At 66.2% G+C, this 113,797-nt stretch carries 107 protein-coding genes (2 of these 107 running past the window's edge); 44 read left to right on the top strand and 63 right to left on the bottom strand.

Annotated elements, in window-relative coordinates; translation table 11 throughout:
* The 6 genes from IT430_11030 to IT430_11055 form a co-directional block, all read right to left on the bottom strand.
* Positions 1-1,045, bottom strand: partial view of a VCBS repeat-containing protein gene (locus IT430_11030; GenBank protein MCC6908466.1) — the 5' portion only. 506 nt of this gene lie to the left of the window's left edge; 1,045 of the gene's 1,551 nt are visible here — the first part of the coding sequence; it begins with the start codon at positions 1,043-1,045; the stop codon falls past the left edge of the window.
* A gap of 116 nt (positions 1,046-1,161) precedes the next feature.
* A complete protein-coding gene (locus IT430_11035) occupies positions 1,162-1,884 on the bottom strand; it encodes a VCBS repeat-containing protein (protein ID MCC6908467.1) in 723 nt (240 codons plus the stop codon).
* Between the two features lie 66 nt (positions 1,885-1,950).
* On the bottom strand, positions 1,951-2,559 hold the full coding sequence (locus IT430_11040) for a VCBS repeat-containing protein (GenBank protein MCC6908468.1): 609 nt from the start codon (positions 2,557-2,559) through the stop codon (positions 1,951-1,953).
* Between the two features lie 150 nt (positions 2,560-2,709).
* Complete coding sequence (locus tag IT430_11045) at positions 2,710-3,618, bottom strand: hypothetical protein (protein ID MCC6908469.1); 909 nt, start codon at positions 3,616-3,618, stop codon at positions 2,710-2,712.
* Between the two features lie 44 nt (positions 3,619-3,662).
* On the bottom strand, positions 3,663-4,328 hold the full coding sequence (locus IT430_11050) for a response regulator transcription factor (GenBank protein ID MCC6908470.1): 666 nt from the start codon (positions 4,326-4,328) through the stop codon (positions 3,663-3,665).
* Complete coding sequence (locus tag IT430_11055) at positions 4,325-6,706, bottom strand: PAS domain S-box protein (protein MCC6908471.1); 2,382 nt, start codon at positions 6,704-6,706, stop codon at positions 4,325-4,327. Before IT430_11055 ends, IT430_11050 begins: the two co-directional genes overlap by 4 nt.
* Before the next feature lie 9 nt (positions 6,707-6,715).
* Here IT430_11055 and dusB point away from each other — a divergent pair, with 9 nt between their 5' ends.
* Positions 6,716-7,843: a tRNA dihydrouridine synthase DusB gene (gene dusB, locus IT430_11060; GenBank protein MCC6908472.1), complete on the top strand. Its 1,128-nt coding sequence runs from the start codon at positions 6,716-6,718 to the stop codon at positions 7,841-7,843.
* 49 nt (positions 7,844-7,892) lie between these two features.
* A complete protein-coding gene (locus IT430_11065) occupies positions 7,893-8,810 on the top strand; it encodes a sulfotransferase (protein MCC6908473.1) in 918 nt (305 codons plus the stop codon).
* 538 nt (positions 8,811-9,348) lie between these two features.
* On the opposite strand, the gene IT430_11070 is transcribed toward IT430_11065, so the two are convergent.
* Positions 9,349-10,347 carry a phosphotransferase gene (locus IT430_11070; protein MCC6908474.1) on the bottom strand — a complete coding sequence of 333 codons (999 nt, stop codon included), beginning with the start codon at positions 10,345-10,347 and terminating at the stop codon, positions 9,349-9,351.
* A gap of 104 nt (positions 10,348-10,451) precedes the next feature.
* On the opposite strand from IT430_11070, the gene IT430_11075 reads away from it, so the two are divergent.
* Positions 10,452-12,683: a M28 family peptidase gene (locus IT430_11075; GenBank protein MCC6908475.1), complete on the top strand. Its 2,232-nt coding sequence runs from the start codon at positions 10,452-10,454 to the stop codon at positions 12,681-12,683.
* Positions 12,684-12,697: 14 nt separating this feature from the next.
* Here the strand turns inward: IT430_11075 and IT430_11080 are convergent, their stop codons facing one another.
* Positions 12,698-13,246, bottom strand: a complete 549-nt coding sequence (locus IT430_11080) for a bifunctional (p)ppGpp synthetase/guanosine-3',5'-bis(diphosphate) 3'-pyrophosphohydrolase (protein MCC6908476.1) — start codon at positions 13,244-13,246, stop codon at positions 12,698-12,700.
* Entirely contained in the window at positions 13,236-13,769 is a 534-nt protein-coding gene (gene ispF / locus IT430_11085; protein ID MCC6908477.1) for a 2-C-methyl-D-erythritol 2,4-cyclodiphosphate synthase, read from the bottom strand. The genes IT430_11080 and ispF overlap by 11 nt, the downstream gene beginning before the upstream one ends.
* A 181-nt stretch (positions 13,770-13,950) precedes the next feature.
* Between ispF and IT430_11090 the strand changes: the two genes are divergently transcribed.
* Positions 13,951-14,472 (top strand): hypothetical protein, encoded by a 522-nt coding sequence (locus IT430_11090; protein ID MCC6908478.1) that lies wholly within the window; start codon positions 13,951-13,953, stop codon positions 14,470-14,472.
* 49 nt (positions 14,473-14,521) lie between these two features.
* On the opposite strand, the gene IT430_11095 is transcribed toward IT430_11090, so the two are convergent.
* The 5 genes from IT430_11095 to IT430_11115 form a co-directional block, all read right to left on the bottom strand.
* Positions 14,522-16,048 (bottom strand): hypothetical protein, encoded by a 1,527-nt coding sequence (locus tag IT430_11095; protein ID MCC6908479.1) that lies wholly within the window; start codon positions 16,046-16,048, stop codon positions 14,522-14,524.
* A 141-nt stretch (positions 16,049-16,189) separates the two neighbouring features.
* On the bottom strand, positions 16,190-17,782 hold the full coding sequence (locus IT430_11100; GenBank protein MCC6908480.1) for a S8 family serine peptidase: 1,593 nt from the start codon (positions 17,780-17,782) through the stop codon (positions 16,190-16,192).
* 152 nt (positions 17,783-17,934) lie between these two features.
* Positions 17,935-18,864 carry a ribokinase gene (gene rbsK, locus IT430_11105; GenBank protein MCC6908481.1) on the bottom strand — a complete coding sequence of 310 codons (930 nt, stop codon included), beginning with the start codon at positions 18,862-18,864 and terminating at the stop codon, positions 17,935-17,937.
* Between the two features lie 22 nt (positions 18,865-18,886).
* Positions 18,887-21,523 (bottom strand): hypothetical protein, encoded by a 2,637-nt coding sequence (locus IT430_11110; GenBank protein ID MCC6908482.1) that lies wholly within the window; start codon positions 21,521-21,523, stop codon positions 18,887-18,889.
* 13 nt (positions 21,524-21,536) lie between these two features.
* A complete protein-coding gene (locus IT430_11115) occupies positions 21,537-23,390 on the bottom strand; it encodes an AbgT family transporter (protein MCC6908483.1) in 1,854 nt (617 codons plus the stop codon).
* Between the two features lie 242 nt (positions 23,391-23,632).
* On the opposite strand from IT430_11115, the gene IT430_11120 reads away from it, so the two are divergent.
* Entirely contained in the window at positions 23,633-25,393 is a 1,761-nt protein-coding gene (locus IT430_11120) for a glycosyltransferase family 39 protein (GenBank protein MCC6908484.1), read from the top strand.
* A gap of 8 nt (positions 25,394-25,401) precedes the next feature.
* Here IT430_11120 and IT430_11125 read toward each other — a convergent pair whose 3' ends face one another.
* From IT430_11125 to IT430_11135, 3 genes are all read right to left on the bottom strand, one after another.
* On the bottom strand, positions 25,402-26,433 hold the full coding sequence (locus IT430_11125; GenBank protein ID MCC6908485.1) for a diguanylate cyclase: 1,032 nt from the start codon (positions 26,431-26,433) through the stop codon (positions 25,402-25,404).
* Positions 26,434-26,494: 61 nt separating this feature from the next.
* Complete coding sequence (locus tag IT430_11130; protein MCC6908486.1) at positions 26,495-26,965, bottom strand: response regulator; 471 nt, start codon at positions 26,963-26,965, stop codon at positions 26,495-26,497.
* Between the two features lie 57 nt (positions 26,966-27,022).
* The gene (locus tag IT430_11135; GenBank protein ID MCC6908487.1) at positions 27,023-28,627 is read right to left on the bottom strand and encodes a HAMP domain-containing histidine kinase; all 1,605 of its coding nucleotides are present in this window, start codon (positions 28,625-28,627) and stop codon (positions 27,023-27,025) included.
* 392 nt (positions 28,628-29,019) lie between these two features.
* Here IT430_11135 and rplK point away from each other — a divergent pair, with 392 nt between their 5' ends.
* From rplK to coaD, 6 genes are all read left to right on the top strand, one after another.
* Positions 29,020-29,445, top strand: coding sequence for a 50S ribosomal protein L11 (rplK, locus tag IT430_11140; GenBank protein MCC6908488.1), 426 nt, complete (start codon positions 29,020-29,022; stop codon positions 29,443-29,445).
* Between the two features lie 4 nt (positions 29,446-29,449).
* Positions 29,450-30,130, top strand: coding sequence for a 50S ribosomal protein L1 (locus IT430_11145; GenBank protein MCC6908489.1), 681 nt, complete (start codon positions 29,450-29,452; stop codon positions 30,128-30,130).
* Between the two features lie 69 nt (positions 30,131-30,199).
* The gene (locus IT430_11150) at positions 30,200-30,745 is read left to right on the top strand and encodes a 50S ribosomal protein L10 (protein MCC6908490.1); all 546 of its coding nucleotides are present in this window, start codon (positions 30,200-30,202) and stop codon (positions 30,743-30,745) included.
* 162 nt (positions 30,746-30,907) lie between these two features.
* A complete protein-coding gene (rplL, locus tag IT430_11155) occupies positions 30,908-31,282 on the top strand; it encodes a 50S ribosomal protein L7/L12 (protein ID MCC6908491.1) in 375 nt (124 codons plus the stop codon).
* A 214-nt stretch (positions 31,283-31,496) separates the two neighbouring features.
* Positions 31,497-32,324 (top strand): hypothetical protein, encoded by an 828-nt coding sequence (locus IT430_11160; protein MCC6908492.1) that lies wholly within the window; start codon positions 31,497-31,499, stop codon positions 32,322-32,324.
* 142 nt (positions 32,325-32,466) lie between these two features.
* Entirely contained in the window at positions 32,467-33,027 is a 561-nt protein-coding gene (coaD, locus tag IT430_11165) for a pantetheine-phosphate adenylyltransferase (GenBank protein MCC6908493.1), read from the top strand.
* A 176-nt stretch (positions 33,028-33,203) separates the two neighbouring features.
* On the opposite strand, the gene IT430_11170 is transcribed toward coaD, so the two are convergent.
* On the bottom strand, positions 33,204-34,220 hold the full coding sequence (locus IT430_11170; GenBank protein MCC6908494.1) for a hypothetical protein: 1,017 nt from the start codon (positions 34,218-34,220) through the stop codon (positions 33,204-33,206).
* Between the two features lie 54 nt (positions 34,221-34,274).
* Entirely contained in the window at positions 34,275-34,643 is a 369-nt protein-coding gene (locus IT430_11175; protein ID MCC6908495.1) for a cupin domain-containing protein, read from the bottom strand.
* Between the two features lie 92 nt (positions 34,644-34,735).
* Here IT430_11175 and IT430_11180 point away from each other — a divergent pair, with 92 nt between their 5' ends.
* Complete coding sequence (locus IT430_11180) at positions 34,736-35,395, top strand: MBL fold metallo-hydrolase (GenBank protein ID MCC6908496.1); 660 nt, start codon at positions 34,736-34,738, stop codon at positions 35,393-35,395.
* A 6-nt stretch (positions 35,396-35,401) separates the two neighbouring features.
* Here IT430_11180 and IT430_11185 read toward each other — a convergent pair whose 3' ends face one another.
* From IT430_11185 to IT430_11245, 13 genes are all read right to left on the bottom strand, one after another.
* Complete coding sequence (locus IT430_11185) at positions 35,402-36,637, bottom strand: hypothetical protein (GenBank protein ID MCC6908497.1); 1,236 nt, start codon at positions 36,635-36,637, stop codon at positions 35,402-35,404.
* Between the two features lie 97 nt (positions 36,638-36,734).
* On the bottom strand, positions 36,735-39,506 hold the full coding sequence (locus IT430_11190) for a hypothetical protein (protein MCC6908498.1): 2,772 nt from the start codon (positions 39,504-39,506) through the stop codon (positions 36,735-36,737).
* Positions 39,507-39,627: 121 nt separating this feature from the next.
* A complete protein-coding gene (locus IT430_11195) occupies positions 39,628-40,305 on the bottom strand; it encodes a hypothetical protein (GenBank protein ID MCC6908499.1) in 678 nt (225 codons plus the stop codon).
* Positions 40,306-40,310: 5 nt separating this feature from the next.
* Complete coding sequence (locus IT430_11200; GenBank protein MCC6908500.1) at positions 40,311-40,904, bottom strand: hypothetical protein; 594 nt, start codon at positions 40,902-40,904, stop codon at positions 40,311-40,313.
* Positions 40,901-42,775: a hypothetical protein gene (locus tag IT430_11205; protein ID MCC6908501.1), complete on the bottom strand. Its 1,875-nt coding sequence runs from the start codon at positions 42,773-42,775 to the stop codon at positions 40,901-40,903. The genes IT430_11200 and IT430_11205 overlap by 4 nt, the downstream gene beginning before the upstream one ends.
* Entirely contained in the window at positions 42,772-44,223 is a 1,452-nt protein-coding gene (locus tag IT430_11210; protein ID MCC6908502.1) for a general secretion pathway protein GspK, read from the bottom strand. Before IT430_11210 ends, IT430_11205 begins: the two co-directional genes overlap by 4 nt.
* A complete protein-coding gene (locus IT430_11215) occupies positions 44,220-45,167 on the bottom strand; it encodes a prepilin-type N-terminal cleavage/methylation domain-containing protein (protein MCC6908503.1) in 948 nt (315 codons plus the stop codon). Before IT430_11215 ends, IT430_11210 begins: the two co-directional genes overlap by 4 nt.
* Entirely contained in the window at positions 45,164-45,607 is a 444-nt protein-coding gene (locus IT430_11220) for a hypothetical protein (protein MCC6908504.1), read from the bottom strand. Before IT430_11220 ends, IT430_11215 begins: the two co-directional genes overlap by 4 nt.
* Complete coding sequence (locus IT430_11225; GenBank protein ID MCC6908505.1) at positions 45,601-46,212, bottom strand: prepilin-type N-terminal cleavage/methylation domain-containing protein; 612 nt, start codon at positions 46,210-46,212, stop codon at positions 45,601-45,603. The genes IT430_11220 and IT430_11225 overlap by 7 nt, the downstream gene beginning before the upstream one ends.
* Positions 46,213-46,238: 26 nt before the next feature.
* Positions 46,239-46,676 carry a type II secretion system major pseudopilin GspG gene (gene gspG / locus IT430_11230; GenBank protein MCC6908506.1) on the bottom strand — a complete coding sequence of 146 codons (438 nt, stop codon included), beginning with the start codon at positions 46,674-46,676 and terminating at the stop codon, positions 46,239-46,241.
* A gap of 28 nt (positions 46,677-46,704) precedes the next feature.
* Complete coding sequence (locus IT430_11235) at positions 46,705-47,973, bottom strand: type II secretion system F family protein (GenBank protein ID MCC6908507.1); 1,269 nt, start codon at positions 47,971-47,973, stop codon at positions 46,705-46,707.
* A gap of 17 nt (positions 47,974-47,990) precedes the next feature.
* Complete coding sequence (locus IT430_11240) at positions 47,991-49,601, bottom strand: type II/IV secretion system protein (GenBank protein MCC6908508.1); 1,611 nt, start codon at positions 49,599-49,601, stop codon at positions 47,991-47,993.
* Positions 49,598-50,842, bottom strand: a complete 1,245-nt coding sequence (locus IT430_11245; protein ID MCC6908509.1) for a hypothetical protein — start codon at positions 50,840-50,842, stop codon at positions 49,598-49,600. The genes IT430_11240 and IT430_11245 overlap by 4 nt, the downstream gene beginning before the upstream one ends.
* 312 nt (positions 50,843-51,154) lie before the next feature.
* Here IT430_11245 and IT430_11250 point away from each other — a divergent pair, with 312 nt between their 5' ends.
* On the top strand, positions 51,155-51,790 hold the full coding sequence (locus IT430_11250) for a CDP-alcohol phosphatidyltransferase family protein (GenBank protein MCC6908510.1): 636 nt from the start codon (positions 51,155-51,157) through the stop codon (positions 51,788-51,790).
* A gap of 25 nt (positions 51,791-51,815) precedes the next feature.
* Complete coding sequence (locus tag IT430_11255) at positions 51,816-52,358, top strand: phosphatidylglycerophosphatase A (GenBank protein ID MCC6908511.1); 543 nt, start codon at positions 51,816-51,818, stop codon at positions 52,356-52,358.
* A 21-nt stretch (positions 52,359-52,379) separates the two neighbouring features.
* Here IT430_11255 and IT430_11260 read toward each other — a convergent pair whose 3' ends face one another.
* Complete coding sequence (locus IT430_11260; GenBank protein ID MCC6908512.1) at positions 52,380-53,309, bottom strand: SUMF1/EgtB/PvdO family nonheme iron enzyme; 930 nt, start codon at positions 53,307-53,309, stop codon at positions 52,380-52,382.
* Positions 53,310-53,673: 364 nt separating this feature from the next.
* Complete coding sequence (locus IT430_11265) at positions 53,674-54,147, bottom strand: hypothetical protein (protein ID MCC6908513.1); 474 nt, start codon at positions 54,145-54,147, stop codon at positions 53,674-53,676.
* 363 nt (positions 54,148-54,510) lie between these two features.
* On the opposite strand from IT430_11265, the gene IT430_11270 reads away from it, so the two are divergent.
* The 4 genes from IT430_11270 (at position 54,511) to smpB (ending at position 57,982) form a co-directional block, all read left to right on the top strand.
* Positions 54,511-54,918, top strand: a complete 408-nt coding sequence (locus IT430_11270) for a bifunctional nuclease family protein (protein MCC6908514.1) — start codon at positions 54,511-54,513, stop codon at positions 54,916-54,918.
* Positions 54,915-56,192, top strand: a complete 1,278-nt coding sequence (gene truD / locus IT430_11275; GenBank protein ID MCC6908515.1) for a tRNA pseudouridine(13) synthase TruD — start codon at positions 54,915-54,917, stop codon at positions 56,190-56,192. Before IT430_11270 ends, truD begins: the two co-directional genes overlap by 4 nt.
* Positions 56,193-56,278: 86 nt before the next feature.
* Positions 56,279-57,394: a glycine cleavage system aminomethyltransferase GcvT gene (gcvT, locus tag IT430_11280; GenBank protein ID MCC6908516.1), complete on the top strand. Its 1,116-nt coding sequence runs from the start codon at positions 56,279-56,281 to the stop codon at positions 57,392-57,394.
* 99 nt (positions 57,395-57,493) lie between these two features.
* Positions 57,494-57,982: an SsrA-binding protein SmpB gene (gene smpB / locus IT430_11285; GenBank protein ID MCC6908517.1), complete on the top strand. Its 489-nt coding sequence runs from the start codon at positions 57,494-57,496 to the stop codon at positions 57,980-57,982.
* Between the two features lie 99 nt (positions 57,983-58,081).
* Here the strand turns inward: smpB and purH are convergent, their stop codons facing one another.
* Together purH and IT430_11295 are read right to left on the bottom strand one after the other, a co-directional pair.
* Positions 58,082-59,647, bottom strand: a complete 1,566-nt coding sequence (purH, locus tag IT430_11290) for a bifunctional phosphoribosylaminoimidazolecarboxamide formyltransferase/IMP cyclohydrolase (GenBank protein ID MCC6908518.1) — start codon at positions 59,645-59,647, stop codon at positions 58,082-58,084.
* 72 nt (positions 59,648-59,719) lie between these two features.
* Complete coding sequence (locus tag IT430_11295; GenBank protein ID MCC6908519.1) at positions 59,720-60,886, bottom strand: PQQ-binding-like beta-propeller repeat protein; 1,167 nt, start codon at positions 60,884-60,886, stop codon at positions 59,720-59,722.
* Positions 60,887-61,047: 161 nt separating this feature from the next.
* Here IT430_11295 and IT430_11300 point away from each other — a divergent pair, with 161 nt between their 5' ends.
* A complete protein-coding gene (locus tag IT430_11300; GenBank protein ID MCC6908520.1) occupies positions 61,048-61,647 on the top strand; it encodes a riboflavin synthase in 600 nt (199 codons plus the stop codon).
* Positions 61,648-61,714: 67 nt separating this feature from the next.
* Positions 61,715-62,176, top strand: a complete 462-nt coding sequence (locus tag IT430_11305) for a GNAT family N-acetyltransferase (protein ID MCC6908521.1) — start codon at positions 61,715-61,717, stop codon at positions 62,174-62,176.
* 13 nt (positions 62,177-62,189) lie between these two features.
* Here the strand turns inward: IT430_11305 and nth are convergent, their stop codons facing one another.
* The 3 genes from nth to IT430_11320 are packed head-to-tail and all read right to left on the bottom strand — an operon-like array spanning position 62,190 to position 64,012.
* Entirely contained in the window at positions 62,190-62,897 is a 708-nt protein-coding gene (gene nth / locus IT430_11310) for an endonuclease III (protein ID MCC6908522.1), read from the bottom strand.
* The gene (locus IT430_11315) at positions 62,898-63,539 is read right to left on the bottom strand and encodes a hypothetical protein (protein MCC6908523.1); all 642 of its coding nucleotides are present in this window, start codon (positions 63,537-63,539) and stop codon (positions 62,898-62,900) included.
* On the bottom strand, positions 63,536-64,012 hold the full coding sequence (locus IT430_11320) for a molybdenum cofactor biosynthesis protein MoaE (GenBank protein MCC6908524.1): 477 nt from the start codon (positions 64,010-64,012) through the stop codon (positions 63,536-63,538). Before IT430_11320 ends, IT430_11315 begins: the two co-directional genes overlap by 4 nt.
* A 99-nt stretch (positions 64,013-64,111) precedes the next feature.
* On the opposite strand from IT430_11320, the gene IT430_11325 reads away from it, so the two are divergent.
* Complete coding sequence (locus IT430_11325; protein MCC6908525.1) at positions 64,112-64,849, top strand: hypothetical protein; 738 nt, start codon at positions 64,112-64,114, stop codon at positions 64,847-64,849.
* 144 nt (positions 64,850-64,993) lie between these two features.
* Entirely contained in the window at positions 64,994-65,959 is a 966-nt protein-coding gene (locus IT430_11330) for a DnaJ domain-containing protein (GenBank protein MCC6908526.1), read from the top strand.
* 64 nt (positions 65,960-66,023) lie between these two features.
* Here the strand turns inward: IT430_11330 and IT430_11335 are convergent, their stop codons facing one another.
* The 3 genes from IT430_11335 to IT430_11345 form a co-directional block, all read right to left on the bottom strand.
* Positions 66,024-66,611: a DUF2238 domain-containing protein gene (locus IT430_11335; protein MCC6908527.1), complete on the bottom strand. Its 588-nt coding sequence runs from the start codon at positions 66,609-66,611 to the stop codon at positions 66,024-66,026.
* Positions 66,612-67,036: 425 nt separating this feature from the next.
* Positions 67,037-68,497 (bottom strand): Si-specific NAD(P)(+) transhydrogenase, encoded by a 1,461-nt coding sequence (gene sthA, locus IT430_11340; protein ID MCC6908528.1) that lies wholly within the window; start codon positions 68,495-68,497, stop codon positions 67,037-67,039.
* 14 nt (positions 68,498-68,511) lie between these two features.
* Positions 68,512-68,814: a hypothetical protein gene (locus tag IT430_11345; protein MCC6908529.1), complete on the bottom strand. Its 303-nt coding sequence runs from the start codon at positions 68,812-68,814 to the stop codon at positions 68,512-68,514.
* 317 nt (positions 68,815-69,131) lie between these two features.
* Here IT430_11345 and pdxH point away from each other — a divergent pair, with 317 nt between their 5' ends.
* Positions 69,132-69,752, top strand: a complete 621-nt coding sequence (pdxH, locus tag IT430_11350; GenBank protein ID MCC6908530.1) for a pyridoxamine 5'-phosphate oxidase — start codon at positions 69,132-69,134, stop codon at positions 69,750-69,752.
* A 39-nt stretch (positions 69,753-69,791) separates the two neighbouring features.
* Here the strand turns inward: pdxH and IT430_11355 are convergent, their stop codons facing one another.
* A complete protein-coding gene (locus IT430_11355; protein ID MCC6908531.1) occupies positions 69,792-71,120 on the bottom strand; it encodes an adenylosuccinate synthase in 1,329 nt (442 codons plus the stop codon).
* 193 nt (positions 71,121-71,313) lie between these two features.
* Here IT430_11355 and IT430_11360 point away from each other — a divergent pair, with 193 nt between their 5' ends.
* Entirely contained in the window at positions 71,314-71,508 is a 195-nt protein-coding gene (locus tag IT430_11360; GenBank protein ID MCC6908532.1) for a hypothetical protein, read from the top strand.
* Positions 71,509-71,589: 81 nt separating this feature from the next.
* Here the strand turns inward: IT430_11360 and IT430_11365 are convergent, their stop codons facing one another.
* On the bottom strand, positions 71,590-72,135 hold the full coding sequence (locus tag IT430_11365; protein ID MCC6908533.1) for an FHA domain-containing protein: 546 nt from the start codon (positions 72,133-72,135) through the stop codon (positions 71,590-71,592).
* Between the two features lie 70 nt (positions 72,136-72,205).
* Here IT430_11365 and hemW point away from each other — a divergent pair, with 70 nt between their 5' ends.
* Positions 72,206-73,450, top strand: a complete 1,245-nt coding sequence (gene hemW / locus IT430_11370) for a radical SAM family heme chaperone HemW (GenBank protein ID MCC6908534.1) — start codon at positions 72,206-72,208, stop codon at positions 73,448-73,450.
* A gap of 204 nt (positions 73,451-73,654) precedes the next feature.
* A complete protein-coding gene (locus IT430_11375) occupies positions 73,655-74,164 on the top strand; it encodes a response regulator (GenBank protein ID MCC6908535.1) in 510 nt (169 codons plus the stop codon).
* 13 nt (positions 74,165-74,177) lie between these two features.
* Here the strand turns inward: IT430_11375 and IT430_11380 are convergent, their stop codons facing one another.
* From IT430_11380 to IT430_11415, 8 genes are all read right to left on the bottom strand, one after another.
* Positions 74,178-74,573 carry a hypothetical protein gene (locus tag IT430_11380; protein ID MCC6908536.1) on the bottom strand — a complete coding sequence of 132 codons (396 nt, stop codon included), beginning with the start codon at positions 74,571-74,573 and terminating at the stop codon, positions 74,178-74,180.
* 30 nt (positions 74,574-74,603) lie between these two features.
* Positions 74,604-75,800, bottom strand: coding sequence for a hypothetical protein (locus tag IT430_11385; protein MCC6908537.1), 1,197 nt, complete (start codon positions 75,798-75,800; stop codon positions 74,604-74,606).
* A 23-nt stretch (positions 75,801-75,823) separates the two neighbouring features.
* The gene (locus IT430_11390) at positions 75,824-76,912 is read right to left on the bottom strand and encodes a terpene cyclase/mutase family protein (GenBank protein MCC6908538.1); all 1,089 of its coding nucleotides are present in this window, start codon (positions 76,910-76,912) and stop codon (positions 75,824-75,826) included.
* Positions 76,909-77,628: a hypothetical protein gene (locus tag IT430_11395; GenBank protein ID MCC6908539.1), complete on the bottom strand. Its 720-nt coding sequence runs from the start codon at positions 77,626-77,628 to the stop codon at positions 76,909-76,911. Before IT430_11395 ends, IT430_11390 begins: the two co-directional genes overlap by 4 nt.
* Entirely contained in the window at positions 77,625-81,134 is a 3,510-nt protein-coding gene (locus tag IT430_11400) for a hypothetical protein (GenBank protein MCC6908540.1), read from the bottom strand. Before IT430_11400 ends, IT430_11395 begins: the two co-directional genes overlap by 4 nt.
* 226 nt (positions 81,135-81,360) lie before the next feature.
* On the bottom strand, positions 81,361-83,658 hold the full coding sequence (locus IT430_11405; GenBank protein ID MCC6908541.1) for a hypothetical protein: 2,298 nt from the start codon (positions 83,656-83,658) through the stop codon (positions 81,361-81,363).
* Complete coding sequence (locus IT430_11410) at positions 83,655-85,886, bottom strand: BatA domain-containing protein (protein ID MCC6908542.1); 2,232 nt, start codon at positions 85,884-85,886, stop codon at positions 83,655-83,657. The genes IT430_11405 and IT430_11410 overlap by 4 nt, the downstream gene beginning before the upstream one ends.
* Positions 85,883-86,833, bottom strand: a complete 951-nt coding sequence (locus tag IT430_11415) for a DUF58 domain-containing protein (protein MCC6908543.1) — start codon at positions 86,831-86,833, stop codon at positions 85,883-85,885. The genes IT430_11410 and IT430_11415 overlap by 4 nt, the downstream gene beginning before the upstream one ends.
* A 54-nt stretch (positions 86,834-86,887) precedes the next feature.
* Between IT430_11415 and IT430_11420 the strand changes: the two genes are divergently transcribed.
* Together IT430_11420 and IT430_11425 are read left to right on the top strand one after the other, a co-directional pair.
* Positions 86,888-87,205 (top strand): DUF4258 domain-containing protein, encoded by a 318-nt coding sequence (locus tag IT430_11420; protein MCC6908544.1) that lies wholly within the window; start codon positions 86,888-86,890, stop codon positions 87,203-87,205.
* Between the two features lie 3 nt (positions 87,206-87,208).
* The gene (locus IT430_11425; protein MCC6908545.1) at positions 87,209-87,442 is read left to right on the top strand and encodes a hypothetical protein; all 234 of its coding nucleotides are present in this window, start codon (positions 87,209-87,211) and stop codon (positions 87,440-87,442) included.
* Between the two features lie 37 nt (positions 87,443-87,479).
* Here IT430_11425 and IT430_11430 read toward each other — a convergent pair whose 3' ends face one another.
* Positions 87,480-88,568 (bottom strand): AAA family ATPase, encoded by a 1,089-nt coding sequence (locus IT430_11430; protein ID MCC6908546.1) that lies wholly within the window; start codon positions 88,566-88,568, stop codon positions 87,480-87,482.
* A 319-nt stretch (positions 88,569-88,887) separates the two neighbouring features.
* On the opposite strand from IT430_11430, the gene IT430_11435 reads away from it, so the two are divergent.
* Both IT430_11435 and IT430_11440 read left to right on the top strand, forming a co-directional pair.
* Positions 88,888-89,538, top strand: coding sequence for a hypothetical protein (locus IT430_11435; GenBank protein ID MCC6908547.1), 651 nt, complete (start codon positions 88,888-88,890; stop codon positions 89,536-89,538).
* Between the two features lie 76 nt (positions 89,539-89,614).
* Positions 89,615-90,229: a methyltransferase domain-containing protein gene (locus tag IT430_11440; GenBank protein ID MCC6908548.1), complete on the top strand. Its 615-nt coding sequence runs from the start codon at positions 89,615-89,617 to the stop codon at positions 90,227-90,229.
* A gap of 24 nt (positions 90,230-90,253) precedes the next feature.
* Here IT430_11440 and IT430_11445 read toward each other — a convergent pair whose 3' ends face one another.
* Positions 90,254-90,718, bottom strand: a complete 465-nt coding sequence (locus IT430_11445; protein MCC6908549.1) for a rhodanese-like domain-containing protein — start codon at positions 90,716-90,718, stop codon at positions 90,254-90,256.
* A gap of 192 nt (positions 90,719-90,910) precedes the next feature.
* Between IT430_11445 and IT430_11450 the strand changes: the two genes are divergently transcribed.
* Positions 90,911-91,777, top strand: a complete 867-nt coding sequence (locus IT430_11450; protein MCC6908550.1) for a hypothetical protein — start codon at positions 90,911-90,913, stop codon at positions 91,775-91,777.
* Between the two features lie 11 nt (positions 91,778-91,788).
* On the top strand, positions 91,789-92,454 hold the full coding sequence (locus IT430_11455) for a redoxin domain-containing protein (protein MCC6908551.1): 666 nt from the start codon (positions 91,789-91,791) through the stop codon (positions 92,452-92,454).
* Positions 92,455-92,540: 86 nt separating this feature from the next.
* Here IT430_11455 and IT430_11460 read toward each other — a convergent pair whose 3' ends face one another.
* The gene (locus IT430_11460; protein MCC6908552.1) at positions 92,541-93,812 is read right to left on the bottom strand and encodes a hypothetical protein; all 1,272 of its coding nucleotides are present in this window, start codon (positions 93,810-93,812) and stop codon (positions 92,541-92,543) included.
* Positions 93,813-94,077: 265 nt separating this feature from the next.
* Between IT430_11460 and IT430_11465 the strand changes: the two genes are divergently transcribed.
* The 3 genes from IT430_11465 (at position 94,078) to IT430_11475 (ending at position 99,077) form a co-directional block, all read left to right on the top strand.
* Positions 94,078-94,890, top strand: coding sequence for a hypothetical protein (locus IT430_11465; protein MCC6908553.1), 813 nt, complete (start codon positions 94,078-94,080; stop codon positions 94,888-94,890).
* 463 nt (positions 94,891-95,353) lie between these two features.
* The gene (locus IT430_11470) at positions 95,354-96,526 is read left to right on the top strand and encodes a Gfo/Idh/MocA family oxidoreductase (GenBank protein ID MCC6908554.1); all 1,173 of its coding nucleotides are present in this window, start codon (positions 95,354-95,356) and stop codon (positions 96,524-96,526) included.
* Between the two features lie 100 nt (positions 96,527-96,626).
* Positions 96,627-99,077: a DUF4159 domain-containing protein gene (locus IT430_11475; protein ID MCC6908555.1), complete on the top strand. Its 2,451-nt coding sequence runs from the start codon at positions 96,627-96,629 to the stop codon at positions 99,075-99,077.
* Between the two features lie 210 nt (positions 99,078-99,287).
* Here the strand turns inward: IT430_11475 and IT430_11480 are convergent, their stop codons facing one another.
* A complete protein-coding gene (locus IT430_11480; GenBank protein MCC6908556.1) occupies positions 99,288-100,118 on the bottom strand; it encodes a tryptophan synthase subunit alpha in 831 nt (276 codons plus the stop codon).
* Positions 100,115-100,411 carry a hypothetical protein gene (locus IT430_11485; GenBank protein MCC6908557.1) on the bottom strand — a complete coding sequence of 99 codons (297 nt, stop codon included), beginning with the start codon at positions 100,409-100,411 and terminating at the stop codon, positions 100,115-100,117. Before IT430_11485 ends, IT430_11480 begins: the two co-directional genes overlap by 4 nt.
* 71 nt (positions 100,412-100,482) lie before the next feature.
* Here IT430_11485 and IT430_11490 point away from each other — a divergent pair, with 71 nt between their 5' ends.
* Genes IT430_11490 through IT430_11500 form a run of 3 tightly spaced genes read left to right on the top strand, consistent with a single transcriptional unit; the run spans position 100,483 to position 103,135 of the window.
* On the top strand, positions 100,483-101,541 hold the full coding sequence (locus IT430_11490) for a phosphatase PAP2 family protein (protein ID MCC6908558.1): 1,059 nt from the start codon (positions 100,483-100,485) through the stop codon (positions 101,539-101,541).
* Positions 101,542-101,600: 59 nt separating this feature from the next.
* The gene (locus IT430_11495) at positions 101,601-102,476 is read left to right on the top strand and encodes a hypothetical protein (protein ID MCC6908559.1); all 876 of its coding nucleotides are present in this window, start codon (positions 101,601-101,603) and stop codon (positions 102,474-102,476) included.
* 38 nt (positions 102,477-102,514) lie between these two features.
* On the top strand, positions 102,515-103,135 hold the full coding sequence (locus IT430_11500; protein ID MCC6908560.1) for a hypothetical protein: 621 nt from the start codon (positions 102,515-102,517) through the stop codon (positions 103,133-103,135).
* A 165-nt stretch (positions 103,136-103,300) separates the two neighbouring features.
* Here IT430_11500 and IT430_11505 read toward each other — a convergent pair whose 3' ends face one another.
* The 3 genes from IT430_11505 to IT430_11515 form a co-directional block, all read right to left on the bottom strand.
* On the bottom strand, positions 103,301-104,692 hold the full coding sequence (locus IT430_11505; GenBank protein MCC6908561.1) for a tetratricopeptide repeat protein: 1,392 nt from the start codon (positions 104,690-104,692) through the stop codon (positions 103,301-103,303).
* Positions 104,689-105,759, bottom strand: a complete 1,071-nt coding sequence (locus tag IT430_11510) for a hypothetical protein (GenBank protein ID MCC6908562.1) — start codon at positions 105,757-105,759, stop codon at positions 104,689-104,691. Before IT430_11510 ends, IT430_11505 begins: the two co-directional genes overlap by 4 nt.
* A 412-nt stretch (positions 105,760-106,171) precedes the next feature.
* Positions 106,172-106,531, bottom strand: a complete 360-nt coding sequence (locus IT430_11515) for a hypothetical protein (protein ID MCC6908563.1) — start codon at positions 106,529-106,531, stop codon at positions 106,172-106,174.
* Between the two features lie 324 nt (positions 106,532-106,855).
* Between IT430_11515 and lexA the strand changes: the two genes are divergently transcribed.
* The 6 genes from lexA to IT430_11545 all read left to right on the top strand — a co-directional run bounded on the left by lexA (position 106,856) and on the right by IT430_11545 (position 112,104).
* Positions 106,856-107,473 (top strand): transcriptional repressor LexA, encoded by a 618-nt coding sequence (lexA, locus tag IT430_11520; GenBank protein ID MCC6908564.1) that lies wholly within the window; start codon positions 106,856-106,858, stop codon positions 107,471-107,473.
* 152 nt (positions 107,474-107,625) lie between these two features.
* The gene (locus IT430_11525; GenBank protein ID MCC6908565.1) at positions 107,626-108,024 is read left to right on the top strand and encodes a DUF3568 family protein; all 399 of its coding nucleotides are present in this window, start codon (positions 107,626-107,628) and stop codon (positions 108,022-108,024) included.
* 418 nt (positions 108,025-108,442) lie between these two features.
* A complete protein-coding gene (locus IT430_11530; GenBank protein ID MCC6908566.1) occupies positions 108,443-109,105 on the top strand; it encodes a DUF4230 domain-containing protein in 663 nt (220 codons plus the stop codon).
* A gap of 225 nt (positions 109,106-109,330) precedes the next feature.
* Positions 109,331-110,119 (top strand): DUF1559 domain-containing protein, encoded by a 789-nt coding sequence (locus IT430_11535; protein ID MCC6908567.1) that lies wholly within the window; start codon positions 109,331-109,333, stop codon positions 110,117-110,119.
* Positions 110,120-110,215: 96 nt separating this feature from the next.
* A complete protein-coding gene (locus IT430_11540) occupies positions 110,216-111,133 on the top strand; it encodes a dockerin type I repeat-containing protein (GenBank protein ID MCC6908568.1) in 918 nt (305 codons plus the stop codon).
* Positions 111,134-111,321: 188 nt separating this feature from the next.
* Entirely contained in the window at positions 111,322-112,104 is a 783-nt protein-coding gene (locus tag IT430_11545; protein MCC6908569.1) for a hypothetical protein, read from the top strand.
* Here IT430_11545 and IT430_11550 read toward each other — a convergent pair.
* The 3 genes from IT430_11550 to IT430_11560 all read right to left on the bottom strand — a co-directional run.
* Complete coding sequence (locus IT430_11550) at positions 112,014-112,352, bottom strand: hypothetical protein (GenBank protein MCC6908570.1); 339 nt, start codon at positions 112,350-112,352, stop codon at positions 112,014-112,016. The genes IT430_11545 and IT430_11550 overlap by 91 nt on opposite strands.
* A gap of 410 nt (positions 112,353-112,762) precedes the next feature.
* On the bottom strand, positions 112,763-113,161 hold the full coding sequence (locus tag IT430_11555; GenBank protein MCC6908571.1) for a hypothetical protein: 399 nt from the start codon (positions 113,159-113,161) through the stop codon (positions 112,763-112,765).
* An 86-nt stretch (positions 113,162-113,247) separates the two neighbouring features.
* Positions 113,248-113,797 carry the 3' portion of a HAMP domain-containing histidine kinase gene (locus IT430_11560; GenBank protein MCC6908572.1) on the bottom strand. It continues 275 nt past the right edge of the window, so the window shows 550 of its 825 coding nt (coding positions 276-825); its start codon lies off the right edge, out of view — the gene reads right to left on this strand; it ends in the stop codon at positions 113,248-113,250.

Consider the following 113,797-nt stretch of genomic DNA (forward strand, 5'->3'; position numbering starts at 1 on the left):
CGTACACGCCGTTCACATTGCTCACCACGAAGACAAGATCGAGTCGGCCGTCCGTATTGATATCAGCCAGTGTGGTGTTCTGGCGGCCATCGCTTGCAGGATACACGGAGGCAATTTCCAACGCGTGACCACTCTGGTTCCGCATGAGGATGAACTCGTTCGTTCCCGGTCCATTCCCTGGGTACCCCGCCACCACCACGTCGAGATCTCCATCGCCTTCAAGATCGCCCGCAGCCACATCCGCCGCGACGATGTCCAGCGCGTTCCAATCGAGCGGGGTCGACGAAGCGAGTCGGAATGGAGCGCGCCCGTCATTGAGCAGCAACAGAACGTCCGTTCCCCGCACCTCCTTGTTTCTGTAGGTGTAGATGTCCTGGTACGTCGCCGCCACGTCCGCATCGCCATCGTCGTCGAAGTCACCAGCCGCGAGCGCCTTAACTTCGTATTCCCTCAAGCCATATCGGAAGACATCCTGAAGAGAAAACGCCCGGTCTCTGCCGTTGAGAAGGACGCTGATCGTCCGCTCCTCACGAACGAACGCGACGTCATCGAATCCGTCGGCGTCAAAGTCGCCGATGGCGGGCTCGATGTTCACGAAGAAGTCTGGCAGCAGAGTCTGGACGACTGTCCCCGAAAGGCCATCACCATCGTTGTACCAGACTGAGAATTGCGAACCCAGACTGGGATGCCGACTGAACCAGCCGACGTCAGCGTGCTGATCACCGTCAAAGTCTGTGACGAGCAAATAGAAGTTGTCCCCCTCAAGGGGAATTTCCGTCATGGGCGACAAGCCACCCACTCCATCGTTGAAGTAGATGTGCTGCGCCGTCAGTGATGAGACGACGACATCGCTGTCCGCATCTGAATCAAAGTCCGCCGATGCGACGTAAGTGCACCTGCCCGTGTCGTTATAGATCACCGGTTCCGCAAACCGGATGGTTTGCGCCACGCCTGACGCGCCCACCGCAGTTGAGCCGAGTCCGAAGACCGCCAGCCGACCGACTCTCTTGGTGTTTGGTGTCGATCCGGTCGCCAACTGCGTCACGCCTCACCTCCCAAGTGTCCTAACCCTCGAAAAAGATTCCCCTCTTCTGGCTGCATGACGCATAAGCAAGCGCTCATACGACATGTGGTCCCCCTGCCACGTCAAGGTCGATGCTGTCACGGCCCAATCCGCGCCGTTCGAAACGGCGTCTTGACCGAATCCGCCCCGCCCGGGCCGCGGCGGATGACGGCCTGGGTCGTGACTGTGCGCAGCGGAGCATTTGCGGGAATGGTGCGACGGAGCGCCGCGCGCCCGTCCGGCTGAACGGTCGCCGCGCCGAACCTCGTGATCGGATCCGCAAGGTCGAGCGTGATGCCGCCAAGTGTGCGAACGCCGCGGGAAGGTTCCGGCGCGCCGAGGCTGTAGAGAAAGTGCGCCGTCTCGCCCGGGACGCCGCCGATAACGACGAACTCAGCCGGCTCTCCCCGCCGGAGAGGCGTGTGATCAAAGAACGGACCTGGCAGACTGGTGATGTTCATCGCGGTCGCCAAGGCGCGTTCGCCGGCGTGAATCAGGTCGATCTGCCCATCTCCGTTGAGGTCCGACGAGCTGAATGCCGGGCCAAACTCATCCGTCCGTATCGCGTCGAGTTCCGTAAAAGCCCAGGCCCCTTCATTGAGCAGCGGGATGATGCCCGCTTCCCAACCCGGATACCGGGCGAGAAGGATCTCCAGCCGGCCATCCGTATTCAGGTCAGCGATCGTGACGGCGCACTCATCCGCGCGCGCGATGACGTGCGCATCCACGAAGGTAAGCAGTGCTCCATCTTCGTTGCTGACCAACAGGACCTCGGTTTCGCCGCTTGAGAACCACTCAGCCTGATCCGCGCCTATCGCCATGTCGAGATCTCCGTCGCCGTCCAGATCGCCAAGGGCGATGTCCTGTACCAGGTTATCGCGCTCCTCTCACACCAGACGCATCGGCTCCTCGTGGCTGGGGATGTGCCAGTACAGGTCATGGCGCACGAACGTCCGATCGCCTTGATTGACAAGCGCTGTAACCACTGGTGGATCGACCGCTAGCACCAGATCAACGAGGCCGTCATCTGATACGTCGGCGGCGGCCATGTCCACCGCACCCTGCGCCTGGGTTGGCACAGCGATCGTCTCACCACTCTGGCCGCTGCCATCGTTGTACCACACCACCATTTCTGAGAAAGATTCGTCCCGCCACACGAGGTCCACGTCGTGATCACCGTCCATGTCGACGGCCAGCAACTGCACAGCCGTCGGCACAGCCGGAATGCTGATTGCCAACGTCAGTGTCCCTCCGCCATCGTTGATATACACCTGAAGCGCTTCGAGCGTCGCGACTACAACGTCGATGCCTGAGTCTTCATTGAGATCAGCACTCACGACCACGTGCTGGATTTCGGAAAGCGGGTAGAAAGCCGGTTCGTCAAACTCGATGACTTGCGCCGCGGCGCCCCCGCCGAACGAAGCCGTCCCGGCGGCAAGCCAGGCCAGCGTGGGGCTGGACGGGGCGATAAGACGCAGTGCGCACCTGTCTGCCATCCTGTTTCCCTCCATTCTTTGAGACAGTGTACTCGATTTTGATTGAAGGGCAGCAAGTAGTCTCCGGTTTCCGCCAGAAATCCACATATAACGCCTGCATGCGGCTAGACGCTTTCCGAGCCTTGGAACGGTCCAAAGACGTGTCTCCGTTCAATGAGACCCCACCCGCCGCACCATCACCTCGCGCCGGTGCGTCGCCGCGCCCGCCTTTCGGGCCAGGCGGTGCGTGTCCTGGTGGCGGTCGCCGGCGAGGAAGCGGATGCGATCAAACCCCTGACGCAGCGCCGCCGAGGCCGCTTCCTGCATGATTGCGACGTTCACCCACGAACGGCGGTGTCCGGGGGCGACGACTTTGCTCTCCACCGTCAGCCGCTGATATCGGTCCACCTGCGCCAAAAGAAAGCCGCACACGCGGCCATCCATCATGGCCACGCGGCTCAGGTGCGGCTCGAAGGGGTAGTAGCCCCGGCCGCGCAGGCGCGTCTCAAGCCGGCCTGCATCGCCGCCGATGTGCTCGATCTGGAGTTGAATCACTTCGCCGATCGGCGACTCGGCAAGAGGGATGATCCGCGCCTCGATCGGCACGTGGCCGCGCACCGTCAGCGCATCATACATTGGCGTAAGCAGATCAAGGTACGCGGCCAGCAGCACTTCGTAATGCGCCAGTTTGGCATTCGACTCAAAGCCCAGGCGCCGCCACAGGCGCGACGACTCGCTGCCCTCGGGCACGCTGTCGCCTGCGTAGAGCGCCTGAAGACCGAGGCTCGCCGCGCTCCGCTCGGCCTCGCGGAGCAGCGCCAGGCGCACCGCATCCGCTTGCGGCCCATCATCAACAAACAGCCGCACGGCGCGGCCGGTGATACGAAACGGCGCGGGATACGGATCGGCCGCCAAGGCGCCGCAGAGATCGCCGCTTTGCCGGTCTCGCGCTACGCAGATCTCCTGCGGCTCGGGCAGCGCGACCAGTTCGGGCCAGCGCTGCGCGGCATCGCTTCGATCCGCGGCAGCCGCAGGTTCGATGCAAACATTCGCGCTGCGAAGCGCGTCGCCTGTATCCATGGCGATGTATCGTACCCAGCCGGACGGCGCGGCGCAGCGCCGCGCTACGGCTCGACGATGCCTTCGCGGATGGCGTAACGCGTCAGTTCGACGCGGTCATCAATGTCGAGTTTGCGCATCAGGCTCGTGCGATGGGCGTCGATCGTCTTGGGGCTGCGATGCAGCACGCCGGCGATCTCCTTGGTGCTCAGGCCCTTGGCGATGAGGCGCATGACTTCGAGTTCGCGCGGCGTGAGAGTGCTGATGGGCGTGGTCGACTCGGTCGTGCGCCGCCGAATGTTGCCGCCGCTGAATTCAAACCGCTCGAGCACCTCGGGCGGAAACGCCAGATCGCCCTGCAGCACGCGGCGTACGCCCTTGAGTATCACGTCGAACGGATCGTTCTTGGAGAGATAGCCCCACGCGCCGGACTGCACCGCGGCATCCATGTATCCGTCGCGCATGTAAGCCGACAGCATGACGATGCGGATATCGGGGAACAGACGCCGCAGGTCGGCGATCATCGTGAACGGATCGGCGCCGGGCATGTCGATGTCCATGAGGACCAGTTGCGGGTGGTGCTTCTCGCACACCTGGATGAGATCGTCGGCCGAGGGCAACTCGGCCAGCACGGTGAGATCGGGCTCGACCTCGATGCGCGACCTGATTCCCTCGCGGGCAATCTCATGATCATCAACAACAACAATGCCGATCTTGTGCGCTGCGCTCATTCGTCCTGACCTCTGCACTCACTCTGCCGGGCCGCGACTGACTCGACGATCTTGTAAAACGTTGAGGCGTCCACCGGGCCCGCAAGCCACAGTATAGCCTGCGGCCAACCGGCCCGATCATCGGCCGGCCCCAGCGCGGCGACCACGAGATCGGGCCGCGCGTGCATGGCGCGCGCGACATCGGCCGGCTCGACGAGGGCGGGGTCGATGATCCACGCCACCTCGTCCTGCTCTGGCCCGCCGCGCGCCTCCACGCGCGCGGCCATCCCCGCGTGCGCCAGCCCCGTGCGGATGAACGCCGCCACGCGCGGGTCGCCCAGGCCGACGAGCACCTTGCCCGGTTGGGGTGCGTGTTCGGGCGCGGGCCGAATTCCGATCGAACCGTTGCCGTCGGGTTCCTCCATGGCCGGCACGTCCACGATGATCGACGTGCCCTGGCCCAGCCGGCTTCGGATCTGCACCTGCCCGCCTGCAGATCGAACAATGCTGCCCACCAGCGCCAGGCCCAGCCCGGTGGACTTGCCGCGCGCCTTGGTCGAAAAGAATGGATCGAACGCGCGCTGCAGCACCTGCTCATCCATCCCGCAGCCCTCATCGGTCACGGTGAATCGCACACCCGGCAGGCTGGCGCGATCGACGCCTTCGTATTCGCCCGGGCTCGACGCGGCGCTGAGAGGCTCCACGGCCACGGCCCAGCCCCGCGGGCTCCGATCGACCTTGAGCGTGACGGTCCCGCCGCCCGTCATCGCATCGCGCGCATTGAGAAACAGGTTCAGAATCGCCTGTTTGAGCAGGTCGCCGTCGATCTTGGCGCAGCGCGGCGGATCGTGCATCTCGAGGCGAACGATGATCGGCGGATCGCTCTCGCGCGCCGCAATCGCGTCCTGGTAGAACGGCAGCGCCGACTCGACCCACGTGCGCACCTCCGTCGCCGTCGTAGACAGGGCCGACACCTGCGAATCCTCGTGCCGCGTCCACATGAGCAGCTTCTTGGTGAGTTCGGCGATGTGATCCGTCGCCCGCCGGATCGACGCCACGCGCGCTTCGACCTTGTCCGGATCCGGATCGCGCTCGAGCACGTCGAGCCCCGCGCGAATCGGCAGCAGCAGGTTGTTCAGATCGTGCGCCAGTCCGCCCGCGAAGGTGCCGAGGATGGCCAGCCGCTCGCGCTCGCGCAGGCGCTGCTGCATGTCGCGGATGGCGGTGATGTCGCGCGCCACGCCATGGAAGCCCATGACCTCGCCGTCCACGACGACGGGATACTCCATAATCTCGCACAGCACCGGCTCGCCGGATTTGCGGCGGAGCACCACTTCGTACTGCGGCTGGCGACGCTTGGTTTCAATAGCGGCAGCCACGCTCTCGCGCGCCCGGGCCAGGTCAGCCGCGACGTGATCCGGATGAAACTCGCCGAAGCGGTGGCCCAGCAGTTCGCTGCTCTTGTACCCGAGCATGCGCTCGACGGATGGGCTGACGTAGGTCAGCCGGCGGTCGGCATCGTGCTCATAAAAGATGAAATCCGAAACGCCCTCGACCAGTTCGCGAAAGCGGCGCTCGCTTTGGCGGAGTTCTTCCTCGGCCGTCTTCTGGCGCGTGATGTCGATGACCACGCCAGCCAGTTGCGGCTCGATGCCCGCCACAGCCGGCAGCGGGCCCGCCGTGTCGCGCACCCACCGCACCGTGCCGTCGGGCTTGATGTAGCGGTAGTCGATGTCGTAGCGGTACTGCCCCGCGATCGCCTGCGAAATCGTCCGCCGCACCAGGGCCCGGTCATCCGGGTGCACGTGGCGCTCCCAGTCGCGGCTGGGACCGATGAATGACTCGGCTTCCTGGCCGGATACGTTGCGGATGCTGCGGCTCACCTGCGTCGTCATGCCCGTCGAGCAGTTGATGATGTACAGCGCCACGGGCGCGTGCAGCACGAGCGATGCGAGGCGCTCGCGCTCGGCCTGGAGTTGATCGAGGATGCGCCGCTCGCTGGTGACGTCGCGGAAGGTATAGAGCCGCTCGCCGCCGCGCGCCGCCTGTGTGCGGCCGATGATGAACCGGCCGCTGAGCAGTTCGAGTTCCATCTCGCGCCCGCCCGGCGCTTCGTGGCGCTTGAGAACGCGGTTCATGTGCTCGCCGCGATCGGGGTTGCGGTTGCGCTGCCGCTCGTAGATGGCCTGGGCGACGGCCTGCACCGTCGGCTCCGAGTTCACCCATTGCTGCTCGAATCCGAAGATCTCGACAAAGCGCTGGTTGAAGGCAATGACGCGCGAATCCCGCGCCGAAAACAGGCAGAACCCCTCATCCGCGGTGTCGAGGATCAGGCGTTCGAGCTCGGCGCTGACCGCCTCTGGCCGCAGGGCCGGGTCGTGATGGGTCACGTCATTCATGAGCGGGCAATGATAGGTGTCGCCGGGTCGCTGCACGGAATTGCCGCCGGGGCGTACACTTCCGCGATGCTGCGAATCGGGCCGTTTCAGACTGACTGCCGCGTGCTGCTGGCGCCCATCGCGGGTTACACCGACCTCGCGTTTCGGCTCACCTGCCGGGCGGCCGGCCACGGCGGCCTCACCTACACCGAACTGCTCCACAGTCGCGGCATCCTCGAGCAGAACCGCGACAGCCTCGAGATCGCCCGCGTCAGCGCCGAGGACGAGCCATACGGCGTGCAGTTATACGGCAACGACGCCGACTGGTTCTGCCAGGCGGCGCAGTGGGCCCAGTCGCAGGGCGCGACGCTCATCGACATCAACATGGGCTGCCCCGTGGACAAGGTCACCAAGACCAACGGCGGCTCGATGCTGCTGTGCGACCCGGATCGCACCACGCGCATGGCCGAGCGCATCGTCAGGTCGGTCAGCATTCCGGTAACGGCCAAACTGCGCCTGGGCTGGAGCGCGTGCGAAATCACCGCGCCGCGCCTGGCGCGGCAACTCGAAGACGTCGGCATCCAACTCATGACCATCCACGGCCGCACCACGGCGCAGCGCTTCAAGGGAACGGCCAGCCTCGACGGGATCGCCGAGGTCGTCGCCGCCGTGCGCCAGGTTCGGGTGATCGGCAACGGCGACGTGGACAGCGCCGCCGCCGCAGCGCGGATGATCGAACACACCAGGTGCGCCGGCGTCATGGTTGCGCGAGCGGCCATCAAACGGCCGTGGGTGCTGCGCGAGATTCACGAGATGCTCACACTCGGCCGGAGCCCCGCCGAGCCGACCGTGCTCGAAAAGATCCGCCTGATCCGCCGGCACTTTGATCTCATGCGGCGCTACCGGGGCGACCGGCTGGCGATCATCGTCATGCGCGGCCGAATCGCGGCCTACGGGACCAGCCTCGGGCACGTCAAGCCGTTCAAGGAGCGCATTCGGCTCATGAACAGCGCGAGTGAATTCGACGCGGCGATGGATGAGTTGGAATCACGCGTGGACCCGGCGTGGACAATGGTGCCGCACTGGGCATTTATCGAACATCTCGGTACAACGCAGCCGGATGAGGTGGCGGACCGAGAAGCAGTCATTCCAACCTGATTCGTGCGCGCCTGTCGATTGTGCGCCCCGGCAATCGAATAATCGACCGGTGGCCAAACTGCAGTTCAGGTCGTCGCTGGTTCTGAAGATGCGTCTGAAGGCGTTCTGGCTGCGCGCGTTCGAGTCCGGCCGCGACCCGGGCGTGGCGACCCGGCCGTTCATCCTCACCGGCCCGCCGCGCAGCGGCACGAGCCTGCTCAGCGCCCTGCTCACGCGCAAGCAAAACGTCGTCGTCGTCAACGAGCCGGTCGTGGTGGGCGACCCGCTGCTGGCGCGGGGCGAGCCGGCCAAACTCCTCCGCGGCTACATGAACTCGATCGCCCGGCAGATCGCCACGCGCGGCACCGTGCCCACCAAGGTCGATCGCAAAGACCCGTCGCGCCCCACCACCGACACCGCTCACCGCGGTTCGGTGCGGCGAAACGTCCACATCGACTTCGATCGCGCAGCGCCGCTGTGCATCGGCGTGAAACACCCCATCTCGTTCATGGAGTTCCTCGGCGAACTCGTCGAAGGATGGCCGGAACTCAAAGTCATCGTCCTGAACCGCGATCCAGTGCACACCATCCGCTCGTGGCGCGAGACAACCTACGGCTGGCAGCCGGGTCTTGACAGCCCGAGCGAAGGTCTCTGGCGCCGCATCTACGGGCAGGTTCCGGCCGACGCGAATCCGCTTGCCAAGCGCGCTCACCTGTGGAAGCTGCTCGTCGAACGCGGCGAGAAGTACGCGACGAGCCATCCGTCCCAGGTTCTGATGCAGCGCTACGAAGAACTCCTTGCCGATCCGGCGGCGATCATGGCCCGGCTCTTTGCCCACATCGGCGCCCCCCACCCCGATGAGCCGATCGACGTTTCCGACGTGCGGCCGCAGGAGCGTGCGACGTACAAAGGCTTCACCGATGAAGAAGTGCAGATGATCCAGTCGATCTGCGGCCAAGCCGATCGCCGCACGCGTCGCGAGGCTTGAGCAGCGCTACTCGAACGTCCAAGTCACCGTGCGGCTGATTTCGCATTCGAAGGGCGCGATGGCCTTTACGCCGAAGGCGTGATCGTCAGTAGCCGGGCGGTGAAGCGAGTCGTCGAGCGCCACCCCCGGAAGGCGAAGCGATTGTTCCTGAACTCTGAAGGAGTTCTCGTGGCGTGTGGCGCGCAAGTGCGGCCGCACGATACGAGCACGCCTTCGGGGTGCGATGGATTTGGGCCCGGCGGCCCGGGGGTCGCGCTCGCTGCGCTCCCTGGACCCCCGGCTGCGTGCGATGAGGCCTTCGGCCTCGAAGACGGGACGTTGGGCACGCGTGACATGTGCGCAAGTCAATCGCAGGCGAATTGCCGGGCCTGCGCCCTTCGGGTTTTCTCAGGCTCTTCGACAAAGCCTTGTCCCGACCTGCGGGCGCGCTGCGTATCCGAATCGCCGGGCCTGCGCAGAGCCTTGTCCCGACCTACGGGCGCGCTGCCGCATGCGCAAAGCCTTGTCCCGACCTACTCGCGCAGACGCGGTTCTTCTCTCATGTCAGCCGCTGCATTGTCTCTTCGAGCACGTCGAGATTGATTTTGAGGACGATGGGGTTGCCCTCGGTGCGCAGGAACGCCGGGGCCGAGCCGGCCAGCAGGACACGGCGGATGTCGGCGAGACGCGCGTGGTTTTCGCCGTTGCCCAGGCCGCGCTCAGCCCGCTTTTTTGCGATGAGTTTGACCGGCGGGCTGTCGGCGATGCGGTCGGGGCGGATCCAATACAACCGCTCGAGGTACACCGCGTCTTCGAGCCAGTGCCCAGGCCGGATCTCCGCCAGGTCGATGAGCATCGCCGGGTCTTCCGGGCGGTTCGAGCGCGACATGGCGTTGGCCGGGTGCAGGTCGCCGTGACACCACTCGCCTTGCGCGCGACCGCGCCATTCATTCACCCACGTGTCGAGATACTTCTGCGCCGTCTTGAGCGTCTTGTTCCAGCGCTGCTTGTCGGTGAGGTTGTTCTCCTGGCACTGCTGGCGGGCCCGCTCGAAATGCGCGTGCCAGTCTTCTTTCTTGTGCTCGGCGGTGCAGGGGAACTCGCCAGCGCGCCAGTAGAAGCGCGCCGCAGCGTCGGCCATGAGGTCGATGGCGTCAGTGCGCTTGAGACCGAACAGCGGCCCCTCCGGGAAGCGCTCCATGACGATCCAGGCCAGGTCGTAATCGCCCAGCGATTGGCCGCTGGCGTAGAGGCGGGCGGTAATGCCGTAGGGATCGGCCTTGTTGGGCTGGAGGCGCTGGTTCCAGAGCAGTTCGGTCGGGCCGACGGGGATTTTCACGACGACCGACTCTTCGCGCCCGTCTGGCGTGCGCCAGGTGCTGCGGCCGGTGCGGGCCCCGCCGCGCTGCCAGTCGGTGCGAAACCACGCGATGGGTCCCAGCCGGTCGCCGCACGCCTCGCGCAAGAGCGAGGCGAAACGGTCGCCCAGGCCGTCCATGCCCGCCAGTTCCTGGGGCAGTTCAGCAGGCCCCATGCTGCTCGACATCTTCCATGACACGATCTCCTGCCGGAATGATCCTATGCCCGAGGCGCGGCCGGGCCGGCGCGGCCGGTCGCGGGTATGGTTGGGCCGCGTACTGTCGCCTCTGCAGGGAGAATGACTTGCCTCCGATCCACACGACTGGCTCATGTATTCGCATCGCCGCGTCCGCCGCGCTCCTGCTCGTCGCCGCCGCCCAGCCGCCCGCGGCCACCACCCCCGCCGCCGACGGGGACGGCACGATCGCGTACTACGCGCGCGATCAGCGCAGCGCCCAACTCGCCTATGAAGCCGCGCTGCGCGATGCCATATCGCCCCAGCAGCTGCGACGTTGGCACGACCTCACTTCATCGCGGCCGCACGTGGCCGGAAGCGAAGGCGATCGGATCCTGTGCGATCGCATCGAGGCGGCATTTGCCGAGATGGGCCTCAACGTCGAGCGCCACGAGTTTCAGGCTTACCTCGCCCGGCCGGTCAGCGCTTCGCTCTCCATCGTCGCGCCCGATGAAGTGCAACTGCCCATCACGGAGATGCAACTGCCCGAAGATCCCGACACGGCCAGCAACGAACTCACTTTCGGCTGGAATGCCTACAGCGGCAGCGGCGAGGTCACGGCTGAAGTCGTTTATGCCAATCGCGGCACGAAGGAAGACTTCGAACTGCTTCGCGATCTCGGCGTCGATTGCACGGGCAAGATCGTCATCGCGCGCTACGGCGGCAACTACCGCGGATACAAGGCGAAGTTCGCCCAGGCCGCCGGCGCCGCAGGGCTGATCATCTTCACCGATCCCGCCGACAGCGGCTTCGGGCGCGGGGACGTGTACCCGCAAGGCGGCTACGCCAACGAGAGTTACATCCAGCGCGGCTCGATTCTCACGCTTGACTACCCCGGCGATCCGCTCACGCCGTTTCTGCCTGCTGAAGAGGGCATCGAGCGCCTCGACCCCGCGGAGGTCGCGCTGCCGAAAATCCCAGTCCAACCGGTCGGCTGGAACGCGGCACAGCAGATCATGTCGCGCATGACTGGTGAAGCCGTCCCCCCGCCGTGGGCCGGCGGCATGCCCATCGAGTATCGGCTCACCGGCGGGCCTGAACTCAAAGTGCGCCTCGCCGTGCAGCAGCAGCGGCAACTCATGACCACGTGGAACGTGGTCGCCACGCTGCCGGGGACCGACTGGCCGACCGACCGCATCATCATCGGCGCGCACCACGATGCGTGGAGTTTCGGCGCCGGCGATCCGAACTGCGGCACCATTGCCGTGCTGGAAGCGGCGCGCGTGTTTGCCGGGCAGGCGGCGCAGGGGCGCCCACCGCGGCGGTCGATCGTTTTCGCGTGCTGGGGCGCTGAGGAGTTCGGCATCATCGGCTCCACCGAGTGGGTCGAGTCGCGCGAAACGATGCTCAGCACCGGCGCGCTTGCCTACTTCAACCTCGACATGGCGTCGATGGGATGCAACTTCGGCTCATCCGCGGCGCCGACGCTCAAGCCCGTGATCATCGACGCCACCCGCTACGTGCCCCAGCCGCCCGTACCCGGCGAGCCGCCCCCGGATGCATCGGTCACGGTTTTCGATCGCTGGCTGCGTCAGGCGCAGGGGGTGACGGAAACCGATGAGCCGAACTTCGGCGAACTCGGCGGCGGATCGGATCACGTTGGCTTCTATTGCCATGTCGGCATCCCGTCGGCATCAATCGGCGGCAGCGGCGCGCCCGGGCACTCCTACCACTCGAACTACGAAACACTCACGTGGTACCGTCGCTTCGTGGGCGAAGACTACGCCTCGGCGCGCATGGTCGCGCAGGTTACGACCCTGAGCGCCGCCCGCCTGGCCAACGCGCCGATCATTCCGCTCCAGCCCGCTCGCTACGCCGCCGACCTGCCGGCGCATCTGCAGGCATTGAGCAGGCGGGCCCGCGAGATCGGATTCGCCGAATCGCCGGCGCCGCCACAGGATGGCGCTGCGATTGAAGAAGTCCTGCCGGAGTTTCAGTCGATCCTCGACGCAGCGCGTTCGTTCCGCAGCGAAGCCGATCTGCTCGACGGCATGCTGCGATCCCCCGCTATCGTCGCCCGGCAGGATGTCAATACGCTGGCTCGCATCAATCGAACCCTGCTCATGCTCGAGCGCGACTGGCTCGACTACCGCGGCGTGCCCGGCCGGCCCTGGTTTCGAAATGGCTGGGCGGCGACGGATGAAGACTCGGGCTACGGCGCGTGGATGCTGCCCACGCTCCGCGCCAGCATCGAACATGGCGACCGCCAGAAATTCGACGAAGCGGTGCAGTGGTACGGCGAAGTCTTCATGACGCTGCGCGATCGCGTGCGCGGCTTGCGCGAATCGCTCGCGCTGTAGGCGATGACCATCCGTCAGTTGTGAACCGGCGCGCCGGCGAACTCGTTGATGAGGTCGTTGAGCCGGGCGATGGGATCGACCAGCCGCTTGTCGCCATCCTCGAGCGCGATGTTCACGGCGCGGTGGGCCTTGTCGATGCATCGCTCGCGCTGGCCGCCGGGCGTTGAGTCGCACAGGTTGTCGTATACATCCGCGAGTTTGACGATCTTCACGCGCCAGTCGCCGGCGGCGAGTTGGCGGTCATACGCCGGCTCTCGCTCGGCGTCGGGCAGGCGCATGTCCTTGGTCATCGCGGCGACGATGTCGGCTACCTCGGTGCCGCAGGCGTAGAACACATCGTCGTAGTCGGCCGGGGTGTCTTCGATCACGTCGTGCAGCAGCGCCGCAGAGAGTACGACCGGATCGTGCACGTTGAACACATTCGAAACCACGATCGCGACGCGGAAGGGGTGGGCCACATAGGGCGTGCGGCCGTCCTTGCGGGCCTGGTTGACGTGGAAGCGGGCCGCCAGCGATGCAGCCTTCTGCCAGAGATGCGGGTTGCCGCTTGCGTCAGCGGTCATGCTCAAGAGTTCCTTTCTTCACCAGCAGGGCCACGGCGTGGACGGCGATGCCCCGGCCGGCGCCGAGCGCATCGAGTTTTTCGTGCGTTTTGCCCTTAAGGTTCACCCGGTCCGCCTCGATCCCGAGTTGTTGGGCAAGGCGGCTCCGGATGGCGTCCTTGTGCGGGGCGATTTTGGGCTTCTGAAGGATGATCGTCGCGTCCAGGTTGCCTAACTCGTATCCAGCTGTGCTCATTCGACTTACGGCTTCCTCCAGGAAGATCGTCGAATCCGCCCCCTCCCATTTTGGGCTCGTATCGGGGAAAAGTTCGCCGATATCCGGCTCGCCCAGTGCGCCGAGAATGGCGTCGGTCACCGCGTGAAGCAAGGCATCGCCGTCGCTGTGCCCCACCGGCCCCAGATCGTGCTCGATCCGGATTCCGCCGATGATCAGAGGCCGGCCCTCCCCGGCCGGCGCGATGGGCTCGAGACGGTGCAGATCAAAGCCGTGTCCGATGCGCCAGGGAGGTGTTGCACGAGCCATAGATGGGGAGGATACGCGCTGCCGGGCGTCGATTCAGTCGGCGGACGCCGGAGAACCGGGGTCTGAGCCCCACAGGCCCATGCAGCGCCGCCTCAAGCCCGGCGGCGTGCGGGCCCGAAAGACTTCCTGTCGCGCGCTAGGATTGTGAGCCACTTCAGCGGACGCAAGTGAGGAGATGAGCATGGGAGAGTCAATTCACGCCGCAAGTCGCCCCGGACTGGCTGCACGGGCGGCCATCCTCACCTGCGCGGCACTGGTCGCCACCGGCTGCGGCTACCGCCCCGGCGGCCAAGGCTGGACCGGCTCGTCCGAGACTTGGCCCAGCACCGAGTTTCACCCCGCGACGCTGACGCTCGTCGATGTCCGAACCGGTGAAGAACTCTGGACGCAGGACATTCCCGTGGGCTATCAGATGGTCACACGCTTTGTCGAGGGCGGCGGCCCCGACAAGGTCGAACGTCCCGACCGCCTCGAATACCAGATCTTCCTCGTCGGCACGAAATACGGCAAACTCCGCTCGACCATCGCCGTCCCCCCGGCCACCTGCCGCCGCTGGGAACTTTCCTACCGCGATGCGCCGGAATACCGCGAGCCGGGCGTGCGCAACGGCCTGCTGGGCAACATGCCGCCGTGGTGGGAACTGCCCGCCAAACCCCTGCCCGACCTCGACACCGACAGCGGCGACATGTATCAGAAGCAGTAGCGGCGCCGGTTTCGCATGTGCGCCAAGCGCCAGCGCCTCCTCGTGCCGTTCAATTTGCGTGCAGCCTCGGATCCGACAGGTCGAGGCGGTACATGACCTGGTTGTAGTCGTAGCGCGGCGTGGCGATCGGATTGTTCGTGAAACTGCGCGTGTACGTGCCTTCGAGATAGATCAGCCGCCCGCCGTCCTGGTCGAAGAACGGATGGTGCACGACGTTGTAGAACGAGTAGTTGTCGTGCGTGATGATCTTGCGCGCCTCGCTCCACGGCCCGATGAGCGTGGGCGATTCGAGATACCACACCTCGCCAAGCACTGATGAGCCGAACAGTTGCTGCAGAATCATGATGTAACACTGGCGGTACTCGTTCCAGTAGATCGAGCCGCTGTGGCCGATGACCTTTTCGCCGGTCTCGACGTCGCGCGTCTGGATGAGCGCCTCATCTTCGCTCAACAGCCCGGCGTTGATGAGTTCGAGTTGCTGGCTCGCCTCCACGAGGCCGGTGTTGCGCTTCCACGCGTAGATCAGTTTGCCTGAAGCGTCGCGATCAACCTGCGAGTTTTCCTTGGCGTACTTCGTGCCCTCTATCAGACACGTGTACGCCTCGTAGGCTTCAGGGTCGATGAGGCTGTCGTAGTCGGCCTGGCAGCGCACCAGCGCGTAGGGCGAAGGGAAGTAGTAGTATTCGACGCCGCTCTCGGTGACTTTGATCGGGTTCGCCCGCGCGTGCAGCGGCGCATCCACGGGGATCGATCTGATCGGCTCGAAGATGTCCTTGTCATCGTTGTAGAGCGCAAAGCCCGCTTCGTAGATCTCGCCGAGCGTCTTCACGCGGATGAAGTGGCACAGCAGCCGCTCGCGGCCTGACTCGTCCTTCGCCGTCACAAGGCCGTCGAACCACACTGGGCCGGGCTTGTCGCCCAGCGGGCACATCTTCTTGCTGAAGCCTTCCTCGTTGACGAAGTAGCGCAGGTTGACGCCGACCGATGGATCAAGCCCGCCCTTGCCGGGCAGATCGGAAACCGCGCCCGAGCCGGAGAAGTTGCCCAGCGGATAGGCCGTGCGGCCCGTGTCGCCCCAGAACCAGTGAATCTGCCCGCGATAGATGATGCGCTGGACAGAATCCTGCCCCGTCACCTGCGCGTTGAGCACGGGCTGCTCGATGGGCGGCGTGTCGCCGAGTTTCACGCTGTCGCTGTAAATCCCTTCGCCGGTCACGCGGTAGAGGCGCTGAGCGATGTTGACGCGATCGACCTGCAGCATCGCCTCGCCGCCGGGCTTCACTTCGATCGCCTTTCCCTCGTAGCCGAACCCGTCGGCGGGAAACGTGTAGCCGTGGCTCTTGACAAAGAAGAACACGCGCTGGTTCATCAGACCGGGATCGTCGATAGCCGCGACGCCGGCGCTGTCGGTCACGTACGTGACTTCGTTGACGGTGCGCAGTTCGACGAGCGGTACGCCTCGCTGCGTCTTCGAGTCGACGACGGTGATGCGAAACGGCTGCGCGAGAACAAGCGGCGCGGCCAGGACGTTCACGATGACAACCAGCAGCAGTGAGTGCAAGCGGGAGTTTTTCACACGAGGCTCCGTTCGTGGCGAAGTGGAGAGGTCGTGGAACCATAGAGGCGTGAGCCATCGGGTTTGCCGCGCCCAAAGAAAACCCCCGCCGAGGCAGGCTCGGCGGGGGTCGCGAATCGCTGAAAACCGGACTCGGCCCTGTTATTCGATCACGACTTCGGCGACGTTGCTGATGCGCTGGAACTCAGCCGCCTGCATCCAGATTCGGGTCCCCTGCGAGTTGGCCGGGATGCGCTTGCGCAGCAGGGCGTAGCCGTCCTGGTCGGCGGTTCGGATGCCGGCCTGAACCGGACTGGCCAGATCGAGCGTCACATCGAGTTGAGGCACATAGGTGCTGCCCAGGCCACGCACGCTGTAGACGAACACGACCGTAGCGCCGGGAGTGGCGCGGGTGACTTCGGCGTCGCCGTTCACGCCCGCGACGAAGCGCGACGTGGTCAGCCGCATCGGAATTTCACCCGAGTAGGCCGCTTCAATGGCATTGCGCAGGTTGATGCGGCCGTAGCCGTAGGTGTCATCGAGGCCCGGCGCGCCGAGATCGTTGCAGGTGGTCTTGAGGAAGAACTCGACCTCGTCGGGCGTCAGTGCTGGATTCGTGGACCAGAGCAGCGCCGCCAGGCCCGAGACCTGCGGGCAGGCCGCGCTGGTGCCGCTGAAATTGCGATACTGGTTGTCGCCCTCGCTGGTGATGTTCCAGACTTCCTCGGCGGGCGCGACGAGATCGACCATGCGGCCGTAGTTCGAGAACGACGACTTGACATCCTGTCGGCTCACGGCGCCGACAATCATCACGTCGTCAGCGTCACGGTCGTTGGTGGTCATGTTCTGGTTGGAGTTGCCCGCGGCCCAGATCATGAGTCCGCCGATGGACTTGATGTACGTGGCCGTGTCGCGGACGGCTTGGTTGTCCACGCCGCTGTAACTCAGGCTCGCGACCTTGTCGCCGTTCTCGACTGCAGTTGTCGCCGCGTGGTTGAGCCACTCGATGGACGAGCCGCCGCCGCTGCTGTTGGTGACGCGAAGCATGCGGTGGCTGAGATTCCAGCCCATGCCGGTCACGCCGATGCCGTTGTCGCCATTGGCGGCGGCGCAGCCCGTGGCGTTGGTGCCGTGGCCGTAGATGTCGTTGATCTGCCCGCCTTGAGTCTCCCAAAGCCGATCAACGGCGTTGTAGCCTTCCTGGCGGTGCAGTTGAATGTCTTCGTGCGTGACGCGCACGCCGGTGTCGCACACGCCCACGGTCACCTCGGAGGTGCCGGTGTGGATGTCCCAGCCGGCGCAGGAGTCGAAGCGATCGACGCCGTGGTACCACTGCGAGCCGAACTGCGCATCGTTCGGGCAGTCCTGCGGGTAGACACGCCAGTTGGGCTCGACGAACTTGAACAGGCCCGAGGCGAGCAGATGGTCCGCCACGCCGTTTTCGGTAAAGCCCATCGGCAGATTGAAGATGTACTGATCCGTCTGCCAGACGTGGTTGCGCACCGCGGCGATGGCGCTGATCATGGCAAGCGCCTGGTCGTAGCGCTGCTGCGCGTCATTGACGCTCAGGCCCTGTTGCACCCAGTGCGACACGGGCCAGGGGCGGGCGATCATTGAACCTGAAAACTCCTGGTAGCCAGGCTGCTCGACGTAGCGGGCCTGGCCATGGTCGGCCCAGGCAAACGGGGTGGCGATCGAGGCGGCCAGCGCGAAACTCAGCATGTGCAGGGCTCGTGGCGTATGGGTGCGTGACATTTGCTTCTCCTCCGGGGTCGTGGGTTCTCGTTCAGGGTCGCCTTAGGCGAATGAGCCTTGAGCGGCTCTCATTCTAATGCATGGCAGCGGCGATCTGTTCCTCAATGTGGCCCAATCTCCCTGCCCATTTCACAAAACCAGCCGGGCAAAGGTCATTCAGGGCGTTTTTCTGCCGCCGAAAGCAGCGACTCGACCTCCGCACGGCGCGGCAGCGAGGGAATGGCCCCTTTGCGGCTGACGGCCGCGGCCCCCGCCGCGTTGGCCAGCGCCAGCGTCTGCTCGACGCTCAGCCCCTCGCACCAGCCCACCGCCCAGGCCCCGGCAAAGGCGTCGCCGGCCGCTGTGGTGTCGATGACCTCCACCCGCGGCGCCGGCTGCCGCGTGGTTGTCTGGCCGTCGCAGTGCACAGCGCCATCCCGGCCCAGCGTCACCACCACGTGCCCGCCCGAGAGCGAACACAGGTGCGATGCGACCTGGGCGTGCGACAGCGCCGGGTCGTGCAGATCGGAGACGATGCGGCTCTCCCCCTCGTTCACGATCAGTACATCCACGCACTCAAGCAGCGCGGCGGAAAGGCGCTGAGCGGGCGCGGCATTGAGAATAACCGGCACGTCGTGCTGCCGGGCGATCTCCGCGGCTCGCTGCACGGCAGGCAGCGGTGATTCGAGCTGCATCAGCACTGCATCGGCCTGCTCGATCACTTCGCGCGCCGCCTCGACATCGCGCGTCGTGAGCGCCATGTTCGCACCCGACGCGACCACGATGGTGTTCTGTCCCGCGGCATCGACGGTGATGACGGCAACGCCCGTGCGCTCGCCGCCGCGCGAGAGGACGTGCGCGACGTCGATCTTCTCCGAAGCGAGCAGAGCCCGCAGCTCCGCGCCCCACGCATCGCGGCCGACGCAGCCGATGAAGGTGACTTCGGCGCCGAGCCGCGCCGCGGCGACGGCTTGGTTCGCTCCCTTGCCGCCGGGAAAGGTCTGAAAGGCGCCGCCCAGCAACGTCTCGCCCGGCGCAGGAAAACGCGGCGTCGTCACGACGAGATCCATGTTGATCGAACCAAGTACGACGATGCGCGGCATGAGGCATCATATGGCCGCCGATTCAATCACCGGCGGTCTCGCCTTTGGTGCGATGCACGGTCGCCCAGATCTTGCGCTTGGCGTCGAGATCACGGTATTCCTTGCGGCCCATCACCATGTCGGCGTACACCGTCGCAATCTCGCGCGGCCGCATGCGGAACGTCACTTGCGACCATTGCAGCGGTTGACCGCGAAACTCGTAACACTGACTCGTGTTTGGATCGATGGCCCACTCCGGCGGCTCGGCGGGCGTCACGTCGAGCCAGCACGTATCTTCACCCGCCGCAACGTGCATACCGATTTCGCCCAGGAGATTCGTCTTGGCGGCGCTGGCAACGGGGCCGACGAGTTTGAGCGTAACCTCTGCCGGCTCGCCGTTGTACTCGACCAGCCGAACGACGAACGGATGCGTGCAGGCGCCTTCACTGCGCTGCGCCATTTCATGCCCAACCCAGTCAGGAAGATGTTCGCCGGACTTGCTCGACTCACGAAAGAACGCCGTGGCGAGAACGCCGGGCGCACCCTCGACGCTGAGCGGGCCGAAAGTCCGTGGCATTTCATTCGACCATGCCTCGGACACCCGTTGTACGAGCAGGTGGCTGAACGCATGAGGAGGCTCGAGTGCCGAACACAGCTGCACACGCTGCGCGTTGGTCAATCGGCCATGCGGGACAAACCGAAGCCGGCGCGTCATCATCCCCGCGCGGCAGTCGGAATTACCCTCGTCCCACGGGTCGTACGTGACCAACACCTGTCGCAGTCGGTTTTCGAGAACAAAGAACTGCTGCGCGCCGTCGTGGATGACCAGCAGGCCTCGACCACTCGCCGACCGCTTGTCAACAAAATCAACGAAACTCAGCGCTGTCAGGGCTCGCGGCAGATCCTCGAACCACTGCGGCGAGGTCATCCAGTCGCCGGTGGGGTACTTGCGACGGGCGCCGACAAAGCCTGACACGTCGTGAACAGCGCCGGGCGAGTTCGCCACCAGGCAAGCATCCTCGAACGCCACGCAATGATCGATCGACAAGGCGTTGAGCAACCCCGGATCGGGGCGAGGCACATCGAATCCCAGCGTCACGTCCACCGCATCGGCATCAACCGCAAGGTGCACGGTCGCAGTCATGCTGACTCCGCCGCGTCCCTTGCGACGAATCGTGACCATCGCACCGAATCCGGGTTCTCGCTCGATCTCGACGTCAGTCGTTTCGAACGTGCGTTCGGCCCCGTTGACGGCGGTCCGGCAGTTGAGAAGCGACTGCTCCGGTGAAACCAGCGAGCCGCGTGTACCCGGTCCTCGGAGATCGACCATGCAACCGGTTCGACGATCAACGGTGACGGCGAGTGAGCCGCGCGAGAGCGTAATCGTGTTTTTTGTTCGCTTGACGGATTCCTTCGGTTGCCGGACTGGTGCTCGTGTTGAGGAAGGCTCAACGCGAAAGCCGAACGGCGGTGTGGAGTTCGACGGGCGCTTTCGCGAACCGGCATTTCCTCCGACCGGCCAGCCCAGCAGATTCGGCGACAGGTGCGGCCCGCGCTCCCCGGCCACGCGTGATGCCAGTGCCTGAACGACTCGGCCGGGAATCGGTCGAACCAACTGTTCTGCCCGGCGCATCGACGTGAATCCGATGGACCCGCACAACCCCTCGCACTCGTGATTGTCATGATGCTGCGCGGCCAGAAGTTCGCGCCAGGCTTCGTCGAGCTCCCATGTCGGATACACGTCCCACTGTGCGTACGGCCGGCCCAGCAGGCTCGCCGTCGCCGCCAGCGATTCAGCCGCGAGGATCGATCGTTCGGCGGCGCGACTGGTGCGCGGGTGCTTGTCACCATTCTTTCCCAGCGTCATCCCGTGCCACACGTCGTCATTCGTGTAGCGGCGCAGCGGCGCCTCGGCGCTGCCGATCTTCTCGATCACCTCCGAAAGCGTACCTGGTACGATTTCAAACTCCGGATTGGCGATCAACTCCTTCAATTTCGGCAGCAGCACCTCGCTGCGGCACATCCAGTCTTTGCTCGGCATCAACTCGACCCACTGCACGATTGCCGGCTGCTCCAGATCGCGCAGCAGTTTCGATTCAAACAGCGGCGCGAAATCTTCCGGCCACTGATGCAGGTTGAGTTCGTTGCGCGGCAGCGTCGGCAGGCGCGAGCCGTCGATGCCCTCCCAGATGATCAGCGCGTGCGGCTCGCGCGGCACTTCGGGCGTGTGCCACGTCCACTGAAAGAAGAGACACGCGCCTGTGTAGCCGCATTGGCGCAGCATCTGCGGCAACTGTGGGAAAAAGTAGAACTCCTCCTCCCAGAAAGCGTGCGGCCGCACGCCCAGCAGGCGGCGCGTCGAGCGCACGCCGAAGGTGAGTTGGCGGATGTTGGACTCGCTGCCGTTGAACTGGCCGTAAGGCTGGCCATAGGAACAACCGACAGGTTCGATGATGCCCTGCGCGATCGCCCTGCGCAGTTCGGCAAGCGCTTCGGGGCACTCGGCGGCCATTTTCTCGTAGCCGACGACGTCGAAGTTGACGTTTCCCTTGACGCCGGTCTCGCGGCAGAGGTGGAGCATGTCGCGCACGCTGCCGGGCAGCACGTCGTAGCCCCACAGCCACTGCATGTCGACCCAGTGCATGTGGTTGCCGAAGGTGAAGTGAACGGGCTTGCGCATCGGCTGTTCCCGCTTACCCGCCGACTGCCGCCACAGCGCCCTTGGTCACGTCGTACCATAGCGGCGCATCGGGCCCGAGCGGCCAGCCCATCTGCATCCAGATGATGAGCAGGGTCGTCCAGACGATGGTGAACACGATGGTGTAGGGCACCATCGCGGCAATGAGCGTGCCCATGCCGCCCTTGGGCACATACTCCTTCATGAACACGAGGATGATGACGAGATAAGCATTCAGCGGCGTGATGACGTTGGTCACCGAGTCGCCGATGCGGTACGCGGCCTGGGTCAGTTCAGGAGAGATGCCCACGAGCATGAACATGGGAACGAAGATCGGCGCGAACATGGTGTACTTGGCGCTCATCGAGCCGATGAAGAGGTTGAAGAACATCACGACGAGAATGAACACGACCATCAGCATCCACGGCGCCATGTTCATCTGGCCGAGCACGGCGCCTCCCTTGTTGGCCAGCATCAACCCGAGGTTTGACTGGTTGAAGTAGGCGATAAACTGGCCGGCAAAGAAGGCGAGGACGATGATCGGCCCCATCGTGGCCATGGAATCAATGAGCATCTTCGCCGCGTCCTTGTCGCTCTTGATTGTCCCGACGGTGATTCCAAATGTGAGACCGGGGATAAGAAATCCGAGAAAGATCAGCGGCACGATGACGTCCACCCATCGATCGACCTGGTGGCCACTCTTCACGTACACGCGACCGTCGTCAGCAGTGAACGATTGCTCGGGCGGCGCGGCATCCGCCGAAGGCGCGATCCACAGTTCGGCAACAACCCGTTCACGATCTTCTACGGGTCGCGCCGTATCCGTCGGATCCGGAATCCGAATCGTGTGCAACGGCGCCCCGGGGATGACGATCAGCGCCACGAACGAGCCGATCATCAGCGCGATGGCGAGGATCGTCACTCGGAGTCCCCGAACCTCCGTCCCACTGAGTCGTTGCGATTCAAGATCCTCGGTGGAGGCGATCGCCGGACCGCCTTCTTCCGGCGACTTGTTCGCCATTCGGCGCTCGACGAAGAATGAAGTCACCGCCCAGCCAGCGAACGTGATGAGAATGGTCGAGGCCATCAGAAAATACCAGTTGCACGGAGGCGAGACGAAGTAGCCCTTATCAACCACCCGGGCGCCTTCCGTCGAGAGACCCGAAAGCATCGGGTCAAGCCCGGTGATGAGCAGATTGGCATTGAAACCAGCGGAGACGCCGGCGAAGACGGCAGCGAGTCCGGCCAGCGGCGAGCGACCCACTGACTTATACAACGCCGCTGCGAGCGGAGGCAGGACGACGTACCCGGCATCCATCGCCATCGAAGACATGACTCCGACGAACACCATCGCCGGCGTGAGCGCCCAGGACGGGACCACGAGCATGAACGCTTTCATCAGTGCGCCCAGCAGCCCCGTCCGCTCCGCTACGCCGATGCCAAGCATTCCGGTGAGGACGATTCCCAGTGGAGCGAAATCCTTGAAGTTCTTCACCATGGTGTTGAAGCACCAGTAGAGACCCTCGCGGCTCAGCAGGTTCCGGCTCTCGATCGGGGACCCCTCCGGCTTCCACTCGACAATGGCCTGACCCGTAACAGGATCCTTCTTGAACTCCATGACCGGCTCGCCGGTCTCGGGATCGCGGATGACTTCGCCGTGGTCGTCAAGCATCTCGACCATGACCGGCTGCGGCCGCATGGGCTGCACCTTCACGTTGGTCTCGGAGAAGATCCACGACAGGAACATCACCAGCGCCGCCCCGAGCAGAAACAGCGTCGCCGGGTCCGGCAATTTGTTGCCGACCCACTCGATGAAATCGAGGATGCCCTTTGATCCGGATCCGTGCCCGCTGGTGCTCGAGGTGGCCATCGCCTCGTCTCCTGTGGTCTGAGCAGACGTGTCTGGGGGAACTGCCGCGTGGTGGTTATAGCGGCCTGACAGGGCCTGCGAAAGCCCGGTGGCGAATCTCCCGCCAATCCGGTCTATGGCTCTCCGACCGCGGTGCGCCAGCCCCGGGCCGGGACCATGAAGCTCGACGTTCGCCGGCGCGGCGAACGGACCGTAGAATTGCGGTCAGGCCGGTCTCTCGCCCCGGCTGTTGGATGGACACCGTGAACCAGACGCTTGCGGGCAGCCCGGCGACGACACTGACGCCCCCGGTTCAAGTCGCGCCGATCCGGTCAATGGGAGAACGCCTCCGCCGCTGGCTCGTCGTTCTCGTCCTTGCCGTCCAGTGCGTTTTTCCGATCTGGCTCAGCCTCAACGACCACCCGCTGTACGCCCCCGACGAGGGGCGCTATGGCTCAGTGAGCGAGACCATGCTCCGGACCGGCAACTGGCTCGTGCCGATGATCGACGGGCATCCGCACCTGACCAAGCCGCCGCTGGTGTACTGGCTGCAGGCGATCGCGCTGACCGCGATCGGCGACGCTGCAGTGCCCGAGCCCCACGGCCGAGGTGAGGATGAACTCGCGCTGCGCCTGCCCTCGGTCCTCGCCGCGACGTTGATCGTGCTGATCACCTTTGGGCTTGGCGCCAAGTGGGGCGGGGCGCGGCGCGGCCTCATTGCCGCCGGGTTGCTTTCACTCATGCCGCTGCACGTGGCCGTCGGCCGGCTGGCGATCACCGATTCGGTGCTGTCGCTGTTCTGGACCGCCGCGCTCGCCGCGGGGTTCATGGCGGTCGATCGCGGCGGCGACTCCACCCGCCGCGCCTGGCCGTGGGCCGGCGCGATGTGGCTGGCCGTGGCGCTGGGCCTGCTCGCCAAGGGGCCGTTGGCGCTGGCGCCCGTTGCGGTGCTGCTTATCTGGCTGGCGCTCACCGGCCGGTGGACCCACGCGAGGCGGCTGCACCTTTGGGGCGCGCTGCTGGCGTGCCTGCCCGTGGGCGTCTGGGCCTGGCAGATCGTGCAGAGCCAGCCCGAGGCGCTCGCCGTCTGGCGCTACGAAATGCTCAATCGAGCGACAGGCAGCGGCGAGCACCCCGAGCCGTTCTGGTTCTACCTGCCGATCGTCATCTGCGGGCTGTTTCCCGCCACGGCCACGCTAAGCCTGCCGGGCATTGAATACTCCTGGCGCGCCGGCTGGAAGTGTTGTCGCACCCCCGGCATGGGCAGCCTGATGGCCATGGCCGTCGTGGCGCCACTCATCGGCTTCACCTTCATGAGCGGCAAACTTGCCACGTACCTCCTGCCCCTGGCGCCGCCCCTGGCGCTGCTCGCGGCCGGCGTATTGGAAGATCGGCTCATGTCCGCACGTGGCGACGCCCAGCAGGCAAAAAAGGCGCTTCAGTCGATCGCCACCGTCTGCATCAGTTCAGCGATCGTCCTCGTGATCATGCTCGTCGGCGTCGCGCGGCTCACGCTCCAGGTCTTCTGGGTCGCCGTTCTCGTATCGCTGCTCCCGCTGACGGCGCTGATGATCTGGCGCCTCTGGCCGCTCATCCGCGGCGACCTCCAGCGCTCGATGGCCGCCCTGGCGTTGCTGTGGGCTGCGGCGGCGACCGCGTGGTTCGGCGCCTTTGAATTCGAAGATTCCCTCACGACGGTCTACGGCACCGAGCAACTCATCGAACTCGTGCACGAGCAGCCCGGCCTGCAGGACCCACTCATCGCCACCCTCGGCTACGACGATCCGACGCTGTTCCGCTACGTCCACGATCCCGCCATGGCACTCAAGAATTCGCAGATTGAACAGTGGATCGATTCACTCTCGACGGATGATCGCCGCCGCGCCGTGCTGCTGGCCAAGGAAGACATTTGGCGTCAGATCATGGCGCGCCGCCCGCAGGTGTCGGACCTCTTTGCCGATGTCGGCAAGGGCACCTACCGCTTCAACACGAGCGTGATCGTCCTGCGCCTCCATCAGCAGTAACATCGGCGCTACGTCGCGGGGGTGGCCCTGACAGTCGCGCCGCAGGCCTCCGGTTCGCACAGGACCACCTGGCTCTTGCCGCCGCGCTTGGCGACGTAGAGCATTTCGTCGGCGATGCGGATGAGTTCCTCGCCCGAGGCCGCGCGGCTGGTGCGGGCGCAGGAGATGCCCATTGACATCGCCAGCGGCGTCGGAGTGCAGACGGTGCGTTTCACTGCGTCTTCGAAGTCTTCCTTGATGCGCCGCGCGAGGTTGACGGCCGTCGCGGCGTCGGTTCGCGGGAGAATGACGACGAACTCGTCTCCGCCGTAGCGCGCCGCGAGGTCGGACTCGCGCCGGTTGGCGAGGATGACTTTGCCCGCCAGTCGCAGCATGTCGTCGCCGTGCTGGTGGCCGAGCGTGTCATTGAGCGTCTTGAAGCCGTCGAGGTCGACCATGATGCACGCGAGATCGCCCGCGTGGCGCATGGTTTCGGCAAAGAGGCGAGGCAGGTCTTCGTTGAGGTGCCGGCGATTGGACAGGCCGGTGAGCGCGTCCGTCAGCGCCATCTCTTCGAGCCGCGCCACCATCGATGTAAGTTGCGAGTGGCTCCGGCGCACCTGTTCGAGCGAAAGTTCCAGTTCGCGCTGCAGGCGCACGTTCTCCTGCTTGGTCCGCCAGCGCGAAAGGTTCTTCTCAACCATGAGCGGCAGGATTGAGAGAAACTCTCCGGCCTTGACGACGTAGTCATACGCGCCTTCGCGCAGTGCCTGCAGCGCGGTGCGATGGTCCGACTCGCCGGTGACCATGATTACCGGCAGCATCGGCTGCTTGGCGAGGAACTGCTGCAGCGCCGTGAGGCCCGTGCCGTCGGGCAGGTTGTAATCGCACAAGGCGAGATCGACTGAAGAGAGGTCGCCGCCGAGGGCTTGCGCAATGCTCGAATACACCCGAACGCAGTCGCATTCGAAGTGATCCTGCAGCACATCCCGGATGAGCGACGCGGTGTCCGGGTCGTCTTCGAGAACGAGCAGTCGTGGTGGCTGTGTCCGCTGCGTCATGAGCGCGTCATTCTCCAATGACCATGGTCTCGGGCGATCCTCGCCCCCGTGGTGAATCGGCTCAGGCCGCGGAAGTGGCCCGGGGCAACTGGCGATGCACCGTCGTCCAATAGACTGCCGCCGCCTCGATCCGGCGCAGCATGTCCTGCGTGTCCTGAACCTTGCACGTGTAACTGCTCGCGCCGTTGCTCAGGGCGCGGCGTTCGGATTCATCATCATCCACGCCTGTCATGACCACCACCGGCAGATCGCGCAAGCGCTGGTCCGCCCGCACCCGAATGAGCACTTCGTGCCCGTCGGCGCCGGGCATCTCGAGGTCGAGCAGCACGAGGTCCGGCCGCGGAGAAGACTGATCCGAGCAGATCTGCTGCAGAAAGCGAATGCCGTCGCACCCGTCCACGCACTCGAAAACCTTAATCGGGCGGCCGAGCGACTCGATCGCGTCGCGCACGAGCATCCGATAGTCGGGGTCGTCATCGACGAGCAGGATGATCGCTTCACTCACGTTGTCGCCTCGCGTTCTGGTTGACATCTGGCTGAACTCCTGGCCTTGTTCATTCGACGCGTTCCGGGGGCTCCGTGCAGTCGGTTACGCCGCCGACCGGCTCACGGGCTCGCCGAGATCGGCAGAGACGATACGGCTCGCCGGAATTGACACTTTGAACGTGCTTCCCACATCCACTTCGCTTTGCAGCGTTATTTCGCCGCCCCAGTGCTCCACCACCGCCCGCACGCTGGCCAGTCCGATACCTCGTCCCGGCACCCCGGCTGTGCCAGCCTCCGACCCGCGGCGGAAGACCTGAAAGACCCGCTGCTGGTCGGACGCCGCAATGCCCGGCCCGGTGTCCGCCACCGACACGTGCAGCGTCCGCTTCTCGATCGCGTGCGAAATCGTGATGCGCCGCGTGGGGCGCTGGCCCATGTACTTGGCCGCGTTGTCGATGAGGTTCAGGAACACCTGCCGGGCCAGATTTCGCTCGACCTGCACCGTCGGCAGCGCGCTTTCGAGGCGGCACTCGATGCCGCGCTCGCCCAGTTCGTGTTCGAGCGCCTGGATGATCCCGGCGACCAGTTCGTGCAGATCGACCGGCTCGCACTCGCCGGGCCTCGTGCGGATGCGGCTCAGTTCGAGCAGATCGTCGAGCATGGCGGACTCGAGTTGGACGTTGGCGGCGATGCGCTCGAGGCGATGCCTGACTTCCTCGGGCAGCGACTCGCCGAAGCGCCGCTGCAGCATGGCCGTCATCCCGGCGATGTTGCGCAGCGGAGCGTTCAGGTCGTGGCTGACGGTTCGAAGGAACTCGTTCTTAGTCTGGATCTCGAGTTCGAGCCGACGGTTGGCGGAGTTGAGTTCGGCGGTCCGCTGCTCCACCTGCTGTTCGAGCGATTCGTTGGCGCGAATCAGTTCGCTGCGCGCCTGCGCCAGCGTGCCGGCGGTTTCAAGCACCGATCGCGCCAGCAATCCAAGTTCGTCGTTGCGCCGCAGGGGCAGGTGCGGCAGGCGCTCGCCGGACGCGAGCAGCGTGACGGCCCGCATGATCCGCCGCAGCGGCCTGGTGAGACGGCGCATGAGCAGTGCCGTGACCGGCACGGAAATCAGGCACGCCACGCACACCACGCCGATGACCAGCGCCCGCATGCGCTGCACCGTCGCGCGGTGCACGGGATCGATGACCGCGAACGTAACGTGCCCGAGCAGATCGGCCCCGCCGAGAGCGCTGGTCGAAGAAAAGACCGGCGTGCGCAGAACGCGCGCTTCGGGCGCCGGCGCATAGTTGAGCAGCGTGGGCAGGCTCTGCGTCAGCGCCGCGTGCTCGTGCTCACCGAACCGTTCGAGGTAGTGCTGATAGAGATCCTCGTTGTTCACATGCTGCGACAGCGATGCACCGAACCGGTCCTCGACCTGAACGAAGGCCACGGCCGAATCGATCGCGACCTCGTCGAGCCGGTCGCGCAGAGCCGATGCGCTGCGATGCTCAAGGGGCTGGCGAAACTCGTCGGCCAGATGCCCGCCGATGCGCACCGTCTCGCGCGCCAGCGTCTCGTCGAGTTGCGACTCGATGAGCCGTTCGAGCATGAGGTTGCTCGTACCCACGGTGATGACCACCATGGCCAGCACGAGCAGCAGCACGCGAAACTGGAGGCGGTGCCGAAGCGGCACAAGATTCGAGTTGTCGCCATCGCGCTCTGCCACGGGTGCCGCCTCTGGACCGCGCAACCGGCGCGCAAGGTCCTGAAGTGACTTCGGCCATCGGCTCTCGGAGGTGCGGCCGGAGTTTCAGAACCCACCCCGGACGGGCGGGCCGGGCACGGCAAGTCGATCCAGATGGTGCAGAGCGCATAATCAGCACAGGCGGACCCTTCGAGGTGGACTGCATCCGCCACCACGTGCCTCTCGCCCGCAGCCCAGCGGCCCCCCAGCGGCCCCTCAGCGGCCCCGGGGGCTTGCCCGCCTGCCCGGCAGCGGCCTATGATCCGTTTCGTCAATTTGAACCGCTTGCACCACCGTGCGTCCGCTGACCCCTGGCCGGGTCCTCGGACTCACCCCGGCAGCCGCCGGGCAGCATCCGTGGGAGGTCCCTCTCGATGGCCAAGAAGATCAATTCTCAATTTAAGATTCTCGCGCCGGGAGGGCAGGCCACGCCCGCTCCGCCGCTTGGCCCCGCGCTGGGCGCCAAGGGCATCAACCCCGGGCAGTTCATCCAGAAGTTCAACGAAGCGACGCGTCAGTTCAACGGCAAGGTGGTCGGCTGCATCGTCACGCTCTACGACGACCGCAGTTTTGAACTCGAGATCAAGTCCTCGCCTGCGTCGGTGCTCATCAAGGAGAGGGCCGGGCTCGACAAGGGCAGCGGCCTGGTGGGCAAGGAGACGGTCGGCTCGATCACCCGCGCCCAGGCGGTGGAGATCGCCAAGGAGAAGATGGCCGACCTGACGGCCGCCGATCTCGACGCCGCCGTTCGCATCATCATGGGCACCGCCCGTTCGATGGGCGTGAAGGTGGAGGGCTGAACCCATGGCCAAGTTGAGCAAGCGCGCCAGAGCCAACGCCGAACTGATCCCCGCCGATCCGCTTCCTCTCAAGGATGCGGTGACGGCGCTCAAGAAGTTCAAGGGCCCCAAGTTCGACCAGACGGTCGAGATCTGCTTTACGCTGGGCATCGACACGACCCAAGCCGACCAACTCGTGCGCGGCGCCGTCGCCCTGCCGCACGGCGTGGGCAAGAGCAAACGCGTCATCGCGTTCTGCGGCAGCGACGACGCCGCAGGGGCCAAAGCGGCCGGGGCGATCGAAGCCGGCGCCGATGACCTCGTCAAGAAAGTCTCCGACGGTTGGATGGACTTCGACGTCGCCGTTGCCTCGCCCGACATGATGAAGATCGTCAGCCGCCTCGGCCGGCAACTGGGTCCGCGCGGCCTGATGCCCACGCCCAAGGCTGGCACCGTGACCACCGACATCGCCAAGGCGGTGCGCGAGTATTCGGCCGGTAAGGTCGAGTACCGCAACGACAAAGGCGGCAACGTGCAGGCCGCCGTCGGCCGCATGAGTTTCAGCGAAGATCATCTCGCCGACAACATCGACTTCTTCATTCAAACCATCATGAAAGCCAAGCCCTCTTCAACCAAGGGTCAGTTCGTCAAGAAAGTCACTATCAGCGGCACGATGACGCCCGGCGTCCGCGTCGCCGTCTCATGACAGTCTTTCCCTGATGCCTGGTGCTTGGCGCCTGGTGCCTGATCCCTCTGCCTTCGAATCGAGTCTCCCATGAGCAAAGTCGTCAAAGACCTCATCATCAACGAGTACCGCAGCCGCTTCGACGGCGTGACTGATGCGCTGCTCATCGACATCCGCGAACTCAAGGCGGATCAGAACATCGAACTGCGAAAGGGCCTGCGCAACAAGGGCATCCGGATCACCGTCGTGCGCAACGCGCTGGCGACCAAGGCCTTTGAAGGCACGGCGCTGAGCCCGCTCGACCCCCTGCTCACCGGCCCCAGCGCCGTGGTGTACGGCGGCGAGACGGTCATCGACGTCGCCCGCGAGGTCGTCGATTTCGCCAAGAAGCTCCGCAAGATGGAACTCAAGGGCGCCATCCTCGACGGCGAAGTCTTCAAGGGCAAAGCCGGCGTCGAAGCCCTGAGCAAGTACCCCACGCGCACCGAAGCGCTCGGCCAGGCCGTGCAACTCGTGCTCAGCCCGGGTTCAGCGCTCGTCGGCGCCGTCACCGGCCCGGGCGGCGCGCTCATGGCCATCGTCAAGAGCATCGAAGAGAAGCTTGAAAAGGGCGAGACGATCGCCAAGGTGGGATGAACCGCCGGCGGGCCGCGCCCGCCACGCAACTGAACCAACCCGCGCGTCCGACGGGCCTGCAAAGGTTAAATGATCGATGGTCGATCACCTCTTGGACGCCGAGTCTGTCTGATTTGATTGGAGCACATCGTGTCTGAAGAAACCAAAACGTTCGACAAAGCCATCGCCGAACTCGGCGACAAACTCGCCGCCCTCACGCTCAAGCAGGCGGTCGATCTCAAAGACTACATGAAGGATACCTACGGCATTGAGCCGGCCGCGGGCGGCGCCATCATGATGGCCGGCGGCGGCGGCGGCGGAGCCGGACCGGCCGAGGAAGCCGAACAGACCGAGTTCGACGTCATTATCACGGCGGCGGGCGACAAGAAGATCCAGGTCATCAAGGCGGTCCGCGAAGCCACCGGCCTGGGCCTCAAGGAAGCCAAGGACCTCGTGGATGGCGCGCCCAAGGCCGTCAAGACCAAGGTCAGCAAGGAAGACGCCGACGCCCTTAAGGCTGCTCTCACCGAAGCCGGCGCCAGCGTCGAGATCAAGTAATCGGCCGTTTTGGCCTGCATATCGGTCCATCTGCAACGCCCGGGGTCATCCCCGGGCGTTGCTTCTTTTTCTCGATAAACCCACCCTGATTCGCCGGTGCCGATCCGGAGCGCCCACAGTTTCGGGTATACTCGGCTCTGGCAGCTGTCTCGGCCAATCTCGGTCCGGGCCGCCAGATCATTTTGGAAAGTTCAAACGAGAGAAGGAGAAAGAAATGAAAGCACGTCTCTGCACCGCGATCATCGCCATGGGCTGCGGCACAGCCGCCCTGGCGCAAACCGGCACGCTCGACCAGGTCTCGCCCATGACCAACGCCGGGTTCAACCTCAGCGCCTCGTCGCTGCAATGGCAGCAGCAGGTTCGCGTCGGCGTCGCCGGGCAACTTGAAGGCTTCGAACTCATGATCCAGGGCAACGCAGGCGCCCAGTTCAACGCGCGCGTCCGCGTCGGCGACGGCTGGAACACCGGCGCCATCGTCTTCCAGAACCTCTACACCAAGCCCAACAACGGCAACGAACTCATGTTCATCGACGTCACCTCGGCGAACATCAATCTCGGCGTCGGCGACACCTTCGTCATCGAAACCCAGGGCAACGACACCGGCGCGGGTCTGGTCGGCAGCTACAACCCCGGCAGCCCGCTGTATCCTGAGAATCTCTACCTCAACGGGCCAGGCTGCTTCTCCGACTGCGGCTGGCGGCATGGGTTCAACACCTACATGATCGAAGGAGGCGGCGGACTGGCGCTCGAACTCTCGGGCCCGTGCCCCGGCCAGGTCACCGTTGACATCAGCGGCGCCACGCCCGGCGGGCGCGTCGCCATCGTCTACGGCACCTGCAACGGCAGCACGACGATCCCGGGCGGGCAGTGCGCCGGCACCGTGCTCGACGTCGGCGGCGCCAGGCTGCTCCGAATCGTCACCGCGGACGGCAACGGCAACGCCAGCGCGAGCGGCAATGCCCCGCAGGGCGCCTGCGGCCGCATCTGCGTCCAGGCCGTCGACGCCACGACCTGCGAAACGAGCAACGACGAAGGACTCTGATCCCTCGCTCGCTCGCCCGCTGATCGCATCACACCCCACGACCCCGCGCCCCCGCGCGGGGTCGTGTGCGTTGGGGCACACATGCGCCGAGCCGGCATGGTGCCCCTGTTCCGCCTCGTCGCCCGTCCGTACACTCCCTCCCATGGCCTCCTCAAAGACCATCCACCGGGCGATCTACTCCGGCTCGTTTGACCCCGTTACGCTGGGGCACCTGGACGTCATTGCGCGGGGCAGGCGGATGTTCGATGACCTCATCGTCGCCATCGGCCGCAACATCGCCAAGCGCGAACTGTTCTCCATGAAGCAGCGCCGCCAGATGGTCGAGCGCCTCATTGCCGACATGAAAAACGGCGAACCGGGCGCGGGCAACGTCCGCGTGGAAACCTACCAGGGCCTGACGGTCGATTTCGCGCGCAGCGTGGATGCGACCATCATCCTGCGCGGCATTCGCAACATCAGCGACCTCGCCTACGAGTGCCAGCTGGCCATGACCAACCGCCAGGTCGCCAACATCGAGACGGTGTTCATCGTCACCGACCAGGCGTTCAGTTACACGAGTTCGAGCCTGATCCGCCAGATCGCGGCCCTGGGCGGCGACCTCGATTCGCTCAGCGCCATCGTGCCGACGATTGTCGTCGAAGCGCTCAAGGAAATGAAGGCCGCGCGCGGCTTCGAGTATCTCCTCGAAGACCACGTGGAGTGACGAAGCAGCCCCCAGCGTCACACCCGCGAGGGCGGCATCCACGAGCGTTCGTGCATGGGCGTTATTGATTGCGTCGCCGGGCGCCCCTGCACGTTCGTGGTTGCCTGCCTGCGCAGGCATGACGGCGGTCGCGCACCATTGGCCGGACCCTCAAAAGCGCAGTTCGTTCCCCCATGCTACCCCTCCTCGGGCAGGCGGCCGATGCTCATCGCCGCGAGGGCGTCGAGGTTGGGCGTCATCGCCGCGGCCTGCGAGGCCCGGGCGCGGAGCACGTCGATGCGCTCGCGGACTTCCTCGGCCATGCGGGTGTTGGGGAACTCATCCATGATCGTCTCGCCAACCTGCACGGCCGTAGCCCAGTCGTGATCCTGCACGGCGAGCTTGAACTGCAGGCCGATGTTGGCCCGCGCCTTGTTGATCACGCCGCGCGCCACTTCCTGCAGCGGCGCCGCCTCATCGGGCGTGAGGAAGACGTCGAGGTCCTTGAGCAATTGCATCGCGTGCTCGACATGGCCGGCGCCTGCGGCTTCGAGGAACTCGCGCTCGAGCGACTTCTTGTGCGCCTCCCACGCCTTGCGGACGCGCTGCTCGAGGCCGCGCGTGCGATGCGAATCCGGAAAGAGCCGGGCGATGCGCGCTGCCTCGGCGTACGCCGCACCCCAGTCGCGCGCGTCGAGCACGGCCTGGAAGTGGTCGAGCGCCTCGGTGATGCGCCGGTTGAGCCCGTCGGCGCGGCTGCGGTCGATGCGCGCGAGGAACTCCTCGGCCTCTTCGCGGTAGCCGAAGCGCTCGCGCATTTCATCGACCAGCACCATCGCGGCCTGCCAGTCTTCGTTGGCGATGTCTTCCTCGATGGCGCGCTGGAGCATGGCCCGCTCCTGCCGGCGGTAGGCGATGTGCCGCGCCGAATCCGACAGCAGCGTGTGCTCGTTGATCTTCTCGAGCAGTTCGAGCTGCTGGCGGGACATTTCGGCCACCGCCGCGCTCTCGCGCCGCGTGTGCACAAGCGCCAGCGTCAGTGGGATGGTCGCGGAGACGAGCATGAAGCAGACCACCCCGGCGGCGACCATGGCGTCGCTGCCGCCATCGGTCACGGTATCGCCGCGTCCCAGCAGCACCACCGCCACGCTCAGCCCGAGCAGCACCGCGTAGGAAAGCGCGATCCAGAGATTGGTCTTGGACGAAGGACGCATGTGAATCCTCCTCGTTGTCGCGCCCGGCGCAAGCGCCAGGCGCACCGCGGCGCTTCAGGAGCCGGGCGTCGGCTTGCCGCAGTCAAAGGTCGTCGGCACCATGCACAGGAACTGCAGCGACTCGCCCGCATCGGCCCGGAACTGGTGCTCCGTATTGGGCTCGATGAACAGCGAATCGCCCGAGCGGATCGCGCGCGACTGGCCCGCGACCTCGACGGTTCCGGCGCCGGCGACGACGTAGACGCCGTGTTCGTAGTTGTGCTGATGGCGAGGCGTGTGGCCGCCGGGCGAGACGGTGAAGTGCCGCATGGCGAAGGTCGGGGCCCCGTCGCTTCGCCCCAGCAGCAGGCGCATGCCCACCGCCTCCGCGCCGGGCATCGACACGGGAACTGCGGGCATTTCCTCAATACGGCGAAGCAGCATGATAAACCCCTCTGCGGGCGCGCCCGTCTCCCTATTCTAGTTTACGAAGCGACCGGCGTTGCGGGTGCTTCAAAACACCGGAGATTCGCCCGATGCCGCCTCAGAACCCTCCCAGCCCCACGATCCGGTCCTGCACCCTCGGGCCGTGGGAAACCAACTGCTACGTCGTCTCCACGCCCGGCAGCGACGAATGCTGGATTATCGATGTGGGATTCGACCCTGAAGTCCTCATCCAACTCGTCCGCCGCGCCAATCTGCGCCCGGTGCGCATCGTCCTGACGCACGCGCATCTCGACCACATTGCCGGAGTCAGGCAGGTGCTTGACGCATTCGGCCCTGTTGTGCTGGCGATTCACGAGGCCGAGGCGGATTTCCTGCTCGACCCCAATCTCAACCTTTCTTCGTTCGTCGAGATGAACATCACCACGCCCCCCGCCGATGAACTGCTGCGCGACGGGCAGGTGCTGACGCTGGGCGATGCGCAGTGGAAGGTGCTGCACACGCCCGGCCACAGCCCCGGCGGCATCACGCTCTACCACGCGCCCTCGAACCAGGCGATCGTCGGCGACACGCTCTTTGCAGGCTCGGTCGGGCGATACGACTTCCCCACCAGCGACGGCGCGCTGCTGTTCCGGTCGATCCGCGAGAAGCTGCTCACGCTGCCTGACGAAACGCGCATCTATCCGGGACACGGGCCGGAGACGACCATCGGCCGCGAGCGCCGCACCAACCCGTTCCTCGCCGACCAGTAGCGGCGGCTAGCGCGGGCTGCGCTGCAGGTCGGCCTGGTTGAGTTGGGCCGCGGCGGCGCGGACGGCCTCTTCGCCCGCCAGGCCCATCGCCCAGAGGTTCAGCTGAAAGAGAACCTTGGTGTCCATGGCGATGAGCACGAACGGATGAGCCGGGTTGCTCGTGGCGCAGGGCACGCCTGAACCCTTGAAGAGTTCGACGGGCGCGCTGCGGTCGCGCAGGAACTGGTAGTAGACGCGGCTGAGGCTGCTGTAGATGATGCCATCGCCCGTGTGCCAGGCGGCGGCGATGCTCGGAGAAGGCAGGCCGCGCACGCGCTGTCCCTCGGGCCAGCGGGCGTCGTATTCGAAGATGCGCTGCTGTCCGCTGTGGAAAAAGAGAATGCGCGGCGAGCCGTCGGGCGCCGCCGGCGACTGGATCCCCGCCAGCGCCTGGAACGCCATGAACACCGTGCCCGCATCCGTCAGCCGCTCGCGCTGCAGCGGCTGGCGCATGGCCTCGGCCGAGCGCGTGTCGAAGACGACCAGATCGAGCGCCTGGTCGGCCCCGAGGTGGAAGGCAAAGAGCACGTTCTCATTGCCGCACCAGATCGGGAACATGAGATCGCCGGTTCCGTCGCCGGCGCGGTAAACTTCGTTCTCTCCCTGCACGAACAATTCGAAGTGCGATTCATTTCCCTCGCCCACGCGCTGGCACCACGCGAGGCGCCCGGAGGGCGAACGCGCGGCGAAGGCGTTGACGCCCGAGTTGAGTAGCCACGTCGTTTCGCCCGTCTCCCATTGCACAAAGCCGATGCGGCGCATGTCAGGCCCCATCGGAGACTCGATAAGAAATCCTGACTCATCGGCGCCGCGGCCGAGGACGCCGGCTCCCTTGAGCCGCTTGTATTCGACGAGCCGCTGGCCCGGCTTGTCACCCTGGGTGTGCTCGATGCGGTAAATGATGATGTCGAGTTTGGGCGCGGTGACGGTTGCGTCGGCGAGGATGCAGTCCCAGACCTCATCATCCGCCAGCGCCGGAACCGGCGCTTGTACCGCCATGTACTGCCCGCCCGGGCTCACGAGCGGCAGCAGGTGCCGGTCGTATTCGATCGTGCCCAGCGATGCGATCCAGGCGGTGACGGCGGAGTTACTCGTGCTCAGGCCGTTCGGGACGTAGGTGTCGAGCACGCTGGTGTCGCGCGGCGTGTCGGGGCGCACCACGTCGGAATAGGTCAGGCGGGGCTTGTTGGCCTTTTCAGTCACGCAGCCGGTCGCGCACAGCGATGCTGCCAGCAGCGTCAGGAAAGTGGTCCGGCTCCACCGGGGCGATCGAATTCGAGCGCAATTTATCATGAGCGATTCAGTCCTTTGGCGGCTGCTCCCACGGCAGATCCGATTTCCGCTCGGCGAGGCTGAACTTCGCGCCGCTGCGCGGCTTGTCCTCGCGATCGGCGGCGCCCGACGGGGTCTGCATCCACGGCAGGCTGCCGCGGCCGTCATCGAGCGGATCGCCCTCCGGCTGCGGCTCGCGCTCGCGATAGTAAGGCTCGTTCCAGTGATCGAGACTCGCGGGACTCTCTTCGACATCCGCGCCTTCGAGTTTGCGCCGGCTCTCGTTGAGCAGGCGATAGTCATCCTCGCCCAGTGAGCGAATCTTGTCATCCGAGTCGAGAATGATTGGGCGGATGAACGCGACCAGTTCGGTGCGCGATTCGGACTTTTCGGTCGAGCGGAACAGGCCGCCGATGAGCGGAATGTCGCCCAGCAGCGGAACCTTGCGCACGATGTCATTGAGCACGGTGCGCCGGATGCCGCTGATCACCACCGTCTGCCCGTCGCGGATCGTCACCTTTGTCGTCGTCTCGCGCCGGTCGAGGATCGAGCCGCCAAAGAGCGTCTGGCCCGGCACCACGCTGGACAACTTCAGGTTCACGCGCAGATCGACGTTGCCTTCCACGGTGATGTGCGGCCGCACGCTGAGTTGGATGCCCACGGCGAGGTACTCGAAGCTCTGCGTCACGCCGCCCACGTCCGTCGTGGTTGAATCGGTGATGAACGGAATGTCCTGGCCGTCAAAGAAGTTCGCTTCTTCGTTGTCGCTTGTAACGACCTTGGGCCGGAAAAGCACGTTGACATCCGTCACCTGCGAGAGCGCCTGCAGCGCGACGTTGAGATCGACGTTGACGCCCAGAGTGGAGGTGTCAAACAAGGCGTTGATGAGTTCGTTTTTCTCGCCCTCGATGTTGCTGTTCACGACGATGCGGTTGTCTTCGTTGGGTCCGCTGGCGACGTTGCCGCTGCCCCAGCGAATGCCCAGCGAAGTGGCGTCATCGACGCTGACCTCCGCGACGATCGCCTGGATGAGCACCTGCCGGCCCGGCGCATCGAGCATCTCGATCAGCGTACCCATGGCCTCGCGCAGTTCCGGCGGCGCGATGACCATCAGGCCGTTCATGCGCGGATAGGGCATGACGCGCACCTGGCCGATGAGGTTCGAGATCTTGCGCGCATCGGGGTCGGGTGAGCCCGACTGCCACGGAAACGCCATCTCTTGGCCTTGTTCTGGTGTCTGCTGCTGCGTCTGCTGCTGCTGGTTGCCGATCTGCGAGACGTTGGATCGCTCCGTCAGTTCCTGGGTGGTCCGCTCCACCGCGGCCCCGCGGGCGCCTTCCTCGGCCAGCAGCGCGTTGATGCGGATGGCCAGGTCCTCGGCGTCGGCGTATTTCAGTTCATAAATCTGCGGCTTGTTCACGTCGCCGGGCACGTCGAGGCGGTGAATGAACTCCTCCACGAGCGGATACATCGTGGGAATCTGCGATGTAACGAAGAGCAGGTTCTTCGTGTTGTCCGCCTTGAACGACAACTGCCCCGCGAGCGCGGAGAGTTTCGGTCCTTCGCCTTCCTGGTTGCGCGAGGTGTTCTGCTGCTGCCGCGCCGCGTTGCCGTCGAAGAAGAAGCCGCTCTCAAATGTCTGAACGTCCTCGCTCTCCTGCGCGAAGATTTCGTTGAGCATCTCGGCCATCTTCACCGCATCGCTGTTCTCCAGGCGGATGACGATCGGCAGCGGCTCGCCGTGCTTGATGTCCCACTGATCTTTGATCTGATTGCGCACCTGCTCGATGATGTCGCGCTCGGCCCGCACCGTAACTGAGTTGAGCGACTTGTCCGTCACCACCGACAGCTGCGTCGAAGTGGTCAGCCCTTCGTCCTGGCCGGGACGGGGTCGATTCCCGCCAAAGATGTTCTGGTTTCGACCGCCCTGCTGCTGCTCTTCCTCCTGACCGAAGATGCCGACGATGAGCTTGGCCACGCGGTCGGCGCTGGCATACTTGAGATAAAACGTCTCGAGTTGCAGGTTGCTGCCGGCGATGTCGAGCTTGTCGATCTGCTCCTGCAGGCGCTGGAGCGTGCCGATGTTATAAAGCGCGATGATCCGGTTGGAGGTGTCATCGACTTCGATCTTCATGTTCGGCGGGCCCTGGGCCTGGATCTTGTCCTTGATCGTCGAGGCCTTGCCGTACTTGATCTCGAACACCTTCTCGATCACCATACCCGTGTCGTTGCGGCCGAGCACGGGCTTCTCGGGCCCCCACACGGGCACCATGCCCTCCTGAATGTTGGCGACGTTGAGCACGGCCAGATGCGTGCCGCGATCGATCACCGCGATGCGGCTGGCAAAGAGCGTGTCCACGAGCAGGTTGAGCGCCTGCTCTCGGGTGAGCGGCGTCGAGTTGATGATGGTGATCTTGCCCTGCTGGCTGAGCATGAGCGGATCGGGCTGCACCGGCCGGCCCGAGAGGCGCTGGAGCAGCAGCATGGCCTGGTCGATGGGCATGCCGTTGAGCGAGAGCAGTTCGGTATCGCCCTGAGGCTGGGCGCCTGCGGCTGCGCCGGGCTGCGCCTGGGGGTTGTCGAGCGGCTGAGGCTCGCCGAATTCAAGGCCGCCGTCGTCGCCGCCCTCGAGGCCGAAGTCGAAGATGGGCTGATCATCTTCATTGCCGGTCTGCGTCTGGTCCGGCGGGGCGCCGAAGTTCAGCGGTGAATCCGGGGCGTCCTGCGCTCCCGGCGCGCTGGCGGGCGCGACGAGTGCGGATGCAGCCAGGGCCAGGCACGTTCGGCGATAGTGTTTCATGTATCTCGCGTTCCTGTTGGGCCGCACTCTCACGCGGCCGCGTTTGTCTCTCTGCTCGTGAGGTGACGATCCCTCAAGCGGCGCTCCGGTCCACCACGACCGGCCGCCGACACTTCATGGTTCAGTTGTTGTCGCCAGTGGCAGCTTCCTCTGAAGCGACGTCGTCGCCGAAGTCCAGCCCGGCGCCGCCCGCCGCGGTCGAAGCCGGGTTGCCGAAAAGGCTCGCCGCGGGCGCGGCGCCGCCCGGCCCGCCGCCGAAGTTGACCACGGGCAGCGCCTCGAGCCGGTCGAACAGGTTCAGTTCAAACTCCGCGCCCGACCAGCGCACCTTCGCCTTCCACGGCTTTTCGATCCCCAGCAGTTCGAGGCTGCCGCCCTTGTCGCCCACGCGAAGAAATGGGCTGCTGTTGAAAACATTGGAATCGAAGACGGCGCCTTCGCTGCCGGCAAAGCCAATGAGTTTCGGCCCGCCGTAGGTGCGCGGCGGCGTGGCCGGCCTCGGCTGAGTGTCCACGATCACCGGCTCCCGCTCCACGCGCGGCCGGGCCGGCGTGAAGAACGGCGAGCGCTTGCTGATGAAATCCACATCCGACTTGACGGCTTCGTTGTACGCAAGCGCCGCGGCATCACCCGAATCGACCCCTTGCGTCACTTGGTACAGCGAGCCGGCAAACAGAGCCGAAAGCACCTTGGGCGACACCCAGAGCAGCACCACCGCCGCCGCCGCGAGAAGGCCGATGGCCGCGCGGGAAATCCCCGGCAGGCCGCGCCACGTGCTGTAAAGTGCATTGGCGTTCATGACGTTCATTCCTTACTGAGGTACCACGCGTCGGCGACGAGCGTGACCTCGACTTCGGCCCGATCGGTGAGCCGCCGCACTCGCACGGAAGCAATCTCCGCGATGGACGGCACCATTTCCAGATCGCCGATCACCGCCATGGCAATATGAGGCTTGGCGGTGAATTTCACTTCGATCGGACCTCTTACATATTCGACGCCCGACTTGGCCGCGTCCGTCTTAAGTTTAGTTGAAGACCGCTCGGTCATCGACGCGCGGTCTTTTGTGAGGTCATACTTCGACAGCACTTCGCTGATAGCCACTTTCGCCTCGAGCACGCGCGACTGGTCAGCGCCCGGCGGCAGGACGTTGCCCCACTTTTTGTGCCCGTCGGCGATGATGTCGCGGTTCGCTTCATCCGGCTCGCTGTACCTGGCGATGTTCATCACCGCCTGGTCGGCGCGGGCTCGCTGCTGCGCCATGAGCACGAGCAGCGGCTCGATCAGAATAAAGTACAGCGCCAGCGCGATGACGAGCCAGACGAGCCACTTCATGGCGCGCGGCAACTGGCGGTACGTCGCGCTCAAGCCGCCCCGGGTTGTGGTTCCAGTGCTGTTCACGGTTCGAAATCATCTCCATCGGGCGAGGGCTGGCTGCTCAACTGCCGCTTGCGCTCGAGCAGTTTGTTCCATTCTTCCTGCAGGCGCGGATCGGAATACTTGATGGCCGCGCGGGCGAGCAGCGCCTTCTGCACTTCGTCTTCGTTCATCGCGCCGATCTGCTCATCCGTCAGTGGAGGCGGCGGCCCCTTGGGCGGACTGCTCGAGCCGCTGCCGCCGGCGGTACCGCTGCCGGTCGTGCTGCTGGCGCCTGTGCTGCTGCGCGCAGCGCCGGGCGAGGCGCCGCTGGAGTTTCCCACGGGCGGGAAAACGAAACCACTGCCGTCCGAACCGCCGCTGTCCTGTGGCGAGCGATTCCGCGGGGAGCGCGACGGCGGACTGAAGCCTCCGAGGCTGAAACTGCTAAAGTTATATTCGCCCGGGACGACTTCCTCGGGCGGCTGGTCGTAGAGCACCGTCGCGAGCGGCTCATCGCTGGGTCGCTTGACCTTCGCCGTCGCGTTAGCCACGACGGCCTGCAGTTCGAATTCGATCTTGTTCTCGCCCCAGGTGAAGTTCGGCGCCTTCACCTCGGCAAAGAGGCTCGACTCGTTGAGCCGGCTGTGAAACTCCAGCACCTGGCTCTGCTCGGTCAGGGGCGCCGAGCCGCTGACCGTCACCATCGACGAACTGTCGATGTTAATAGAATCGAAGGCGATGTCATACGGCGCCATGCCCGCGATGTCGGCAAGGATCTTGGTCATCGGCCAGCGATGGCTGCGCAGGGTGCGGAAGAAGTCCGCTTCCGCCTGGCGATCCTTGAACACCTTCTCGACTTCCTGAAGACCGCGCGTTTTGTATTCGAGGATGGCCAGGCGCGTCCACCCGCCGAGGATCGGCGCCGCCAGGATAACCAGCAGCGCCACAATCGCCACGCGCCTGGCGCGGGCGGGGTCGCTGAGCCAGTTGAGCGCCGAAACGAGCGGCCCGCGCACCACCTCGGGCGCCTCGGGCAGCAGTTCCGCCATACCGCGCCGCGGCCCCATCGCGGCCAGCGCCGCACCCGCGCACAGGCCGAATCGATTCCACCACGCGCCGTCGGCGCCGGCGCCCGAGACGGACTTGCCCAGGCGCTGCAGGACCTCGGCTTCGACGACGAGAACCTGCCGCTGCGCGCGGGCGGCGTTGCTCACGCGCAATTCGAGATCGGCCAGCGCCTCATCCGAAGCGCCGGCGCTCATGGCTGTTTCGACGGCGATGCGGGCCGCGTCGGTGGACCACTGCGCTTCGCTGAGGCGCGCCGTGCGAACCGCCGTCACCCCCTCCAGGTGCGCCGCGAGTTCCATCGACCGCTGATCGCGATCAAGCGAGGCAATCGTGCCCTGGTTGATGCCGCTGTGCACGAGCAGTTCCAGCAGGGCCGCCGCCTCGGCGCAGCACGTCACGTTCTCGATGCTCGAGGGCCAGTCGGCGGCCTGCTCGCCCGGCCAGCCGAACGCGATCGCGATGCGGTTGTCCACCGGCGTGCGCCAGGGCATGAGCGCCACGGCGCGGCGGTGGCCGGGCAGCATGGCGGGCAACTCGGCCTCAGCCTGCAACTGGGCCGCCTCCGCGGCCGCGGCGTCGTCAAGCGGCGGAATCTCCAGCACCCGGCAAACCACCGAACCGCCGGGCAGCACGCGCACGACGCGCTCGGCCGCCCACCGGGTCAGCAGGGCCGCGAGGCGGTCGGCGTCGCGGGCCGGCAGCGTCTGGTGTTCGACGACATGAATGCGCCCGCTGCGCACTTCGGCGAGCAGCGCGCTGATCTGATCGCCCTGGCGGTGCACCGCGGCGACGCGGCGTGGCGCGTCATGGTCGTTGAGTCGGGTTGAAGTGTTGAGTCTCGTCATCGTTCGAGGTAATCGATTATCTGAATGGGAAGCGAAGAACGGTCGATCGTAACCACCAGTTCAACCTCAGTCCTGCCGGGCAGTCCCACGCCCAGGCTCGTGATCGTGTACACGTTGCTCTTCACGTCAATGAGCGGCGCCATCGCCGCGAGCATCTCCCGGCTGATCGTCGGAAGCTCGAGCAACTCGATAATGTTCGTGATGCCGTCTGACTTGCTGTTGCGCAGCAGATCGATCTGGTCCGCCAGCGCCTCATCGACCTCGGGAAGCAATTCAAGCACCTCGACGGGTGCTTTGTTGATGTTGATGCGCCCGGGCACAGAGGCGTACGTCGTGCCGATCGTGCTCTGGGCGAGCACGCGGCCGATCTGCTCGTCGGTCAGATCGCGCGCGCCGAGCGTCTGCTGTTGCTGCTGCTGCTGGTTGCGTTGATTGCGCCGGCCTTGCGTTCCTCCGGTGGTGGCGCCGCCGGTTTCGCCGTCCCCACTCGCGCCCGCCGGCTGGCCCGAGCGCGTGATGGTGCTCAGGGGCGTGGTGATCAGGCCCGCCAGCGTGTTGCCTTCGGCGCGGGAATACTGGAACAGCGCGTTGGCCTGGGCGATATCCACACCGAGCGCGCGACTGATCTCCGAAACGGCGGAGGTGCTCAGCGAAATCTTGCCCGCCTGCGGCGCCAGCGGGCCCGGCTCGCGCGAGGCCGCGGTGAGCAGCGCCGACCAGCCCGCATCGAGCCGGCCGTCGCCGTTGTCATCGGGCAGCGAGGCGTCGCCGTCGTCTTCATTGGGATCAAGCAGGCCGTTGAAGTTCCAGTCTTCTTCGCGAAGCAGCTCAGGCGTCACGCCGTAGACGAGTTCGAGTTCCTGGATCGACTTGAACGGCGCGTTGCGCGGGCTGTAGGGCTTGAGGTCGTTGTTGTAATACCCGGCCTCGGCGCCGCCTTCGCGCACGTCGCCATCCGGATCGACCCAGTCGAGGATCGACGCGACGATCTCGGGTGTGATGTCTTCGAGTTTGTTGAGCGCATCCTCGTCGAGCGTGTTGATGTTCGCCCTGGCGTGGGCGTCGGCCGGGCCGTCAACGACTCGATCGTCGTACCAGTGCTGAATGTGGTACTCCGCCACGAGCAGTCCGTTGGAGTCGGTGATCTCGCCGTGCGCGAGTTGCTCCATGTCCGCTTCGAAGTTTGGCAGGTCGATTTCCTGCTCGGTGTCGATGAGCCACTCGAGGTAGGCCATGTACGACTCAACGCCGGCGCGGGCGGCCCACTTGGCGCGCACGCGGCCGAGCGCTTCGCGGCCGGACATCGCCTGGCGCTGGGCGGAGAGTTGCAGGGGGATGACGATGAGCGAGGCGATGGTGACGACCCACAGCACGAGCATGAGCGTCGAGCCGCGCCGTCTGCCGCGCATCGCGCGCGCCGCCGGGATGTTGTGGCGCGCTGGGATCATCCGTCTCCTCTCGGCCGGCCGCCGCCGCTGCGTCCGCCACCGTCGCCGCCGCGCGTGCCGCCGCCCTCTCCTCCGCGATCTCCGCCGCGGTCGCGCGGCCGGCGCCGAGGCCCGCTTCCACCGCCGCCGAAGTCGCCTCCACCACCGCCGCCTCCGCCAAAGTCGATCGTCGGCGCTCCCGAGCCGTTCTCCGAATCGAAGAACTCGAGATTCTCGATGTCACTCGACGGGTCATAGGTCTCATCCACCGCGGGGTCGAAGGGCAGGGGTATCCGGTCGATGGCGACGGTCAGGCGCGACGCGACTTCTGCGCCGGTTGATGGAATGACGCCGCGACACGTGACGCGCAGCGCGTGCGGCAGGCCGTCGGTGTCGCTGTCCCACGTGCTCAGCCAGGTCGTGCCGTCGAACGCTTCGAAATCGAGCGAGCGGATGTTGATACCCATCGGCACCGCGACTCCACCGCCTTCGTAGTTCTCATCGACGATGGGATCGGCGCGGCGCCAGACCACGCCCGTGACGACCGGGTCAGTCTTGAGACGGTAACTCACTTCGTGAATCGTCGACTCGCGGTAGGTCGGGTCATCATCGTTCGCGGGGCGCACCGGCCGCATCGAGCGGCAGAAGAGCAGGATCTCATCGTGCTGATCGGCGCCCGAACTGGTCGTGTCTTCGATGCGCACGATCGTGTCGAGCAGCCGGGTGTCGCGGACGATGTTTGCCATGTCGCGCGCGATCGAGCGCGTGATCGAATTGACCGACTCGACGGCCGCCTGCCTCTGGGAGGATCGGTCGCGCCCGTCGGCCAGGCGGCGGATGGAGATCGTCGCCGCGCCCGCGAGGATGGAGGCGATCACGCTGGCGACGACAAGTTCGATGAGCGTGAAGCCGCGCCGCGCGGCCGCGCGCCGTGGCGCCCGTGATGTGCGGTTGATCTGCCTCATGGCCGCTCCACGGGCTGAGTGGGTTCGCGTTCGGGATCGGGTTCTTCGCCCAGCCGGCGGGCCATGAGCGTCTGCACTTCAGCCGTCTGCTCGCCCGCGCCCGTCTGCCACCACACGCGCGCGGTCACGCGAAACGGCTCGTTGGGCGCCGTGTCGTCGATGCTGATGCGGAAGGTGAAGCGGTCAAGCGGCGGCTCGACCGTCCCGCTCATCTCGCCGGCCTTGAGGTATTCGGCCGGTCCCAGCGCCAGCACGTCGTTGAGCAGTGAATCGAGCACCATCGCGGCTTCCTCGATCTGCTGCCCGCGCGCCTGCGCATTGAGCGACCGGCTGGCGATGCCCAGCACGGCGACCAGGGCGCCCGAGAGCACCATGCCCGCCACGAGCACGTCCATCAGCGCCAGGCCGCGGCGGATCGGATTGGCTTGGCGCCTCACCATCGCTCGTCTCCGGCGCCTTGCGCGTTGAGGTCTTCGGGCGTGAGGCGCAGCCGCGTCGCTTCCTCGCTCAGCGTCATCGAGCGCATCTCGCTGGGCAGCAGCGTGACGGTTTCGACCGTGTCGCCGAAGGCGATGTCGAGTTCTATGTTCGGCCGCATGCGGTTGGGCGCGACTTCGACGCGGAACGAGCCGCGCTCAAGTTGCCCGTCAAACAGCGCCGCTTCAAGGGTGATGTCGCGCTCGAAGGTGACCGGCGGCGTGAGGTTGTCGCGCTTCCACTGGCCTTCGGCCGGCCGCGTATCAGGGGTCAGTCCCATCGCAATCGTCGACTCGAGGCGCTCGACCCACAGCTGGTTGAGACCCGAGTCGTACACGAGCGCCACGGGCGCCTGGCTGGCCACCTGCCGGTGCGCGAGCGTGTCGAGCACGTTCTGCACGCGCTGCACCATCACCCGGCCGCGGCGCGGCAGTGTGTTGGTCATGCGCACCGTCGTCACACCCGCGAGGACCGAGAGGATCACGATCACGACGATCATCTCGACGAGCGTAAAGCCGCCGCGACGCTGCGCGGATGGCTGGTTCGAGATGGTGGCGGTGCGGTTCATGATGCGATCCGTGCGGGTTGAGACCATCAGCCGATGATGTCGGCGTTGTCGCCTTCGCCGCCCTCGCGGCCATCGGCGCCGTAACTGACGATGTCGTAATCGACGTGGACGGTTGGAGGAATGACCAGGGCGTAGTCATTGCCCCAGGGGTCCTTCAGATCGGCTTCCTTGTTGATGCCCTTCTGCCATGTGTCCGGCGCATCCTTGGGTTTGTCCCACAGCATGGCGCGCAGCGTGTCGCCGCTGTCGGGTTCGCGCCCGAGGTCGGTATAGACCAGATCGAGCGACGTGCGCAGGCTCGCCATCGACGCCTTGGCCGCGGCGACCTTGGACTGGCCGATGCGGCCCATCAGGCGCGGCGCGACCACGGCGGCGAGCACGCCGATGATGATGACCACGACGATGGCTTCGATGAGCGTAAAGCCGCGCCGCGGGCGACGTTGAGAACGGTTTCTGGTTGGCATGGTTCGAATCTCCAAATGGGCGGCCGGTTCAGCCGATCGCAGCCTGAAGCGAGAGCATGGGAAGAATGACGGACAGAATGACGAAGCCGATGATGATCGCCATGAACACGACGATGACCGGCGGCAGCGCCGAGGTGAACATTTTGAGAGAAGCGGTCGTGCGCCGGTCGAACGAGTGCGCCGCCTGCGTGAGCATGGTGTCGAGCCGGCCGCTGCGCTCGCCGAGGTCGATGATCTGAATGAGGATCGGCGGGAAGTAGCCGCTCTTTTCCATGGGTTCGGCGATCGACTTGCCCGAGCGAATTTTGTCGGCCACTTCGTCGATGACCTGCTCCATCGCCTTGTTGCCCAGCGTGTCGCGCGTGATGACGATCGCGTCGATGATCGGAATGCCCGAAGCCATCAGCGTGCCCAGCGTTCGCGTGAAGCGGCCGACCGCCACATCGCGCGTCAGTGCGCCGACGATGGGAATGCCCAGCAGCATGCGGTCGCGCTCGTAGCGGATGTGCGGCTGGGCCATGGCGGACCTGTACGCCGCGAACGCCAGGCCGATGCCCGCGAGCACGAGCCACCAGTAGGCGCCCATGAAATCGGCAAAGCCCTTGACGATCACCGTCGGCAGCGGCAGCGTGATGTTCTGCCCTTCGAGGCTCGAAAGCACGCGCGGAATGATGAACGTCACGATCACGGCGATGCCCACGGCCAGCACGCAGATGAGAATCGCCGGGTACATCAGCGCCGCCGCGACGGAGCGCTTCGTCTCGAGTTCACGATCGAGCAGGTCGGCCAGTTGCATCATGACGACTTCGAGCCGGCCCGACGCTTCGCCGGCGCGGAGCATGCCCACGATCATGTCATCAAAAGGCTTGCCCCATTCGAGCGCGGCCTGCGCGAGGCTGCGGCCGGCTTCGATGCGGCTCATGAGGTGTTCGATAACCGCCCTCTGCCGCTCGCTGGACGCCTGCTTTTCCACGGCGCGCAGCGCGCTCATGAGCGGCAGGCCCGCTTCCAGGGCCGTGGCAATCTCGCGGATGAAACCCGCCAGTTCGCTGCGGCGCATCGTGCCCTTGACGCCGCTGGTCGCTCGGCCGATGTCGGCGCTCGCCGCGCCGGGCGCCGAGCGGAACGACGGAGCCGAGCGGCCGGCGGCAATGTGCCCGTTGAGCGGCGCCAGTTGCGTGGCCGTCTCGCCGCGCTGCCGCAGCGCGCGGATCGCTTCAGCGCGATCGTTCGCGTCGATCGTGCCAGCCATCGACTGGCCAGCGCGGGTCACGGATTGGTATTGAAAAGTCGGCATGCGTCAGGTTCCGACGGTCAGGACGCCTTCGTCCCACCGGTCATCTGCAGTTCTTCCTCGGCGTCCTGCGTGGCGCGCAGCACTTCGTCAATCGTGGTTCGACCGGCGGCGGCCTTGATGAGCCCGTCCGTTCTCATGCGCAGGTGCGTATCGTGCGCTTCCTTGAGGATGTCCAGCGCGCCCAGGCGCTGGCTGATGGCGCGGCGCATCGAACCGTTGATCTCGAGCACCTCGAAGAAACCGATGCGCCCGCGATAGCCCGAACCGTTGCACTTCTCGCAGCCGGCGCCTTCGTAGCACTTGCCCTCGAACATCGCCATCTCGGCCTGCGACAGGCGGTGGCTGACCGCTTCGGGGATCGGCACGTGCCGCCGGCAGTGCGGACAGATGCGCCGCCCGAGACGCTGGGCGATCACCCCCTCAAGCACCGACGACACCAGGAACGGCTCCACGCCCATGTCGATCAGGCGCGTCACCGCCGACACCGCGTCGTTCGTGTGGATCGTTGAAAACACAAGGTGGCCCGTGAGCGCCGAGCGCACGGCGATCTCCGCCGTCTCGCCGTCGCGGATTTCGCCGACCATGATGATGTCCGGGTCCTGACGCAGGATGCTGCGCAGCCCGCTGGCGAAGGTCAGCCCGCGCTTGGGATTCACCGGAATCTGGTTCACGCCGTGCAGTTCGTATTCGACGGGGTCCTCGATCGTGATGATCTTGAGTTCAGGCGAGTAGATCTTCTGCAGTCCGGCGTAGAGCGTCGTCGTCTTGCCGCTGCCCGTCGGTCCGCTCACCAGCAGCATGCCGTGCGGCACATCCAGCAGGCGGTCCATGACCTTGACGTCCTTCTCGCTCATTCCCAATTCGGTCAGATCGAGCGGCAGCGTGCCCTTGTCGAGGATGCGCAGCACGACCGACTCACCGTAGAGCGTCGGAACGGTGCTCACGCGCAAGTCAACCTTGCGGCCTTCGAAGCGCAGCGTGATGTGGCCGTCCTGGGGCACGAATCGCTCGGCGATGTTCATGCCCGCCATGATCTTGATGCGCGAGATGATCGCCGGTTGGAGATGGCGCGGCGGAGGGGTCTGCTCATTAAGCACGCCGTCGATGCGATACTTGATCTTGAGTTCGGTTTCGAAGGGCTCGATGTGCACGTCCGAAGCGCGGCCCTTGATCGCCTCGAGGATGATGAGGTTGACCAGGTTGATCAGCGTGGGCTGCTCGGCCATGCGGTGGAGGTCATCCGCCTCGATGGCTTCGATGTTGCGATCGAGGATGTCCTCGCCGCCGCCGTCGCCGCGCAGGCTCTCGGCCATGCGCGCCGCCGTCGTGCCGTATTGCGCTTCGAACAGCTTCTTAAATGGCGCGGCGCTCATGCCGCAGCGCACGACCGGCCGCTGGGCGAGCACCGCCACCTCGTCGGCCGCGGCCAGATCGAGCGGATCGAGCATCACCACGACCACCGCGTCACCTTCGAAGCGCACCGGCACGAGACGATGGTCGATGGCTTGCTCGGCGGGAATGACCGACGCGACGGCCGGATCGACCTGCTCAAGCGGTTCGTCGTACCACTCGATGCCCAGCCGCGTGCAGCGCTGACGCACTTGGTTTTCGACGGTGGTTTCACTCATTGGCGGCGGTCACCTTCATTTTCAAAACTCACCCCTCGCGTCAGTGCCTGCAACTGGTCGGGCCTGAGCACCGTGCGGATGCTTGCGAGCGTGGACTGAACGAGCGACTGGCGCGAACTCAGCAGCGACTGCGCCCGCGCTTCGAGAGCCCCCGGATCGCCCGCCCCACCCTGCTCCACCCGGCCGTCGCCCTGCTGCGTCGGCGGGTTGAGGCGCTGCATTTCCCTCGTCAACTCGACTTCAACCAGTTCGCGGTTAATAGGTTCCAGACGGGCGTGGTAGTCGCCCACCATCCCGCTCAGGGCGCTGTCCTGCTCGGGCGTCAAAGCGGCCAGCTGGCGCACCCGCGCCACGTCCGCCGCCACCGGGTCCGAGCCGAACACGCGCGGCCAGACCCTCTTTTGAAACGATTCGCGGAAGCGCCGGCCCTCTTCGGGCGGCAGCTGCTCGGCAATCCGGTCAAGGTACTGCAGGTTCAGATCCCGCAGTTGAATGTGCAGACGAATGAGCCGCTGCTGGAGCGAATCCATCCGGCTCGGGTTGTCCTTGGCATCCGCCTGATAGGAGAGCGCATCGAGCTGGTCCGCCACGCGGAGGCGTTCGGCCAGCGGCGTATCAAAGTCGATCGCGTACTGGTCCACCACGCCCTGGCAGTGCTGCCGCACTTCATCAGGCAGATCGAGGTCGTCGAGCAGGGCCACGAGATCGACGCGCTCGGGCATGAGACGCGCCCCCAGCAGCACCCCGACGCGCCGCAGCCGGTCGCGCTCGAAGCGCGGCCAGCGGGCCGCCTGATCTTCGGTCACCAGATCTTTCACGTCGGCGAAGAAGCTGGTTTCGTAGGCGCTGGACTGGCGGCCCCATTCGGCCCGCTTGCGCTCGTAGTCGCCGATCAACTGGTTCAGCGTGCCGATGTCCTCGCCCTTCTGCACCGACGCCTCGCGGAGGCGAGCCAGTTCGGCGTGGGCTTCATCGGCCGAGGCGTTGAACGCGCTGCGGTAACCCTGGTACATGGCGCGCACGAGGTCTTCCTGGCTTTCGTCGAGGTCGAGCGTCTCGACGAGCGCTTCGACATCCTCGCCGGTGACGGTGGGGATGCGTCCCTGGTAGAAGGTGCGCATGGCGATCTGCGCCGCGGCGCTGCGACCCAGCCCGAGAACCGCGGCCGCGCCGAGCACCAGCAGCGCGCACCGCAGCACGATGGACGGGCGGGTGATCAGACTGGCGCGCGATCGTGGCATGGCGCTGCGTTTCCTGCTCTCAGAACGCGGGTTTTTGCCTTCCAGACCCGCGGGACCATAGGATGATCGTAGACGAGACAGCGGACGACGCTGCCCGCGCCACGGCCAAATTGCCCAGGTCGGACTTGTACTCTGGAATCGGGTGGCTTCCTCGGCCCCACCTCGGATCACCCTACCGCTCCGGACATCCATCAAGACGTACCAACGTCGGCGATCCGGCCCCGATTGCAGTGCAATTGGCGCGCTCCGGGTTATCGCTCCGCCCCCCCGCTCATCCGCCGCTCACACCCGCCACGCTACCATCTCTCGACCATGTCCACCGCCGTCAAGCGAGCCCTGCCCAACCTCATCACACTGACGCGGCTTGTGCTCGCTATCGCCTTTTTCGTCCTGCTGGCGTGGTATCGCTACCCCGACTCGCCGCGCTGGATCATTAATACATCCATCGCCCTGTTCCTGTTCGGCGTGCTGACCGATGCGCTCGATGGCTACCTCGCCCGCCGCTGGCAGGCGGTTTCCGTCTTCGGCCGGGTGATGGACCCGCTATGCGACAAGATACTCATTCTCGGGGCCCTCATCATGCTCACCGGGCCCGGCTTTGTCTGGATCGACCTCAGCCAGCCGGCCCAGCCCCGTCACGTGCTCATCACCGGCATCTACCCCTGGATGGTCGTCATCATCCTCTTTCGCGAGATGCTGGTGACCGGCCTGCGCAGCCTGGCCGAGAGCCGGGGCATCGAGTTTTCCGCCGCGCTCTCAGGCAAGGCGAAGATGATCCTCCAGTCGGCCGTCATCCCCATCGTCCTGCTGCTGGTGGGCAACTTCGACCCGCGTGAGCAGCAATGGGCGGCCGTGGTGCGCGATGTGCTGGTCTGGAGCATGCTCGTGGTCACGATCATCAGCGGTGTGCCGTATGTGCTGCGGGCCCGGCTGCTGCTCAAGGCGTAATCGAATCGCGACCGATGGACTCAGGGTGTGGCGCAAATGGATCATCACGGTCGGTGGACTGGGCCTGCTGAGGCCGGCGCCGGGCACGTGGGGTAGTCTGCCGCCCTGCGCTCTGGCATTCATCGCCGTCTGGCTCGGGGCTGAGGCGCTCACCATCAACCTGATGCTGCTCGCGCTCGCGGCTGCGTCGAGCGCGGCGTGCGTGGCGCTCGGGCCCTGGGCGGAGCGGCAGTTTCAGGGCAAGGATCCCGGCGTGGTCGTGCTCGACGAGACGGCAGGCATGAGCCTGGCGCTGCTGCTCGTGCCGCTGGCGCGCCGGATGGCAGAAGGGGCGGCCGACAGCGCGGCGGCGGGCGCGGACAGCGCCTCGATCGGCTTTGCCTTCATCGTGATCGCGGCGGCGTTTCTGCTCTTTCGCATCCTCGACATCATCAAGGTGCAGCCGGCGAACCTCATCCAGCAGTTCCCCGGCGGCTGGGGCATCCTCCTCGACGACCTCGTCGCCGGCCTGTACGCCAACCTGATCCTCCAACTCTTCCTGCGCCTCGGCCTGCCGATGCTGGCGTGAGCAGGCGATAATGAGTCACCGTCATCGTCTTTTGCGGGGATACAGCATGAGGCTGAGAATCACAAGAATCATGCCGCTACCTGCACTCGGGATTGGGGATACGATCCGAAACGATACCCTGTTCAGATTCAGCGTTCCGCCGAAGTATGCGCCCTGCCAGTCGCGATGTGCTTTGTCGTCGTACAACCTCACCCCAAAGAAATCTGAGCCTCGTGTAACGTAGGCGATGCCATACGGTTCGCCGTCCGTGTACCATGACGCAAGAATCTCTCTAGCGTTTCCCGCCATGTCGTAGACACCCCAAGGGCTGTATGTGAGCGGGATCGAGCCCACCGGCTCGGAATAGACAGCGTCGTAGATGGCACTGTTGCGAGGATCGGCGTCCATCCGAAACCACGTGTCCGGCTCGTCATCATGGGTCGTGGGATAGGTCCAGTATCCCGCCTCGCCCGCGCCATAGCGGTTCGGGTCGAAGTACGCCGCCTTGTACCATTCATCCTCGCTGACCAGCCAGAACCTTGCATTCGGCTCGTGGCTCATTGAATCGGTGTACAGTCCGTTCTGGTCAAACCCCCACTGGCTCGTGTCGTATGCGCCGTAGTCGGTCGTGGATAGGTCATTCTGCATCCCGTTGTGCAGCCAGTTCATCATGCGGAAGAAACTTCGGTGCGTCACGCGGACAACGGGATTATTCTGCTTGCCGGCCACAACTTCATAGCGGTATCCGCCGCGCCCGTTGTCGAAACGTCGAATCTCATCGGGCCACCTTGGCTGGATCGACGGCAGCCAGAGTTCGTGAGGGTCGCTTTCAACCGCCACCGAGTTGAGAAAGGCCGCGTACTGCGCGTTCGTCACTTCGTGGGAACTAATCGAATAGTTGTAACCAACGCGACCCCATCTGCGGTAGTACTGGTCCGGAGTGTCTGCCTGGTTGCCCGCGGCTCGGACCACCGCGAATTGGGGTCCAGCGGCCCGGTCCAGTATTCGCCGCTTTGAGCCGCAGCGCTGTACGTCGCGGCTCCGAGCGTCAGTACAAGAAGCATCCGTTGCATCATCGCGGTCCTCACTGATGCGATGCGGGCGTGCGACGGCGATACTGCGGCCATACCAGTTGATCCGCTGGCCTCGCGCATCTCACGGCGATCATACCGGCGTCGACGTTGGGACTGCAATCTTAGACGCATAGGACAACGGGCCGCTGATCTGCTCATCGGCCCGCGCACCTTGGACTCGCCTGGTTTTTCATCGATCGCGCTGCCGCTGCTGCGCCGCAGGTGCTCACGCGTCCGCCTCGCGCTCACACCCGCTCACCCACTCACCCCGCCAGTCCCATCACCCTTCCGCTGCCCAGGTTCATTCCCGGCAGGCTGTAGTGCACCTTGAGCATCGCCTCGACACTCGCGGGCGTGGCGATCACAAACGACACCGGCTCATCGATGTGCCACGTGACGAAGCGCACAGCGCGCGGCAGGTGCTCGACGGTCGTGCCCATGAGCAGTTCATTGCCATGCCGGCGCAGCGGGATGATGCCGAACTGCCAGGCCTGGCGGCGGCTGAGCAGGCTGCCCACCTCGCGGTCGATGCGCTCCCTGCCGAGGTCCACCGTGCCGGTCATCATTTCGTACTGTTTCGCCCAGGCGCCTTCGATCTCGCTGACGCTCAGGCCGAAGAGTTTTTCGGCGAGGTAGCCGAAGGGCCGGCCGCCCTGCCGCTGGGCTTCGAGGATTTCCTCGACCTGTTCTTCGGTGAGGTGGCCGAGTTGCACGAGCAGTTCGCCAAGACGGAGCATGATGCCCTCCCATCCCGCAGTTCAGACGCCGCCCGCCGGCGGCCGATTCCCGATCGGCCCGCCGCAATCAGACAGCGCTGCACCTTCGTGGCCTGCCATCGACTGCATTCGAGGAATAATCGAGAGCGGACGGCAGGAAATGCGCCCGGGCCCGCCGCCTTCACGCCCTGCGCCGTCTGGCGCGTGTGGGCGCGAAGGGTCGCGCGGTTTTGAGCCGGCGGGGTTTGACAGGCGCTTATGGGAACTGCGGCGCCGGCGCGCCATCCGGCTTCATGCGCCGGCGGCCATTATCAGCCCCTGCCCCGCGACCGCCCGCGTATCATCCACCGATCGCCCGCCCGCGGGTGAAGATGGAGACGAGTCATGGCCGTGCGGATGGAACTCAGCCGCATCTTCATTCGGGAACTCAAAGACCTGCAGTTCATCGAACTGCAGGAGGTGGACGGCGAGCGGAGTTTCCCCATCGCCATCGGCCTGCCCGAGGCCCAGGCCATCGAGCGCCGCCTCAAGGGCCTTGAGCCGCCGCGGCCCCAGACGCACGACCTGCTGGCCTCGACGATTGACGCCCTGGGCGGCGAACTGGAACACATCGTCATCCACGACCTGAGCGACAACACGTTTTTTGCCAAACTGGTCGTCAAGCAGGACGGCCGGGAGATCGAGATCGACAGCCGGCCCAGCGACGCCATCGCGCTGGGCGCCGCCACGAACGTGCCCATCTTCGTCGAAGAAAAGGTGCTCGAGCAGGCGGGCAGCGAGGAGCCGACGTGAATGAGACCTTCGTCGGGATTCCACGCCGTTTCCTGACGACGGACGAGCCCGGCATCGGCGGCCGGCTCAAGGCCCGCCCCGAGGATTTCCTCGTCGAGGAACTGCCCCTCTACCAGCCGTGCGGCAGCGGCGAGCACATCTACCTCTTCATCGAAAAGATCGAGCGGCCGACGCTGAGCGTCATTCGCGACATCGCGCGCAGCCTGCACGTGGGCGTCGGCGCCGTCGGCTATGCGGGGATGAAAGACAAAGTGGCCGTCACGCGGCAACTGCTCTCCGTCCACCTGCCTCAGGGCGATGCGCACCGAGTCGCCGAAGAAATCAACGTCAGCGGCGTGCGCGTCCTGTCGGCCGAGCGGCACCGCAACAAACTGCGCGTCGGCCACCTGCGCGGCAACCGCTTCTCCATCCGCATCCGCGACGTGAACATCAGCGACGTCACGCGCGCCGGGCGGATCCTCACGCGGCTCGAAAGCGGCGGTGTGCCCAACTTCATCGGCGAGCAGCGCTTCGGCTACCACCAGTTGAATCACGAGATCGGGCGGCTCTATCTACTGCGCGACTGGAAAGGCGTGTGCGACCTGCTGCTGGGCCCCACCGCGGGCGAGGATGATCAGGCGGCCGAGGCGCGCGCGGCCTACGCGCGAGGCGATCTCGATGCCGCCATCAAGACCTGGCCTTCGGCCGGATCGCACGAGACGCGCGTGCTCGCGTCGCTCGCCGCCGGCCGCTCGCACCAGCAGGCCGTGCACGACGTGAACGAAGCGGCGCTGCGCTTCTTCGTCACCGCGTTTCAATCGGCGATCTTCAACCGCATCCTGGCGCAGCGTCTCGACGCCGGGCGCTTCGATCAACTCCTGCCCGGCGACATCGTGGGCCGGACCGATGACAGCCACAACCTCTTTCGCATCGGCCCGGAAGAACTCGCCGACGAATCGGTCCTCGAACGGTTTGCCAGCCTCGAACTCTCCGCCACCGGCCCGCTGTGGGGAACCGAGATGCGCCGGGCCGAAGGGCCAGTCGATGAAGCCGAGCTGGCGGCGCTGCACGCCACGGGCGTGAGCCTCGATCACTTCGACGAATCCGCCGTGGACGTGCGCGGCACGCGGCGCTCACTGCGCCTGGCGGTGCGGGCGTGCGAAGTCTCGGCCGGCAGCGACGAGCACGGGCCGTACATCCGCGTGGACTTCGAGTTGCCGCGCGGCGGCTTTGCCACGACGGTGCTCGACGAGGTGATGAAGTCGCCGCAGCGCGACCACCCGTGGGGCTCGTGACGCCGATCGACCGCCACCGCCGGGCCGAGCACCGGGCCCGAGCGTGGTAGAATTACCTCTTTGCACCCCTCACAAGGACTCCGCCCGTGCTCCGCACTCCTTTCTATCAGTTCCACGTCGATCGCGGCGCCAAGCTCGTTGAGTTCGCCGGCTGGGAAATGCCCATCATGTACACCTCGATCATCGAGGAGCACCAGCAGGTCCGCACCGCGGCGGGCATGTTCGACGTCTCGCACATGGGCCGCGTCCACTTCAAGGGGCCCGAAGCGCGCATCTTCCTCGAGCGGCTCTGCACGCGCCGCGTCTACGACATGGCCGAGGGCCAGTGCCGCTATAGCCTCGTGTGCAACGAGCACGGCGGCGTCAAGGACGATGTGCTCATCTACCGCTACGGCGAGCAGGATTTCATGCTCGTCGTCAACGCCTCCAACCGCGCCAAACTCATGCAGCATTTCAACGCCGTGCGCGGCGATCTCAAACTCGACATCGACGACCGCACCGAGAAGACCGCCATGCTCGCGCTGCAGGGGCCGCGCGTCATCCCGCTCGTAGCCGACTTCAGCAGCGAGATCCCCGCACTTAAGAACTACCGCTTCTGCGTCAAGAGCCTGCTCGTGTTCAAGGTGACCATCAGCCGCACGGGTTACACCGGCGAAGACGGCATCGAGATCATCCTCCCGGCCAACATGGCGAGCAAAGCCATCGGCATGATGCTCGACAAATCCGGCTCGGCCAAAGACATCGTCAAGCCCATCGGCCTGGGCGCGCGCGACACGCTTCGCCTCGAGGCGGGCATGCCGCTGTACGGCCACGAGATGGATGAAGAGACGGACCCCGTCTCCGCCGGCCTCAACTTCGGCATCAACCTCGACAAGGACGAACTCGAAGGCGGTGAAAACTTCATCGGCCAGAAGGCCCTCAAGGAAATCGCCCGCGTCGGCCCGAAGAACAAGCTCGTCGGCCTCCTGCTCGACGGCAAGCGCACCGCACGCCAGGGCATGGCGATCAAGCACGGCGACCGGAACGTCGGCCGAGTCACCAGCGGCTGCATGAGCCCGACGCTCGGCCGCCCGATCGCGATGGGTTACGTCCCGGCTGAACTGAGCGAACCCGATACCGTGGTGCAGGTCGATCTCGGCCGCGCGACCGTGGATGCGACGGTGACGAAGATCCCGTTCTATAAGCGGCCGAAGAAGAGTTAGCCGCAAAGAGGCACAAAGGGCGCAAGATGGGATGGTCGGTAATGACTTCTGATTCGAACCGTTTGTGCCTTCTGTGCCTTTTTGCGGCTTTTCAGTAACATGGCCAAGGGCAAGAGCAAGCCATCTTCGACGCCTGAGATCAACAATCGCAAGGCGCGGCACGAGTACCACATCCTCGAGACGCTCGAGTGCGGCATCGTGCTCGTGGGCAGCGAGGTCAAGGCGGTGCGCGCCGGGCAGGTCTCGCTCAATGAAGGCTTCGCCCGCGTCGATGAACGCACCGGCGAGTTTTTCCTTTACGGCGTGCACATTTCCGACTACGCCCCGGCGCGCGGCAGCGTGAATCGCCACGCCCCGGCCCAGGTGCGCAAACTGCTCGCCCACAAGCGCGAAATCCGCAAACTCGCTGCCGAGACCCGCGTCAAGGGCACGACGATGGTTCCGCTCAAGATGTACTTCAAGGACGGGTACGCGAAAGTCCTCATCGGCCTCGCCACCGGCAAGGGACAGTCCGACAAACGCGAAGATGTCAAGAAGCGCGATGCCCAGCGCGACATGCAGCGCGCCATGACGCGCAAGCGCATCTGAACAGCATTCACGGAATCCCTCAGCGCACTCGGCGATCTCTGCGGTAAACCCGCATTTGCACGGGCGCATGCGTCACGCGCGGATGAAGGGCAGCGCCGGTCAATGCCTGAAATGCCGCACGCCCGTAAGCAGGCACGTCACGCCGCGCTTCTGGCACAGATCGATCGTTTCCTGGTCGCGTTTTGAGCCGCCGGGATGGACGATGCACTTCACGCCTGCGTCAATGAGCACCTGCGGCCCGTCGGGGAACGGGAAGAACGCGTCGGACGCGGCAATCGCGCCGCGGGCCCGCTCGCCGGCCTTGCCCACCGCCAGCCGGCACGAGGCAACGCGATCCATCTGCCCCGCACCCGCGCCGTACAGACGGCCGCGACCGCCGATGGCGATCGCGTTGCTCTTGAGGTGCTTGGCGATGGTCCACACCACGGCTGCGTCGGCCAGCAGAGCCTCGTCGGGCGCGGGGCCCGCGGCGTGCTGCCACGTCTCGGGCTGCGCCTTTCGGCGGTCCTGGTCCTGCACCAGCAGACCGCCGGGGATCGAGCGGATCTCGATCTTGCGATCGGTCGTCGGCGTGTGATCTCCCACCGCCAGCAGGCGCACGTTGGCCCAGCGCTGCGCCAGCATCTCGCGCGCGGCCGGCTCGAACGCCGGCGCGATGACGACCTCGAAGAACTTCTGACCATCGACCACGTGCCGCGCCGTCGCTTCATCGACGGTGCGGTTGAACGCGACGATCCCGCCGAAGGCCGCCAGCGGATCGCCTTCGTACGCAGCCGTGAACGCATCGGCGGGCGACTCGGCGACGGCGGCGCCGCACGGGTTGGCGTGTTTGATCACCGCCGCGGCGCTCTGGCTGAATTCGCGCACGAGCAGCAGGGCCGCGGCGCTGTCGCCGACGTTGTTGTAACTCAGCGCCTTGCCGTGCAGCAGATCGGCATTGACGATGCTCGGCCCGCGCGACGCCGGGTCGCGATAGAGCGCCGCCTGCTGGTGAGGGTTCTCGCCGTAGCGGAGATCGCTGACCTTGGTGAAACTGATGCGGAGCTGGTCGGGGAACGTTCCGACCTGGCGGCGGTTCATCCACGCCGCGATCATCGCGTCATACTCGGCCGTGCGGCTGAACGCCGCCGCCGCCAGATCGGCGCGCAGTTGGCGCGTCGTCGCGCCGTCGTGGCTGTCGAGCTCATTGGCCACGCGGTCATATTGGTCGGGAGAGGTCACGACGGTGACGAACTGGTGGTTCTTGGCCGCCGAGCGGATCATGGCCGGCCCGCCGATGTCGATGTTCTCGATCGCTTCCTCGAACGTCACATCTTCGCGCCGAATCGTCCTGGCAAAGGGATAAAGATTGATGCACACGAGATCGATCGGCTCGATGCCGTGCTCGGTCATCGCCTGCACGTGCTGCGGCTGGTCGCGCCGGGCCAGCAGCGCGCCGTGTACGGCCGGGTGGAGCGTCTTGACGCGGCCATCCATGATCTCGGGAAAGCCGGTCATATCAGAGACGGCGGTCACGGCGATGCCGGCTTCGGCGAGCGCGCGGGCCGTGCCGCCCGTGGAGACAATCTGCACGCCGCGCCGCGCCAGCACGCGCGCAAAGGGAATCAGGTCGGTCTTGTCGCTCACGGAGATGAGCGCCCGACGGATAGGCACTTGGTCGGTCATGTCCCATGATAGTCCGCGAGGGCATTCCGCCGCGCCGCGGAGCCGACCGTGATTTCACGACTCCCGCCGCGTTCAGGGAATCAGTTTGATGATCCGTCCCGTGCGGCTCATGCCGTAGATCGTGCCGTTTTCGATGCGATCTGAGCGGACGATGGAGATGTCGGGGCAGTGCGCCTGGCCCAGCACCGAACCGTCGCGCTCGAGCACACGGTAGAACGTCGAGCCCTGGGCGCCGCGGGTATCGTCCTTGTCCCAGACGATCAGCTGGCCGTTCTTGCGCGCTACGACGGTACCGCCGCGCACGGGCGTGGCGAGCCATTTCTCCACGCCGGTCCTCGAATCGATCGCGTGGAGCCCCTTGCCCGGCTCCGCCTGGTACACGATGCCGTCAATAAGCTTGGGGTCGTCGGTGAGCGGCTGCTGGCAGCGGAAGCGCCACACCATCTTGCCATCCGCGATGCGAAACGCCCAGAGCGATTGGTCGAGGCCGGCGACGTAGATCGCATATTCGCCGATGGCGGGCGTGGCGCTCACGGGGTCGCGCACCGCGGCCGACCAGATGCGCGAGTTGTTCACGCCGTCCATGAGGTGGATGCCGCCCGACTGCGTGATGACGGCGAATTCATTGCCCAGCACGATCGGCGGATGGGTGACAGACTGCGCCGACTCGAGCCGGTAGGCCATCTGCATCAGGCCGACGGCCAGGTGGTGATACACGATGCGGCCGTCCGAGGTGCCGTAGATGAGATACGGTCCGAAGATCACGCCGGAAGTCAGCGCGGCGTCCTTGGGCGAATAGCGCTGCTGCCGCTGGAGCCGGCCGGTGGCGACATCGAGGTAGTACAGATCGGACTGCGTCGAGGCGAGGATCTCATCGCCCATCCGGTTCACCCCGCGCAGGTGCTCCAAGCTCGAGCCGACCTGGTACTCCCACGCCGAGCGCCCGTCGCGCGCCGTCAGCGCGGTAAGGATGTTGCGTCCGGTTTCGGAGGCGAGGACGTAATCACCAAAGGGATAGATCTCCAACGCCCGCCCCTGCCCGCTGAGGGCGATCGCCGACTCCCAGGCAATGTTGTAGTCGATCTGGTCGCTCTGCTCGAGGGTGACGAGATACGTCGTCTCGATCGGGCCCTTGCCGCCGGAATCGCACCCGACAGCCGCGAGCATGAGCATCGCCAGCGGCAGCACGGCCGACAACCGGCGAATCCAGTCAATACACCCGGGGCTCCGTCGATTCATGTGGCTTTCCTTCCGAGGCAGGCTGTGACGGCGCGCACCACCTCCGGGGGAGGAAGCTGCGCTGCCGAGACAGCCAGTATTGAGGCGAATCGTCCCTGCGTCAAGCGGCGGCGGGCCCTGGGCCCTTGCTGCCCGCCCGCTGCGCGGCGTAAGGTTCAGCCATGTTCACAGGCATCATACAGCACAGAGGGCGCGTGCTCGAATCCCGGTCCACCCCGGCCGGCCGCTCGCTGCTCATTGATGCGCGGGGCTGGGGCCGGTCGGTCCAGCCTGGCGAAAGCATTGCCGTCAACGGCTGCTGCCTGACCGTGGTCGAGCCCGAGCCGCTGCGATTCGACGTCATCACCCAGACGCTCAATGTCACGACCCTTGGCGATTTGTGCGCCGGGGCCGCGGTCAACCTCGAACCGGCCGTGACGCCCGCCACCCTGCTCAGCGGCCACCTCGTGCAGGGACACGTGGATGGTGTGGGCGTCATCCGCAGTATTCAGACATCGCCCGAAGACGTGCGCGTGCGCATCGAGGCGCCGCCGGAGCTGATGGATTTCATCGTTCCCAAGGGATCGATCACGGTGGACGGCATTTCCCTCACCCTCGCCGAGGTGCTCTCCGATGGGTTTGTCGTCGCCCTCATCCCCACTACACTCGAACTGACAACGCTCGGCGAGGCGAAACCGGATCAGCGGGTCAACCTTGAGACCGACCTGGTGGTCAAGACCATCGTGCACCAGATGCGGCGGATTGGCACAGTTCCTTCTTGACCGGGCCGATTCAGACGATGATGGTTCACCGGGCGCCGCCACTGAGCCGGCCGGACAGGAGGACGCGATGAACGACCTGCGCGTCGATCTCATTGATCCGAAAGACACTGCGCTGATCTCTCACCTGCACAACAGCATGTTCAGGCCCGAGCGCGCGCCCGAATCCTTCGAACGGCGCTTCCGCGGCCGCTACAAGGTCCTCTGCCTGGTCGCGTCGGTCAAGAACGACGCCGTCGGCTTTTACATCGGCTTCGAACTCAAGCCGTCCGTTCACTTCGGCTGGATGGTTGGCGTGGCCTCCGACTTCCGCCGCATGGGAATCGCCGGCCGGCTCATGCACAAAGCCCAGCACTGGGCCAAGAAAGAGGGCTACACCTCGCTGCGCTTTGAGTGCAACAACACCCACCGCCCGATGCTGCACTTTGGCATCTCCGAGAACTACTCCATCGTGGGCATCCGCTGGGATCCGGACACGGCTCAGAACATCATCATCTTCGAGCGCCTGCTCGACAACCTGACGGACGACTAGCCGCGCCCGAGATTCAGCCCCGCTTCCGGCCGTTCGAGCAGAACTGCCGGCAGATCGAATCCTCGCTGCACATTGCGCCGCGCGCCTTGCACACGCGGCGGCCGTGGAAGATGAGCAGGTGCGAAAGCAGGCACCACTTTTCGCGCGGAAACAGCACCATGAGATCGCGCTCGATCTTGCGCGGCTCGGTCTGCCTGGTCAGCCCGAAGCGGTGCGCTACACGCGCCACGTGCGTGTCCACGACCACGCCTTCGTTGATGTCAAACGCGTTGCCGAGCACGACGTTGGCCGTCTTGCGCGCCACGCCGCGCAGCGTGAGCAGTTCATCCATCGTGCGCGGCACCTGGCCGCCGAACTGCTCGACGATCGTGGTGCAGGCGCTGTGCACCGCCTTGGCCTTGCTGCGAAACAGGCCGATCGACGCGATGTACGGCTCGATCTCCTGCGGCGTAGCGCGGGCGAAGTCCTGGGCCGTCTTGAACTTTGCAAACAGTTTCGGCGTGGCCTTGTTCACGCCCACGTCCGTCGCCTGGGCGCTGAGGATCGTGGCGATGAGCAGCTGCAGCGGATTGCGGTAGTCGAGTTCGCAGTGCGCATCGGGGTAGCGCGCTTCGAGCGAGGCGAGGATCGCGCCGGCCCGCTTCTTCTGCGCTCCGGTCTTGCGCGGCGGCGCATCGCTCTTGCGCCGCTTCCGGCCCGACGATTTGGCGGCCGGGCTCATTCAGGAATTCACCCGCTTGAGCAGTTCGGGTTCTTCCAGTTGACCGCTTCGTCTTGCGCCCGGCGTGGCGGGCGATTCAGCGACCGGAGCCGCCAGCGCCGCCGCGGACGCAAAGTAGAAAACGACGAGCAGGCCGAAGGTAATGATCATGACCGTCCTCGCCGTCGGATGATCGGCATCGAACGCGGCCTTGGCCGTCTCCGCCTTGTCGATCTCGCCCGCCTGCGCCGCCGTCCAGTACACGCCGAGGTTGTGATACATCCGCGGCGCGAGCACAAATGTTTTGTACGACACGAGCAGCAGCAGCAGCGCCGCCACGAGCAGGCGCAGCACATTGGCCTTGGCGCGCATCGACAGTTTGAACGCCACGAAGTGACCGATGAGAATGAGGATGACGCCCGTCATCGCGAGCAGTTCGATCACATCCTGCACGAAGAACACGCTGGACATGACGCGCCCGGCCACGAGCGTCGAGTGCAGACCGGTGTACTGCTCAAACTCGGGCACGACCGGCGCGATGTCCTTCATGAGCGAAAAGACGAGCCCCGCCGCCGCGCCCGACAGCACGAGCGAGCCGATCCACAGGCCCAGCAGCAGCCAGTAGATGCCGTTGGCCAGCGCGAACCACCCCGTGCGCGTCATGGCCCCTCCTCCCACGCGTACTCCTCCTCCGCGTAGACCTCGGGCGGCACGTTCTGCCCGCGCGACCACGTGGTGCCGTCGGCCCACACCTCGCTCTTCCAGATCGGAGCCTCGGCCTTGAGCCGGTCGATGAGCATGCGGCAGGCGGCGAATGCCTCGGCCCGGTGCCCCGTCACGACCTGCACGAGCACGCTCGCCTCGCCGATGGGCACATCACCTACGCTGTGATGGATCCGCACGAACAGCGCGCCGTGCTGACTGACCGCATCCCGCGCCAGCGCCTCGAGGATGCGCCCGGCCATGCTCTCGTACGCGGTGTAGCGCAGCAGTTGTAGCGACCCATGCTTCTCGTGCACCTCCGCGCGGCTCCGGCCGAGAAAGGCGCATTCGCCTCCGCCGGGGGAAATCATCGGCGGCGGCACGTACTGCACCGGACCGGGCGTGAAGAGGATGTCAACCGCAACTTCGCTCATGCTCAACGTTTCACCGCAATCGTAGGGGCAGGCCGGCTCCAGGGGCGCTGGGGACGGCCCGCGCGCCATCTCGTCCGCCGGGCACCCTACCATCGCGGCATGCATGCATTCACCCGGCTTGCGCCCGCTCCGACGCTGGCGCCGCTCGCGCGCGACGGCGATCCGCGCGCGGCGCTGCAGCACATCGCGCAGTCGGGCTTTCGCCACGTGCAACTCTCCGCGGCCCTGCCGGGCATGCGGCCGCGCGACCTCGACCGCTCGGCGCGGCGAGATCTGCTGGCGCGCCTGCGGCGCATCGAACTGACCGTCGCGGGAATCGACCTGTGGGTCCCGGTCGAGCACTACACGCTCCCCGAGCACGCGGACCGCGCGGCCGCTGCCGTCCTCGAAGCGATCGAACTCGCTGCCGACCTTGGCCGCGTGCCGCTTTCGATCCGCCTGCCCGACGGCGTGGGCGAGGAGATCGTCAGCGCCTGGCGCAGCCGGGGCGAGACGTGCGGCGTGATCATCGCCGACCACGCGCCGCAGCCGAACGCGCTGCTCGGCTCAGGGATCGACCCGGCGGCGCTGCTCGCGGCCGGACTGGATCCAGTTGCGCTCACGTCCCGGGCCGCGAATCTCGTCGCCGCGCGCTTCAGCGACTACCGCGATGAATCGCGCACGACTCCCGGCGCCGGCCGGCTGGATGTGCTCGCCTACCAGGTCGCGCTCGTCTCGCGGTCGTTCGAGGCGCCGGTGGCGCTGGATCTGCGGCGGGTGGCCGACCCGATGTCCGCGCTGGGCGCGGCTCTGAGTGCCTGGGCGGCCACAGGCCTCCTCCTCGCCGCCGAGCAGTAGCAGTCCGCGCAAAATTACCCATCTTAACAAAAGGTACCTGGTACCTTTTTTCGCTGACTGCCGCGGCGCGGTACGCTGGGCGGGTGCGGGACGGCGAAGCGGGCTGTTGGCCGGTGGGGGCCACCTATCATTGCCCTCTCCACCATGAGCCAGCGCGACTACTACGACGTCCTCGGCGTGTCCCGCGATGCGTCGGCCGATGAGATCAAAAAGGCCCATCGCCGCCTCGTGCGGCAGTGGCACCCCGATCGCAACAAGGCCCCCGACGCGGCGACGAAGTTCGCCGAGATCCAGGAAGCCTACGACAACCTCTCCGACCCCGAAAAACGCAAGAACTACGACCGCTTCGGCCACACGCGCGGACCGGCCGGCTTTGGCGGCGGCGCACCCGGCGGCGGACGCACCTACACCTGGTCGTCATCGGGCCAGCCGGGCGGCTTCAACGTCGAGGACGTGGACTTCGGCGGCGGCGGGGACGTCGGCAGCATCTTTGAGGAACTCTTCGGCCGGGCCCGGCGCGGCGGGGCCGCCGGCGGGCGGCGCGGACGCGGCGCTGCACCTGCCGCGCGCGGCCAGGACATCAGCCACACCATCGACATCACCTTCGACACCGCCATCAGAGGCGGCAAAGAGCCGCTGCGCCTCTCGCGCGGCGACCAGACCGAGACCATCGAAGTCACCATCCCGCCTGGCATCGCCGACGGCGCCAAACTCCGCCTGCGCGGCAAGGGCCAGCCTTCGCCCATGGGCGGCGAAAGCGGCGATCTCATCCTGACCATTCGCGTCGGCAAACACCCGTACTACCGCCGCGAGGGCAACGACATCTATCTCGACCTGCCCATTACGATTGCCGAAGGCGTGGAGGGTGCGACGGTGCAGGTCCCCACGCCACAGGGCCCCGTGTCGCTCAAGGTGCCGCCGGGCGCCAACACGGGTCAGAAGTTGCGCATCACCGGCCGGGGGGTAAAGATGAGCGATGGACGCAGCGGCGACTTCTACGCGGTCATCGCGGTGCAGACACCCAAGGGACTCTCCGCCGACGATCGCGAATTCATCGTAAGCCTCGGCGAGCGCCTGCCAAACCCGCGCCGCGGCCAGCCGTGGGAGTGAGTGGCGAAGAGGGATAAAGCGATCAGCGCAATCGCCGGGCCGCGCCCAGAGCGGCGGTCCCGACTCACGCGCGCCACTCCCGCCAACGGATGTACACCACGCCCAGCACCGCGCCGATCAGATCCGCACACAGATCCAGCGCCGTATTCTCGTAGCCGCCCACGCCCGAATCCGGCACGATCTCCTGCGCGATGAACTCGACGATCTCATTGAGCGCGCCCATGCCCAGGCCGGCCATGATGAGCACAAACCCGACGGCGATCCAATGCTTGCCCGGCTCGTGCAATGCGCGGCGGAGCAGGCAGTGGGCCACGAGCGTGCAGGCGCCAAAGCCCCAGATGTGCACCACCTGGTCGTAGCGGATGATTGGATATGCGTCGGTGAGGCGCACGACCATGATGTCGTAGAGACGCCCGTCGCCGATCGGCACGCCGCCCCCGGCCAGGTGCATGGCTGACCAGACCGTCAGGCCGATGAGCGCATCGAGCGTGTAATCGACGTAGCGCACCGTGGCCCACACCACGCCGAGCAAACCGATGATCACCGCGACGTAAATGATGAACTCGTAGTTGCGGCGACCGATGAACAGCACACCAAAGCCGATGATCAGCACCAGGTTGATGAGCAGGAGGATGAGGTGGGATCGTTTCATGGCGTCATCATCGGCTGACGATCCGATTCTAGGATTGCGCATGAGGCACTCACCGGCGCAAACGTCGCTCGTACGCGTCAGCTCTCGCCCCGAATGGGGCGCAATGACGTAGCCACGGGTGCAGCCGCGTGGCTCTGGACGCGGCTGAACCCGTGGAAAGTGATCGCGAGGGTCCCAAGCCCCGGCAGAGGCGGCAGAGGATCGAATCGTGCTCAATCACGTAGCGGGCGTCGTACTCCACGCCGTGCGCTTCGAGGAATCGGATCAGTTCGGTGTTGCAAGACTGTTGCGCGCCCGTGCGACTCTGTCGCCCCTGCCGGGGCGAAAGTGTTCTCGGAGACTTGTCCACGGGTTGCGCTTCACCGCGCTGCGGCTGCGCTCCACCCGTGGCTAGGCGCTGGCGCCCCTTCGGGGCGATGTAATCATCACGCCACCTTCGCCCGGGCGGCGATCTGGTCGTCGCGGCCTTCGCGCATGGCGATGTGCTGCAGGCCATTGACCGCCGCGAGGCGGAACGTCTCGCTGAGCGTCGGGTAGTTGAACACGTTGTGCACGAAGCGATCGATCGTTCGATCGCTCTCGACCGAGCCGAGCACCATCTGCGCGATGTGAATGAGTTCAGTTGCTTCATCGCCGATGACCTGCGCGCCCAGCAGCCGCCGGCTCGGATATTCGAAGACGAGCTTGACAAAGCCCACGTTGGGCGCGTTGTCGGCCTCGAGAATGCGGCCGCGCGCCGTCAGCGCCAGCGCCGCCTTGCCGACCATCACGTCGTAGCGCGCCTCGCGCGCCTGCTGCTCGGTCAGCCCAACGGTCCCGATGGGCGGAATGGTGTACAGCCCGATGGGAAAGATATCCGAGACCGCCTTCTTGTAATCAAGCCCGAACATGCGACACGCGGCCACGCGCCCCTGCTCCATCGACGTGGACGCCAGCGCCGGAAAACCGATGACATCTCCTGCGGCATACACGCCGGCGCACGTCGTCTGGTACGAATCGTCCACGGTGAGGTAACCGCGGTTGTTGGGGGCAATTCCGATGTTCTCAAGTCCGATGCCTTCCGTGTTGCCGCAGCGGCCGGCCGCGTAGAGCACGTGCGATGAGCGGATCTCGGCGCCGTCGTTGAGCACGACGCACACCTCTTCATCGCCGGCCGGTGAAATGATCCGATCCACCCCCCGCCCCGTTTCGATCGTGATGTTCGAGTCTTCCATCGAGCGCAGCAGCGCGCCTCGAATCTCTTCATCGAGGAAGCCGAGCACGACGTCGCGCGGCTCGACGAGCGTTACCTTCACGCCCATCTCGCCGAACACGCACGCGTATTCACATCCGATGACGCCCCCGCCGATGATCGTGAGCGACTCGGGCAGGCACGGCAATTGGAGCAGCTGATCGGAATCGACGATGCGCGGATGGTCGTAGCCCATCGCCTTGAGATCCGTCGGCCGGCTGCCCGTGGCGATGAGAATGTGCTCGGTCTTCAGTTCGACGGTCGATCCGTCGGCCTGCGTGACGCGCACCGTGTGCGGATCGACGATGCACCCACGGCCGCTGTGCACGTCGATCGTGTGCCGGTCGATGGCGGACTCGACGCGGTCGTGCTCGACCTGCTGCACCGCGAGCGTGCGCGCCATGAACGAGAAGATGGAGACATCGCGATCGACCTGGAGGCGGATGCCCGGAACGGTGCGGCGTCGAAAGGCCGAAAGCAGCAGCGCCGTTTCGCGCAGCGTCTTGGATGGGATGGTGCCGGTGTTGATCATCGCGCCGCCCGGGCGCGGCTCAAACTCCACCACCGCCACGCGGCGCTTAAAGTACGCCGCCTGCGTGGCCGCCTTCTCGCCGGCGGGGCCGCATCCGATGCAGACAAGGTCATAGCGCGTCATGGTGCCGTTATCGGTCAGGTCGCGGCGACGGTTGAGGCCGCATCGATCCCGACGCGCGACTGAATCTCGCCGATCCACCGCGGCGCGACGGCCCGCGCGTCGGCCAGCGCCTGCGCGGGCCACTTCCAGCCCACCCAGATCGCCGCCAGAATGCACAGCGGCGGCTGCCACCACCACGAGTAGATCTCGATGAACAGTTCCGTACTCCACGGACCGATCACCGCGCACGCCAGGTTCGCCGCCACCATCCACCACACCGCCCGCAGGTGCACTTCAAGTCCGAAGGCGATGCGGCCCGGCCCACCCCCGGATTCCACCCTGATCTCGCCGAGCAGGTCGGTCGTGACCGGGCGCGTGGGCAGCGCGATGCGAAAGCGAGAGTCCGACTCCCAGTGAATCTCGGGCAGCCGGCCGCGGCGATTGGCGCCGAGCAGGCGAGTGCGGATTTCCTCCGCATCCAGCGGCGTTTCGATCGCTTCGAGCGAAATGGTCGGTCCGGCGGGGGGCAGCGGCCTCTCCTTCAGATTGATCGGTCACCCCCCGGTCGAGCGAAGGATAGCCAGATGCCTGCGACTGGGACTGCGTCTTCGCGGGTGGCCCATGAGACGCGCCCCAGCCCGGCCTAGCGTTGTTCATGATCGACGAACCCGATCTCGCGTTTGAAATCATTCCGGCCGATCCGTGCGCGCTGCTCGGGCAGTGGCTTGAGCACGCCCGCGAGCAGTCCGCCCAGCCGAACTGGAACGTGATCTACCTCGCCACGGTCGATGGGCATGGGCGGCCGGGCGTGCGGCCGGTGTTGCAGAAGTACTACGACGCCATGACCGGCCGGATCACCTTCTTCACCAATTACCACAGCCGCAAGGCGCGCGACATCGAGGCGTGCCCGAATGTCTCGGCGGCCATGCACTGGGACCACCTCGAGCGCGTCGTGCGCGTGGACGGCGCCGTGGAGAAGGCGTCGGAAGAGGTGTCGAACCGCTACTTTGCCACGCGCAGCCGCGAGAGCCAGCTGGGCGCTTGGGCGAGCGACCAGAGCGCCGATCTGCCCGACTGGGAGACGCTGCTGGAGCGCGTGTTCGAGGCGTCATCGCGCTTCGCCGGCGGGCCGGTGCCGCGCCCGCCGCACTGGGGCGGCTACGTATTGACGCCGCAGTCGATCGAATTCTGGGCCGGCCGAGAGAGCCGCATCCACGAGCGGGTGCTGTACGTCAAAGACGACGGCCGCTGGGTGAGCCGGAGGTTGTACCCGTAAACAACAGGCGGCTGCCACCGAGGGCTCCTCCCGGTCGATTCATTCTCCGCACATCAGCGTCTGGCCGCGTTCGGGGCCGACGCTGACGATGCCCACCGGCACGCCGACGAACTGCTCAATGCGCTGCAGATACTCGCGCGCGTGGCGCGGCAGGTCTTCAAGCCGGCGCACTCCCGAAATGTCCTCGCCGAATCCGCGAACCGTTTCATACACCGGCTGCGCCGCCGCCAGACGATGCGCATCGGGCAGGAACCGGTCCGTCGTCGAGCCATCCGCGAGGCGATACGCGGTGCAGATCTTTAGTTCGTCGAATCCGGCGAGCACGTCAAAAAGCATGACCGCCAGCCGCGTCGTGCCGCACAGCATCGCCGAGTACTTCACGGCGACGAGATCGAGCCACCCGCAGCGGCGCGGCCGGCCGGTCGTCGTGCCGTATTCGCGCCCGCGCTCGCGGATGCGATTGCCGATTTCGTTATTCAGTTCGGTCGGGAACGGCCCGGCGCCGACGCGCGTGCTGTAGGCCTTCATGATGCCGATGACGTCGCGGATGTGCCGCCCCGGCACGCCGGTTCCCGCGGGAATGCCCAGCGCCGAGCAGTTGCTGCTGGTCACATACGGGAATGTGCCGTGATCGACATCCAGCAGGCACGCGTTGGCCCCTTCGAAGAGCAAACGCTTGCCGGCGCTCATCGCGTCGTGCAGCAGGTAGGTCGTGTCGCAGATGTGGGGCCCGAGTTCGCGGCCCAGCGCCGCATATTCCTCGATCAGCGCCGCCACGTCGAAGGGCTGGTGATCGGGATCGAACGCGAGCAGCTGCGCGTTCTTCACGTGCGTGACGATCTCGATCCGCTCGCTGAGATGCTCGCGGTCGAGCAGATCGCCCATGCGGATCGCCGTGGCGCGGGTGATCTTATCGGCGTAGGCCGGGCCGATGCCGCGCCGCGTCGTGCCGATCGACTGGTCCACCTTGCCGCCGTTGCTGTCGCTGGCCGAGAGCAGATTCTCGAGGGCCGCGTCGAGCGTCTTGTGCCAGGGCATGACGACGTGGGCACGGTCGGAGATGCGCAAACGCTCGGGCGAAACTTCAATGCCCCGGCTGATGAGCGCATCGCGCTCCTTGACGACCTGGTGCGGATCGACGACCACGCCATTGCCCACGACGCAGATCTTGCCGGGGTAGATAATGCCCGACGGGATCAGGTGCAGCGCGTAGCGCTCGGCGCCGACGACGACGGTGTGGCCGGCGTTCGCCCCGCCGTTATATCGGACGGTGAGATCGTGGTCGCGGGCGAGGATGTCAACGATCTTGCCCTTGCCCTCGTCGCCCCACTGAAGGCCGACGACCGCGGTATGCCTTGTTTCTGACAACTGACTGCCCCATCTGGGTCACTGGCCGCCTGCCGGCTTTGGCCCGGTGCGAAATCCGGTCGAAGGTAAGGCCGGGCCGCAGGCCCGGTCAAGCGAGAGCGACGCTTCTGCGCCGCCGGCGGCTGAATTGATCGGGCAAAACGGCCGATGATGGCTCTGCCGGCGCGTGCGGCGCGATGAACTGGAGAATGCCGTGGCCGATCATCTCATTCGCATCATGTGCCCGAATCTCGCCTGCCGACGCATCCTCGCCGTGCCCATCACGGCGCGCGGCAAGGTCGTCAAGTGCAGCGGCTGCGGCAAGAACGTCCGCGTTCCCCAGACCACCGCGCACGCCACGCCCGCTCCGGCTGACCCCACCAAGAACTCGCAGGACGCCGCCGCCTGAGATCCGCAGGGCCGCCCGCCAGCCACAAAAAAGCCCGCGCGTTCAGCGCGGGCTCGTTGGTTCACATTCTGACCGGCCGCGCTACTTCTCGTCCTCTTCGATGTCCAGCGCAAAGAAGCTGTCGCTCTCATCGGGCATGTCGATGTCGGAGGGCGCGCCGGGTGTCTCTTCGTTCAAATCGATCGAATCAGCCTCCGCAGACTTCGCAGACTTCGCGGCCGGCTTGGGCTGGCGCGGCGCGTTCACTGGCCCGGTCTTGGGCGACTCCGCCGAGGCGTCCTCCTCTTCGGGCTTGAGGATTGCCAGCGGCTTGAGCTTCTCGGGCTGGCCGTTGATTACCACCTGCAGCGGCACGGGGCCGATGAGAATCACGTCGCCGGGGCACAGGCCCATCGTCGTAACCTGCTCAGCGTTGACAAACGTGCCATTGCTCGAGCCAAGGTCTTCGACCACGAACTCCTCATCTTCATCGTCGTAGTAAACGGCCGCGTGCTCGCGCGAGACGCTCGTAAGCGGGATGCGCAGATCGCAGGTGTCTTTTCGGCCGATGACGTAGCGCCGGCCGGTCTTGATCTCGAAGTCCCGCCGATGACCGTCGGGTGTGAACATGACGAGTGAAGCACGCATGGCTAGCCTCTGTCGAAGAAGATCGCAAACGCGGCGGTCAACCGCAATCGAGTGAGCGCAGGGAATCCACTTGAGCCGGACACTCCACCCTACCATACTCGGCGCCGAACGGCAAGAAATCTACGGGCAAAGTGCCGAGCTGGTTCCACTTCTGACCGGGCTCATCCCACCGGCCCGGCCCCGTTCACTCTACGTACACACCCCGTTCTGCTTCCACAAGTGCCACTACTGCGACTTCTACAGTATCGTGGACACGCGCGATCGGCAGGAGGAGTTCGTCCGCCGCCTCTCAGGTGAATTATTGAGCCTCCAGACCCTCGTGTCGCATCCCATGGACACGATTTTCGTCGGCGGCGGGACGCCGACCCTGCTCGAACCGGCTCTCTGGGAGCGGCTTTTGGATACCCTCGCTGCCTTCGCCCTCCCCGACCGCCAGACCGAATTCACCGTCGAAGCCAATCCGGAAACCGTCACGCCGGAATTGCTCGAAATCCTTGCCGCCGGCGGGGTGAATCGGCTGAGTATCGGAGCCCAGTCGTTCCAGCCGCGGCATCTCACTGCGCTCGAGCGGTGGCACGATCCGGCCAACGTCGGCCGGACTTTCGACCTCGCACGGGCCGCCGGGCTGACCAACCTCAGCCTCGATCTCATCTTCGCCATCCCCGGCCAGAGCCTGGAAGACTGGCTCACCGACCTCGATGCCGCGCTCGACCTGGCGCCGGCACACATCAGTTGCTACGCGCTCACCTACGAGCCCAACACCCCGCTCGCGGCCCGGCTCGCGGCGGGACAGGTGGAGCGGATCGATGAAGACCTCGAAGCGGAGATGTTTCTCGCGACGCGGCAGCGCCTCAGCGCCGCTGGTTATCAGGCCTATGAGATCAGCAACTTCGCCGGCGGCGGATTCGAGTGCCGCCACAACCTCGCCTACTGGCGCAACGAAGACTGGCTCACCGCCGGGCCCAGCGCCTCGGGCCACGTCGCCGGCTGGCGCTGGAAGAACGCACCTCACCTGGGCCGCTACCTCGCCTCGACGGGCCTGGCGCCGCTGAGCGAGTGCGCCCAGCCGCAGGAAGCGACGCGACTGGCCGAGCGCCTCATGATGAGCCTGCGCCTGGCCGAAGGCGTCGGCGCTGGCGAAATGCTGCAGCATGCCGATCGGCTCGGAAGGACGGATCACCTCCGCCGGGCCGTTGAGCTGCAACTGCAGTCAGGAGCGATCATCGAGCGCTCCGGGCGCTGGTCAATCAGCGAAGAGTCCCTGCTGTTGGCGGATTCGATCATCGGCGCATTGATGCGCGCCGTCGATCCGTGAACGGCGCGCGAGCGGGCGCCACACCTCGCCGCTCTGGGCGATGTGTGCGGTATGCTCCGACGGACGAATCTTCCTCCACCAACGCGCGTGCCCGTGCGCCTGGCCCGAGAGTTGGGCCAAACCCGACGCCCGAGGCATCGACACGGCCCCGGCCCGGCCTTAAGATCAGGCGGCGGCATGACCGCTTCCGGAATGGAGTTGAGCATGGCAGCCGAGGCGGCGAAACCTACCGACACGTTGAGCGATCGCCAGTGCGCGGGCTGCCGCCTGCTCATCGTCGATGACAATCCGCAGAACGTCGAACTGCTCGAGGCCTATCTCGCGTCGCTCAAGTGCCGCGTGAGCAGCGCCGCCGACGGCATCGAGGCCCTCGCCGCGGTGCAGCGGGAGCAGCCCGATCTCATCCTGCTCGACGTGATGATGCCGCGCATGTCCGGCTTTGAAGTCTGCCAGCGGCTCAAATCCGACCCGGCCACGCGCGACATTCCGATCCTCATGGTCACGGCGCTCAACGAAGTGGGCGACGTCGAGCGCGGCGCCGAGGCCGGCACCGACGATTTCCTCTCCAAGCCTTTCAACAAGGTGGAACTGCTCACGCGCGTGCGATCGCTGCTGCGGCTGCGCCTGCTCAAGCGCGAACTCGACCAGCAGATGGGCCGCAGCGATGTCGATCGGCAATCGGATCTTGATCAGCAGACGAGCCCGGGCTTCTGAATCGCAATTGGGTTCAGCGGTCTCGGCGGCGGCGCTTTGGCGCGGGCTGATCCGGCCGCGCTTCGGCGGGCAGCGGTTGCTGGTGCGCCCGCGCGGCGGGGCGGGCGTCGTGCGCGAGGGCGTTGAGGCGCATGACAATGCGGCGGAAGTTCTGCTCGAATCGGACCTGGTCCATGGCCGCTCCCCTGCTCGGCGAATTCTCCGGCAGAGAGGGAGCAAGCAGCGCGCCGCAGGCGAGGCAATCGCCCGCGCCGATAAGACCCGCCGCGGCGCTGCGAAAGCGGGTGACCAGCCGCTCGAAGCGGACGTCGTCTGAGCTGTGACGATCGCGAAGGCGCCGGATGTTGCCGGCCGGCCGCAGCCGCGCTGCCGCGCGGACAACCGGGCAGGGAAGCCGCCGCTTACCCATATTAACAAACGGTACCAGGTACCTTTTTTGTCAGTTGAAGAGCAGCATGGGGCGCTGGAGGAGGATGACATCCTGGATCGGGCCGCGCCGGCCCTCGTCTATGCGGATGGTCAGCGTCGAAGCGCCGCTCAGCGCTACGTCGATCTCGCGCCGCGAGCGGCCGGCCCCGTCCATCTCCGCCTCGAACTCGACCCGGCCGTCCACGAGGACCACGAGTTCCAGATCGGCCCAGTCGGACGCAAAGCGCGGCACGATCGCAGTCGTCACGAATCGCGCCGCGCCCGGCGGCAGTTCATATTCCGCCACGACTGGGCCGCGCATCTGCACGTCCGACAGCCCCACCGCCCGGCCCGGATCGACCACCCTGGGCGCTTCGACCACACTGAGCCACGCCGAGTCATGGCTGACGGCCGGACGCAGGTCGGCCAGCGGCATGACGCGCTGGGCCGCAAAGTTGACGCCGCGCAGCATGTCCGGCTCCACGCTGCACTGGCGCGACTCGACGGCCGTCGTAAACTGAAACGACGCCGGCGACCAGCGGCACTGCGTGATGCTCAGTACGCTCCCATCCGCCAGCCAGATCATCGTGCCACTGGCGCGCTCCGCCGGATTCACCAGCGCCAGCGACGCGACCTGAGCCAGAGGCAGGCGCGTCACCTCGCTCGATCCCGTTACTTCGAACTCGACCTGCTCATCGATCGCGACCAGAAGACCCGAGAGAACGTCGCCGTTGGCGAGCACGAGGCGATCTTCCGCGGCGTTGGGTTCAAGTCTGGGCAGCGGCGCCTCGGCCTGCAAGCGGGCCCGCAGCACGTTGTCCAGCGGCGCCGACAGCACGCCGACGCGATCGATCTTCCAGTCAAGATGGTCCGGCAGCGACTCAGGCGCCGGCGCGCCGACCCATCGCTGCCCGTCGGCCAGCTCGAGGACGCGATCCTCCGCGGCAAAACGCCCCGGATCGGCTGCATCAGTCTTCATCAGCACGAGCAGATCGCTCGTGGGCCGGCGGTCGATGAGCCCGGCGCGCAGGCACTCCACCCAACCGTCCTCGATGCCGACGAGGTCAACGACATCCGCCCGCAGATCGCGGTCGATGAGCAGGAATGGCGCACCCGACTGGGCCTGCGCCGCCGAGCTGGGCAGCGAGCATGCGGCCGCAGCAGCGAATGCGAGCCGCGCCGCGCGCCGCCTGATCCCGCCGCTCGTTGTGTGGCCTGGTTGCTTCATGGCTGACCGTGTGTCCGCGCTGTTCACTTCTGGAAGATCGGCAGATAGCGCTTGGGCATCTGCAGAACGATGAGCGCCATGGCAGTGGCGTAGGGACCACCGGCGTTGGGATCGCTCCACGAGCCGCTGGCGGGGTCCTGTCGCGCGATGACTTCATCGCGCGCTTCAGGCCACCACCTCGCCCAGTGCTCTCCGCCGGCGAGGTACATCGCCTGCGCCGTGTAGTAGATGCCGTAGAAGTAGTGCGCCTGCTGGCGCGCGCGGCCGGGCGGCGCGTTGTCGTGCAGGTACTGCAGCGCTTTTTCGAGCGCCTCGTCTTCGTAGATGCCCGCGTAATTCAGGCTCGCGATGCCCGCAGCCGAGCGCGGCCAGGCCGAAGCGCCCGGCACGGACATGTACCGGAAACCGCCATCGGGATTCTGGCACAGCCGCACGTACTCCACGGCGCGGTCGATCGTCTCCTTGGGCACCTTGATGCCGGCGTTGCGCGCCGAGCGCAGCGCCATGATCTGGCAGATGGTCACCGAGACGTCGGCGTCTTCGGGCAGTGGGTTGTAGCGCCAGCCGCCTTCGGGGTTCTGGCAGTTGACGATGAGGCGCACGGCCTTGACGAGCGACTCGCGCAGGCGGGCATCATCTTCGACGGCGCCCATGCCGTAGATCTCACCGAGAAACAGAGTGGCAAACCCGTGGCCGTACATCGGCCCGTGCGATTCGCCGCCGACGATCAGGCCGGTCTCGGTGCAGTTGTCCAGGACGTAGTCGAGCGCCTTTTGCACCTGGGGGCCGTACTTGCCGCGGCCGGGCAGATGGCCGTCGGACATGAACGCCAGGCCGCACAGCCCGGTGACGCCGACGTTTTTGCTGAAGCGGTTGTCGGGGCCGAACGAACCGTCGGAGTTCTGCTGCGAGGCCAGGAACTCCAGGCCGAGGCGCACCGATTCGTACAGGCGTTCGTTCATCTCCGGCTCGGTCCGGATCGGCGCGTTGGCGGCGCCGCCATCGACGGGCGGAGCCGATTGATCCACGCGCACGCCCGCGCCGGCGAGCAGCGCGGCCGAAGCGAATGCCGCCGCGGGAGCCATGAGACGATTCAGGGCTGCGCGCCTCATGGCTGCGACTCCTCGGCGAGGCGCTGGTAGTAGATCTCGGTCAGGCGCTGGTACAGCCGCGCCGCGGCGTCGCCGCGCCCCTGGCGCAGCAGGTCGCGCACGCGCGGCGGGAGGTTGCCCCACTCGCTGCGCGTCTCGTCGATGGCGCCGTCGAGGTTCCGCTGCTGCAGCGCCATGTTGTGGTCGCCAACCTGGCTCGTGTTCGTCTGACCCGATGGGTTGGTCGGCTGGCCTTCCTGCTGCTGGGGCGCCTGCTGCTGCTGGCTCTGCTGGTTCTGCGGCTGACTTTGCTGCTGGCTCTGCTGCTGGGCCTGGGCGATGAGCGTGTCCAGTTTGAGCATCGCCTGCTCCTGGTAGCGCTGCGTGGCCAGGCCCGCGCTGCGCTCATCGAGCAGCAGGCTCGCCGACTTGCCCATGCTGTCCACCGCCTCGAGGAACATGGCCGCAATGTCCGCGCCCGCGGCCGGCTGCTCCTCACCGGTCAACTTTTCGATGATTTCGGACGGCTCCTGCTCATCGGCCGGTTTGTCCTTCTTCAGGCCGAGCAATTCATCGAGCGACGGCGGCGGGGATGTCTCCGGCTGCTTTGAAGGCGGCGGCGGCGCGGGCGTCTCGGCCGGCGGCTGCGGATCCTGCGCGGCGGCGATCATCAGTGCGGCGACACCGATCGCCCCCGTCGCCAGGCTACGCGCAAAGATGCTGGCGTTCGATCTCATGGCTGTGGCTCCTCGGGTTCGCCGGGCCGCTCGGGGGCGCCGGAGTCGGGCATGCCGCTGCCCTGCTGCATCATTTCAATCAGCCGCTGGGCAAGATCCGTAAGTTCCTGCTGGGCGGCGCCGAGCTCATCCAGGCGCGTCGAGCGGGCCGCGTCGTCGAGAGACGCCCCTGATTCGTCGAGCAGGCGCGTGGAGCGGTAGACCGACTCCTGCAGGCCGCGCAGCAGTTTCAGTTGCGCGATGGGCGGCACGAGTTGCTGCTGACCTCCACCTCCGCCCCCGCCGCCCTGCTGCGAGTCGCCCGGCTCTTCGAACTCGCGATTCGACTCCGAATCCTGCAGCGCCGTCGCCAGCGCGAGGAGGCGGTCGGCGATGTCCTGCTCGCGCATCAGCGCCGCGGGGCCCACCCTGGCGTTGCGCAGATCCTCCACCACCTGCCCCGCCAGCGCGTGGATCTGCGAATGGCTTGCTTCAAAGACGAACGACTCGGCGAGTTCCTGCGTCTGGTCGAACAGATCGCGCGCCTCGGTGCGGATCTGCGCCTGCTCGTTGCCCAGTTGCCGCGCCTGCACGCGCTGGCGGCGGTCGAGTTCAGCGCCCGCGAGGTTCTGCGTCTCGGCTTTGAGCCCGACCTGCCGCTCGTGCAGATCGAGATAGGCGCGGATGAGTTCCTGCTTGCGGCGCTGCTGCTCCTGCTGCTGGAGCTTTTCCTGCATCTCGGCCGCGAGGTCTCGCGCCTCTTTGAGCCTGGCGAGGCTTTCTTCTTCGCTCTGGCGGGCGCTGGTGGCATCAATGGAGGCCGCGCGCAGCGCCGTGATCGCCGATTCTTGCGAACCTGCCGCCGCTTCGATGAGCCGCGCGATCTCCGCCAGGTCTCGCCCGCCCTCCACCGCCAGATCAAGCACGGCGTAGGTGTTGCGGCTCAACTGGAGCATGGCGTTGTCCAGCCCGCTGTACTGACCCTCGGCTGCGAGCAGCGCGCCCAGTTGCGTCTCCTGCGCGGCGATGAGCGCATCGAGCGACTGGAGCAGGCTCTCGATCTGGCGCGCCAGCCGCTGGGCCCGGGCCCGTTCGGTCTTCTCGAGCTGATCGAGCATGTTCTGCAGCGCCTGCATGGCCTGCTGCTGCTGCTCGGAAGCGCGCTGGCCCTGGTTCTGCTGCAACTGCTGGGCCGCTTCATCCATCTTTTGTTCGAGTTGCTGCTGCTGCGCCTGCCGCGCCGCCTCATCCATCGATTGCGACAGATCGGGATCGCTCTCGCGGATCTGATCGGCACGATTGCGCAGGTCATCGACGAGATCCTGGGCCCGCCGCGCCAGTTCTTCCTGCTGGCGGGTGAGTTCGTTGAGCGATCGGCGCTCTTCATCGGTGAGTTGCGACGGGTCCTGCCCGCGCGTGCGGTCGGTCGTCTGCCGCGCCTCCTGCTCGAGCGCCCGCTGGTCGTTGAGCAACTGCTCGACCTGCCGCCGCATGACCCATGAATCCTGACCGCGATCGAGCATCTCGATGAGCGCCGCGAGTTCATCGGACACGCGCTGCTGCGCGGCGCGGCGCTGCTCGCTCTGCTCCCGTGCCTGCTGTTCGTTCTCGGGCGGGTTCTGCTGCGCCTCGGCGAGCGCTTCAGACGCGGCGTTGGACGCCTGGCCCGCCTGTTCGAGCACCTCGGCCGCCTCGGCGAGCAGCTCTTCGATGCCGCGATCGCCCAGTCGATTGTCGCGCACGCGGTCGCTGATCTGGCTCAGCGCTTCGCGCTGTCGCTCGATCTGCTGGCCGACGCGCGACTGGTCGCGCAGATCGCCCGGGCGGCTCTGGCCGTTGTCCAGCCGGTCGCGCAGGTCGCCCTGCTCCTGCTCGATGCGGATCGCGCTGTCGCGCACGGCCGACAGGTTCTGGTAGACCTGCTCGACAAACTCCGCCTCGCTGATGATGCGCAGCCTGCGCGGCGAAGACTGCACGGCCTCGTGCGTCGCGCCCTCGAACGCGTACGTATCGCTCGCCGCCGCCACGAGCGTCACCGTGTCGCCGGGCTCGACCTCGAGCATCGAACAATCGAGCATCTCGTCGAGTTGGACCTGCGTCCCCTGCCCGCGCTGCGACATGATGTCGCGCGGCTCCTGGTCATTCACCGCCGCGTGCAGCGCCAGCGTCTCGACGAGCACGTCGTCGCGCGCCTCGGCCTTGAGCGGCACATACGCCTGCGGCAGACACGTACGATCCGTGGCGGGATCGATGATCGTCGCCGTGGGCGGCGCATCGGGATGCGCTTCGATGCGGTACGACACGTCATCCGGGCCGGTCAGGCCGTATTCATCCACGGGAATCGGCTGCAATCGCGTCGTGGCGCCAAGCGTCCAGGTGATGGTCCACTCGGCGGCCCGCCCTTCGTCATCCACGGCTGCGAGCAGTTTGGCGTCGTCGCCGACGTAGCGTTCCTCTGACTCGTCCACGCGCCAGTTGAGCAGCGACTTCCACGCGTCACTGCTTACATCCGTCGGCACCGGCTTGTTGAACATCAGCGCCAGCGATGCTTGCGAGCCGGCCAGCGCCGGCGGACTGAGCGCGGCCCTCTCATCCGTGCCCGGACCGAGATCGACCGTCGCCTGGTCGATCACGCTCGCGGCGTAGGCCGGGGGCGTGATGAGCAGTTCGGCACGCTCGATGCGCGGCGCCGGCACGAGGCGAATCGACTCGACGGGCGTCTCGTCATCCTGGGTTGAGAATCGAATCTCGATCGAATCGGCACTGGGCTCGATGAGGCGCTCGAAGAGATCATCCTGCTGGCGCGTGAGGACCACCTGCTCCCACGCGCCCGCCTCGCCTTCGCGCACGAGGCGGTAGTGCGCCATGACGCGCATCTCCTCGCTCAGGCCGCGCGTGACGCGGGCCCGCAGCGGCAGCGCCTTGCCCAGAGGATGCACGTCGCCGGCCATGGCGGACTCGACGCCGGTGCGCTTGAGCCAGCGCGCATCGCCCAGCGGGTTGAACCAGCGCTGGGCGGCGATCGACGCCGAGCCCGGCATCGTGATGCACAGTACCGCCACGAGCCCGGCGGCAAGCACGAACACGCTCAGATCGCTCAACGTCCGCTTCGGCGCCACGAGCGAGCGCAGATTCTCCCGCCCGACGCGCTGCTGGGCCTCGGAAACGGCCTGGGCGGCCAGCGGCGACTGCTCCGCCTCATGGCCGAGGATGAAATCGACGCCCGACGCCAGGTGGCCGCGCAACGCCGGAATCGACCGCTCAAAGCGAAGGGCCATGTCAGTCAGACTCGGGCGGAACCGGACCGCCGGAGCGATGTAGCGCCACAGGGCGGCGAGAATGGCGATGGCCGCCACGATATCCAGGCCGAGCCGCGCCGGGCCGGGGAGGCGGAAGAAGTAATCGAACACGACCAGCGTCAGGGCGATGCCGATGACCCACGCCGCCAGCACCGCCGCCCGCTGGGCCAGCAGCATGAGCCGCGCGCGGCGGCGGATGGACTCGATTTCCCTGAGCACTTCGTGCATGAATGGCGACTCCCGCAACCCGCTCAATGGTACGGCTCGGAGGGCGGCCCCGTTCCGTTCCCACTCCTATAACATCGGCCCAAGGCGGCGTTGCGTTGGCAAATGTGCTGCTTCCCCGCAAGGAACTTCCCTACCGGACGCTCTGGCCCGCACGATCCGCCCGCTTTCGAGCCCGCTGCGGCCCGGCGCCTGGTCGCATCATGACATTGGGCCGGCGCTGCCGGGTTCAATTCAAGCGGATCAGTTTGCGACCGATCCACTCGAAGGTCAGCAGCACGATCACGAGGATCAGGCACAGGGGCGTATCCCAGAGCGGCTCGATGAGGTCCATCGGAGTGATGATCGAGCGGTCCGGCAGGTTGCTCAGGGCCGTGAGGTTCTGCGGGTCGAGCACCTGGCCGCCGGTTTCTTCGGCGAGGCGGGCGAGCAGGTCGTGGTCCGCGGCGGGGTCGCGCATCTCGTCATCGGGCCGCGTCACTTCGAACTGCTGGCCCAAGTCGAAGGGCGCCAGCGCCGGATCGACCATGCGAACTTCGAGAGTGCCGGCGCGATCGGGCACGTACGCCGCCTCGTAGCGCGTTGAACTCTCGTCCACGGCGGTGAGTGAAAGCGAGATGACCGAGCCGTCGGCGGTATCGACGAGTTCGATGGGAATCTCGGAGACGGCGCGCTGAGCCAGTTGGGCGTCGAGCAGGCACAACTGCACGACCACCGGCTGGCCGACTTCGGCGCGGCGCGGGTTGATCGTGAGCACTGCCGGCTGACCCGAGAGCGTGAGCCGGTCGCGGCCGAGCATGCGGATTAACTGGTTCCAGAACTGCTCGGGCAGCGTATCGCCCAGCCCGTAGCGCCAGCGCCAGGTTTCATCCGTCGCCACGAACGCCGTCTGCCCGGCGCCGAATCGCATGAACGTAACCAGCGGCAGCGATTGATCCCCATCGAGCGGCTCGCTCGTCTCGGCCAGGACTTCGACGGCGGGCTTGAGCGAACTCTGATCGAGCCGCAGCGCCCATTGCAGATCCGCCCAGGGTTGAAGCGGATCGTTGAGAATGTCCCACGCGTTCTGCTCGCCAAGCATGAGTTGCAGCACGCTCAGGCGATGGGCGAGATCGGTGGGCGTCATCCGCACCGGCCGCTCGATGAGCGGCAGATTAAGGTTGCCGCGGATCGGCAGCAGCGCGGCGAGCGGACTGTCGGCGTAGGCCGAAGGATTGGCGCGCGGGCCGGCGATGAACAGCAGCCCCGCGCCGCGCTCGGCCACCTGGCCGCGAATCATCTCCTGCTGCGGAATCGAGAAGAAATCCGCGTGGACGTCGCCCAGCACAATTACGTCATACGGTTCCCACTCCTCGGGCGAATTGGGCAGCCGCGTAATCGGCGTGTTGCCCTCCTGCGCAAAGCCGCGATCGGCTGACAACAGCATCACGCTCGAATCGATCGTCTGCTCGCGGACGATCATGTCCTTGATCCAGCGGTATTCCCAGCGCGGCCGGGCCTCGACGTAGAGCACCTTGAGCGGGCGATCGACGAGTTCGATGTCGAATTCGCGCTGGTTGTTGTCGATGATGAGATCGATGTCTTCGCTGTCGATCTCGACGCGCCAGGTCGAAGTGCCGGGCAGGCGCGGCCGGGCCAGCAGCGTGAGCCGATCGCGCCCGTCGCCGGGCTCGAGTTGCTCTCGATCGAACACCTCGCCGGTGAGGGCGTCGACGAGTTTCACTTCCGCGCTGCCCGAGGCGTCCATCGAGCCCACGCGGTCGATGGCGATCTCCACGGGCACGATGTCGTGCGCGAAGGCGCGGCTGGGCGCCTCGACGCGCCCCACCGCCAGATCGCCCACCGGCTCACCCGAGCCCAGCGGCACGACCAGAAGCGGCACCGCGGCCGCTTCGAGCTGGCGCAGGATCGCGCGCGTCGGCGGCTGGGGTGTGCGGCCATCCGTGAACAGCACGACTGAATTGACCGGTCGGGCCGAGAGACGCCGCAGCGCCTGATCGAGCGACGCTGCCAGCAGCGTGCGCCGACCGTCGGCGCTGCTCAACTGCGGCTGGCCGGCGCCCTCATCCATCGGCAAGTCGTAGGCGCCTTCGTCAAAGCCCAGCCAGAGCGTTTCGTGTTCGACCGCGACGCTCTCGAACACCGGCTGCGCTTCGGCCAGTGCGCGGCGGAGCTGTTCGTCACGGCTCGTGCGGCCGGGCAGATCAGGAATCGTCATCGACGTCGATCGATCCAGTAGGTACACCACCCAGTCGCGCTCAACCAGGTCGCGCGGCACCACGATCGCCGGTCCGGCAATGAGCGCGACCAGCAGCAGCAGCAGCCCGAAGCGCGACACGGCGAGAAGGCCGCGGCCGCGGCGGTTGCCGATGAGTCCGCTGTAACTCCACACCGCCAGCAGGCCGAGCACAATGATCGCCAAGGCCCAGCCCCAGCCGGGCAGCGGCCGCTGCCAGCCGAAGTGCATCGTCTCCGCGTCGGCGGGCAGGCGGTCGAGGTTGAGCAGCCAGTTCCACAGCGCGCTCATGCGGGCCGCCCTTCCGCCGCAAGGGTCGAACTGAGCGAGTACCGATCGGTCTCCAGACCGCCGACTTCGAGGTCGCGGCGCAGGCCATGGCTGAACCAGCGCGCCAGCAGCGTTTCAAGCAGGGCCAGCGCCAGCGCCGCGACCAGCAGCGCCAGGCTGATCTCGCCCCAGGTCGTTTCGCCGGCCAGCGCAGCGCCGCTGTCGAGCGCATCGAGCCACTGCCACGAGCCGGCGGCGCTGAGCCAGTCGCTGACCTGCACGGCGCCGAGCGCTTCGGTGCGGCCGGCGTCGGGCTCGACGTTGACTCCCAGCAGGCCCAACGAGACATCACGATCGTCGAGCGCCTCGTACACACCGGCTTCGCGAATCGGCCGATCGAGCGTGGCGCCGCCGTCGCGTGTGAGCACGGTGTAGCGAGACGAGTTCGGCCCCACGAGCGTCGCCGCCCCCGCAGGCAGCGCGCCCGCCACGACCTGTCCAGGCGTGAGTTCGCGCTGCTCGCGGCTGCGGCCCACGCCCTGGCGCACGACTTCGTGCGCCAGCGCGACCATGAACGGCTTGGCGGGCAGGCTGGTCCAGTCGAGGTGCACGGCGCTGGCGAGATAGACGATCAATCCGCTGCGCCGATCGCCGCCGGCCGTGGTCCACATCATCCACGGGGCGCCGTCGGCGAGTTTGAGTACGACGGAGTCTTCTTCGAGGCCTTCCTCGACGGGCAGAATGCGGGTGACGCGCACTGGTTCAGTGAGTGACTGCAACTCGCCGCCGAGCAGGCTGAGCAGTTCGCCCGGCGGCTGCTCATCGGCGAGCGCCACGCCCGATTCATCCTGCCCGATTTCGATTGCTTCGCGCGCCCAGCGCCAGTTGATGCCCAGCGCGTCGGCGGCGCGGTCAGGCCACGTGGCGACCTCGTCCTGCTCGGCCGGCTCAAGCCAGAGCAGCCCGCCGCCATCGACGAACTCGCGCAGTACGCCCCAGCCCTCTTCGGTAACGAGATCCGGTCGCGTGAGCACCGCCGCCTGCAGCCGCCGCATCGCGGCGCGGTCGATCGAAGCCGGATCGATGTCGATGACGCTGATGGCCGAACCCTGCCCCGGATCGAGCGCGCGGCGGAACCACGCGCCGCTGGGAAAGGACGCGAGATCGCCTGGTCTGCCAAATTCCCGCCGGTCGAGCACACCCACGCGCAACACATCGCGCACGTCGAGCACGCTGTAGCGCGCGTTGTCGGCGCTGAGTGCGTCGCGGTCAATCGCCGCCGTGACGACCACTTCACCCGGTTCGACGCCGCGCACGTCTAGGCGCATGTCCACCGCCGCCTCGCTCTGCCCGCGCGCCCAGTGCACCGTGATGGGCTCGGGACTGGGCAGCGGCTCGGCGCTGAGCCGCACCGTGCTCACGGCTTCGCCCGTTACGTCTCCCACGCGGCGCAGATGTATGGTGAATTGCCCGCTCAGATCGGTCGCCCCGGCCAGCGCCACGCGCCGTTTCGAGTCGATCGATTCGACCTGCACGTTGAGCGGCGCCTGCGCCGACGGCTCGGAAGCGATCAGCCTGATGCTGCGATCATCATCGATGAACCGGGCCGAAAGCGGTCGCGTCAGATCCGCCGAACCGGCGAGAAATTCGCTGATCAGATACACGAACACAGGGCTCGGATCGTCCTGCCGCAGCGAGATCGACTCGCGCACGCGCGACAAAGCAGCGTCGATGTCTGTGGACGTGTGCGACGCCCTGAGATCATCCAGGTTGGCCAGCACCGCCGCGTGATCGACTGCCGGCGGATCGATGATTGCATCAATGGGCTGCGCTGCAGCAACGAGCGCCACGCGATCCGACGCCTTGAGCGAACCGACGATCTGGCTGGCCTGCTGCACGTGCCGCTGCAGCGCGGTGCGGCCGTCGGCGCCGGTGGCCGTCGAAGCCACGCCGTTGTCGATGACGAGATACACCACGCGACTGCCCGGACCCAGCGGCAACGTCGAGTTGCTCAGCAGCGGCCGGGCCAGCGCCATTCCAAGCAAAGCCAGCACGAGACAGCGGATCGCCAGCAGCAGCCACTGCTCGAGGCGCATGCGATGGCGGCTGCGCCGATACGCCTCGAGCAGGAAGCGCATCGCACCCCACTCGATCGGCCGGCGCCGCTGGCGGAACAGCAGGTGAATGATGATGGGAATCGCCACGGCGGCGAGACCCGCGATCGCCAGTCCCATGTGCACGAAGTTCATCCGCGCCCCCTGCGGCCCTGGGCCATGCGCCGGGCGAGAAAGTGGCTCAGCACCGGTCCGAGCGAGTCGTGCGTGTCGATCCGCTGGTAATCGAAGTGGAAGCCGCGCGCGAGTTTTTCGAGCGCGCGGCAGTGTTCGCTCAGCACTTCGAGATACGCCTGCCGCAGCGAGCGCGGGTCAAGATTCAGTTTGCCTTCGAGTTCCAAGCCTTCAAAGGGCGCGGGTGTGCGGAAGTCGAACCGCATCTCCTGCCGGTCGAGCACCTGCAGCAGGACGAGGTCGTGGCCGCGGTGGCGCACGCGGGCCATGGCGCTGCGGATCTGGTCGAGATCATCGAAAAAGTCACTGATGATGACGAACAGCACGCGGTTGGTCACCTTGCCCAAGGCCTGGTCCACGCACCGGCCGATGCTCGTCGCCTCCTTCACCGGGTGGGTGTTGAGCGCCGCGACGATCTGCCGCCAGTGCCCCCGGGCGCTGCTGCGATTGACCAGCGAGCGCACGCCGTCGGCGAAGACGACCATGCCCACGCGGTCCTGCTGCTGCAGCGCCAGGAACGACATCGCGGCGCCCAGGGCGGTGGCGTGGTCGAACTTGCGCCAGGTGCGCTTCGTGCCGTCGTCGCCAGTGACCTCGAGCGTGCCGAAGCGCATCGAACCGGATGAATCGACGAGCAGCACGACGTCGAGATTGGTCTCCTGCTCGTACTGCTTGAGATACAGCTTGTCGCTGCGGCCGAAGACCTTCCAGTCGAGGTGGCGAATGTCGTCGCCCTGCACGTACTGCCGATGCTGGGCAAACTCGACGGAGAAGCCGTAGTACGGGCTCTCGTGCATGCCCGAGCGAATGCCCTCGATGATCATCCGCGCGCGCAATTCGAACGCGCCAAGCCGCGCCAGTGTCGCAGGCGAGAGGTAGTCGTCAGTCTGGAGAGGTGTGTCGGGCATGGTGTTTCAACTGCGAGCGTGCAAAGCATTGCCTGCCGTTGGTGGCAAAGTAAGATGGGTCTGATCTTTGAAGTCGGGATCGTGGCGATGGGTTCGTTCTTTCAGAGAATCAAGCAGGCTGTTTCGGCAGACCGCTACGTCATCGGGGTCCATGCCGCCCAGAGACTGCGGGAACGAAGAGTTCCGCAATGGCAAGCGGTCGCGGGCCTGGCCGACGGAGTCCTGATTGCTGAACGCCCGCGATCGAAGCCTAACGCCTCGGTCGAGGTGGAACAATCGCTGCCGGACGGAACAGCCGTCAAGGCCGTCTGGTCGTGGCTCCCCTATGATCAAGCGGCGAAACTGGTAACGGTCCACTTCCTGGACAGGTGAGCGGTGAAACTCGAAGGCCAGCACGTCAAGCAGACTTTGTGGTTCGAAAGCGGCGATTCCGTCGTCCGCATTATCGTCGATGCGGTTATCCCGAGGGATGATCCATCCGAACCGTGCTTTGAGCCCGAGACCGTCCGGTTCCTCAGCGAGGTGCAGCAGCGCGCCAACGCCGGTGACATCGAGTGGCTCAAGACCGTTGGCGACGTCTACGTGCTTGCGCATTCCCGATCCGCCTGAATGCCGCCGCCCTTTGCCCGCTGATATCACGCCGACCTCACTTCAACACCGCATCCATCTTGCGGCTTGTCGCCGCGTCCGTGCCCTCCACCGGGATCGTCTCGAGCAGGCTGGTCACGACGTCGTCGGTCGTCACGCCGTCCGCCTCGGCGTTGAAGTTGGTGATGATGCGGTGCCGCAGGACCGGGTGGGCCACCGACTGGATGTGCTCGGGCATGACGTGCGTCGCGCCCGCGAGGATCGCCTTGGCCTTGGCCGCGAGCACGATGTACTGGCTCGCCCGCGGCCCGGCGCCCCACGACAGGTAGTCCGTCACGATCTTGGGCTTCACCGCCTCGGGGTCGCGCACGCGCGTCGCCCGCACGAGGTTGAGCGCGTAACGCAGCACGTTGTCCGCCACAGGCACCTGCCGGACCAGGTCCTGCACCGTCGCCACGTCCTCGCCGCTGAGCACGGCGGTGATCGACGCCGCGTGCGTCGCGGTCGTGCGCCGGATGACCTCGAGTTCCTGCTCGGGCTTGGGATACCCGATGCGGATCATGAACATGAACCGGTCGAGCTGCGCCTCTGGCAGCGGGTAGGTGCCTTCCTGCTCGATGGGGTTCTGCGTGGCGAGCACGAAGAAGGGCTTGGGCAGCGGGTGCGCGTGGCCGCCCACCGTCACCTGCCCCTCCTGCATCGCTTCGAGCAGCGCCGCCTGCGTCTTGGGCGGCGTGCGGTTGATCTCGTCGGCGAGGATCACGTTGGCGAACACCGGGCCGCGCACGAAGCGCAGGCTCCGCTGCCCCGTCGCCTTGTCTTCGTCAATGACCTCCGTGCCCGTGATGTCGGTGGGCATGAGGTCCGGCGTGAACTGCACGCGACTGAAGCGCAGGTTCAGCGTCCGCGCAATCGTCGAGATGAGCAGCGTCTTGGCCAGTCCCGGCACGCCCTCGAGAATCGCGTGCCCGTGGCAGAAAAGCGTGATGAGCATCTGCTCGATCACCTCGTCCTGCCCGACGATCACCTTGGCGATCTCGCTGCGCAACTGCTCGTACGCTTCGCGCGTTTTGCGGATCGCCTGCTCCGGGTCGGTCGAAATCGTCGAAATGGCTCGCGGGGTGATCGGCTGGCTCGGGTCGGTCATTCGTTCATCCATCCTCGTGTACGATACGGTCGGGCTTGAGCGCGCCGGCGGCTGGGGCATCGAACCGAGCGAGCCGCCGACGCTTCGTTAGGAAGAAGATCGGCGTTCTCTCTGGCTCGCTTCGAGTATAGTCGCCGGCCCCCGGACCTGTTGCAGCCAAGGCTCGTTGTTGCAGCGCAAAGTCGACATTCCGCTCGATTTGGCGGTGATGTCCGCTGCCGGCGCGCCCGCGGGAATCTCCGCACTCGCTTTCCCTGATCTGCGCCGGTTTTGATCACCTGCCGCAAGTCCACCGGGCGATCTGGCCGACCAGATTCGCATGAACGCACCCACGCCCGCCAGACCAGTTGCGCTGCTGCTCAGCCTGGCCCTCGCCCCCGCTGCGCCGGCTCAGATTATCGGCAGCGCGCACGACTTCACCTCGGCCGGATGGGCCCAGTCGCAGTCCTGCCTGCCGTGCCACACCTCGCACAACGCTGCGGCGATCGAGATCAACGGCTACAGCGCCGGGCGCCTCTGGAACCACGCCCTGCCCGCCCAGAACCAGGTCTACACGACCTACGAAGGCGATCTCACGCGCGATGAGGCGCTCGACTCCTACAGCCTGCTGTGCATGGGCTGCCACGACGGCACCGTCGCGCTCGACGCGTTCGGCGACGGCGTCGGCACCCAGTTCATTTCGGGAGATGCGCTGGTCGGCACCGACCTCACCGCGCAGCATCCCGTCGGCGCCAGCGCCGTCTGGCCCAACCCTGAGCCGAGCTACCTCAACCCGCGCAGCACCTGGGAGAACCAGTCCTTCGGCGGCGACCGCATGGGCCGCCTGCGCCTCATGGTCGTGCAGGGCGCCGAGCAATCCGTCGTCAGTTGCGCCACCTGCCACGAGCCGCACAACCGCGGCGGGAACGACTACCTCCTGCGCATCGATAACACCAACAGCCAGATGTGCCTCACCTGCCACAGCAAGTAACGGCGATCCTGAGTGCGTCAGCACGTTGGGCTCTGGAGATCGTGAAGGAGGCGCGGCGGTGCGATACGATCGCCGCATGACACCCGACGCCGAGCAGAATCCGCACTGGAATGAGTATTACGCGGCCACCGAAACCCGCCCGCCGCGCGACACCGTGCTCAGGGCCCTGGAGCACACGCCCCGCGACGGCCGCGGCTTCGATCTCGGCTGCGGCGTCGGCCACGACACCATCGCCATGCTCCGACATGGCCTGCGCGTCACCGCGGTCGATCAGTCCGAAGAAGCCATCGCCCGCACACGCCGCCAGGCGCAGGATCTCGGGCTCGATGCGCGGCTCACCACGGTCGTCGAGCCGTTTGAGCGCATCGAACTGACGCCGGCCGATCTCATCAACGCGGCGTACTCGCTGCCGTTCTGCGCGCTCGATGCGTTCGAGTCGCTGTGGGCGCGCATCATCGATACGCTGCGGCCGGGCGGCATTTTCGCGGGCCAGTTGTTCGGTGTGAATGACCAGTGGGCCACCGAGCCGGGGCACCACGCCAACATCTTCCTCTCACGCGCGCAAGTGGATGAACTCACCGCCGGCCTCGAGCGCCTGCACTTCAACGAGTTCGAAGGCGACGGCACCACCGCCACCGGCAAGCCGCGCTACTGGCACCTCTACCACATGGTGTTGCGCAAGGCGCCGTAACCCGAGCCGCCGGGCAGGCACCGCTCAGTTTCCATCCTCGCGCGGCGCATCCAGCGGCGGCTCGGTCGGTTTGCCGAGGTCGATCCACTCGCGCAGGCCGCCGCGATAGGTCTGCACATCCTTGTAGCCCAGCGCCATGAGCTTCTTGCTCATGGCCAGCGCGATCGGGTCTTCCCAGTCCAGCGCGTAGACGATGATCCCCTTGACATCCTTGAGCCGCTCGTCATCGCGCACGGCGTCGGCCAGCGGGATGTTGATCGCCCCCGGGATGTGGGCCAGTTCGTAGCGCGGGGCGATGCGGGCATCGACGATGATGACTCGCTTCTTCGAACTCTCCATGGCCTCCGCGAGGGCCGGAGTCTCGATGTAGACCAGGTCGCTGTCGTTGACCTTGGGCTGGTTGCTGCAGCAGGCGGCCGCCAGGCACAGGCCCGCTGCAGCCGCAGCCAGCACAAACCTCCACGCGGCGCGGGTGGGGGGTGAAATCATCGGGAATGGCCATCCTTTCGCACGTGTCTTGTTCTGTGTACGCCGGCCGAATGGCCGCACGGGGACATCCTTACTCTAAGCGCCTGCGCGGCCCGGCATCGGCTGCGTCGGCATTCGGCCCAGCGCTGGGACGCGCCGGCGGGCACTACCATTCCACGGCTGCGCCCGAATCGGAGTGGAAAGGAACAGCACATGGCACCTTTGCGCGCTGCGGCGCTCTCTATTCTCGTCCCCGCTGCGGGTCTTCTCGGCGCCTCGCCAGCCCTGTCAGCTCGCCTGGGCCCCTCCCAGCCTGAGCCCGACAAGGTCACGGTGGATCTGTACGCCGACGTGGCGGCCATCGGCGCCAATGCGACGTTTCACCTTGCCGTGCAGTACGACATCGCCAAGGACTGGCACATCTACTGGGTCAACCCCGGCGACACCGGCTTTGCCACCAGCCTGGAAGTCAAGGCCCCGGAGAACTTCATCGTCGGCCCCGTGCAGTATCCCGGCCCGCACCGCTTTGAACAGGCCGGCGATCTGGTCAGTTTCGGCTACGAAGAGCAGGCCACGCTCATCGTCGAGATCAAGGCGCCCCAGACGCTGCGGCCCGATGGAGAGTTCACTTTCGAGATCCGCTCGGACTGGCTCGTGTGCAAGGAAGCCTGCATGGCCGGCAGCGCTGAGAAGTCCATCACGCTCAAGTCAAAGGTGTTCATCGAAGAGCCCGAGCCCGCGGTACAGGAGCGATTCAAAGAGGCCCTGGCTCGGCTTCCCCAGCCGCTTAAGGATCTCACGATCGGCAGGGTCCGCTGGCAGGGGAGCAAATCGCGGCCGCGCTTCGAGGCGACCTTTCCAAAGGACGTTGAGTTCGAGGTGTTTCCGCTCATCGTCGAGGGAGCCGAAGCGCACGAGCCGGAGATCACGCCGCTTGAAGACGGCTCAAGCCGCCTGACGATAACGTTCGATGTGGATGAGAGCCGCGCCTGGCCCGCCGGACCGCGTCCGCTGGCGGTGCTGCGCGTGCAGAGCGGCAATGAGGAGAATTACTACGAACTCGTGCCCAGGTTTGACTGACTGATCGCCGCATGACCCACGCTTCGTTCCATCCCGTCTTTCGATTCAGCCGCCTCGCACTCGCCATGGCGCTGCTGGCGCTTCTATGCGCCGGAGCCGCCGCGCAGCGGTCCAAGCCGGTGGCGGTCGGCGAGGTCGTACCCGATTTCAAACTCACCGGTATCGACGGCAAAGAGCGGCAACTGAGCGACTGCAAGGGCCAGATCGTCATCCTCGAGTGGTTCAACCCCCAGTGCCCTTACGTCATCGACCAGTACACCAAGCGCACGCTCAAGAGCTTCGGCAACGACATGCAGCAGGCCGGCGTGGTGTACCTCGCCATCAACTCCGGTGCGCCCGGCCAGCCCGGCTCCGGAAAGCAGGCCAACGAAGAGGCCCGCGAACGCTTCGGCATCCGCTTCCCGATCCTGCTCGATGAAGACGGCCAGGTCGGCCGCATGCTCGACGCCCGCTTCACGCCGCAGATGTTCATCATTGATGGCAAGGGCGTGCTGCGCTACGCCGGCGCGCTCGACAACGCGCCGCTGGGCAAGGTGAACGAAACCTACCCGCCGGGCAAAGGCAAGCAGCGCGGCGAATACGTCAACTACGTCCAGCAGGCCTACGACGAACTCAAGGCCGGCGAAGACGTGAGCACGCCCAAGACCAAGCCGTATGGCACGCGCGTGAAATACTGAGCGGCAGCGGAATCATGCCACTCCGTGAGGGAGCGGCGTTGCCGTTGCTGGTATTTGACGCTCACCGTATGCCACCATCGACGACCTCATTCCTGCGAAGGTTGCGCGTCGAAATCAAACCACATGAGGTGGTGCGTGTTCCAGACGGGGTACTCGACGGCCATGCGATAGCCGACGAACTGCTCGGAGTTCCAGCCGCCGAGTTCGAAGAGGTATTCAGCGAGCGGCGCGAGACGCGGGTAGGGCGAGCCATGCAGGCGGCTGGTGCCGAGGCCCAGGTACTCGATGGGCGGCGAGCCGGGCAGTCTGTCATACCAGCGGTCGCGGGGCAGTACGACTTTCGGCTTGCCGGCCGGGTCGAACTCGACGACGCCCACCGGGTTCTTGGCGAACACCCCGGATGATGCGACTGCGGATGCGGCGAGCGAGCGATGAAGGAAGACCACCATGATGAGCCGGCGCGAAGGACCGTCCGACAGCAGATGGCAGAATTGCGCTCGCGGCTCGTCGGCGGCCGGATGCGGGTTGCCCTGGTACATGGCGCCGAGAACGACGTCGAACGGGCCGCGCTGCGCATCGGCGGGTTCGACGAGGATGGGAGCGCGCCCCTCCTGCCTTCGAACAACGATGCGCGGCGCAGGATCGGAGCAGAACTCGCCGATCAGCCCGACGTTGCGCCGACTCTGCCCATCGGGGCGACTCAGCGACGCCAGCGGACTCTCGCCGCGACCCAGCAGCGACCCGGTGTCGGATGAGGTGACGGGGCAGATCGGCATGGCGCCGGGGTTGCGCCGAATGTCGATCAGCCCCAGCGCGGTGGTGCAGTCGAAGGCGCCTTTGAAGCGGGTGGACGGGCCGTAGATAAAGGTGGCGAGTTCAACGCCGTATTCGCGCTCGGTGATGCCGCGCGCGCCTTCGAACGCCAGGATGCGCGCGTCTGACGGCTCCGTCGGCGCTGAAGTGGCGGAAGGTGTGGCAATGCCAGCAGAGCCGTTCCCGGCTCCGTCGAACGCGCCGAGCATCTTCTTGCGGCCGCCGTGACGCTCGAGCAGTGAGGAGTACGCGGAGACGGCGGCCTCGGCGGATTCGATCCGCTCGGGATCAATGCCCTTGCGGCGGGCGGCCGCCAGAAAGCCGGCCAGGCCGCGAACCCCTGGCGCTTCGCGGAGCGCGGCGAGCCCGCCGCCGGCGGCGCGGGCGGTGGCGACGGTTCGATGGCAGATCGGCCGGGAAACTTCGAGCCACCGGGCCATCGACGCCACTGGACGCTGTTCGACGGGAAACTCATCGATCAGCGCCGCCAGTTCCGACTGGAGACGATCGCCGGTCCGTCCAGCAGCCTGGGCCTCGGCGGGCATGGGAGAAAGCGCAGAGCCAGGGGGCACTTGGACTCGTGAGGCTTGTATTCGATCTGTGGAAGTTCGCAAATGCCGCTCCGTGGCGTGGCCCGTTTGGAGACCGGTGTTCTCTGATGTTCTCTACATTATTCATTCATACTCGGAATTTGTCCAGAAAAATCCACAAAATTCGGGAACATGTGCTGGAATGTTCCCAATAGTGCTGTACAGTTCCTGCAACAGCGGGCGATGAAACACCACAAGTGTCCTTTCTGGAGGCCTCACCATGACGAAGCGATCCTTGGCCGTAGCGTTGGCGGCGATTCTGACCATTCCAGCCGTGGCGTCCGCCGACCACATCCCCGGCCACCACAACTACGACCCGACCTGGCCGGTGCCGATTCCGGGCCGCGAGTTCTTCAATGGCGGCGTCCTCTTCGTCGATGCGATCGGACCGCTCGGCGGCTACGAGATCACCAACGCCACTTTCGACATCACCTACGTCTCGGACGGCGCGACGCCCGCGAGCGACATCGTCATCGTCGCCGCAATCCAGACGCAAAGCGGTTACCTTGAAACCGAGGTGACGGGCGCCGACCTTGGTTTCGGCTCGGGGCCAGGCACCTTCAAGGGAACGTTCGCGACCCACGCGCTCGATGGCGTTGTGGAGCGCGGTTTCCTTGGACCCTACAGCCTGATGCATCTGACGATCGATTCGCTCCAGGGCGGCATTCAGGGCGAGGGCTACTTTGTGCAGTCCGCCATCGTGCTGGATGTAACCGGCACCATCCCGAGCATTCAGGTCACCGGCGACTGCCCGGGATCAATGACGTTTACCGTGTCAGGCGCGCAGCCGAACCAGCGCATCGCGCTGCTCGCGGCTCGCGGCGAGGGGTCTCTCGAGATTCCTCGGGGCGCGTGCGCCGGGCAGACGCTTGGGCTGGACTCGTCGGCGCGCATCGCGGCAGTCACTTCAGCGGACGGCGGCGGCACAGCCATCTTTACTGCCAACGTTGCCTCCGGCGCCTGCGGCCGATACTGGGTCCAGGCCATTGATTCGGTCAGTTGCCTGGTCACCGAGGTCCGGCCGATTCAGTAACTCTTGCTCCCCACTGCGACTCCGTTTCGCGCGAGCCCGGCTGCACCTTCGTGCAGCCGGGCATTCGATCGCGCGGCTCGTAGCGGGCGCTGCGCTTCGCCATTCGACGAGGCCGAAGGCCAGGACGAGGCCGAAGGTCGAGACGAGCCGCGCCTGTCAGGGGCTCTTGCTCATAGGTGCGCCAGCACCGTCATGCCTGCGCAGGCAGGCATCCGCGAGCGTGAAATCGGGCGCGCTCTGTGTCTGGTTGTGAGTGATGCATCGTGGATTCCCGCCTGCGCGGGAATGACGGACTTGAGCACCAGACCCGTCAGGAAGCGGTATGGGGCGCGTGCGCGCGGGAAGCACACAAAGTCGTCATGCGCACCGACCGCAGTCCTCATGTACGGCATGACCTTGCTCCCCTTCGCCCCCAGCCATTCCTGGCGAATGTTCCGCTCCCTTCACAGGTTACACTTCCCTCATGGGCTTCATCGAGCACATACCCGGCACGCAGCCGGTCGTTGCCCCGCCGCGACACCCCAAGGCGATCGGCGTGGGCGTGCTCGGCCTGCACGAGGGCCGCACAATGCTCATGGCCCTGGCGACGCGCTGCGGCTTCGTCTATCCCGTCGCCGGCTGCGACCTGAGTGCCGACAAGATCGACGCCAGCCGGCGGCAGTGGCCCGATCTCTTCTACACGAATGACTACGACGCGATGCTCGCGCGCCCCGACATCGGCATCGTCGCCATCTACACGCCTGACCGCGAGCACGCCGGGCACATCATCAAGGCCTTCGAAGCGGGCAAGGATGTCATCTGCACCAAGCCGATTGTGAATTCACTCGACGCGGCGCGGCAGGTGCTCGAAGCGGGAAGGCGCACGGGCCGCCAGCTCCTCGTCGGACAGAGCACGCGCTTCTTCGAGCCCTTCCGCCGCCAGCGGCTAGCGTTCGAGCGCGGCGAATTCGGCGCCATCGAACTCGCCGACGCCCACTACATCCACCGCATGGACTGGTATTACCGCAAGAGCCCGTGGGCGGCGACGGACACCGACTGGGTGTTTCTGGGCCTCTCGCACCCGCTCGATCTGCTGCGCTGGTATCTCGGGCCGATCAGCAGTGTGCAGGCGGTCGGCTCGCGCTCGAAGATGGGTAGCGCGTTCAATGTAAAGGGACGCGATATGTACCTGGTCCATGTTGAGGCAGTGAGTGGCGCGATCGGCCGGGCCATGGGGCACTACGGCTGCCACGAACTGCCGCGGGCCCGCAACTGCATCGAACTGATGCTCTACGGCAGCGCGGGCAGCAGCCTCGCGCAGTACCACGACATGCGCTACATCCACACCACGCCGCAAGCGGACGCGAAGGAGAGCGCCGGCGGCTTCGATCCTGGCGCGCTGGGCGAAGTAGTTGAGGATTACCTCTATGCGGGCCGGCAGTACTACTTCAATTCCGAGGTGCACGGAATGCACTACGGCGAGTTCGCCAACTACGCCGACCACTTCGGCCGGGCGCTGATCGAGGGCTCGCCGTATTCACCCGATCTTGAGGAAGGCATCGAGACGCTGTGCCTCATGGAAGCCGTGCGCCAGAGCACCGAATCGGGCCAGCCGGTGAAGTTGGCGCCAGTTCTGGAAGCGGTGAGGCTGCGATAGCGTGGCGCGAGGCGGCAAGCCGCGAAGAACCCAGTCAGAACGCTTTGTTGCCCGCCAAACCCGCCAGCAATGCAGCGCGGTACCATCTCAGTGTAGAGCCATGCCGCGCCTTGCCGCTCCATCGCTGCTGTTCGTGCTTATTGCGCTGCTCGTCGCCGGCGCCGCGTCGCCGCGCGCCACCGCCCAGCGGCCGGCTGATCCCGTCATCGTCACGCCCGAGGGCCTTACCGACGTCGAGATCGGCTGGGCCATCGACGCCATCCGCGACGGCCTGTACGCCCGGCAGAACCGCTCGGGCACGTGGGAGTTCGAATCCGGCGACCCGTCGCTGCTGCACCTCGTCACCCACCTCACGGGCCAGACGACCATCGCGGTGTACGCCCTGCTCGCGTCGGGGCAGAGTTACCAGGAGCCGCGCCTCCAGCCGGCGATCGACTTCCTCCGGGCCCAGAAGCCCGACTACACCTACGTCCGCTCGCTGCGGGCTCACATCTGGGCCCTGCTGCCCGAGAAGTTCGGCCCGCTGCTGGAAGACGATCGCAACTGGCTCCTGCGCGCCTACGGCTTTGACAGCGGCTCATGGGCGTACACCGAGATCCCCATGGAGTCGGGCTACGACAACTCGCTCACGCAATACGGCTTGCTGGGCCTGTGGGAAGCCGCCAAGCGCAACCACGAGATTCCCGATCGCATCTGGAAGCGCATCGAGGATCATTACCTGCGCACGCAACTCGTGGATGGCGGGTGGAACTATCGCCCGCAGTTCGCCGAGGCGCGCGGCTCGATGACCGCGGCGGGGCTGACGTGCCTGTTCGTCACGCAGGACTTCCTCCACGCCGACGAATTCATCAAGCCCGGCCTGCGCGACACCGACCAGCAGAAGGCGATCGAGCGCGGGCTCGACTGGTTCGACCAGAACTTCGCCGTGCAACGCCACCCCGGCCTCGTGTTCGAAGCCGACCAGACATACCTGTTCTATTACCTCTACGGCATGGAGCGCGTGGGCCTGGCCAGCGGGTACAAGCGCTTCGGCCGGCACGACTGGTTCCGCGCCGCCGCCGCCGAAGTCATCAACCGCCTGTGCGATCCGATCATCGATCCGGAAACGGGCCGGCTGGCCGGCCTGACGGCCAAGGCGAACATCGGCTCGACGGGCATGGTCGAAACGCCGGTCGTGCAGATGTCGTTCGGCCTCATGTTTCTCGCGCATGGCCGCGTGCCGATCATCGTAAGCAAACTGCGCGATCCGTCCCTGGCGTGGAACAATCGGCCGCGCGACGCGGCGCACCTGGCGGCGTGGATCGGCCGCGAAACCGAGCAGCGCCTCAGCTGGCAGATCCTCAACATGGATGCGCCCCTGGAAGAGTGGTTCGACGGGCCGATGGTCTATCTCGCCAGCCACGAAGCGTTTGACTATCTCAGCGAATACAACGATGAACTGCAGCGGCGCGGCCGGGGCGATGCGCCGCGCTTCACCAAGCTCGAGCGGCTCAAGCGATACATCGACCTGGGCGGGCTGGTGCTCACCAACGCCGACGCGGGCAACCAGCGCTTCACCGACGCCGTGCAGACGCTGGGGCGCAAGATGTACCCGCAGTACGAGTGGCGCGAGCTGCCCGTCGATCACTTCGTCTACACGCTCTCGGCGCCGGTCGAGCGGCCCGGCGGGCTCATCGGGTTGAGCAGCGGCGTGCGGGAGCTGATGATCCACTGCCCGAAGTCAGACTTCGGCGCAGCGCTGCAGGTTAATGACGTCAACAAGCGCCGCGACGACTTCAGCACGCTCAGCAACGTCTATTACTATGCCTCCGAGCGCGGCCTCACGGCGCCGCGGCTCAATCGCAAGCTGCTCCTCGACGAAAAGCAGGTGACGGACGGCGTGCAGCCGCTGGGCGCTCCGCTGTTCACGAAAGCGACGATCGCCCGGGCCGTGTACGGCGGCAACTGGAACCCTGAGCCCGCCGCCGATGAATTGCTCGCGCTGCGCCTGCGCACCAGCCGCAGCATCGACCTGAGCACCATCGACGTGCCGCTTGAGAGTGTGGATGATTCACCCGCCAGTGCGGCGGCGCTGCTCATCGTGCGCGGCACGTCGGCGCATGCCTTTACCCAAGCCGAGGGCAAGGCGCTCAAGGCCTATATCGACGGCGGCGGAACGGTTTTGTTTGAAGATGTCGGCGGCGTCTCCGCCTTTGGCCGCAGCGCGGAGGAGTTCGTCGAGTCGCTCGCGCCCGGCTCGCGCTTCCGTCGGCCCACGCGCCACGCGGTGATTACCGGCGCGACGCTCGAGCGCGGCGTGGACTGCACCAACGTCTCGTATCGCCTCTACTCGCTCGAGCGCTTCGGCGGTCGCGAGCCGCGGCCGCGTCTCCGCGCGCTGCACGAGCGCAATGACAGTGAAGAGCTGCGCGTCTTCGTCAGCCGCGAAGACCTGAGCAACGCCCTGCTCGGCCAACCCTGCTGGGGCGTGAGCGGCTACACGACCGCCGACGCGGCGAACCTCATGGGCAACCTCATCAATTACGGCCTGCAGCGGCGCGCGGGGAAGTAACCGCACGCAGACGACCGGCAAACGCGCGTGACGAGGCCGAAGGCCGAGACGCGCGCCGCGCCTGTCTGAGAGACCCTGAGCTCGTCGAAGGGGGAGGAACCGGCGTTCGCCAAACACCAGCCTTCGCCGGACGCTTTTCGTCATGCCTGCGCAGAGCCCGCCCCTGCGCAGGCAGGGGCAGGCTCTGCGCAGGAATGACGGGCTATGTCATCAACCGCCCGTGGATACCCGCCCCGGCTGTGCGAGCCCGGCTGCGAGTTGGCGCACGAATTCCTCGACCACGGCGATCCGCTGCTGCACCGGCGCCTCGCGCACATCGGCGAGCCGCTTGACGATCGCGCTGCCGACGATGGCCGCGTCGGCGTGCCGTGTCACCGCGCGCACCGCATCCGCTGAACCGATGCCAAAGCCGCACGCGATGGGCAGGTCCGTGACCGCCCGCAGCGCCACGACGCGCGATTCAATCTCCGGCGCATCGGAGCGCACGCCGGTGATCCCCGTTCTCGCGATCAGATAGACAAAGCCCGTGCAGGCCCGCGCGATCGCCTCAGCACGCTCGGCCGGCGTGGTCGGCGCAATGAGCAGCGAGCACGTCAGCCCGGCAGACTTCGCCAGCGCCCGCGCCTCATCCGATTCCTCCAGGGGCAGATCGGGAAAAACGAAGCCGTCGAAGCCCGCTGATGCGCATTCCTTAATAAACGCCTCTGTTCCGCGCCGCTGCACGATCGACCAGCTCACCATCGCCACCAGGCCCATCTTGGTGTGCGGCCGCGCAGCGCGGATCGTCTCGAACACGTGCGACAGGCGAAGGCCTCGCTGCAGCGCTTCGTGCATGCTCGCCGCGATCACGGGGCCATCGGCAATCGGATCCGAAAACGGCAGTCCGATCTCGCAAATGCTCGCACCGGCGCGTTCGAGCGCGGGTATGAGCGAGGCCGTAGTTTCCAGATCGGGAAAGCCGGCGGTGATGAACGGCATCAGGGCCGCCCGCCCGGCGCTCCGGTGCCCGGCGAAGATGGATTCGACGCGATTGCTGCTCACGACTTGGTGCCCTGCGGCCCGCCACCCACGGTGTACTTGCTCAGCGCTTCGGCCAGGTCGATGTCATTGATGTTCGCCAACGTACACAGCCAGGCAAGCACATCCGCGAACTCCTCCTCGAGGTTGGCGCGATCCTCTCTACCGCGGTGCTTTTCTCCGAGGGCGTGCGCCAGTTCGCCGACTTCCTCGCTGAACCAGAGGAACGTCGCCGCGCTGCCGCGCGCGCTGTCCGTGGCGTAGTAGCGCTGCCGGATGAGATCCTGAAACGCGCGGATGGTCAGATCATCAGCCATGCGCGATGAGTGTAGGTCGAGGCTGCCCGCGGGAATGCCCGGCACAGCCCGCCTACCGTCGCGCCAGCCGGATGAAACCCGACGCCAGCCCATCGTTGCGCCTCAACCCTCTGGCAGCGCCACTGCTGGCCACGGTTGTTCTTTCGCTCCTGCTGCTGACCGACGCCGCGCTGGTCCGCTGGCACGCCTCGATCAACTGGCCGTGGCGACTGAGCGACCTGGAGCATCTCGGCAGCGCGTGGTGCAATCGCGTCGTGCCCTACGCGGCCCTGCTCGTCGGCCTGGCGTTCAATCGACGCGCGATGCGGCAACTCATCTTCGCCTTGCCGCTGCAGGCGATCATCGCGCATCTGCTCAAGTGGATCATCGGGCGCGTGCGGCCCACACACGGCGACTCATCGCTGCTCTTCTCGCCCTTCTCGCTCGTGCATGGTGCGATCCCATCCGGCCACGCCACGCTCGTCTGGACGGTGGCGTTTGTCTTCGCCTGTCAGAAGTCGCGCTCGACGGCTCTGTGGATCGTGGTGGCGCTGTTCGTCTGCTGGGCCCGGCTGCAGACGTACGCCCACTTTCCCAGCGACCTCTTCGCCGGCGCGATGATCGGCTGGATGGTCGCGCTGCTCACCGGCCAGGCGCTGGCGAAGTGGATCGAGACCGGCGAATTCGCGAGCCTGCGCGCCAGGCCCAGCATGCACTGGCGGGAACTGATCCTGTGGTGGATGGCGCTGGCGGCGCCGATCGGCGTGGCCGTCGCGCTGGGCGAGCGCCCGGTCTCCAGCGAGCCGGCCGCGGCGCGCGACCACGTCGCCGCGTTCTATCGCGATTACCTTGGCCGCGAGCCGGACGAGCCAGGACTCGCCGCGTACACGCGCCAGCGCCTCGATGGTCTCCCACTGCTGTCCATCGCGCGCGACTTCCTCGACAGCGACGAGTTTCGCAAGCGCCTGCGCGACCTCGAGCCGCCGCAGCGCGTCGCCCTGCTCTATGAACTGCTGCTGCACCGCGAACCGTCGCCGCAGGAGATCGCGCGCGATGCCCCGCTCGTCGAGGACCTCTCGCGCCAGCGCAGCCGCCTGCCCCTGCTCATCATGCGCCTGACGTGGAACTACGCGGCGCCCCGCGAGCCGTGAGGCGAAGCGCCCGCCGAGCCGTCTAAACTAACCTCCACTCGCGTCGGCGGCATGTCTTCATGTGGACTCACGTATTCATCTTCCTCGGCGGCATGCTCGTGTGCGCCATCCTCGCGGCGCCGCTGCTGCTCATCATGCGCCGCGAGCAGGACCGCCGCGCCCGCATCGCCAAGCGCCGCATGGATGACGCCGAGCGCCTGGCCGAATTGGGCACGATGACCGGCGGCCTGGCGCACGAGATCAAGAACCCGCTCTCGACGCTCAGCCTCAACGCCCAGCTGCTGGCCGAAGATGTCGCCGAACTGAACGTGGCTGATGACGCCCGCCAGCGCATCATCCGCCGCACCGAATCGCTCCGCCGCGAGGCTGATCGGCTCAAGGGCATTCTCACCGACTTTCTCCAGTTCGCCGGCCGGATCCGCCTCGACCCCGAGCCGCACGATCTCAACGTGCTCGTCGATGAACTCATCGATTTCTTCCTGCCTCAGGCGCTGGCGGCGGGGGTGCAGTTGCGCACGACGCTGGCCCGCCAGCCCGCCGTGGCGCGCGTGGATTCGGCGCTGTTCAAGCAGGCGCTGCTCAACCTGCTCATCAACGCCGTGCAGGCGCTGGAAACCCTGCCGGCCAAGGACACGCGCAGCCGCGAACTGATGATCCGCGTCGAAGCCTCCGCATCCGCCAGGCCGCGCGACGGGCAGGCGGCGATGCACTGCATCCACGTGACCGACACCGGCCCGGGCATCGCGCCTGAGCATCTCAAGAGCATCTTCCAGCCGTACTTCTCGACCAAGAAGGGCGGCACGGGCCTGGGCCTGGCCACCACGCGGCGCATCATCGAAGAGCATCGAGGGTCGATCGAGGTTCACGCCGAAGCCGGTCGCGGCTCGGACTTTGTCATCCATCTGCCCGCCGCATCCTCAGACGAACCTGCGTGACGCCGAATCGACGCGCTGCGCCACAGCCCAAAGGCCAAATGGCCGATACCCGTGAGGCAGTGGTTCGCGCACACGCCATACCGGACGCCTGGTCATCGCCCAAGGCCGGTCTTATCGGCCTTGTCTCAGGCTCGCTTGCCGCCGGCGCGATGTACGCGTGGCAAAGCAGCATTGAACTGTCCGTCTCCACGTTCATGATCGCCGGCTACACCGCCAGCCTCTGGCTGCACCTGAGCGCCACGGCCCGGCGCTACGGCAGCCATTACCATCACCTCAAGCAGATGGAGATTAACCGCATCTCCCTGCGCATCCGCCGCATGCTCACCGACTTTGCCTTCTGGTGGTCGCTCATGTTCGGCCTGGCGGTGATCGGCGGGGCCGCGTGGTACGGCGGCCTGCGCAGCACCACCACCATCGGCTGGATCGAACTGTGCTGGGCGCTCGTCACGCTCTTTCTCAACTTCGAAGTCACCGTGCTCGAGCCCACCACCCGCTGCCGGCACTGCGGCTATCAACTCATCGGCCAGCTCGACCCCAGCGACGCCGCCCAGCGCGTCCGCTGCCCGGAATGCGGCAAGACGTGGTCCAAGAGCGACCTGTGCCTCATCCCGCCGGGTTACCACGTCGTCACGACCGACCCCGTCACCCGCGCCGCGTAAAGCCACCGTCGGGCGGCGAATGTTCCAGCACGAAGACGCCAAGGCACGAAGCCACAAAGCCAAGACAGATCCAGGAGTCCCGCCGTCGGCGCACCCAGTTAGCCGCGACGCGCAGGCTCTGCGGGCGGAGCGCTTCATCTCTGGGAGAGTGCATGGGTCCGATGTTCAAGCCGCGTGCTGGAGGGTAGCCGCGAGGCGGCGGGCGTCTGCATAGTTTGGATTGATGCGCAGCGCTTCGTTCACTTCCTCGGCCGCCTCGCGCTCGCGGCCGAGCGCGCTGAGGCAGTTGCCGCGATGGAAGTGCACATCCGCAAAATGCGGCGACTGCTCGAGCACTTCGCCCAGCACGTTCGTCGCGTGGCTGAGCAGCGGCTCGAGCACGCTCTGCGTCGGATCGGCGCCCGCACGCTCGCACGACGTCTGCGCTGCGATGATCTGCGCCATGAGTCCGCGCCGCCAGGCCCGCGCCAGCAGCGACTGATCGCGCACGCCCAGCCGCGCCCGGCAGCGTTCGGCGAGCATCCGCCTACCCAGCAGCGCCGCCGCCACCGACAGCAGCGCGAGCGCCATCGGCGCCTGCCCGCCCGTGCGACACCGCCGCGCCAGGCGCACGCATCGCGGCGCATCATCCATGTTCAGCATGCTCTCCGCCAGCCGCACGAGCACCGCGCCGCAGCGGAACGGGTCATCGACTTCCGCATCCGCCAGCGCCTGCAGCGCTTCCCGATCGCCGAGGCGCTCGAGCACTTCGATGCGCTCGATTGACGCGCGGAGCAGATCGGCGTCGCCGACGAGGCCGCGATTGGGCCGTCGCAGCGCCATGCTCGCCACGTGCGTGGGCGAGATCGACTGAAACGCGGGCGTCGCGTGCCCGGCGTCGATCACGCGGTCGTACATCTCCACCGCTTCGCGCCACCGCCCGGCGCCCGCGAGCAGGCGCGCGTGCAGCAGGCACGGCGGATCGATCAATGCCCCCAGCGCCGCCAGGCCGAGATCATGCTCTTCATTCGCCAGCGCGAGTTCGGCCAGTTCGATGCGCAGGCTCGCGCGACGCGGCCGCAGACTGGCTGCAGCGCGTACGGCGTCGAGAGCCTCTTTGATGTTTCCCGCGCGCGCTTCGGCGCGGCCGAGCCATTCGAGCAGCCGGGCCCGCCGCGGCGCCAGCGCGCACGCCCGCCGGGCCGGCGCGAGTGCTTCGTCGACTCGCCCTTCATCCATCGCCGCACGAGCCGCGATGTGCAGCAGCGTCGCGTCGTCGCCGAAGCGCCGCTGCGCGACGCGGATCAGATGCGCGAGCCGCTCGTGCCGGCCGGCGAGATAGGCGCACTGCGCCGCCAGCCGCGTCGCCCCGAGCGCCCAGCACTGCCGCGGCGAAACTGATTCGCGCTGCTCCGCCTGGCGCGGCGAGGGCATAAGCTCGCACTCTTCTTCGACAAGGCGCACGACGGGTTCGAGCGTGTCGAGCGCTTCACCGAGCCGGCTGAGGCGCCAGTTGAACCGCGCCTGCCGCAGCAGCCGCGCCACTTCGAGCCGCGCTGGACATTGGATCGTGCTCATGCCGCCTCCAGTCGCCGCCGGGCCTTGCGCACGTCGCTCCAGTCGGGGTGCGCGCGGATGACCAGGTCGAGCGCTTCGATCTGTTCGCTGCGCCTCGGCAGGACGTGGACGCCCGCGAGCAGATTCTGCCGCTCATCGCCCGCCTCCTCCGCCGCGGGCAGTTCAGCCAGCAGGATCGCCAGCGGCGCGCAGAGCGGGTTGATCCGCAGGCCCGCGTCGATCCACCGCCGCGCCGTGGCCGTGTCATTGAGCGTCAGCGCCAGCCGCGCCATGGCTTCGCACGCCGAACCCGGCGATTCGAGCCGGTCGAACGCCGACTCAAGCGCGCGAAGCAGCAGCAGCGCGCGCGGCTGCGAGCCGTCGTAGCGCGCCGCCGCCTCCAGCGACACGATGATCGATTCGCACGCAAGCAGTTCGAGCGCCAGTTGCTCGACGAGCGCATCAGGCGGCTCGGCCGAGGCATCGGCACACGGCAGTCCCAACGCGCCCAGCCACGCGCTCACCGCGGGCCGGTCCGTCCAGTTGATCGCGAGGTTCTGGAGCCGCTGGGCCCATCGCTGCGCCTCGGCCGCGTCGCCGCGCTCGAGTTGAATAAGGATGATCGCCTGGAGGGTCTTCGGATCGTCGATCTGCGCCAGGTTGCGATTGAGCGTGGCGATGGCCCGGGCCCGATCGCCCTCGTCGATCTGCAGCAGCGCGAGCATGAGCCGCGCATCCATCGGGCAGCACGAGCGCTTGGACCACTCGACGAGATCGAGTTGAGCCTCGACGCGCCGCCCGGCAAGCGTGCGGCAGGCATTGATGAGCAGGCGCGAGGCCGACGTCGGCGCCGCCTGGCGCTCGGCAAAGTCGAGCGCTCCAGCCGTATCGCCGGCCGCGAGCATGGCGCGGGCCTGGCGCTCGCACCGCTCCAGAGGTTTGTGATTGGCGCGGCAGGCGCCCGCCGAGGCCGACGCGGGGGCCCGTTCGCCCAGCGGCGACGGCGCGGCGACCTCAGAAGGTGCGGCGACTTCAACAGCCCGGCCGCGCCGCACACGCCCCCATCCCGCCGTTATTCGACCCAGCATTCCCATAGCCAAGGCTCCGAACCGGCGTCCGCAGACGAGACGCCCCCACACCCATCGGTTCCCGGACCGAGGGGGTTAAGGCGAAAGAGGTAAAATGTGCGGGTTCGGGCGCGCGAGGCGAAGGAGCGGCTTTGACGCTCTTGTCAGCGGCCCTGATCGCCCAGATTGTGGAAAACTACCTAGTTACCCACCGTCCTCGGCGAAAACCGGATTAATTTTGGCTTAAGTTTGGTTTTTGGGCTTGAAGTGCGGCCTTTGATAGGGTATATTCACCGCGAGCGGCGGAGTCCGCGGGTTTGGGCGGCGTGGGAGACGCCGGCCGCTTCGGCCACACGGCCGGGGCGGGAAACACACTGGTCTCGAACGGATTCGAACCGGAGCGGCCATGGTCGGCCAGAGCCCGCGACTCAATTCAGTGCTGTCCGCGCCAGCGCGACCCGTCGGCGCGGGACCCGGCGAGCAGAGCCCGCCTGTCGGACTGGCCGGTCCAGCCCGGCACGCCGCGGGCCGTGGGCGCCTCGCGCAGCACACACAGCCCGCTGATCGAGCCGGTCAGCAGGAGCGGGAGCATGCCACACGACGACCATCGCCATCGCACCGACCGGCGCAGCGCCCGCGGGTGCGGTACGCGCCCGCGCCGCGTCAGCCCGCGCCGCGTCAGCCCGCGCCGCATCAGCCAGCGCCGCACCACGCTGCGCAGCGCACCGATCTCCCCGCCGCCGCGCGCTGCTCCGTTCATCGCTTCGAGGCCCGCAACTGAGAGGCGATGCACCCATGGCCACCCCCCTGCTCATCCTCGGCCCCGGCGGCGACTTCACCTGCGAATATCACCCGGATCCGCGCGGCACGCAACTGATCAAGACCGGCCCCTCGTGGGCGCCGTCCAACGCCGTCGTCGGATGGATCGTGTCATCGCGCCGGCGACTCGCCGGGCATCTGGCGCGCCTCGCGACGCCGGCCGCCGCCGCCACCCACACTTCGGCCCCCCGCACCTCCGTCCTCCACACCTCCGCCGCGCTCCATCAGCCGGCCGGCGCCGCCCGCGCAGCGGATGCAGCGCCTGATCGACTCCATCGAGTATCGGAAAGGAATCGCCATGAATCTCACGCCCAAGCAACTTCGCATCCTTCAGATCATCCGCGACCGGCGCACCCGGTCTGGCTATTCCCCGACGCTGCAGGAAATGGCCGACGAACTCGGCGTCAGCAAAGTCACCGTCTTCGAGCACGTCGAGGCGCTCATCCGCAAGGGAGCGCTCGTGCGCGATCCGAACAAGGCTCGCTCTTTGGCCATCCGTAACGACTCGGTCGTTCCCGATGAAGGACGGCCGATGCGCTTCCCGCTCGTGGGCCGCATCGCCGCCGGCTATCCGATCGAGAAGGTCGAGAACCGCGATGAACTCGATCTCGAAGACTTCTTCGGCCCGCGCCGCGGCCAGTCGGGCGCGGTCTTCGCCCTGCAGGTCGAAGGCGAGTCGATGCGCGATGAAGGCATCTGGGATGGCGACTACGTCCTCATCCACCGCCGCGAAACCGCCCGCAACGGCGAGCGCGTCGTGGCCATGCTGCCCAACGGCGAGACGACGCTCAAGCGCTTCTACAAGGAGCACGGCCGCATCCGCCTCCAGCCGTCCAACCCTGACTTTGAGCCGATCATCGTCAGCGACTGCCAGATCCAGGGCGTGGTGATCGGCGTGATCCGGCGTTACGACTGAGCAGTTTCCCCACGCAGCGATCAGCACTTTCGGCCCCCTGCTGCTCATGGGGCGCCATGCGCCTGCGCGTACCATTTTCTGTCGGTGCTGCGATAGCTTCGCGCTAGGCGGCGCCGCATGGTCAATGAATCCTGCTCAGAAAGGCGCAACAAATGAAAGCAGCGCTGCCCTTTGCCTTCGTCGGTGCGATCGCTCTGTCACTCGCCGCGGTCCTTGCGCCCGGATGCGCGGCACTGGTCGTCGGCGCCGCGGCGGGCGTCGGCACCGTGGCCTACGTCAACGGCGAACTCGACACCGTCGTCGAAGCCAGCCTCGATGACACGTGGGAGGCGACGCAGGCCGCGATCGAGGATCTCGAATTCACCGTAACCGAGAGCAGCAAAGACGCCCTCGCCGCCGAGCAGGTCTCGCGCACCGCCGAGGACAAGAAAATCCAAATCCACCTCAACCGCGAGACGGATTCGACGACGCGCATCCGCATCCGCGTGGATGTGTTCGGCAACGAAGACCTCTCGCGCACGATTCTCGAAGAGATCAAGGATCAACTTTGAGCGTGAAGCCTGCAGGTCGCGACCAGACACTTTGGCGCGCCCGCTGCGCCGAAGCCTCATGACGCGGCCGACGCTCACGCCACGAGAACTCCTCCGGAATTCAGGGGAACTTGAATCGCTTCCCGGGGGTGGCTCGAAGACTCGCTTCACCCCCGTCTGCGGGCGATCACACCCTCGGCGTGCCGACGATCTGCCACGCAGCACGCCCCCGCCATGCCGCTCGCGACTGCACGCGGGGCATTCGGACGGAACTGCGACAGGCTCAGCCCAGCGAAGCGCGACGCCATGCCACGCGTCACCAGAGCCGGTGGAGGGCGACCGACCAAAGCCGTTTTCGGACCTCACAGAAGCGCCGGCTAGAAATCTCGGGCTTCTGCTGCCGAACAAGTCCGGCGGGCGGCACTAAGATTGTTCGGCCATGTTTACCACCATCGTCATCAGCATTCTGTCGGTCGCGCTGGGTGCTCTCGGGGCATGGGTGCTGTTGCGGCGCCTGGCCGGCAACGCGGCGCCGACGGTCACCACCCACGTCATCGCCGAACGGGTGCGAGCCGTGGGCAAGCTCATCGGCCTTGAGGTCATGTCCAAGGAAATCGTGACGCAGACGCGCGGCCTGTCGTGGCTGCCTCCCCTGCTGCTCAGCCAGGCCCGGCTGGCGATGATCTTCTGCTTTGAAAAGCAGTATTTCGTCGATCTCGCCCGCCTGCGCGAGACCAACGTGGAACATCTCGGCGGCAAGCAGTACCGCCTCACCCTGCCCGCCATCGACGGCTCGCTGCGGCTCATCGACGTCACGCCCTACGACATCCAGTCGGGCAAACTGCTGGGCCTGCTCGACGTGTTCCGCATGGACGCCCCGGCGCAGAAGGACCTCATGGTCCGGGCCCAGGATGAAGCCCAGCACCTCTACGAGACGCACGCGCGGCGTTACGAGCAGGAGGCCCGCCTGGCCGTGGTGCGGCAGGTCGTCGGTCTGCTGCAACTGTTCGACATCGACGTCGAGGTGCGCTTTGAGTCGGGCGATTCGCCGGTCCGGGCCGAGACGCAGCCGCCGCGCTCGCTTGCCGCGGCGCCCGCCTGAGATTGCCAAAAGGCTGCGTCCGGGCCGCCAAGCCCGGAAAAAGCAAAGATTCGCGGCCAGTTGAGCGGATTTCCCCTTGCACCATGCGGATATACGGGTATTCTGAAGGTATCTGACCGCCCGACGAAGGCGGTGGTTGCGCGCGCCGGCGTCGCACAGCGTCGGATCAGGCGTCGCAGGTTTCGAACTCGTCCGGCCCCGATCAGGCCCCGAGAGAGGTGTGGTATGCAGAACAATTCGCACAAGTCGATCGCACGGGGCTTCACCCTCGTCGAACTGCTGGTGGTCATCTCAATCATCGCCCTGCTCATCGGGCTGCTCCTGCCCGCGCTGTCGCGGGCCCGCGAGGCCAGCCGCACTGCCACCTGCGCCAACAACCTCAAGCAGGTCGCCACGGCGATGGAGTTGTACGCGGATGACTATCAGGACCTCTACCCGCGCGCCTTGCCGCTGGTCGATCCCTCCAATGCCGATGACCCGGCCGAGTGGAAGATTCCCTGGCCGGCCGAGCAGTGCCCGCTGTACTGGCAGTCGGGCTATGCGTCCATGGTCGTGCCGTATCTCGGCATCCCCGTCAAGAACCCCTTCGACTATTCCCGTCTGCCCGAGCAGTTCGACGACCCGCAGTCGCCCAACCTCAATCCATCCGCCAAGATCACGACCTTCTTCCGCTGCCCGAGCAACAAGATCGACCGCAGCGAACTTGAGAAGCGCAAGTGCGGCTATCCGATCGACTACGGCCTCGCCAACTGGGCCAGCCAGAACCGCCGCCGCGACGTGCATCAAAACCGGCACTTCCTCGCGTCGGACATGACCTGGGGACTGGGATTCGTCAAGGGCAGCGACACCTCGCAACTTAACGCGGAGGCGGATCTGGACGGCTGGTGGCTGCCGTTCATCCACACCGGCGAGTCGCTCAACATCCTCACGCCCGACGCCGCGGTGTCTTCCATGACCAAGACCGAGTTCATCGAACGATTCAAGAACCTGCGCGACGAAGAGGATCCGATCTGACCCGGCTGCACGAGAAAGTTCAACCGTCGGCACGTGGCGCCGGCGTCACCGGTCAACCAGGATGACCAGCCATCCAACGCTGAAGGAGATTTGGGAATGACTGCACGTTCGACTCAACTGCTGGCCGGCTCGCTCGCGGCCGTCTGCTTTGCCTCCGCCGCATTCGCCGCCGCCGAAGGCGTCACCCGGCGCACCGTGATCGTCGAGGAGTTCACCGCGGAGTGGTGCGGCCCGTGCGTGGGCGGCTTCTACGCCATGGAGCGCATGCAGGATCGCTGGGGCGATGAGGTCTCGCTGCTCACCTGGAGCATCGCCGACCGCTATACGCACGGCGACGCCACCCGCCGCCAGGGCGAAGTCGGCGTCAACGCCATTCCCTCGTTCCTCTTCCAGGGCACCTACTTCTCCGTCGGCACGCCCTCGGATCAGACCATCGACACCTATGTGCGCAACAGCCAGAGCCTGCCGACTTCGGGCAGCATCATCGGCCGGTGGAAACTCAAGCCCAACAGCATTGTGCGCGTAGGCCTCAAGTTCCAGGCGGACCAGAACCTGAGCAACTACGAGCTGCGCGTGCACGTGCACGAGTCGAACTGGTTCGTCTTCTGCAGCAACGGTCTGACTCATTACAACAACCACGTGCAGCAGGTCTTCTACGAAACGCTGCCGACCCTGCAGGCCGGCGAGCAGTACACGCTCATCAAGGAATACGACCTCTCGAATAACTCGTGGATCCATGACGTCGAGCAACTCGGCGTCACCGTCTTCCTGCACGACCGCGCGAGCAACCGCAGCGTCAAGGCCGGCTGGGAACTCGGCGCGGTCCACCTCGGCGACCTCGACGGCGATCTGAACATCACCCGCGCCGACGGCGTGCTCTTCCAGCAGCAGATGGGCAAGAACAGCGGCCAGCAGGGCTTCAATCCCGCCGCCGACTGGGATGGCAACGGCACGATCAACAGCATCGATCGCCAGATGTTCCTCGATTACGTCCGCAACGGCGGCATGCGCTGAAGCAGCGCTGCGCCGGAGCGAAGCAGATTGAATTCATCCAAAGCCCCCGGTCTCCTGACCGGGGGCGCTTCGTTTCAGTAGTGCGTCGATCAGCATCGCCATCAGTTTTTGAAACACAGCGCCATCATCCGCCCGCTGCTCCACGATGGCTCTACACTGCACGATCACCGTCACGGGGAGCGCACGCCGTGCAACGCAGCGACACGCAGGATGAACTTCTCCGCCTCGCGCGAGTCTGCGTGCGCACTGACGCGGAATCGACCGTCGTGCGACTCGCCGAATCGAGCGCGTTCATGTCGTTTGTCGCGTGGCTTATCGGCCTGGGCTTATTGGGCTGTCTCGTGTACGTCGGAATCGCCGCCGTGCTGCCCTCGCACCAGGTGCCGTTGCCGTGGGTGGCGATCGAAGTCATCATCGTGATCGGCGTCTCGGTGGCGATGGGCTATCGCCGGCATCTCACCAACGAAAGCGGCGAGTACGATCTCATTATCGATCGCGTGAGCGCGAGCGCATCGCTGCCGCGCTCGTGCGGGCGGGTCGATCGTGTTTTGCTGCCGCTGGCGAGCATCAGTGCGATTGTGCCGGCCGAGGAATTCGCCCGGCACGACACGCCGATGCTGAGTGATGAGACGTTCGGGCCCAAAGTCTACAAGCCGCTGCGTCTGGTCGTCGGCGAGCCGGTGCGCGATTTCGGTCACCGGCAGAACATCTGCTTTGGCGTGGTGATCGTGTGGCGCGATGACGATGGCCGCGAGCGCCTCGAGGCGGTGGCCCGCTGGTACGACCACCCGCGCGCCAATGCTTTTGCTCACTGGCTCAGCATGGAGTGCGGCGTGCCGGTGCCTTGTCGAGAACACAGAGTCGGCAATGCGAGTGTGACTCAGCCGACGCCGAACTCGGCGCGCGAGCCGCGATCGAGCAGACCCCACAGCCCGAAGGCGCCCAGCGGCAGAAACAGCGATGGGAGGTAGATGCCGAAGATGCACAGCCCGGCGATCCAGGCCCAGAACTTGCGCCGCCGAATCCCCCACGCAACAAACTCGATTCCGATGATCAACGCGATGCAGAACACCGACAGCGCCGCGCCGACAACCCCGGCGTATTCGGGATCGTCCTCGAATATCACCTCCGAGAAGCTCCACATCAACCCTGCGAACAGCGCATAGACGGCAGCGCTGATATGCAGGCACACATTCGCCATGGTGAGTTTGTGCGTCATGTTCAGGCGCCTTGCTGCGTGGTGGAGTTGTCGCTGCTGCTCCTGCTCTTGAGGTCGGCCAAGGATAGTCCTTTGCCGCCGCACAGGACTGCCAGCCCACGCGGGCCCGCGCGCGAGTTACTGCCGCGCCCCAAAAGGGGAGCCGCACTCGGGGCACACAGCGCCCGCGCAGGCACGGATGTCATAGTTGCATGCCTCACACCGTCCGCGCCGCGTGCGCAACCATGCTCTTGCGCGAGTTGAGCCGCACACTGCTGCGAACAAGGCGGCGCCATACAGCGCACTGCTCATCAGCAGCGGTACCCACAGCGGTTCGGTTGGAATGATGCGCGGGTAGGGTTGCACACCGTTGAAGAGACCGCCTGATGGATTCATCATGAGATAAGAGTGCATGCGAGGCTTGCTGATCATCAGCACGCGGCTCTCGTCAATGTCCCACCAGTGTTCGGCGAGCACGCGCCACGGCCAGCCTGAAGCAACGGCCCAGTAAAGGCCGGCATCCTCACCGCCCTCGGAATGGCGATGACCTCATCCCAACGCAACGACTCCCAGTTCATGATGACCGCATCCGCGATCCATGAGCGCGCGGAGAAGTACTCCCACCACTGTTCACCGTCCGCCGGGATGCGGAACCGCTCTTGCTTGGAGATCGCGGGCATTCCAAGAAGCGCGCCACCCAGCGCCATCACCAGCGACAGAACGGCGCCGAGGAGAAAGTACGCGGCCAACCGGCAGGCGCGACGATGTGGCCGCCAAGCCGGGATTGATCGAGAGGAGTGGTCGCCCGTGGCGTGCTGCTGCGTGTGCATGTGAGGCGCTCCCGCTCGAGAGTCTAAGCACGCCATCGACACGCCTCGCGAGTGTGGACCGACGCCTCCGCAGATGGTTATCGGACCTACGCCGACCTGCGCGACTGGTTCTGCCTCGGCGCCGGCAGGCGGATGCAGAACGTCGTGCCTTGGCCCGGGGCGCTGTGGAGGTCGATGTCGCCCCCCGCTTCTTCGACGAGGCGTTTGCAGATCGCCAGGCCCAGGCCGTGGCCCCGGCGCGGCGAGGCTACTCCGCCGCCATCGACCGCCTCGCGCGGGCGGCTCTTGAGCGGCGTGAACGCCTGCTCCACCATCTCGCGCGACATGCCGCAGCCGGTGTCGGCGACGATGAGCCGCACCTGGCCTCGGGCCTCGATCTCGGAGTCGAGGCGAAGTTCCCCCCCGCTGCCGCGCATGGCTTCGATGGCGTTGAGGAAGAGATTCAGCAGCACCTGCTGGAGGCAGATCGGCCGTATTCCCGCGCGCAGGCCGCTGGGGATGCGGCGAACGAGCCGGACGCCCGCCTTCTGCGGGTCCTTGGCCATGCACTCGAGCGTGAGATCGACGACGCGATTCACATCGGCATCCGCCAGCTGATCGTCATCACGCAGGAAGCCCAGGATCGCGCTGGCGATG

Source organism: Phycisphaerales bacterium (assembly GCA_020852515.1).
Taxonomy (GTDB): domain Bacteria; phylum Planctomycetota; class Phycisphaerae; order Phycisphaerales; family UBA5793; genus UBA5793.

What these genes read in the sequence shown, in the direction of transcription:
- IT430_11220 (MCC6908504.1), bottom strand. Translation starts at nt 45,607, where the DNA reads ATGGTGAGGCGCCAAGCCAATCCGATCCGCCGCGGCCTGGCGCTGATG.
- IT430_11465 (MCC6908553.1), top strand. Translation starts at nt 94,078, where the DNA reads ATGACGAAGCGATCCTTGGCCGTAGCGTTGGCGGCGATTCTGACCATT.
- IT430_11180 (MCC6908496.1), top strand. Translation starts at nt 34,736, where the DNA reads ATGCCGCCTCAGAACCCTCCCAGCCCCACGATCCGGTCCTGCACCCTC.
- IT430_11110 (MCC6908482.1), bottom strand. Translation starts at nt 21,523, where the DNA reads ATGCGCAAGCCCGTTCACTTCACCTTCGGCAACCACATGCACTGGGTC.
- IT430_11215 (MCC6908503.1), bottom strand. Translation starts at nt 45,167, where the DNA reads ATGAGGCAGATCAACCGCACATCACGGGCGCCACGGCGCGCGGCCGCG.
- IT430_11245 (MCC6908509.1), bottom strand. Translation starts at nt 50,842, where the DNA reads ATGCCACGATCGCGCGCCAGTCTGATCACCCGCCCGTCCATCGTGCTG.
- IT430_11295 (MCC6908519.1), bottom strand. Translation starts at nt 60,886, where the DNA reads ATGAATCGACGGAGCCCCGGGTGTATTGACTGGATTCGCCGGTTGTCG.
- purH (MCC6908518.1), bottom strand. Translation starts at nt 59,647, where the DNA reads ATGACCGACCAAGTGCCTATCCGTCGGGCGCTCATCTCCGTGAGCGAC.
- IT430_11455 (MCC6908551.1), top strand. Translation starts at nt 91,789, where the DNA reads ATGACCCACGCTTCGTTCCATCCCGTCTTTCGATTCAGCCGCCTCGCA.
- IT430_11525 (MCC6908565.1), top strand. Translation starts at nt 107,626, where the DNA reads ATGAAAGCAGCGCTGCCCTTTGCCTTCGTCGGTGCGATCGCTCTGTCA.
- IT430_11195 (MCC6908499.1), bottom strand. Translation starts at nt 40,305, where the DNA reads ATGAACGCCAATGCACTTTACAGCACGTGGCGCGGCCTGCCGGGGATT.
- IT430_11100 (MCC6908480.1), bottom strand. Translation starts at nt 17,782, where the DNA reads ATGTCACGCACCCATACGCCACGAGCCCTGCACATGCTGAGTTTCGCG.
- IT430_11115 (MCC6908483.1), bottom strand. Translation starts at nt 23,390, where the DNA reads ATGGCCACCTCGAGCACCAGCGGGCACGGATCCGGATCAAAGGGCATC.
- IT430_11040 (MCC6908468.1), bottom strand. Translation starts at nt 2,559, where the DNA reads ATGGCAGACAGGTGCGCACTGCGTCTTATCGCCCCGTCCAGCCCCACG.
- IT430_11495 (MCC6908559.1), top strand. Translation starts at nt 101,601, where the DNA reads ATGTGGACTCACGTATTCATCTTCCTCGGCGGCATGCTCGTGTGCGCC.
- IT430_11500 (MCC6908560.1), top strand. Translation starts at nt 102,515, where the DNA reads ATGGCCGATACCCGTGAGGCAGTGGTTCGCGCACACGCCATACCGGAC.
- IT430_11045 (MCC6908469.1), bottom strand. Translation starts at nt 3,618, where the DNA reads ATGGATACAGGCGACGCGCTTCGCAGCGCGAATGTTTGCATCGAACCT.
- IT430_11335 (MCC6908527.1), bottom strand. Translation starts at nt 66,611, where the DNA reads ATGAAACGATCCCACCTCATCCTCCTGCTCATCAACCTGGTGCTGATC.
- IT430_11080 (MCC6908476.1), bottom strand. Translation starts at nt 13,246, where the DNA reads ATGACCGCTGACGCAAGCGGCAACCCGCATCTCTGGCAGAAGGCTGCA.
- IT430_11365 (MCC6908533.1), bottom strand. Translation starts at nt 72,135, where the DNA reads ATGCGTGCTTCACTCGTCATGTTCACACCCGACGGTCATCGGCGGGAC.
- IT430_11395 (MCC6908539.1), bottom strand. Translation starts at nt 77,628, where the DNA reads ATGAGATCGAACGCCAGCATCTTTGCGCGTAGCCTGGCGACGGGGGCG.
- IT430_11205 (MCC6908501.1), bottom strand. Translation starts at nt 42,775, where the DNA reads ATGACGAGACTCAACACTTCAACCCGACTCAACGACCATGACGCGCCA.
- IT430_11160 (MCC6908492.1), top strand. Translation starts at nt 31,497, where the DNA reads ATGAAAGCACGTCTCTGCACCGCGATCATCGCCATGGGCTGCGGCACA.
- IT430_11445 (MCC6908549.1), bottom strand. Translation starts at nt 90,718, where the DNA reads ATGATTTCACCCCCCACCCGCGCCGCGTGGAGGTTTGTGCTGGCTGCG.
- IT430_11555 (MCC6908571.1), bottom strand. Translation starts at nt 113,161, where the DNA reads ATGCACACGCAGCAGCACGCCACGGGCGACCACTCCTCTCGATCAATC.
- IT430_11415 (MCC6908543.1), bottom strand. Translation starts at nt 86,833, where the DNA reads ATGCCCGACACACCTCTCCAGACTGACGACTACCTCTCGCCTGCGACA.
- IT430_11510 (MCC6908562.1), bottom strand. Translation starts at nt 105,759, where the DNA reads ATGCTGGGTCGAATAACGGCGGGATGGGGGCGTGTGCGGCGCGGCCGG.
- IT430_11145 (MCC6908489.1), top strand. Translation starts at nt 29,450, where the DNA reads ATGGCCAAGTTGAGCAAGCGCGCCAGAGCCAACGCCGAACTGATCCCC.
- IT430_11125 (MCC6908485.1), bottom strand. Translation starts at nt 26,433, where the DNA reads ATGACGCAGCGGACACAGCCACCACGACTGCTCGTTCTCGAAGACGAC.
- IT430_11505 (MCC6908561.1), bottom strand. Translation starts at nt 104,692, where the DNA reads ATGAGCACGATCCAATGTCCAGCGCGGCTCGAAGTGGCGCGGCTGCTG.
- IT430_11380 (MCC6908536.1), bottom strand. Translation starts at nt 74,573, where the DNA reads ATGGGTAAGCGGCGGCTTCCCTGCCCGGTTGTCCGCGCGGCAGCGCGG.
- IT430_11550 (MCC6908570.1), bottom strand. Translation starts at nt 112,352, where the DNA reads ATGACGCACAAACTCACCATGGCGAATGTGTGCCTGCATATCAGCGCT.
- nth (MCC6908522.1), bottom strand. Translation starts at nt 62,897, where the DNA reads ATGAGCCCGGCCGCCAAATCGTCGGGCCGGAAGCGGCGCAAGAGCGAT.
- IT430_11300 (MCC6908520.1), top strand. Translation starts at nt 61,048, where the DNA reads ATGTTCACAGGCATCATACAGCACAGAGGGCGCGTGCTCGAATCCCGG.
- IT430_11405 (MCC6908541.1), bottom strand. Translation starts at nt 83,658, where the DNA reads ATGAGCGCGCTGTGGAACTGGCTGCTCAACCTCGACCGCCTGCCCGCC.
- IT430_11240 (MCC6908508.1), bottom strand. Translation starts at nt 49,601, where the DNA reads ATGAGTGAAACCACCGTCGAAAACCAAGTGCGTCAGCGCTGCACGCGG.
- IT430_11190 (MCC6908498.1), bottom strand. Translation starts at nt 39,506, where the DNA reads ATGAAACACTATCGCCGAACGTGCCTGGCCCTGGCTGCATCCGCACTC.
- IT430_11270 (MCC6908514.1), top strand. Translation starts at nt 54,511, where the DNA reads ATGGCCGTGCGGATGGAACTCAGCCGCATCTTCATTCGGGAACTCAAA.
- IT430_11330 (MCC6908526.1), top strand. Translation starts at nt 64,994, where the DNA reads ATGAGCCAGCGCGACTACTACGACGTCCTCGGCGTGTCCCGCGATGCG.
- IT430_11090 (MCC6908478.1), top strand. Translation starts at nt 13,951, where the DNA reads ATGGGAGAGTCAATTCACGCCGCAAGTCGCCCCGGACTGGCTGCACGG.
- IT430_11035 (MCC6908467.1), bottom strand. Translation starts at nt 1,884, where the DNA reads ATGGCGATAGGCGCGGATCAGGCTGAGTGGTTCTCAAGCGGCGAAACC.
- IT430_11055 (MCC6908471.1), bottom strand. Translation starts at nt 6,706, where the DNA reads ATGAATGACGTGACCCATCACGACCCGGCCCTGCGGCCAGAGGCGGTC.
- IT430_11440 (MCC6908548.1), top strand. Translation starts at nt 89,615, where the DNA reads ATGACACCCGACGCCGAGCAGAATCCGCACTGGAATGAGTATTACGCG.
- lexA (MCC6908564.1), top strand. Translation starts at nt 106,856, where the DNA reads ATGAATCTCACGCCCAAGCAACTTCGCATCCTTCAGATCATCCGCGAC.
- IT430_11390 (MCC6908538.1), bottom strand. Translation starts at nt 76,912, where the DNA reads ATGAGGCGCGCAGCCCTGAATCGTCTCATGGCTCCCGCGGCGGCATTC.
- IT430_11225 (MCC6908505.1), bottom strand. Translation starts at nt 46,212, where the DNA reads ATGAACCGCACCGCCACCATCTCGAACCAGCCATCCGCGCAGCGTCGC.
- IT430_11535 (MCC6908567.1), top strand. Translation starts at nt 109,331, where the DNA reads ATGCAGAACAATTCGCACAAGTCGATCGCACGGGGCTTCACCCTCGTC.
- IT430_11320 (MCC6908524.1), bottom strand. Translation starts at nt 64,012, where the DNA reads ATGAGCGAAGTTGCGGTTGACATCCTCTTCACGCCCGGTCCGGTGCAG.
- IT430_11470 (MCC6908554.1), top strand. Translation starts at nt 95,354, where the DNA reads ATGGGCTTCATCGAGCACATACCCGGCACGCAGCCGGTCGTTGCCCCG.
- dusB (MCC6908472.1), top strand. Translation starts at nt 6,716, where the DNA reads ATGATAGGTGTCGCCGGGTCGCTGCACGGAATTGCCGCCGGGGCGTAC.
- IT430_11235 (MCC6908507.1), bottom strand. Translation starts at nt 47,973, where the DNA reads ATGCCGACTTTTCAATACCAATCCGTGACCCGCGCTGGCCAGTCGATG.
- IT430_11400 (MCC6908540.1), bottom strand. Translation starts at nt 81,134, where the DNA reads ATGCACGAAGTGCTCAGGGAAATCGAGTCCATCCGCCGCCGCGCGCGG.
- IT430_11175 (MCC6908495.1), bottom strand. Translation starts at nt 34,643, where the DNA reads ATGCTGCTTCGCCGTATTGAGGAAATGCCCGCAGTTCCCGTGTCGATG.
- IT430_11210 (MCC6908502.1), bottom strand. Translation starts at nt 44,223, where the DNA reads ATGATCCCAGCGCGCCACAACATCCCGGCGGCGCGCGCGATGCGCGGC.
- IT430_11250 (MCC6908510.1), top strand. Translation starts at nt 51,155, where the DNA reads ATGTCCACCGCCGTCAAGCGAGCCCTGCCCAACCTCATCACACTGACG.
- IT430_11150 (MCC6908490.1), top strand. Translation starts at nt 30,200, where the DNA reads ATGAGCAAAGTCGTCAAAGACCTCATCATCAACGAGTACCGCAGCCGC.
- IT430_11265 (MCC6908513.1), bottom strand. Translation starts at nt 54,147, where the DNA reads ATGCTCCGTCTTGGCGAACTGCTCGTGCAACTCGGCCACCTCACCGAA.
- IT430_11430 (MCC6908546.1), bottom strand. Translation starts at nt 88,568, where the DNA reads ATGACCGACCCGAGCCAGCCGATCACCCCGCGAGCCATTTCGACGATT.
- coaD (MCC6908493.1), top strand. Translation starts at nt 32,467, where the DNA reads ATGGCCTCCTCAAAGACCATCCACCGGGCGATCTACTCCGGCTCGTTT.
- IT430_11450 (MCC6908550.1), top strand. Translation starts at nt 90,911, where the DNA reads ATGGCACCTTTGCGCGCTGCGGCGCTCTCTATTCTCGTCCCCGCTGCG.
- IT430_11540 (MCC6908568.1), top strand. Translation starts at nt 110,216, where the DNA reads ATGACTGCACGTTCGACTCAACTGCTGGCCGGCTCGCTCGCGGCCGTC.
- IT430_11315 (MCC6908523.1), bottom strand. Translation starts at nt 63,539, where the DNA reads ATGACGCGCACGGGGTGGTTCGCGCTGGCCAACGGCATCTACTGGCTG.
- IT430_11375 (MCC6908535.1), top strand. Translation starts at nt 73,655, where the DNA reads ATGGCAGCCGAGGCGGCGAAACCTACCGACACGTTGAGCGATCGCCAG.
- rplK (MCC6908488.1), top strand. Translation starts at nt 29,020, where the DNA reads ATGGCCAAGAAGATCAATTCTCAATTTAAGATTCTCGCGCCGGGAGGG.
- gspG (MCC6908506.1), bottom strand. Translation starts at nt 46,676, where the DNA reads ATGCCAACCAGAAACCGTTCTCAACGTCGCCCGCGGCGCGGCTTTACG.
- sthA (MCC6908528.1), bottom strand. Translation starts at nt 68,497, where the DNA reads ATGACGCGCTATGACCTTGTCTGCATCGGATGCGGCCCCGCCGGCGAG.
- IT430_11305 (MCC6908521.1), top strand. Translation starts at nt 61,715, where the DNA reads ATGAACGACCTGCGCGTCGATCTCATTGATCCGAAAGACACTGCGCTG.
- IT430_11385 (MCC6908537.1), bottom strand. Translation starts at nt 75,800, where the DNA reads ATGAAGCAACCAGGCCACACAACGAGCGGCGGGATCAGGCGGCGCGCG.
- IT430_11050 (MCC6908470.1), bottom strand. Translation starts at nt 4,328, where the DNA reads ATGAGCGCAGCGCACAAGATCGGCATTGTTGTTGTTGATGATCATGAG.
- IT430_11490 (MCC6908558.1), top strand. Translation starts at nt 100,483, where the DNA reads ATGAAACCCGACGCCAGCCCATCGTTGCGCCTCAACCCTCTGGCAGCG.
- IT430_11170 (MCC6908494.1), bottom strand. Translation starts at nt 34,220, where the DNA reads ATGCGTCCTTCGTCCAAGACCAATCTCTGGATCGCGCTTTCCTACGCG.
- IT430_11420 (MCC6908544.1), top strand. Translation starts at nt 86,888, where the DNA reads ATGGGTCTGATCTTTGAAGTCGGGATCGTGGCGATGGGTTCGTTCTTT.
- IT430_11475 (MCC6908555.1), top strand. Translation starts at nt 96,627, where the DNA reads ATGCCGCGCCTTGCCGCTCCATCGCTGCTGTTCGTGCTTATTGCGCTG.
- smpB (MCC6908517.1), top strand. Translation starts at nt 57,494, where the DNA reads ATGGCCAAGGGCAAGAGCAAGCCATCTTCGACGCCTGAGATCAACAAT.
- ispF (MCC6908477.1), bottom strand. Translation starts at nt 13,769, where the DNA reads ATGGCTCGTGCAACACCTCCCTGGCGCATCGGACACGGCTTTGATCTG.
- IT430_11485 (MCC6908557.1), bottom strand. Translation starts at nt 100,411, where the DNA reads ATGGCTGATGATCTGACCATCCGCGCGTTTCAGGATCTCATCCGGCAG.
- pdxH (MCC6908530.1), top strand. Translation starts at nt 69,132, where the DNA reads ATGATCGACGAACCCGATCTCGCGTTTGAAATCATTCCGGCCGATCCG.
- IT430_11130 (MCC6908486.1), bottom strand. Translation starts at nt 26,965, where the DNA reads ATGTCAACCAGAACGCGAGGCGACAACGTGAGTGAAGCGATCATCCTG.
- IT430_11325 (MCC6908525.1), top strand. Translation starts at nt 64,112, where the DNA reads ATGCATGCATTCACCCGGCTTGCGCCCGCTCCGACGCTGGCGCCGCTC.
- rbsK (MCC6908481.1), bottom strand. Translation starts at nt 18,864, where the DNA reads ATGCCGCGCATCGTCGTACTTGGTTCGATCAACATGGATCTCGTCGTG.
- IT430_11530 (MCC6908566.1), top strand. Translation starts at nt 108,443, where the DNA reads ATGTTTACCACCATCGTCATCAGCATTCTGTCGGTCGCGCTGGGTGCT.
- IT430_11435 (MCC6908547.1), top strand. Translation starts at nt 88,888, where the DNA reads ATGAACGCACCCACGCCCGCCAGACCAGTTGCGCTGCTGCTCAGCCTG.
- IT430_11460 (MCC6908552.1), bottom strand. Translation starts at nt 93,812, where the DNA reads ATGCCCGCCGAGGCCCAGGCTGCTGGACGGACCGGCGATCGTCTCCAG.
- IT430_11410 (MCC6908542.1), bottom strand. Translation starts at nt 85,886, where the DNA reads ATGAACTTCGTGCACATGGGACTGGCGATCGCGGGTCTCGCCGCCGTG.